The following is a 115,343-nucleotide window of genomic DNA, read 5'->3' as shown; positions in this document are numbered from 1 at the left end:
CTCTGGACGTTCGTCCTTCCGCTGCTCGGCCCGATGGCACGGGCGGACGCGGGCATCGGCCGCGCGCTCCTCGGCACCCTGCCGCTGCCCGCCAAGGACACCCCCAAGGCGAAGAGCGCGGCAGTGTCGCTCCTCCTCGGCAACCTCGCGGGCGCGGGCCTGACCGCCCCGTTCACCACGTTCCCCGGGCCGGCGGGGGCGGCGAAGGACTGGCTCGGCCGCTTCCTGAAGCGGTACGCGGGGTTAGCACTCCCCGTCGCCGGTCTCGGCGACCTCCTGCACGACGCCGGTACGCGGCTGCGCGCGGAGGGCCTCACCTGCGACGACCATGAGGCGGTGCTGGGATCGGACGAGGACGAGGTCAACCGCTGGGAGGAGACCGCCGCCGACCTCCCGCTCCTCGATCTCCTCCTGGACACGGGCGTCCCGCTCGCGCGGCCCCGGCTGCTGCACACGTTCAAGCTGTACGACAAGCTCGCCTCCGGAGCGGGCAGCGACCTGGCCGCCGTCGCCGCCGACCCGGACTGGGCTCCGCTGCTGCGCGACGCGATCGTGGGCAACGTGACCAACCAGCTCAACGTCACCGAGCCCGCCGCCCCGAAGCAGACCGCTCCCGAGACCGTACGGGCCCTGACCGCGACACCGGGAACGGCGCGGATCGTCGCCGCCATCCTGGCCGAGCATGCCGAGCGGGTCCCCGATCAAGGGCTTCCTGACGCGCACGCCGCCCTGTGCGACGCCCAACGGTTCACCGTCGCCGGAGTCCCTGGCCCCCTCCTGGACAGCGTCCGGGCGATCGCGACCGGGACGGACCCGGCCCGCGCCCTCGCCACCACGCTGAGCGGCGGCGTCCTCGACGAACTGGAGTTGCCCGCCTTCGTCCCAGGCCACGTCCACACCATCACCGACTACCTGGAAGAGAGCGGCACCGACCTGCTCCTGATCGAGTCCGGCCGGCTCTGGGCGCACAAGTTCCGCGCCTCCGTCGTCACACCGGAGGGAGTCGGCCCGTCCCACGGCTTTGGCACGTACGAGGACGTCTCGAGCCGGTCCCACGAACGGACCGAGGCGCGCGACCTCTACGACCGCTGCCTGATCGCCGTGAACGGCCGGGTGACCGTGCTGGACCACGGCGGCCCGCACTGCCCGCACGGCAGCGCGCACCCCGCCGCCCGCCACGTCGTACCGGCCGACGGCGAACAGGTCGCCTTCCCCGGCGGCGCCGAGGCCACCGTGTGGCGCGGCCAGGGCCGGATCATCGAGCTGCGGGACCCGGCCGGGCGGACCATCGGCCGCTACGTCCGCGGCTGGGGCAGGGTGCCCGAGCATCACGGCGCCGAGAACATCGGCACGGTCGAACACCACCGCTACGCGTCCGGCACCCGCCTGGTCGCGCCTCCCGGCTGGTGGTCGGCGATGCGGCCGCGCGACCCCGAAGGATCCAGGGCGCTGCGCGCCGTCGACGAGAAGAAGGCGCAGGCCCTGATCGACGTCGCGGACGCCGCGCTCGCCGCCGACCTCATGCGGGTGCTGGACCCCGAGAGCCGGTACGCGGAGAGGGACGCCGCCCGCGACGAGCTGGCGGGACGGCTGCGCCCGCTCCTGCCGGAGATCACCGACGAGTCGCTCTGGAAGGGCGTCACGTTTCTGGTGTGGACGGCCGTCGAATGCCGCGAGCGCGCGTTCGCCCTGCTGGAACGCCTGGCGCTGACCCCCCCGCCCCACCTGCGCCCGGCGCCCGCCTCTGCGGCACCCGCCGTCCGGTCCGAGAAGTCCCCCGAGCCGGACGATCCGGGGCCTGAGTCCGCGTACGAGAGGATCGTCCACTTCGCCCGTGCCGCCGTCGAGGTGCCGTACGACAAGAAGATCGCGACATTCGACGCCTCCGCCGTCAAGGGGGTTGAGAACACGCTGGGCCGCCTCGGCGCCGCCGTCCTGGAGGCCGCGTGGGGCGACGGCGGCGGGCGGGCGCGACTTCCGGAACTGGCCGCCGTCCCCGAACTCCTCCGTACCGACGGCACCTGGCACGTCGCCCGGCTGCGCCCGGAGTACGACCTCGGGCAGATCCGCTCGGGCCACGGCCCCATCATGGCCGCCGCCGTCGCCGACTACGAACAGGTGGGGCACGGTTACGCGGTCACGGCGCTCCTCCACACCCCGGACGGCCCCGACCCGCTCCTGTTCACCCGCAACCGCGTCGTCGAGCTGCGGACCTGCCGCGGCTGGGGCGACCAGGACCGGCTCAGGCGGGCGCTCGACCTGATCACCGAGAACGGCCCGCCGCCCGTGGACCGGGAGGCGACCGCACGCGCGTTCGCCGGGGCCACCGGTCTGTCACCGGCCCAGTGCCTGATCCTGCTGTCCCCCTCGGCCCGCACGCTCTCCTGGCCGGACGGCTGGGCGCGGGGCCGCGTCGCCGCCTTCCAGGAAAGCGACGCCGCCCGCGCCCGCGGACTCGGCCTGACCGAGATCGAACTGCGCGTCGCCGCGCTCTCCCTGGAGGCGCTCACCACCACCGACGAGGCCGTCGAAGTCGTCGAGCTGCTCGTGCCCGATGACCCCGCCGACCTCTGGCGTACGGGCCCGGACCTGGACCGGGCGGTCGCGTACTGGACGGAACGCCACCCGAGGCTCACCCCGCTCACCACCGGGCAGTGGGTCACCCTCGCCTCCGGCGCCGAGGACGCCCTGGAGGCGCTGATCGCCCTGCTCGGGGAGCGTCGGTCCGTACCGCCGCTGGGTCACATCGCCCGCGCTGTGAGGCTCCTGGCCGAACGCCTGCGCAAGGACCACCCCGCCCGTACGACCGCCGCCGCCCGCCTGCGTGACCTGCACGAACACGTCACCGGCCCGGACACGACCCTGCCCGTCGCCGCCGGGGTCACCTCGGTCACCGCCCTGGAACGAGCCGCCGGAGCGACCGCGGCCCACCTTCCGGAGAGCAGGCTCGCCATCGGCGAAGCCCTCACCCTGGAGCCCGCCGGAGACGGCTACCGCGTCCACCTCCGCCCGTCCGGCTGGCCCGACCTAAACGCGCTGGCCCCGGCCCTCCGCCGCGGCGGCGCCACCGATGTCGCCCCGGTCATGGAGGACCTGCGCTTCCTCCGTTCGTCGGAGCCGCTGGAGGCCGCGGCGCGGTGGGAGTGACGTTCCCGGGGGTGTGCGGGTGGTGACAGGCGCTGGCGTCCCGAAAACGCACGCGTTTTCGGGATCTCCCGTGATGGGGCGGGATCAGAGGTACAGGCCGGTGGACTCGTCGCCTGGATGGGCGGTGATCTCGCGGCCCGCGCGCAGGGCGTACAGCTCCGCCAGCGTCGCCCCCGACGAGCTCACCCCCTTCGACGAGCCGAGCCAGGCGACGGCCTCCTCCTTGGTCAGCGGCCCCACCTCGACCTGCGCCAGGCACCGCCCGGGGCGGACTACGGCGGGGTGGAGGCGGGCGAGGTCCTCGTTGGTGGTGATCGCCACCAGGACGTCGCGCCCCTGGCCGAGCAGGCCGTCCGTCAGGTTGAGCAGCCGCGAGAGCCCCTGACCCGCCTGGGCCTTGGCGCCCGAGCTGATCAGTTCGTCGCAGTCCTCCAGGACGAGCAGCCGCCAGCGCTGCGCGTCCTCGTCGGAGTCGTAGCCGACGGCCACCTCCATCAGGTAGCCGGGCTCGTTGAACAGGCGCTCGGGGTCGAGCACGCAGTCCACCTGGCACCAGTCGCGCCACTGCTTGGCCAGCGCCCGCAGCAGCGTGGTCTTGCCGGTGCCGGGCTCGCCGTGCAGGAGGATGAGGCGGCCGTTCACGTCGGCAGGGGTGATCGACATGAGCCTGTCGAGGGCCGGGCGGACCTTGGCCGAGTAGTTCTTGCTGATCTCGTCCCAGGGCTGCGCCGTGATCGGCTTCTCCGAGCGGGTGCCGCCGTGCATGCCGCGCCACCAGAAGCCCATCTCGACGTGGTCGACCTCCGGCATGGCCTCTTCGGCGCCCTCGATGCTCTCCGCGAGCACGCTCTTGGCCAGCTCCTCGTTCACGGCCGTCACGCTGACGGTGGCCGTGCGGTTGCGGTGACGTACGACGCGCAGGGTCCAGCCGTCGCCGCAGATGAGCCGCGACTCCGTCCCGTCCTCCACCCGGGCGGTACGCAGCACGCGCCCTCCGGCCGGGCTGAGCGGGGCGTCGGGGCGTACGCGCTCCAGGTTGGCCAGGCGGGACCACGGCTGCGCGCCCGTCGCGAACGGCGACAGCGCGAGGGCGTCGATGACGTCGATGGCGGAGTCGGCGTCGTCGATCCAGATGTTCATCGGGAGCTCAGAGGACTCCGGGGTGGGGAACGGCACCTCCCTGATCACGGACATAACGGTAATGATCCAGCCTCGGGCCGTCACATGTCGAAGGGTTTAGCCGAAAAATCTGCCTAAGGTTGGCTCTTGTGGAGGTCGCCGGTCTGGGTGACGAGGTCGTAGCCCGGCACGTCCCGCCAGGTGTAGGTGAGCGTGTCGCCCTTCTTGGCGAGCCAGATGGTGCCCGCGATGCAGCCGCCCTTGTTCGCTCCCAGCGAGAACGTCAGCCGCTTCTCCTCCACCTTGGTCAGCGTGATCGTCCCGCTGCAGCTCTCCGGCGGGTTCTTCTCGCTCCACGCCGCGGTGGACGAGCCGGGCTTCAGCACCACGGTGTTCTCGGCGCCGTCGGCGTCCATGGGGTTCGTGCTGGTGGTGTGGCCCGTCCACGTTCCGGCGAAGGAGGCGGGGATCTTGAGGTCCCCGCCGGTGCCGGTGGTCGGCGTGCCGGACGCCGATGGGGAAGCTGACGCGGACGCCGAAGGGGACTCCGAAGGGGACCCTGAAGGGGACGCCGAAGGGGACTCTGAAGGAGACGCTGACGGCGGCGCTGATGAGGACGCGGTGGCCGAGGCCGACGGAGGGGACGAGGCCGAGGACGAGGCAGAGGTGGAGCGGTCGTCGTCCCCTGAGGGCGTGGTCGGGGTGCGGTTGGGGTACAGGGTGGTGGCGACGGCCCCGGCCAGGACCACCGCCACCGCCGCCGAGACGCCGATGAGCAGGCCCCGCGACCGGCCGCGCCCCGTCTCATGGGTGTCCGCCACCCGCGAGCCCGGCCCGGTCTGGTGTGCCGAGGGGGGATGCGGTCCGGTCTGGTATGCCGCCCCGGGACGTGGTCCGGTCTGGTGTGCCGTCCCGGGAGGTGGCGCCGTCTCGTACGCCGCCCCCTGCCGCGGTCCCGACCCGTACGCCGCCCCGGGAGGCGGCCCCGTCGGAGGGCCGTCGCCGGACGACGGGCTGCCGGGTGAGGGCGGAGCCCCAGGGCCGTGGCTTCCAGCCGGCCCCGGTACGTGGGGGTTGACCAGGGACACCATGAGCTGCTGGGCCGTGGGGCGGCGGGAGGGCTCCTTGGCCAGGCAGGACGCGATCAGGCCGCGCAGGCGTGGCGGCAGCGCCGTCAGGTCCGGCTCCGCGTGCAGCACCCGGTGCAGCACGGCGGGCACGGTGTCCGCCCCGAACGGGCTCGCGCCCGTGGCCGCGTACAGCATCGACGAGGCCCAGGCGAACACGTCGGAGGCGGGCGCGGCCGGCGAGCCGCTGATCTGCTCGGGCGCCAGGTAGGCGGGGGTGCCGATCAGGCCCGACGTCAGCGTGGCCGCCCCCTCCGCCCGCGCGATGCCGAAGTCCACCACCCTGGGCCCATCGGGGCCGAGCAGCACGTTGGCCGGCTTGAAGTCGCGGTGCACGATCCCGGCCGCGTGGATGGCGGCCAGCGCCGTGGCCGTGCCGACCGCCAGGCGCTCGAGGTCGCCGCCGCGCAGCGGGCCGCGTTCGCGCACCCGATCGGCCAGGGAGGGGCCGTCGACGTACTCGCTCACGACGAACGGCCGCGGCCCGTCGGCCGAGACGGCGAGCACCCGCGCCGTGCAGAAGGAGGCGATGCTCTCCAGCGCCTCCAGCTCCCGTGCCAGCCTGGCCCGCGTCGTCCGGTCGCCCGCGCTCAACAGCTTGATCGCGACCGGCTCGCCCTCCGGGGAGTGGGCGAGGTAGACCACGCCCTGCCCGCCCTCGCCGAGCCGGCCGGACAAGCGGTAGCCGCCCAGGGATGCCGGATCGTCTGGTGCCAGGGGGCTCGCCATGGGCGATACGTTACCGGTCTTCATGCGTCCGCCAAGATCCACCGGTACCTTGGGTCGCTACGTCAAATCACTCCTTACACGGAGGTATGGGGGAAAGTGTCGAAGGTCACGTTCCGTGAGCGGGCGCGTTACTGGTTCGACAACACCATGTCCAAGGGGACCGCCTCGCTGATCGGCTGGCTGGCCGTGGTGTCGCTGACGCTGATCGTGATCGTGGCGGCGCTCACGCTCTGGCTCGCGCCCGACGAGCCGGACGGCGTGGCCGGTCCCGGGCACGTGCTCTGGATCGCGCTGATGCACGCGCTGACCCCGAGCAAGGTCGCCAGCGACAAGGGCTCGACGGCGTACATGGCCGTGATGTTCGCGGGCTCGCTCGGCGGGCTGTTCATCGTCAGCATGCTGGTGGGCCTGCTGTCGAACGGGCTCAAGCAGAAGGTGGACCGCCTGCGCAGGGGGCGCTCGCGGATCGTCGAGTCCGGGCACACGGTGATCCTGGGCTGGTCGGACCAGGTGTTCACGATCGTGGCCGAGCTGGTCAAGGCGCACGCCAGCGAGAAGGGCTCGGTCATCGCCGTCCTGGCGGAACGTGACAAACTCGCCATGGAGGAGGACATCCGCGAGGCGGTCGGCGACCTCGGCAGGACCCGGCTGGTCTGCCGTACGGGGCGGCCCACCGAGCCGCGCGACCTCGCGCTGATGAACCTGGCCAGCGCCCGCTCCATCGTCGTGCTCTCGCCGGAGAGCGAGGACCCGGACGCGCACGTCATCAAGATCCTGCTCGCGCTGGCCAAGCGCGACGGCACGCACCCGCCGGTGGTCGCCGGGCTCACCTCCAGCCGCAACATCGCCGCCGCCCGCCTGGCCGGTGGCCAGGATGTGCACCTGGTCGACTCCGACGACACCGCCTCCAGGCTCATCGTGCAGTCCTCGCGCCAGTCCGGCATGTCCGTCGTCTGCATGGACCTGCTGAACTTCGACGGCGGCGAGATCTACCTGCGCACCCCCAAGAAGCTCGTCGGCGTCACGTACGGCGAGGCGCTGCACGCGTACCAGACCGCCTCCGTCATCGGCCTGCGCCGGCCGGCCGGCGTCGTGCTGAACCCGCCCACCGACACCGTCATCACCGCCGACGACCAGGTCATCGTCATCGCGCACGACGACTCCCACATCCGCCTGGCCGCCGGCAAGCCGTCCCTGGACGAGGCCGCCATCGTCGCGGCCGAGGCGCCGCCCACCGAGCCCGAGCGCACGCTGCTGCTCAACTGGAACGGCCGGGCCGAGCAGATCATCCGCTACCTCGACGGCTACGTCGCCCCCGGCTCCGTCCTGGAGGTCGCCGCCGACCACCCCAAGGCGGGCGCCGGCCTGGCGGGCCTGACCAACCTCACCGTGAACGTCAAGGACTGCGACACCACCGACAGGTACGCGCTCGAGTCGCTCGGCGTCGGACTCTTCCAGCACGTCATCGTCCTGTCCGACGACCGCTTCGACGCCCACCACTCCGACACGCGCACACTCATGACGCTGCTCCAGCTCCGCGACATGCAGAGCGCGCTCGGCGAGCACTACTCGATCGTCAGCGAGATGCACGACGAGAGCAACCGCGCCCTGGCCGAGGTCACCGAGGCCGACGACATCGTGATCAGCGACACCGTCATCGGCCTGCTCCTCGCCCAGCTCGCCGAGAACCGGCACCTGGCCGACGTGTTCGGCTACCTCTTCGACTCGCGCGGCTCGGAGATCTACCCCCGGCCCGCCGGCTCGTACGTGACGACGGGGACGCGGGTGACCTTCTCCACGGTCGTGGAGGCCGCCAGGCGCAGGGGCGAGACCGCCATCGGCTACCGCAGCGCCCACGAACGCAACGTCCCGCCGCACTACGGCATCGTCCTCAACCCGGACAAGTCCGCACCGATCGTGCTCCACCCGAGGGACTCGGTGATCGTCCTGGCGGAACGCTGACCTCGCCCGCCGTCCAGGTCACGGAGAACGGGCCGCGCCGCCGTACATTTGCCCTGTGAGGACCATCGACTGGGTGGACGGCGCCATCGAGCTCGTCGACCAGACCCTGCTGCCGGACAAGTGCGTGATGCTCCGCATCCACACCGTCGACGATCTGGTGGACGCCATCCAGCGGCTGGCCGTGCGCGGCGCGCCCGCGCTCGGCGTGGCAGGGGCGCTCGGCGTCGTGCTGGCCGACGGCGACGCCGCGCAGATCGCCAGGCTCCGCGCCGCCAGGCCCACCGCCGTCAACCTCGCGTGGGGCGTCGGCCAGGCCGTCGCCCACCTGCACGAAGGCCGCGAGGCGGTGCTCGCGGCCGCGCTGCGCGTCCGCGACGACGACATCGCCGCCTGCGTGGCCATGGGGGAGCGCGGGGCCGACCTCCTCGAAGGCGACAGACTGCGGATCATGACGGTGTGCAACACCGGCGGGCTGGCCGCCGTCGAACGCGGCACCGCGCTCGGCGTCGTACGGACGCTCCACGAACGCGGCCGGCTGGCCGAGGTGCTCGCACTCGAGACCCGCCCGCTGCTGCAGGGGGCCAGGCTCACCACCTGGGAGCTGGCCAGGATGGGCGCGCCGCACCGGCTCATCGCCGACTCCGCGGGGCCGTACCTGCTGGCCAGGGGCGAGGTGGACGCGGTGCTCATCGGCGCCGACCGCATCGCCGCCAACGGCGACACCGCCAACAAGATCGGCTCGTACGCCCTCGCGCTCGGCGCGGAGCGCGCCGGGGTGCCGTTCGTGGTGGTCGCGCCCGAGTCCACCATCGACCAGAACACCCCCTCCGGCGAGCACATCGAGATCGAGGACAGGGGAGCGGACGAGGTCGTGACCGTCAGAGGTGTACGCGTGGCGCCTGAGGGAACGCGAGCGCTGAACCCGGCCTTCGACGTGACACCGCACGATCTCATCACCGCGATCGTGACGGACAAGCGGGTGATCCGGCCGTAGGTCAAATCCCACATCTTCAGGACCTGTCCGCGTCCCCCGCGTTACGCTCGGTGGTCCCGACCGCGACCCTCGGAGCTCACCGTGGCAATCGACCTGGTGTTACGGCGCGACTGGAACGCCCGCGCGCCGCGTGGTGACTACACCCAGCTCGACTCCACCAAGGGAGTGAAAGTCCACTACACGGGCGGCAACGTCGATCCCGGCATCGTCCACGATCACGCCGGGTGCGTCGCTCTGGTGCGCTCGATCCAGGCGTACCACATGGACGGCAACGGCTGGATCGACATCGGATATTCGTACGTAGCCTGTCCGCACAAGAAGGTGTTCGAGGGCCGGGGCCTGCACCACCTGCCCGCCGCGAACGGCCCAGGACTCAACGCCGGCCACTACGCCGTGCTCGGGCTCGTGGGCAACTCGGGGCTCGTGCAGCCACCCGACGGGGTGCTCCACGCGATCCTGGACGCGGTCCAGTACGTGCGTGACAAGGGCAGCGCGGGCAAGGAGATCAAGGGGCACCGGGACGGATACTCGACCGACTGCCCAGGAGAGCCGCTCTACGCATGGGTACGGCGGGGCGCGCCCCGGCCCGGTGGAGGCACGGAGCCGGAACCCGGGCCGGTCGCGCCGCCGTTCCCCGGGCGGCTGCTCACGTACCCGCCGGTGATGCAGGGCGACGACGTGCGCACCTGGCAGGCGCAGATGAAGCGGCGCGGGTGGGCGCTGACGGTGGACGGGGCGTACGGCGCGGAGTCGCGCGACGTGTGCCGCAGGTTCCAGCGCGAGCAGGGCGTCACGGACGACGGGATCGTGGGGCCGGTCACGTGGCGGCTGGCATGGGAGGCCCCCGCCGCCTGAATCAGGTTCGGGTCAACGCGTAGGATCCGACCATGGAACTGGCAGCGGGTTTCGCGTCCGTATCCCGGGACGACTGGCGGGCGCTGGCGATCGAGGTGCTGCGTAAATCCGGGATCGAGGCCGGCTCGCCCGAGGAGGCGCTGTCCTGCCTCACCTACGACGGGGTGACCGTCGCGCCGCTCTACGACTCCGGCGACCTGCCCGGCGATCCCGGGCTGCCCGGCGAGCCGCCGTACGTGCGCGGCACGCGGGCCGCGGGCGGGTGGGACGTGCGGCAGCGGCACGCGGTGGCCGACCCCGAGGCGGTGCTGGCGGACCTGGAAAACGGCGTCACGTCGCTCTGGCTGGTGGTGGGTGAGGGCGCGATCCCGGTGGACGCGCTGGGCGCCGTGCTCAAGGACGTCTACCTCGACCTGGCCCCGGTCGTGCTGGAGGCGGGGGAGCGCGTACGCGAGGCCGCCGAGGTGCTGTTCGGGCGCGGTGTCGGGGTGCGGGGCAACCTGGGGGCCTCCGCCTGTGCCGGGGGCGCGGGGCTGGAGCTGGCCCGGCGCTGTGTCGAGGGCTTCCCCGGGCTCAGGGCGGTGACCGTCGACGCGACGCCGTACCACGACGCGGGCGGCAGCGACGCCGAGGAGCTGGGCTGCTCGATCGCCCAGGGCGTCGCCGGGCTGCGGGCCCTCACCGGCGGCGGGCTCTCCGTTGAGCAAGCGCTAGGCCAGATCGACTTCCGCTACGCCGCCACCGCCGACCAGTTCGCCACCATCGCCAAGCTGCGCGCGGCCCGCCGGCTGTGGGCGCGGGTCGCCGAGGTCTGCGGGGCCCCCGAGCACGGCGGGCAGCGGCAGCACGCGGTCACCAGCTCGGCCATGATGACCGCGCGCGACCCCTGGGTGAACATGCTCCGCACCACGCTCGCCTGCTTCGCCGCCGGGGTGGGCGGGGCCGACGCGGTCACGGTGCAGCCGTTCGACACCTGCCTCGGCCTGCCGGACGCCTTCTCCCGCCGCATCGCCCGCAACACGCAGTCGCTGCTGCTGGAGGAGTCGGGGCTCGGGCACGTCGTGGACCCCGCCGGGGGCTCCTGGTACGTCGAGCGCCGCACCGCCGACCTCGCCGAGCGCGCGTGGGCCTGGTTCCAGGAGATCGAGGCGGCGGGCGGGATCGGGCGGGCGTTCGAGCTGGTGTCCGGCCGGATCGCCGCCACCCGCGCCCGCCGCGCCGACGACATCGCCCACCGCCGCTTCCCGATCACGGGGGTGAGCGAGTTCCCGCACGTCCACGAGAAGCCGGTCCGCCCACCGTCCGCGGCCGGTGGTGCCGGTGAGGGTGCGCCGGAGGCGGGCGCGCGGACTGCTGCCACATCCGAACCAGCGTCGGAGGCGGTGGGAGCCGGGGGTGGGTTGCCGCGGGTCCGGTACGCCGAGGTGTTCGAGGAGCTGCGGGATCTGGCCGACGCGCAGCCCGAGCGGCCCAAGGTGTTCCTCGCCACCATCGGGCCCGTCGCCGCCCACACCGCGCGGGCCTCGTTCGCCGCCAATCTCTTCCAGGCGGGCGGGCTCGACACCGAGAGCGCCGGTCCCGGGACGGATCCCGAGCAGATCGCCACCGCGTACGCCATGAGCGGCACCCCTGTCGCGTGCCTGTGCTCGTCCGACAAGCTGTACGCCCAGCACGCCCCCGCCGTCGCCGCCGCACTGCGCAAGGCCGGTGCGAGGAAAGTGTGGCTGGCGGGGAAGGGGAAGTACGAAGGCGTGGACGGAAACCTCTACGCGGGCTGTGACGCGCTGGCCGTGCTCCGCGAGACCTTCGACCACCTGGAGGTGACCCGATGATCCCGGACTTCTCCGGCATCCCGCTCAACGACCTGCCCGAGGCCGTCCCCGGGGAGCCGGAGCGCGTCGGCGAGGTGTGGGAGACGCCGGAAGGGATCGAGGTCAAGCCGCTCTACACGGCGCACGATCTCGACGGGCTCGACTTCCTGCGCACCTACCCCGGCGCGGCCCCCTACCTGCGCGGTCCGTACCCCACCATGTACGTCAACCAGCCCTGGACCATCCGCCAGTACGCGGGCTTCTCCACGGCCGAGGAGTCCAACGCCTTCTACCGGCGCAACCTCGCCGCCGGGCAGAAGGGCCTGTCGGTGGCCTTCGACCTGGCCACGCACCGGGGGTACGACTCCGACCACCCCCGGGTCGCCGGCGACGTGGGCATGGCGGGGGTCGCGATCGACTCGATCTACGACATGCGGCAGCTGTTCGACGGCATCCCGCTCGACAGGATGTCGGTCTCGATGACCATGAACGGCGCCGTGCTGCCCGTCCTCGCGCTGTACATCGTGGCGGCCGAGGAGCAGGGCGTCGCGCCGGAGGAGCTCGCCGGGACCATCCAGAACGACATCCTCAAAGAGTTCATGGTCCGCAATACCTACATTTATCCCCCAGCGCCGTCCATGCGGATTATTTCGGATATTTTTGCTTATACGAGTGAAAAGATGCCGAAATTCAACTCCATCAGTATTTCGGGCTACCACATCCAGGAAGCCGGGGCGACGTGCGACCTGGAGCTGGCCTACACGCTCGCCGACGGCGTCGAATACCTGCGGGCAGGCGTCGCCGCCGGGATGGACGTCGACCGGTTCGCGCCGCGGCTGTCGTTCTTCTGGTGCATCGGCATGAACTTCTTCATGGAGGTCGCCAAGCTGAGGGCCGCCCGGCTGCTCTGGGCCAACCTGGTGTCCGGCTTCAATGCGAAAAATCCGAAATCGCTGAGCCTCCGTACCCACTCCCAGACCTCCGGCTGGTCGCTGACCGCGCAGGATGTCTTCAACAACGTCGCCCGCACCTGCGTCGAGGCCATGGCAGCCACCCAAGGCCACACCCAGTCGCTGCACACCAACGCGCTGGACGAGGCCCTCGCGCTGCCCACCGACTTCTCCGCCCGCATCGCCCGCAACACCCAGCTCCTCCTCCAGCAGGAGTCGGGCACGACCCAGGTGATCGACCCGTGGGGCGGCTCCTACTACGTCGAGCGCCTCACCCACGACCTCGCCGAACGCGCCCGGGCCCACATCCAGGAGGTCGAGGCCGCCGGCGGCATGGCCAGGGCCATCGAGGCGGGCCTGCCCAAGCTCCGCATCGAGGAGGCGGCCGCCCGTACGCAGGCCAGGATCGACTCCGGGCGCCAGCCCGTGATCGGCGTCAACAAGTACCGGGCCGAGGGCGACGAGAGCATCGAGGTGCTCAAGGTCGACAACAGCGCCGTACGCGCCCAGCAGCTCGACAAACTGGCCCGCCTCAGGGCCGAGCGCGACCCCGACGCCGTGCAGCGGGCGCTCGACGCGCTCACCAAGGCCGCCGACAACCCCGCGCCCGGCCTGGAGCACAACCTGCTCAAACTGGCCGTGGACGCCGCCCGCGCCAAGGCCACGGTGGGCGAGATCTCCGACGCCCTCGAGCGGGTGTTCGGCAGGCACGCCGAGCCGGTACGTACCATCTCTGGGGTGTACCGCGACGAATCAGGCCACTCCGACAGCATCGAGCGCGCCCGCCGGGCCTGCGCCGACTTCGAACGGGCCGAGGGGCGCCGCCCGCGCATCCTCGTCGCGAAGATGGGCCAGGACGGCCACGACCGCGGCCAGAAGGTGATCGCCACGGCCTTCGCCGACCTGGGCTTCGACGTGGACGTCGGCCCGCTGTTCCAGACGCCGGAGGAGGTCGCCAGGCAGGCGGTCGAGGCCGACGTGCACATCGTGGGCGTGTCCTCGCTGGCCGCGGGGCACCTCACGCTGGTGCCCGCGCTGCGCGGGGCGCTGGCCGACCTCGACGCCGGCGACATCATGATCGTGGTCGGTGGCGTCATCCCGCCGGGCGACCACGACGAGCTGCGGGCCGCGGGCGCCGCCGCGATCTTCCCGCCGGGCACGGTGATCGCCGACGCCGCCCTCGACCTGCTGGACCAGCTGCGAGCCCGTCAGTAGGTCCCGCTCTGGCACATCGTGACGGAGATCGTCCGCTGTGTCACGATCGGGGAGGTGATCCTGAGCGTGACGCGGTGGACGCCTCCTTCGCTCCGGAGGCTCTGCGGCGCGGCGAGGTAGCGCTGGCCGTTCTCCGAGATGGCCGCCGACGAGCGGCCCACGGCCGTGCGGTCGATGTACCAGGTGTACCTGAAGTTCAGCGGCTCGCCGGAGCGCTGCACCAGCGCCTGGAGGGTCACCTCGCCGCCCGACCAGCAGTCGCCGTTCCTGGTGCCGCCCGCGCGGACGTAGACGAGCCTGAGCTGCCCGCTCGCGCCGGGCACCGCGGTGGACGTGGTGCCGTCGGTGGGCACCGTGCTCGGGTCGCCGTCGCTCTGCGGGCTCGCCCCGGGGGTACGCGTCCGCTTCGGCCGCTGCGACGGCGTGGACTTGGCGGACTTCGAGGCCGAGGGCGTGCTGCTCGCGACCGAGACGCTCTTGGCAGTGGGGGTCGTGGGGGTGAGCCACATGATGGCGCCGGCCAGGGCCAGCACGGAGACGCCGGAGGCGCCCGCGATGAGCACGATCTTCATGCGCCGCCGACCGGACCGTCGCGGCGGCGCGGGCGCGCCTGCGGGTGCCTCGCCCGGTGCTCCGGCGGGCGCCCTGGCCGGTGGTTCGCCCGGTGCGAGCAGGCCGACCAGCGCCGAGTGCTGGGCCATCGCCGGCTCGGGCACCGGCTGCTCGCGAGCCCCCGCCCGCTCGAACTCCGCCGCCCGCTCGAACTCCGCCGGATGGTTGAACTCCGCCGGAAGCGGCGACACGACCGGGGCGCCGAGCGGGAACGCCGCCGGACCCTGACCGTGGTGTGCCCCGGGCTCCTGACCGTAGTGCCCGGCCGGTTCCTGACCGTAGTGCCCGGCCGGTTCCCGGCCGAAATGGGCGGCCGGTTCCTGGCCATAGTGTCCGGCCGGGTCCTGGCCGTAGGGCGCGGACGCCTCCTGGCTGTAGTGTGCGGCAGGTTCCTGGCCGTAATGGGCGGCCGGCTCCTGACCGTAATGGGCGGCCGGGTCCTCACCGTAGTGGGCTGACGGTTCCTGGCCGTGGTGCGCGCTCGACTCCTGGCCGTAGTACGCGGCTGGTTCCTGGCCGTAGGGCGCGCCCGGGGCGGGCTGCGGCCCGGCGAGTTGCTCAGGGCCCTGGCGCGGACCGAAGCGTCGCGGCAGAGCTCCCGGCTGAGCCCCTGGCAGAGCTTGCGGCTGTGCCCCTGGCTGGGCCCCGGGCTGGCCTCCTGGCTGCGCTCCCGGGTGGGACCCCGGCTGGCCACCGGGCTGGTCGGCGCCAGGAGCCTGGGCACGGCCCCGGTGCGGTGGCGTGTCCTGGTCGAAGGCCGGCTCCGGCGTCTGGTGCCAGCCCGCCGCCGGTTGGTCGGTCTGGTGCCAGGCCGCCGCCGCCGGCTGGTCAAGGGTCTCGTACGAGGCCGCGGAAGGCTCCGCGACCTGGTGCGGAACCGAGAACTGGTCGGAGGTCTGGTACGGGACCGGCGGCTGGTCGGAGGTCTGGTACGGGACCGGGGTCTGATGCGGTGCCGCGCTCTGGTCCGACGTCCCGTACGCGCCCGGCGTCCGCCGCGGCAGCGGAGCCTGATCCGAGGTCTGGTACGGGACCGGGGTCTGCTGGCCGGCCGGCGTCTGGTGCGGGGCGGCGGGCTGGCGCGAGGGCGCGGTCAGCCGGAGCAGCACGTCGCGCATCGCGGGACGGGCGCCGGGCTCCTTGGCCAGGCAGGCCAGCATGATCTCGCGCACCAGCCCGCGGAGCTCGCCGAGGTGCGGCTCGTCGTTCAGGATACGGTTGATCACCGCGGGCAGCGAGTCGTCGCCGAACGGCGGCGTCCCCATGGCCGCGAAGACCATCACCGACGCCCACGCGAACACGTCGGCAGGCGCTCCGACCGCCTTCCCGGAGAGCTGCTCGGGCGCCATGTACGCGGGCGTGCCGACAAAGGTGCCGGTCGCCTTCATGCCGCCGGCGAGCGCCCCGGCGATGCCGAAGTCCACGACCTGCGGACCGCCGGGCCCGAGCAGGACGTTCGACGGCTTGAAGTCCCCGTGAACGACGCCGGCCTGGTGGATGGCGTCCAGCGCGGTCGCGGTGGACACGGCGATCCGCTGCAGCTCCGCCCCGCCCTGCCGGCCTGCCTGCTGGAGCGAGGGCCCGTCCACGTACTCGGCCACGATGTACGGCCGGCCGGTGGTCGAGGCGTCGAGCACCTGCGCGAGGCAGAACGGCTCGACCTTGCGCGCTGCGGCGATCTCCCTGGCGAGGCGGTCGTCCCCGGCGAGTCCCTCGCGCAGCACCTTGACCGCGACGGGGGTTCCGTTGCGGGCCTGGCCGAGGTAGACGACACCGTGGCCGCCCGCTCCGAGACGACCGACCAGCCGGTAGGGTCCCACCGTTGCCGGGTCGCCCTCGCGGAGGGGTTCGACGTTGGGCATGAGGGGAGTGACTCCTGTGACGGCTGAGGTTAGAACTCCAGCACCCTACTGGCAAAAGTCAAGACTTGTCAGAGCTTAGGCTGATCAACGGGGAAGAAATGGGGTAAGTCGGGTGCATTCGCTGGAGGACTACGCCCAAGGCGTACGGGCCGGATCCCGTACGTGGATCGCGCGCGCGATCACTTTGGTCGAGTCGACCAGGCCCGACCACATCGCGCTGGCCCAGCGGCTGCTCGTCGAGCTCACCCCGCTCTCCGGCCACGCGTGCAGGGTCGGCGTCTCCGGTGTGCCCGGCGTGGGGAAGTCCACGTTCATCGACTCACTCGGGACGATGCTGACCGCGGGCGGCCACAAGGTGGCCGTGCTCGCCGTGGATCCCTCGTCCACCAGGACGGGCGGCAGCATCCTCGGTGACAAGACCCGCATGGGGCGGCTGTCGGCCGACCCCGCCGCCTTCATCAGGCCCTCGCCGACCTCCGGCACGCTCGGCGGGGTCACCAAGGCGACCAGGGAGGCCATGGTCGTGGTGGAGGCGGCCGGATTCGACGTCGTCCTGGTCGAGACCGTCGGCGTCGGGCAGTCGGAGACCGCGGTGGCCGACATGGTGGACACGTTCCTGCTGCTCACCCTGGCCCGCACCGGCGACCAGCTCCAGGGCATCAAGAAGGGCGTGCTGGAGCTGGCCGACGTCATCGCGGTCAACAAGGCCGACGGCGAGTACGAGCTGCCGGCCAGGAAGGCCGCGCGGGAGCTGTCGGGCGCGCTGCGCATGCTCCGCTCCGACTCGGTGCCGCCGCCGGTGCTCACGTGCAGCGGGCTGACCGGCGACGGGCTGGACAAGCTCTGGCGCCAGGTGCTGGCCCACCAGGACGGGCTCGACCTGGCCGCCAAGCGCCGCCGCCAGCAGGTGGGCTGGACGTGGACGCTGGTACGGGAGCGGCTGCTGGCCGAGCTCCGCAACGATCCCGAGGTGGCGGCGATCACCGAGGAGGTGGAGCGGGAGGTCCTCGCCGGCGAGCTGACCCCCTCGCTCGCGGTGGACCGGATCCTGTCCGCTTTCAAGCGCCCCTGAGACGCCGCCGGGCGCGCTGGTCTATCCCAAATCATGGGATTGCTTTTAGAGTCGGGATCGACACCCGTCCAGGAGGCCAGGCATGTCCAGCATTCCGTCCCTGCTGCGCGACCGGATCGCGGCGACCCCCGACGATGAGGCGTACCGCACTCCCTCGGACGGCGGCTGGTCCTCGCTGACATGGCGCGAGGTGGGCGAACGGGTGCGCGAGCTGGCTCTGGGCCTGGCCGAGCTCGGCTGCGGGCCCGGCAGGCGCGTGGCGATCCTCTCCTCGACCCGGCTCGAATGGATCCTGGCCGACCTGGCGGTGCTGGCCACAGGCGCGGCCACGACCACGATCTACCCGTCCAACACGGCCGCCGAGGCGGCGTTCGTCATCACCGACTCCGGCAGCACGATCGTGATCGCCGAGAACGACGACCAGGTCGCCAAGCTCAGGTCCGTCCAGAAGGAGCTGCCCGGCGTCACCCACGTGGTGGTCATCGACGGCACGGCGAGCGACGACGGCTGGGTGGTCAGGCTCGACTCCCTCCAAGCCCCGCAGGACGGCGACTACGACGGCATGGTGGACGCCATCGCCGCCGACGACCTGGCCACGCTCATCTACACCTCCGGCACGACCGGCCGCCCCAAGGGCGTGGAGCTGACCCACGACAACTGGCTCCACGCCGCGGGCGGCGTGCGCCAGCTGGACCTGATCTCCAGGGACGACCTGCACTTCCTGTGGCTGCCGCTGTCGCACTCGTTCGGCAAGCTGCTGGAGATCGTCATGATCGAGATCGGCGTGCCGACCGCGATCGACGGGCGCCTCGACAAGATCGCCGAGAACCTCGGCGTGCTCAAGCCGACGTTCATGGCCGCCGCGCCGCGCATCTTCGAGAAGATCCACAACACCGTGGTGGCCACCGTGCGGCGCGAGGGCGGCGTCAAGCTGCGCATCTTCAACTGGGCGCGGGAGACCGGCCTCAGGGTCAGCCGCGCCCGCCAGCGCGAGGCGCCCATCCCGCTCACCACCAGGATCGAGTACGCCCTGGCCGACCGCCTGGTCTTCGCCAAGCTCCGCGACCGGTTCGGCGGCCGGATCCGGTTCTTCGTCTCCGGTGCCGCCCCGCTCTCCATGGACATCGCGGAGTTCTTCGACGCGGCGGGCCTGCCGATCCTCGAGGGGTACGGCCTCACGGAGTCGTCGGCGGGCAGCTTCCTCAACCGGTTGGAGTCGGTGAAGTTCGGGACGGTCGGGCCGCCTCTGCCGGGCGCCGAGGTCCGCATCGCCGACGACGGCGAGATCCTCATCGGCGGCCGCGGCGTCATGCGCGGCTACCACGGGCTGCCGGAGGAGACGGCCCAGGCGCTGGAGGACGGCTGGCTGCACACGGGCGACATCGGCGAGCTCGACTCGGCCGGCCGGCTGCGCATCACCGACCGGAAGAAGGAGCTGATCAAGACCTCGGGCGGCAAGTACGTCGCGCCCACGCACCTGGAGGGCCGGATCAAGGCGGCCTGCCCGTACGCGTCGCACGTGTTCGTGCACGGCGACCGGCGCAACTACGTCACCGCGCTGGTCACGCTCGACATGGACGTGGCGGGGCCGTGGGCGCGGGCGCAGTCGCTGCCGGAGGACCCGGAGCAGCTGCGGGAGCACCCGCGGATGCGCGAGGAGGTCCAGAAGGCCATCGACCAGGTCAACGCGGACGAGGCCAGCTACGCCACGGTCAAGAAGTTCGCGATCCTGGCCGAGGACTTCACGGTGGAGACGGGCGAGCTGACGGCCAGCCTCAAGATCAAGCGCAAGGCCGTCGAGGAGCGCCACGGCAAGATCCTCGACGCCTTCTACGAAGGTTAGCGCGGCCGGCGTGATCTCCCACCTCCCGGTGCGCCCGAGGCACTGCGACGCGCAGGCCATGATGCACGCGGCCCGCTATTACGAGTATTTCGAGGACGCCTTCCTCGACTGGCTCGGCGCCAGGGGCGGCTACGACCGGCTCCGGGAGCAGGGCGCCGACCTGGTGGTCAAGGCGAGCGGGTGCGAGCACCACGCCCCCGCTCGGCTCGGCGACGTGCTGGCCGTGGAGAGCGCGCCGGCCAGGCTCGGCACGACGTCGATCACGATGACGTTCACGATGCGGCGGGCGGACGAGCTGGTGGCCGTCGGCACGGTCACGTACGTGTGCGTGCGCGACGGCCGGGCCGCTCCGCTGCCGCCGATGCTCAGAGAACCCGCTTGGCCCCCGGCAGCGACCGCACCAGGTACGCCAGCCCCCAGCACAGCGGCAGCGCCACCACCAGCGTGGCCGCGAACTTGACGATCGCGATCGCCTCGAGCGGGCGCAGCGCGTAGGCGACGGCGACCAGCACGAGCGGGTGGATGATGTAGACGGTGAAGGCGTGGTCGGACAGGAACCGGCCCCGCGGTCCCTGCCCGGCGAACCGCTCTCTGAAGAGCACCGACAGCCCGATGACCATGCTCACCGCGAAGGCCGACTCCCAGGCCGCCATCAGCGCCGAGGCCACCGCCCCGCCCGTCATGGCCGTGGGAGGCAGCAGCACGGCGGTCGACACGCCCGCCGCCACCAGCCCCAGCCGCCCGGCGCGCGCCGGCAGCGTCTCGAACCAGCCGCGCCTGAAGGCCACGCACCCGAGGACGAACATGGAGACGTACTGCGGCAGGAAGTTCGGCGTCGGCAGCCCGAGCACCGGCACGTAGGTGCCGGTCGGCACCGGGATCCGCCACAGGAACGTGGCCACCGCCAGCCCCGCGACGAACAGCGCGACCGACCTGAACCGGAGCGGGGCCGGGCGCGACTCGAGCGGGGCCCGCCGGGACCGCCACAGCGCGTACGCCAGGGCGAAGACGATCAGCACCTCGGCGAACCACATCGGCCCCGGGTCCCACGAGCGCAGGTAGAACTCCCAGTACGGCATGCCGTCGGTCCGCGCGTAGTCACCGAAGTTCACCAGCGGCCGGAGCAGCAGGATGAAGAGCAGCAGCGGGACGCCCAGCCGCACCAGCCGGTCCCGCACGAAAGCGCGGCTGCCCTTGCGGTCGTAGGAGCCCGGGGTGAAGAAGCCGGAGACGAGGAAGAAGAACCCCATGAAGAACGCCTGGTTGAACGTCACCAGAATGTCGAGCAGGGTCCCTGAGGGGTCCTTGGCGGGCTCGGTGTAGTACCAGAGGGGGATGTGGCCGTAGGTCACCGCCACGTGGTGGGCGACGACCAGCACGGTCAGCACGGTCCGGAGGTTGTCGATCGAGTGGAGCCTGGTCCTCGGCTCGGTCTTCATTTCCTGCAGGCCCTTTCGAAGAGGTCGGCCAGCTCGCGCGCGTGCGCCTCGAGGTCGTGTTCCGGATAGGCGGCCCAGTAGCCGAACATGCTGTCCATGGCGGCCGACAGCGTGACGGCCATGACGCGGACGTCGAAGTCCCTGAACTCGCCGGTGCGCTGCCCGAGGCGGAAGGCGTTCTCCAGTGCCTGATAGATCTCCTCGCTGGTGTGGACGCCGTAGCGGGGCCGGCCGTCGGCGGTGCGCAGGTTGTTGAAGATCTCGCCGAGCGCCATGATCTGCGATCGCTGCTCGCGCATGTGGGCGGCGTTGGCGAGGACATAGGTCCGCAGCAGCTCGCCGGCGCCCTCCACCCCCTGCATCTCGGCGATGACGTGCTCGGCGGCCTGCTTGTAGACGCGGGTGACCACCTCCTCCATCAGCTCGTCCTTGCCGGCGAAGTGGTAGGAGATGACGCCCTTGCTGATGCCGGCGTGCCTCGCGATGCGGGCCAGCGACGCCTGGGCGAACCCGACCTCCGCGATCACCTCCACGGCCGACGCCACGATCTGCGCGCGCCTGGCCTCCTCGATGAACGACCGCGACTTCTGGCCGTCTGGACGATTTTCTGACCGCATGGCCAAAATTTAGCACAGGTGGCCAGGATGGGTGATCTCTCCCGGTCGGGCTCAGGTGCGCCGGCGCGTCATCCCGCTCCGCCCGCGCAGCGCTCGAGCGGCCGGACGGTGGCGACCAGCCCCGAGGTGCGCACCTCCCACGCGCCGCAGGCACACCTCAGGTAGGAGACCGTGCCCTCGGAGGTGCGGTGGGAGGAGATGACGGCCAGGGCCAGGGGATCGTGCAGATGTCTGGAGTCCATGATTCCAATCTGGTGTAATGCCCTTATGCATTTCAACGCTTACGGCGGCAACGGGGCGGCCCTCGCGGCGGCCCTGGTGAACGCGACCGACTTCAGCCCTGAGGCGGTCGAGGCGATGCTCACCGAGCACCGCCTGCTCCGCGCCGCCGTCACGGCCGAGCAGGCCGAGGAGCTGCGCGAGTGGGCGGGGCGGCTCGCGCCCGTGTTCGGGGAGCGCGACCAGGACACGCAGATCAAGCTGGTCAACGACCTGCTCGACATCACCGCGTCCAAGCCGTACGTCAGCGCGCACGACGGCCGTGAGCCGCACCTGCATTTCTTCGCCCCGGACGCCGACATCGTGGCCAGGGCGAAGGACACCACCGCGGGCGGGCTGGCCATGGCCATGTCGTTCGCGGGCCGGCACCGTCTGGGGCGGTGCGATCGCGACGGGTGCGAGATCGTCTTCGTGGACACCTCGCGTAACGGGCGTCGCCGGTTCTGCTCGCCGGCCTGCGCCAACCGGGTCAACGTGGCGGCGCACCGGGCCAGGAGCCTTGCCAGATAATCATCGCGTCGGATAAGCTCTCCCGCGTCTTATCGCCGAGCCCTGGGGGCCGTTGACGTGAGGATCTGAGGTCGCGGGCACCGCGCCTTCTCCTGCCCTGTTGTGGGCAGTGCGCGCACACCTGGACCTCTGGCGACCTCTTCGCCCTCTCTTCCCTCGTGTTGCGCGCGTATGCGGTGTTTCCCGCCAAGTCACGAAATTTCGATCTTTGTGACGGGAGCCGCCTTATGTCTTTTTCCATTGTTGTAGATCACGTGTCCTTCGCCTGGCCGGACGGCACCGGGGTGCTCGACGGGCTCGACGCCGCGTTCCCCGCGGGACGTACCGGGCTCATCGGGGTCAACGGGTCGGGCAAGTCCACCCTGCTCAAGATCATCGCGCGGGAGCTGGCCCCTCGGGCCGGGGCCGTGTCCGTGGCGGGGGAGATCGGGTACCTGCCGCAGAACGTCCCGCTGGGCGCGAGCCGTACCGTGTCGGACCTGCTGGAGATCAGCGGGACGCGGGCGGCGCTGCACGCCATCGAGAGCGGCGACGTGGCCGAGGAGCACTTCGCCGCGGTCGGCGACGACTGGGACGTCGAGGAGCGCGCCAACGCCGAGCTCGACCGGCTCGGGCTCGGCCACATCGGGCTGGACCGTACGGTCGGCACGCTGTCGGGCGGCGAGACCATCATGGTCGCGCTCGCCGCCCAGCTGCTGAAGCGGCCCGAGGTGCTGCTGCTCGACGAGCCCACCAACAACCTCGACCTGGACGCGCGGGAGCGGCTGTACGCCGCGGTCGCCGCCTGGCAGGGGGTGCTGGTGGTGGTCAGCCACGACCGCGCGCTGCTGGAGCTGGTGGAGCACATCGCCGAGCTGCGCGACGGCGTCGTACGCATGTACGGCGGAAACCTGAGCGCTTACGAGGAGCAGGTCGCCTCCGAGCAGGACGCCGCCCTGCGGATGGTACGCACCGCGGAAGGAGAGGTACGGCGGCAGCAGCGCGAGCTCATCGAGGCCCGCACCCGGATCGACCGGAACCTGCGCTACGGGCGGAAGGCGTTCGAGAACAAGAAGGTGCCGAAGATCGTCGCCAACGGGCTGAAGCGGAAGGCCCAGGTGAGCGCCGGCAAGCAGCGCAACCTGGCCATCGAGAAGCTGGAGGAGGCACGTGGGCGGCTGACGGAGGCCGAGCAGGCGGTGCGCGACGACGACGAGATCCGCATCCAGCTGCCCGGCACGGAGGTGCCCGCCGGTCGCACGGTCCTCACCTTCCCGCTCCCGCCGCCCCCGGACACCCGCCCGCCCGGCGCTTCCGACCGCGCCCCTGCGGACGGCGCGGAGGGCTCGTACGACGAGGGCGGCGTGCCCGGTGTTGTGCCGCTGGAGACGCTGGTGGTGCGTGGTCCCGAGCGGATCGCGCTGCTGGGTCCGAACGGCTCCGGCAAGACGACGCTGCTCAGGCGGATCGTCGAGCACGGCGCCCACGTCCCCGTCCGGTACCTGCCGCAGCGCCTCGACCTCCTGGACGACGCCCTGAGCATCGTGGACAACGTCCGGGCCATGGCTCCGGACGCATCCGTGAACGACGTCAGAGCCCGCCTGGCCCGCTTCCTGTTCAGGGGCGACCGGGTCAACCAGGCCGTCGGCACGCTGTCGGGAGGCGAGCGCTTCCGCGCGACCCTCGCGGCGCTCCTGTCGGCGGAGCCGCCGCCCCAGCTGCTCCTGCTCGACGAGCCGACGAACAACCTGGACCTGGCCAGCGTCCGCCAGCTCTCCCAGGCGCTGAACGCGTACCGGGGGGCGCTCATCGTGGCCAGCCACGACGTGCCGTTCCTGGAGACCATCGGGATCACCCGCCGGCTGCGACAGGATCGGGACACTGGACTGACGGAATCGTGATTGACGGCTGGGGATCAACCCGACGATAGTGTGACAGGTGGCTGGACCTCGGTTGATCTCCTGCGTTCTCGCCTTGTCAGCACTCACGCTCGGCGCCTGCTCGTCGTCCTTACCGTCGCCGACCGAAGGCGCGTCGAAGGTCAGCGGCGTAGCCGGCGGCAACGGCGGCGGCGCGCCCGTCAGCGGCGGTGGCACGGAGACGAGCACCCCCAGCCCCAGCGCGCTGACGGCGGAGGAGTACAAGAGCGCGCTCCAGAGCAGGCACAAGGCGATGGCGGGCGCGATCGCCTCCCTGGCGGGCGCGCGCAGCGTCAAGGCCCTGGACGAGCGGGTCGGCAGTGCGGAGGAGGCGCTGAGCGGCGCCGCCGACGCGCTGGCCGCCCTCGCCCCGCCCGACGCCGTACGCGCCCAGCACGACGCGTACGTGACCAGCCTGCGCGACTTCACCAGCGCGCTGGGCTCCACGGCGGGCAAGGTCGGCGCCAGGAACCTGTGCACGTCGTCGGCCGTGCTCACCGACCTCGACGACAAGCTGGCCGCGCTCGACAAGGCGGGCGAGGCCCTGCAGAGTGCCGGCGGCTACCCGGCCGACATCGTGGACGTGAAGGCCGGCAAGAAGGAGAACAGGCGGCTGGGCAACGGCTCGTTCGTCCGCAGGAGCACGCTCAACGGCCGCAGCTCGCTGGAGGTCGACAACGGCGGCACCCGCGACGCCGTGGTCACCGTCGTGAAGGGCGGGAGCAAGACGTTCAGCGTGTACGTGCGCAAGAAGTCGAAGTTCAAGGTCAGGGGTGTGCGCGACGGCACGTACAAGATCTACTTCACGCACGGCGTGGACTGGGACGGCAAGCGCAAGGCGTTCACGCGCGAGTGCAGCTTCGAGAAGTTCGAGAAGTCGGTGAAGTTCAAGACGACGTTCACCGCCACGCAGATCCGCTGGCACGACTGGCGGATCACGCTGCACGCGATCTCGGGCGGCAACGCCCGCACCGCGCCGGTCGATCCCGACGACTTCCCGTCCTGACGCCGCCGGACGGCGCAAGGCCGCGCACCCCACCGGTGCGCGGCCTTTTCCGATCAGGTCGAGAACAGCATGCCCACCCAGCTGCGCTGGTGGTGGTGATGGTGGCCGCCGTAGTGGCCGCCGTGCGGGGCGCCCCAGGCGGGACCGGGGGCAGGGGGAGGCGGGGGAGCCGCGTGGAACTGCGACTCCATCCGGGTCAGCGTCTCGAGCTCGCCGTAGTCGAGGAAGATCCCACGGCAGTTGTCGCACTGCTCGATGTGGACGCCGTTGCGCTCATAGGTCCGCATGTTGCCGCGGCACTTAGGGCACTGCATCTAGGTCGCTCTCCTTGGCTCAAGGTTTCAGGGTTGAAACCTACCGCGCGCAACCCCGTCACGCTCGGACGATTCTGTTGCACGCCTCGACTAACGAGAACTCCACCTCATCGAGTTCCCGGCCCTCGCGCTGGGCGTTGACGACGGCCACGGCGGCGAGCTGGACGGTGAGCGCCCGGGCGGGCAGGTCGAGCCGCCGCCACGGGTCGTCGCCCGCGCCGAGCGCGGGCCCGCCGGAGGCCAGGTACGCCCCCAGGAACCGCTCCCAGACGGCCGGGTCCAGCAGCCCCGCGGCGTACCAGGCGGCCGGCCTGGCCAGGTCCCACGCCGGATCGCCGACGCCGAGGTCGTCCACGTCGATGAGCAGCCAGCGGTCGCGGTGGACGAGCTGGCCCAGGTGCCAGTCGCCGTGCGTGAGCAGCGCGGGCAGCGGTTCCGGCTCGGGGAGCTCCGCGAAGGTCCGCCTGATGAGCTGCTCGACGGGGCCGTCGCCGGTCATCCGGCCCACCGCCCTGGCGGCCCGCGCAGGCCCACCGGCGGCCGGCAGGTCGGGCAGCAGCGTGAGGGGCACGGCGTGCAGCCCGGCCAGTAGCCTGGCCCCCTCCTCCCACGGCGCGGAGTCCGGGTCCTCCTGCGCGACCGGGCGGCCCGCCGGCCACACCGTCACCGCCCGGCCCGACACCCGCAGCACCTCGGGCTCCAGCGGGGCCAGCAGCACGCCGCTCACCGCGGCCGACGCGGCGGCGCGCAGCCGGACCCGCAACGACTCCACGTCGTCACGCGCGGAGTGCGCCTTGACCACGACCTCGCCCCTGCGTACCACCACGACATCCGTGCGCGTCGGATGTAACACGGGCTCACCCGCGCCGCCGTACGCCGCGGCGACCCCCGCCAGATCGTCCTCGAGTCCCACTCGTACAGAGTATTTGCCGGTATGGGCGGTGCACGCCGCCGGACGCGATGATCGGATCGGGCCGAACCTCCGGCCAGACCTGCGGTAAGGGCAGCCGCCCACGTCCGGCGTGCGCCATCGTGTGCAAGTCGATGCCCCTAAGCGTCGCCGGCGTGTGTGCTCCGGCGCGGTCGCTTCAGCGAGGCCGGTCTAGTGTCCTAGCCGACGCAGTCGCCGGTTGAGGTAGCGCTGCTCCGGCAGGCTCCTCGTCAGCTGCGCGGCCCGCAGGTAATGCTCGGCCGCGGCCTCCACATCGCCGTTCAGTTCCAGCAGATGGGCGCGTACGGCGTACAGCCGGTGATGCCGCCGCATCGCGGGATCGGTCAGCAGCGGATCGATCAGCGCCAAGCCGATCGCCGGGCCGTGGGCCATCGCAGCGGCGACGGCATGGTTGAGCGTCACAGTCGGGGAGGGAGCGACCCGGCTCAGCATGTCGTACAGAACGCTGATCTGCATCCAGTCGGTGGCCTGGTAGGTCGATGCCTCCGCGTGCACCGCGGCGATCGCCGCCTGGATCTGGTAACGGCCCACGTGCCCCCGCGGCAGCGTCTGCTCCAGCAGCGCGACACCCTCGGTGATCAGATCGCGCCGCCAGCGGGAGCGGTCCTGCTCGGCAAGCGGCACCAGACCACCGGCGGAGTCGGTCCGCGCCGGCAGCCGTGCGTGCGTGAGGAGCATGAGCGCCAACGCGCCGGACACCTCGTCATGGTCGGGCAATGCAAGGTGCACCTGACGGGTGAGCCGGATGGCCTCCTCGGCGAGTTCGACGTCGACCAGGGTCCCGCCGGAGGTGCGGGTGTAGCCCTCGGTGAACACCAGGTGGCAGACGTCGAGGACAGCTGCCACCCGGGCCGGCAGGTCCTTGTCCGACGGCATCGCGAACCGTGCGCCCGCGCCACGCAGCGTCGCGCGGGCGCGGCTGAGGCGCTGGGTCATCGTGCGGACCGGCACCAGGTACGCGGCCGCGATCTGCTCCACGCTCAACCCGGCCACCGCCCGCAGGCTGAGCGCCACCTGCGACGGCCTGCTCAGTGCAGGATGGCAGCACAGGAACAGCAGGCGAAGCGTGTCGTCCGCCTCACTCGCGGGAACCTCGTCCGCTCCAGGCGCCACGCCGGCGTCATCCGGCTGTCGTGCGGCGTCCTGCGCCTCGCGGCGGGCGCGGGCCGACTCGGCCCGCGCCCGGTCGATCAGGCGCCGCGACGCGACCCGGATCAGCCACGCCCTCGGATTGTCGGGAACCCCACCGATGGGCCACTGAGAAGCAGCGGCCTCGGCGGCTTCCTGGGCCGCGTCCTCACAGTCGCCGAGGTCACCGTACCTCCGCACAAGCGCACCGAGGACGTGCGGCGCCTCCCGACGCCACACGTCCTCCAGCATCCGCCGCACCGCACAACCTGCCTGAGATCGCTATTGGTCGTCGCCGCCTGGCCACATCGTCGGCCGCAACTCCACCGTCTCTCCGGGGCCGGCGAACTTCGCGGCGACCTCTTCCGCGCGGGCCTGGCTCTCGACGTCGATGAGGAAGAACCCGGCCAGGTGCTCCTTGGCCTCCGAGTACGGGCCGTCGCTCGCCAGCGGAGAGCCGTCCTGCCACCGGTACAGTCGTGCGCCCGCAGGGTCGCCGAGTGCCTCTCCGCCGATCAGTTCGTCGTTGGCCCGCAGTTCGGACATCACCTGCTCGAATTCGGCGTTCAGCCGCTTGCGCACGTCGTCGGGCAGCTGCTGGTGGGCCGCAAGGTAGTCGCTGGTGGGGTGCCCCCACGGCTGCGGATTCGAGTGGATCATGATCACGTACTTCATGGCTGTCAGCTCTCGTCTCGTGCAACGGCCGCTCCGTCGCTCGAATGGGACGTCGGTGCGGAATTGCCGATGTCGACACTATCCAGGAGTTCGAGACGTGCATCTTTCTCAGAAGGTCGCTGACGACATCGGCACTCAACTTGTGTCCCTGCCGTGTCAGCTCCGCGGCCAGGGCACGACACATGAGCGGCGCAGGCACCACGCCAAGGAACGCTAGGACAGCGTCCATTCGCCCTTTTGATCAGCGAACCCGCTGTTCAACGCGAACTGGAGCTTGGCCGGCTTCGCGCCTTCGGGAACCTCGAACACGAGCACACCTTTACGTGTGTCCCCCATGTTGATCGTCGCCGATCCGCCGAACGACTGTCCCTCCCGCACGTCGAACAACGTGGTCCGGTACTGCTGCCCCTCGCCATCGATCAGCATCGCACCGTTCGTTGGTGAGTCGCTGTAAACGGCCTGACCGGCGTTCGCCAACGTGATCTCCAGGGCCACGAACTTGTTGCCGGTCTTCGGCTTCATGAAGTCCTGCGCCGGGGTGGCCGGGTTGACCACTTTGGTGAGCGTCACGGTCATCTTCAGGCCCGGATCCGTTCCCTCGAGGGTGATGGCGCCCCCGACTGTCGCCGCGGACGGCTCCTGCCTGGGCTGCTCCTGCGGCTGCTGCTGGGCGGGTTCCGTCGCGGCTGGCTGGTTCGCCTCTGGCTGCTTGGACGGCATGACCATGTTCGGCGAGTCCGCCTTGGTCACCACCCTGTCCTTGTTGCTGTCGAACAGGACCAAGCCGACGGCGGCACAGCCCCCAAGGAGAAGCAGGGGGATGCCGACCGCCAGGAGGACGATCAGGCCGGTGTTGCGTCGCGGCGGTTGGGGTGGCGGGCTGGTGGGCGGCTGGTACCCGTACCCGCGCGTCGGTTGGGGACCGCTGTAGCCGTAGGGCTGGGGCGGCTGCTGGCCGTACGGGTCTTGCGGCTGGGACGGGTAGCCCATGTTGCGTCTCCTGAGACGTAGGGAAGGCGCTGTGGGACGGTCCACGCATGCCGCTGGTTGACAAGAATCGCCTGTCCACATTCGGACATGTTGTCGTGCCGCCTGCCGTGTCGAGGGTGCTCCAGCGGGCGGCACCCACTCTCAACATGAAGTAAGAGGCAGCTCATCCAGCGCCTTGGGATACACGTCCAGCACGTCGGGGGACTCGGTCCGCCCGCTGTCTGGGCCGGTGCGCTCGAGCACGGCCTTGGTCAGCGCCCACGGAATCAGGCCCGTCTCGGGGTCGGTCGGTCGCCGGCTGTCCGCACAGCTGGCACAGCCGCTTGTCCATGCACCGCCGCTGCCGCTTGTGGTTGTGCTTGCGCATCGGCTCCGACCCGCGATGGTCCGGCTTGTCGCGGATGTCTTTCATCCGGGCGCGGAGGATGCCGTGGATCCAGTCCTGCCGCCGCAGTTTGCTGTTAGGTCAGGCGGTATTCGAATGGCCGGGATCCTGGCGAAGGTCACTCCGTACATGCTGCGGCACACCTGGGCGCGACGAGCGAGGCGGGCCCAGCAGGCCGAGCCTAAGCGGGCGTGGTTGTGGTCGGACTCGAGAACAGGGCGCGAATCAGCCGTGCGTAGGCGTACGGCGCCACCTCCTGCCGCCGTGGCACCTGCTGACTCGGATAGGGCTGCGCGGTGCGCGGCTCTGGCACGGAGGCTGATGGCCGGGCGAGGGCTGCCGACGATCGGCAGATCCCGCAGCCCCCAAGGCAACTTCGGAATCGCGCCAGCGTCTGTGGGACCGGATCGCGATGAGTTTTGCCGGCCGGTCGGGTCTTTGTTACCACCGACGAGAGGAGACCCGACGTGGGCGCATGCGAAGTGCTGATGGAGGGAGTCGTGTTCGGCGAGTCGCCGCGCTGGCACGACGGACGGGTGTGGTTCTCCGATTGGGGCGCGAACCAGGTGATCGCGCTCGGCACCGACGGCAGCCACGAGATGGTGGCGACCGTTCCGTCGTTCCCGATGTGCATCGATTTCCTCCCCGACGGGCGGCTGCTGGTGGTGGACTCCGCACAGCGACGGCTGCTGCGCCGTGAGTCCGATGGGTCGCTGGTCACCCATGCGCACCTCGCCGAGATCTCGGAGAAGCCGTGGAACGACATCGTGATCGACGACCGGGGCAACGCCTACGTCAACACCATCGGTTTCGACTTTCCCGGCGGCGAGTTCGCGCCCGGCCTGGTCGTCCTTGTCACGCCGGACGGCCACGTCCGTCAGGTGGCCGGCGACCTCGCGTTCCCGAACGGGATGGCGATCCTGCCGGACGGCGGGACGCTGATAGTCGCCGAGTCGTACGCCAACCGGCTCACGGCCTACGACATCGGGCCGGACGGCGATCTCAGCAAGCGGCGGGTGTGGGCGGAGACTCCAGGCGACCATCCGGACGGGATCTGCGTGGATGCCGAAGGCGCGATCTGGTACGCCGACGTGGGTAACCGGCACTGCGTGCGCGTGCGTGAGGGGGGTGAGGTGCTGGCCACGGTGGATCTGGACCGGGGGGCCTTCGCCTGCACGCTCAGCCGGGGGGAGGAGCCACGCTTGTACGTCGTCGGCCAGAACTGGGGCGGCCCCGACGCCTCGCAGCCCAGCGGAGTCGTTGTGGCGTTCCCGGCGCCTGCGCCGGGCGCCGGGAAGCCGTGACCTCGGCAGCTCGGCGCGTGGTCGTCCATCCTCCGTCGGTTCATGGGACGAATGCGCGTCGGTCAGACTAGGGCGCATGAGAGTAGGTTTCGCAGTTCCGCAGTCAGGCCCGTGGGCCACTCCCGAGAACATGCGCCGCGTCGCCACGCGGGCGGAGGAGCTCGGTTACCACGAGCTGTGGACGTTCCAGCGCCTCATGTACCCGGTCGGGCATCCCATGGGGCCGACGTACCGCAGCGTGCACGACCCGCTCATCACGCTGGCGCACCTCGCGGGCGTGACGAGCCGGATCCGGCTGGGCGTGGCGGTCATCAACGCGTACGTGCAGCCGGTGGTGCTGGCCAAGCAGCTGGCCACGCTGCAGACGGTCTCGGACGGCCGGTTGACGGCGGGGCTCGGGCTGGGCTGGCTGCCGGAGGAGTTCGAGGCCGCGGGCGTGGGCATGGAGCGGCGGGGGGCCAGGGCCGAGGAGTTCGTCGAGGTGCTGCGCAAGGCGTGGAGCGACGACGTGGTCGAGCACAGCGGCGAGTTCTACCGCGTGCCGCCCTCCCACATCGACCCCAAGCCGCTGCCCGGGCCGCCGCCGATCCTGCTCGGCGGCACCGCCGAGGTCGCGCTCCGCCGCGCCGGGCGGCTGGCCGACGGATGGGTGAGCTCCAGCAGGGAGGACCTGGCCGCGATCGCCGGGCGCGTGGAGCTGATCAAGGCGACGCTGGCGGAGGAAGGGCGGGACGCGGCCGCGTTCCGGTTCGTGGTCCGCGGCGTCACGCGGCCCGGGGCGGACGACGACCGGCCGCTGTCGGGCACGTACGAGAAGATCAGGCGCGACGTGGCCGACCTGGCCGCTGCCGGCGTGACGGACGTCTTCCACGACCCCAGCTTCGACCCCGACTTCGTCACGCTCGACGCCAAGGAGGCGATGCGCCGGGCCGAGGAGGCGCTGGAGGCCCTGGCTCCCTAACTCCAGCCGCCGTACGGGACCGTGATGATCTCCAGGTTGTGGCCGTTGGGATCGGACCAGTAGAGCCCGCGGCCGCCGTCATGAGTGTTGATCCGCCCCGGCTGGCCATGGCCCGGATCGGCCCAGTACGTCAGGCCGCGGCTCTTGATCCGCTCCCAGATCTGGTCGAACTCCTCCTCGCTGACCAGGAACGCGTAATGCTGCGGCACCACGGTCCCGTCCGTCTGGAGGACGTCGAGCGAGACGTCGTTGCCGAGCGTGACGACGCGGAACGGCCCGAACACCGGAGCCGGCTCCAGGCCGAGCACGTCCACGAGGAACGCGGCGGTCTCGTCCCTGTCTCTCGCCTGCACGATGGTGTGGTTCAGCTGGACGGGCATACCTTCACGTTATGCCAGCCGTTCCCCTCATGTCAGCGCGACAGGCAGCGTGGCGATGCCGTTGATGAAGTTCGACGGCAGCCAGGTCACCGGGCCGGTCACCTCGATGGCCCGCACGCTCGCGCGCAGCTCGGCCAGCAGGGCGGCGATCTCGGCGCGGGCGAGCTGGGCGCCCAGGCAGAAGTGCGGGCCGTAGCCGAACGTCAGGTGCCGGTTCGGCTTCCTGCCCACGTCGAACCGGTCGGCGTCGTCGAAGACGGCCTCGTCCCGGTTGGCGGAGGCGGTCCAGAGCGCCACCACGTCACCGGCCGCGATCCGGCGTCCGGCCAGCTCGGCGTCCCGCGTGGCGACCCTTCCGACGTGCGCCGCCGGGGTGGTCCAGCGCAGGATCTCCTCGACGGCCGTGCCGGCCAGCTCGGGGTCCTCGCGCAGGCGCGCCCATTGCCCGCCGTACGTGGCCAGCGCCAGCACGCCCCCGGCCATCGCCAGCCGGGCGGTCTCGTCGCCGCCGATGATGAGGTTGTAGCAGTTGAGCAGCACCTCCTCCTCGGTGAGTCCGCCGGCCACGAGCAGGCTGATGACGTCGTCGCCCGGGGCCGCCCTGCGCTCGGCGGCCAGGCGGGTGTAGTAGAGCAGGATCTCGCTCTGGGCGATCCTGGCGGCCGTCCCGGCGCCGCTGCCGTCGCCCTCGCCCAGCATGGCCTCGTTCGTCAGCTCCAGGACGCGCTGCCGGTCCTGCTCCGGCACGCCCAGGAGCTCGCAGATCGCGCGGAGCGGCACCTGGGCGGCCACCTCGGCCACGAAGTCGCCGCCGCCGCGCCGTACCAGCGCGCCGAGCAGCTCGCGGGTGGCGGCGGTGATGGAGCGGGTGACGGGGCCGAGGGTGCGGGGGCCGAAGCCGGGCGTCAGCAGGCGGCGCAGGCGGGTGTGCGCCGGGCCGTCCGTGACGACCAGCATCCTGCCCGCGCCCGGGTCGTGGCCGCGCAGGAGGGTGCGGAGCATGTTGCCCTGCAGCGAGGTGAACGTGGCGGGGTCGCGCACGACGCGCAGGACGTCCTCGTGCCGGGTGACGCTCCAGAACCGCTCGTGCCTGCGCACCGGGTCGTTGGCGCGCAGCCAGCGCCAGACGGGGGTCAGGTCGTGGGCGGCGTGGAGGCGGGGGTCGAGGAGGTCCAGCTCGTCGATCGCGGCGGTGTCGGGCGCGGGTCTCATTGCTCCAGCTCGTCGAGGAGGTCGCCGAGGGGGTCGTCGTCCTCGGGGTTCAGGGCTCTCGCGATGATCTCGTTCAGGGGGTGCTCGCGGAGGAAGGTCTCGATGGGGATGTCGAGGCCGAAGCGGTCGCGCAGCTCGCTGACCAGGAAGACGGCCGTGAGGGAGTCGCCGCCGACGGCGAAGTAGGTCCTGTCCAGGTCGGACGGGGCGGACAGCGCCAGGGTGGTCATGAACAGCTCGGTCACCGCCGTGGCCCGGTCCTCCGGCTGCGGCTCGGAGGTGGCGGCGGGCTGGGGGCTCAGGGTGAGCGCGCCGTGGCTGTCTCCGGCGAAGGGGTACGTGGGGAGGTGGACCCGCCGCCCGCCCGAGGGCCAGTCGACGTCCTGTCCCGCCACCCAGGACTCGCCCAGCGGGTCCTTCGCCGCGGTCGAGGTCCCCGCCGGAGTGGCCGCCAGGGTCTCCAGGGCGGTGGCGGCCTCGTCGTGGGTGGCGGCGACCACGTAGGCGCGCGCGTCGAGGGCGGCTCTGCCGTGGGCCAGGGTGTGGGCGACGTCGGCCAGCGACGGCGCGCCGGGCTCCCGCAGCGCGGCCGCCAGGCGGCGGGCCGCGGTGGAGAGCTGGGCCTGAGTGCGCGCGGAAAGCGGCAGCACCACGGCGGGCGTGAGTGAGCGCCGGTGCGCGGGCGGGGCCTCTTCGAGGACGGCGTGCACGTTCGTGCCGCCGATGCCGAGCGACGAAACCCCCGCCAGGCGCGCCCCCCGAGCGTCCCACGTCCTCGTCTCGGTGAGCAGGTGGAACGGGGTGGCGTCGAGGTCCAGATCGGGGTGCGGGCGGGTGACGTTCACCGTGGGCACCATCGTGCGGTGGGCGAGCATCAACGCGACCTTGATCAGCCCCGCCACGCCCGCCGCCGCGTTCAGGTGGCCGATGTTGGACTTCACGGAGCCGAGCTCGCACCGGGCCCCGGCGAACGCCGCCGCCGCGGCCGCCACCTCGATCCGGTCCCCGAGGTCCGTCCCCGTCCCGTGCGCCTCGAGGAACTGCGCGTCAGCCGGGTCCAGCCCCGCCGCCGCCCACGCCTCGAGGATGGCGGCCGTCTGGCCGTCCACGCCGGGCGCGGTGAAGCCCACCCGGGCGGCGCCGTCGTTGGAGACCGCCGTGCCGCGGATGACCGCGTGGATCTGGTCGCCGTCGGCCTGCGCGTCCTCCAGCCGCCTGAGCACCACCAGCCCGACGCCGTCGCCGCCGACCATGCCCGCCGCCTTCTCGTCGAACGGGCGGCAGCGCCCGTCCGGCGAGTAGGTGCCGCCGGGCTCGTACAGGTACCCGCGCGGGTACGGCGAGTCGATCGACACGCCGCCCGCCAGCGCCAGGTCGCACTCGCCGCTCAGCAGCGCCTGCACGGCCACGTGAACGGTGGCCAGGGAGGTCGAGCAGCCGGTGTGCACGGTCAGGCTCGGCCCGGTCAGCCCCAGCCGGTACGACAGCCACCCCGCCAGGAACTCCCGGTCCGTGAAGATCCGCACGTGCATGGGCCCGAGCCGGGCGCGCAGCCGGCGGTCGACCTGGGCCGCCACCGAGTGCTCGGTGGGCCCGCCGCCCACGTACACCCCCGTGCCGTCGGGGGCGCCGCGCGGGTCGTACCCGGCGTCCTCCAGCGCCGCCCACGCCGTCTCCAGCAGCAGCCGGTGCTGCGGGTCCAGCGCGGCCGCCTCCGTGGCGTTGAAGCCGAACAGCTCGTGCTCGAACCGGTCCGCGCCTGCCAGGAGCCCCTTGGCCGGCACGTAGCCGGGGCTGCGCAGCTCCTCGGGGTCCGCCCCGGACGCCAGCAGCTCCTCCTCGCCGAAGTCGGCGATCGAGCAGACGCCGTCACGCAGGTTGCGCCAGTATTCGGCGAGGTCGCGGGCGCCGGGGAAGCGGCCGCTCATCCCCACGATGGCCACTGCCGGTGCGTCGGTCATTCCGTTCCGCCTTTCCGATCGTTCCTGCGCGCCGCCATCCGCTCCCGCCTGCCCTGCCCGCGCCGCCTGGACCCGTCGTGGTCCGTCTGCCCGGGGCCGTCCAGGCGGGCGGCGAGGGCGGCGACCGTGGGATGCCTGAACAGGTCCACCAGCTTGAGCCCGCCGTCGTGGCCGCGCTCGCGCAGGGCCGCCAGGACGGCGAGCAGCCTGATCGAGTTGCCGCCCAGGTCGAAGAAGTTGTCCTGCGTGCCGATCCTGGTCAGCCCGAGCACCTCCGCCCACACCTCCGCCAGCCGCCGCTCGGTCGCGGTGGCCGGGGCGACGTACGGGCGGTCCAGGTCGGGGCGGGTGAGCGGGGGGTCGGGCAGTCGGGACCTGTCCACCTTGCCGGACTGGTTGAGGGGCAGCTCGTCCAGGAAGACCACCAGGTCGGGGACCATGTAGCCGGGCAGCCGCGCACCCAGCCAGGCCCGCAGCTCCCCAGCGGCCGGGACCCTCGCGCCCGGTGTTCCCGTGTCCGACGCCTCCGCGTCCGGGGCGTGGGCCGGGACCGCGTACACCGCCAGCCGGTCGCCGCGTACGGCCGCCGCCGCGACCGAGACGCCCGGGTGCGCCGCCAGGACCGTCTCGATCTCTCCCAGCTCGACCCGGAACCCTCTCAGCTTGACCTGCGTGTCCACCCGCCCGAGGTACGACAGGACCCCGTCGGCGTCGTACCTGCCGAGGTCGCCCGTGCGGTACATGCGCTCGCCCGGCTCACCGAACGGGTTGGCGACGAAGCGCTCCGCCGTCAGGCCGGGACGGTTGGCGTACCCGCGGGCCATCCCCGCGCCCGCCAAATAGATCTCGCCCACCACGCCGGCGGGCACCGGGCGCAGCCGCCCGTCCAGCACGTACGCGCGCGCGTTCGCCACCGGACGCCCGATCACCACCGGCTCGCCGGGCACGAGGTCGGCCGTGGTGGCGTAGACCGTGGTCTCGCTCGGCCCGTACGCGTCCACCACCCGCCGCGACGGCGTCGCCCAGCGCTCGACCAGCTCGGCCGGGCACGGTTCGCCGCCGATCGCCAGCGTGCGCAGGTCGGGGAGGGCGTCGGGCGGGCACGGCAGGGACATGGCGGCCGACGGGGGCAGGAAGGCGTAGGTGATGCGGGAGTCGCGCAGCCGGGCGTACAGGTCCTCGCCGAGCCGCTCGCACTCGGCCGCCACGTGCAGCTCGGCCCCGGCCACGAAGGCGAAGAACAGGTCGGACACGGCCACGTCGAACCCGAACGACACGTACTGCAGCACCCGGTCCTCCCCGGTCACGGGGAACTGGGGGCGTACGGCGGTGGCCAGGTTGAGCAGGGCGCGGTGCTCGACGGCCACGCCCTTGGGGGTGCCGGTGGAGCCGGAGGTGTAGAGGATGTAGGCCGTGCCGTCGAGGGTGGGCTCCGACGCGGTCACGGGCCCGATCGAGGGCGCCTCCTCGTCCGGCCGCATCACCGGGACGCCCAGGTCCCTGGGCTCGGCGGCGATCAGCAGGCGGACCCCGGCGTCGGCCACCATGAACCGGAGCCGGGCGTCCGGATGGCCGGGGTCGAGCGGGACGTACGCGCCGCCCGCGCGCAGCACCGCGAGGGCCGCCACCGCCATGTCGGCGCCCCTGGGCAGGCAGAGCCCCACCGGGACCTCCGGCCCCACGCCTGCCGCGCGCAACCGGGCGGCCAGGCCGTCCGCCCGCTCCATCAGGTCGCGGTACGTGAGCGAGGTCCGGCCGTACACCAGCGCCGTCGCGTCAGGGCGTTCGAGCGCGCGGTCGGCCACCAGGTCGGGGACCAGGCGGCCGCCGGTGGGGGTCGCGGTGCGGTTCCAGTTGCCGAGCACCAGGCGGCGGTCCTCGGGCGACAGGAGGTCGACGGCGGTGACGGGCAGGTCCGGCCGGTCGAGCAGGCCGTTCACGAGCGTCGCGAAGGCGCGGGCCCAGTGGCGTACGGTGCCGGGCGCGAACAGGTCGGCGCGGTACACGAAGTGCGCGGCCAGACGCTCCCCATCGCGCTCGACGGTCAGGAGCAGGTCGAACTTGGCCTCGCTCAGCAGCAGCTCGACGCGCTCGGTGACGGCGCCGGGCAGGTCGAGCCGCAGGCCGGCGTCGTCCTCGAAGGCCAGCATCACCTGAACGAGGGGGTCGTGGCTGAGCTCCCTGCCGGGCGCCACCGCCTGGACGACCGCCTCGAACGGCGCCTCCTGGTGCGGGTGGGCGGCCACGAAGCGGTCGCGTACCCGGACGAGCAGGTCGAGGAAGGACGGGTCGCCCGACAGGTCCGTGCGGACGGCGAGGGTGTTGGCCAGCAGGCCGACCAGGCCCTGGACGTCGGGGTGGTCGCGGCCTGAGACGGGCGTGGCCACGACGAGGTCCCGCTGTCCCGAGATCCTGGCCAGGAAGGCGGCGAAGGCCGCGAACAGCGCCATGAACGGCGTCGCGTTCCGCTCGGCGGCCACCTTCGCCAGGCGCTCCCGCGTGTCCTCGGGCAGCGCGATCCGCTCGACGCCCCCGGCGGTGGACTGCACGGCCGGGCGGGGACGGTCGGTGGGGAGCGCGGGGGTCGTGGGCGCGTCCCTGAGCGACTCCGCCCAGAACGCGACCGCCTCGTCGAGCGCGTGGGAGTCCAGCCGCTCCCGCTGCCAGACCGCGTAGTCGGGGTACTGCAGCGGCGCTTCGTCGCCGCCGGGCTCGCCGCTCGTGCCGGGCGTTTCCTGCGGCGCGGTCAGGCGGCGGTAGGCGGCGGCGACGTCCCCGAGCAGGACGCGCAGGGACCAGCCGTCGCACACCAGGTGATGGGCGGTCAGCAGGACGCGGTGGCTGCCGTCGTCGAGCGCGTACACCACGCACCGCAGCAGCGGCCCCGCCGCCACGTCGAACGGCGCCGACGCCTCCGCCACCATCGACGCGTACGCCTCGCCCACGGGCACGTCTCGCTCGACCCGCACCGCGGCCTTCGCTTCTTCGGCTACCACCTGCACGTACTGCCCGTCGCGCGGCCGGAACACCGTGCGCAGCGACTCGTGCCGGGCGACCGCCGCCTCCAGGCTCGCCCCGAAGGCCGGCACGTCGAAGAAGCCGCGCACGGCGAAGGCCACGGGCACGTTGTACTGGGCCGTGCCGGGGTTGAGCTGGTCCAGCACCAGCATCCTGGCCTGCGCGGGCGACACGGGGAACTCGTACTCAACCGGCACCATCAGAACTCCCGAAGGATCGGATCGAGGACTCCGGCGATCTCGGCGGCGGGCCTCGGCCGGAGCAGGTCGCTGTGCCCGCAGTCGAGATCGTGGACGCGTACGCGTGCCGGCGCCCAGCGCTCGGCCTTGACCGCCGAGGGCACGCCGCCGGGCTGGGCGATGGCCGAGAAGAGCAGCACCGTTCCGTCGAAGGGCGGCGGCCGGTACGTGACCGCCAGCCGGAGATGCCCGGTCACCGTGTCGGCCACGGCCGACAGCCGCCCGTCGTCCAGCCCCGACAGCGGGCCCTCGCTGCCGCGCACCGCCGCGAACACCCGGTCCCGCTCCAGGTGCCCCGGCTGGGCGTAGGGGTGCAGCGTGCGGGTGCGCAGCAGGATGGTCAGCGCCTCCTGCTCGAGCGCCTCGGTCTCCGCCGTGAAGCCGGCCGGCCACGGGAAGGCGTCGAGCGAGGCCACCAGCCCCACCTCCTGCCCGGACTCGCGCAGGCAGGCGGCCATCTCGTACGCGAGCAGGCCGCCGAAGGAGTGCCCGAGCAGCAGGTACGGCCCTTCGGGGCGGACGGCCCTGACCCGCGTCAGATAGTCCTCGGCCAGCTCCCGCATGCTGCCCGGGAGCGCCCAGCCGGACCGGAGCGCCGGCGACTGCAGGGAGTGGACCGGGCGGCCCGGTGCCAGATGGGGGAGGAGCGCGGTGTACGACCAGCCGATGCCCCGGCCGGGATGCACGCAGAACAGCGGCGGCCGGTCGCCCTCCCGCCGGAGCGTCAGCAGCGGTGACAGGTCCAGCTCGGTCGCCGGCCTGTCCAGCCGCACGGCCAGCCCGGCGGGGGTGGGCGCCTCGAACAGGGCGGCGATGCTCGTACGGATGCCCCATCTGGACTCGACGGCCGCCGTGAGGCGCATGGCGAGCAGCGAGTCGCCGCCGGAGTCGAAGAAGTCGCTGTCCGCGCCCACCACCCCCGTGCCCAGGACCTCGGCGAACAGCTCGCACAGCTCCTTCTCGCGCGGCGTCGCCGGCTCCCTGACGGCCGGGGCGGGGAGCGCCGGGTCGGGCAGGGCGGCGCGGTCCACCTTGCCGTGCGCGGTGAGCGGCAGGCGGTCGAGGGTGACGTACCGGTCGGGCAGCAGGTGCTTGGGCAGCCGGGCGGCGGCGTGCTCCCGCACTCGCGCCGGCGAGCCGCCGCGAGCCAGGACGAGGTAGGCGACCAGCCGCTTCCCGAGACCTGAGACGCCCGGGGCGGCGACGACCACGGCGCGCTCCACATCCGGGGAGCTCTCCAGGACGGACTCCACCTCGCCGGGCTCGATCCGGTAGCCGCGGATCTTCACCTGCCCGTCGGCCCGCCCCCCGAACTCCAGCTCCCCGTCGAACGTCCACCGCGCCAGGTCACCGGTCCGGTACATCCGGCCGCCCGGCTCCCCGAAGGGGTCCGCCACGAACCGCTCCGCCGTCCGGCCCGGCCGGCCGAGGTAGCCGCGGGCCAGGCCGGTGCCCGCGACGTACAGCTCCCCGGCCACGCCGATGGGGGCGGGGCGCAGGCGTGCGTCCAGGACGTACACGCGGGTGCCGTCGAGTGGGCGGCCGATCGGCACGGCGTCACCGGCCCAGCCGGAGGGCACCGGGTGGCTGGTGGCGAACGTGGTCGTCTCCGTGGGGCCGTACCCGTTGACGACCCGCACGCCCTGCGCCGACATCCGCCGCACCGTGTCCGGCGGCAGCACGTCGCCCCCGGCCCACACCTCGCCCACCGAGGCGAGCGCGTCGGGCGCCAGGTCGGCCAGGGTGCGGAAGAGCTCGGCCGTCAGCCACACCGCGCTGAGCCGCCCCCGCCTGATCGTGTCCGGCTGGAGCGGGCCCGGCGGGGCGATGACGACCGTGCCGCCGTTCAGCAGCGGCGTCCACAGCTCGTACGTGGCCGCGTCGAACGTGTGCGGGCTGTGCAACAGCACCCGCCGGTGGCCGGCGAAGCGCCGGTCGGAGACCAGCTCGAGGATGTTCGCGTGGGTGACGACGACGCCCTTGGGGGTGCCGGTGGAGCCGGAGGTGTACATGACGTAGGCCGCCGAGCGCGGATCGGCCGGTCGGGACGTGAAGCGCTCCTCGCCCGCCTCCAGCCGGGTCAGCACGGTCCGCGCGCCGCTGTCCTCCAGCAGCCACGCCAGCCGCGCCTCGGGCTGCCCCGGGTCCAGCGGGACATAGCAGCCGCCCGCCTTCAACACGGCGAGCTGGGCCACCACCAGGTCGGGCGAGCGCTCCATGAGCAGCGCGACCGGCGTCTCCGGCGCCACATCCAGCCCGGCCGCGACCCGGTCGGACCACGCGTCCAGCTCGGCGTAGGTGAGGGTGTGCCCGCCATGCTCGACCGCCACCGCGTCCGGCGTGCGGGCCGCCTGCGCCGCGAACCGCTCCGGCACCGACCCCACGTGCCGAGCGGCCGGCCGCGCCGTGCCGTTCCAGGCCACCAGCAGCCGGTGCGACTCCTCCGCAGGCAGCACGTCGCCCGCGCCGCCGCCGGCGAGCACCTCGAACGCCCTGACCAGCCGGGCCGCGACGGCCTCGGTCTCGGCCCTGGACAGCAGCTCCGCCCGGTAGCCGAGGCGCAGCCAGAGCCGCTCGCCCGCGACCACCGTGACCGTGAGCGGGTAGTGGGTGGCGTCCCGGACCCCGGTCAGCCGCAGGCCGGGCGTGTCCAGGCCGTCGCGGGGGTAGTTCTCGAAGGCCAGCAGCGTGTCGAACAGCTCGCCGGTGCCGCGCTGCACGTCCGCGAGCCGTACGTGATGGAACGCCGTGAGCCTGGCCTGCTCGTCCTGCAGGCGGGTGAGCAGATCCCGCTCGCCGGTCCTGACCCGCACGGGCACGGCGTTGATGAACAGGCCCGCCATCGACTCCACACCCGCCACCTCAGGCGGGCGGCCGGACACCACCGCCCCGAACACCACGTCCTCGCGCCCGGTCAGCCGCCCGAGCACCAGCCCCCACGCCGCCTGCACCAGCGTGTTCACGGTCACGCCCGCGCGGCGGGCCCGCTCGCGCACGGCGTCACTCAGCTCGCGCGTCAGCTCCAGCTCCACCGTCTCCTGCCGCAGGCTCGCCGCCTCGGATCTTGGGCCGGCGCCGGGCCTGAGCAGGGTCGGCCCCGGCAGGCCCGCGAGCGACTCCCGCCACGCCCGCGCGGCCCGCTCGCCGTCCTGGGCGCGCAGCCAGGCCAGATAGTCCCGGTACGGGGGCACGGGCGGCAGCGCGCTACCGCCCGCGTACAGGGCGGCCAGCTCCCTGGCCAGGATCGGCATCGACCAGCCGTCCACCAGGATGTGGTGCATGGTCAGCACCAGCTCCGTCCGCCGGACCAGGGTGGCGCGGACCAGCGGCGGCCTGGTGACGTCGAACGGCCGCAGCAGGTCGGACTCCAGCATGCGCTCCAGCTCGGCGTCCGACGGCGGGTCCACCTCCGTCCACGGCAGCCGCACCCGGTGCGGGACGAGCTGCACCGGATGGTCGAGGCCCTTGTGGCGGAAGCAGGCGCGCAGGTTCGGGTGGCGGGCGAGCAGGGCCTCCACCGCCGCGCGCAGCCTCGCCGGGTCGGCCTCGCCGTCGAGGGCGAATCTGGCCTGGATGACGTACGCGTCGCCGCCGCCGTACAGGGCGTGGAAGAGCAGGCCCTCCTGCGCGGGGGAGAGCGGCAGCACGTCGGCCAGCCTGGCGCTCACCAGTCGCCGTCCAGGTCGGCCTCGAGCTCGTCGATCTGGCTCTGCGAGAGCTCGACCAGCGGGAAGTCGGAGCTGGTCGCGCCGCCCTCGCCCGCCTGGCCCGCGAGCTCCGCCAGCGCGTCGAACCAGAGCCCGGCCAGCGTCCCCACCTGCTCCGCGCCGACGGCGTCGGCGGCGTACGACCAGCTCGCCACCAGCCGTCCCGCGTGGGCGACGGTGTCCAGCTCGATCGCGTACGCCATGGGAGCGTCCGGCATGCCGACCAGCTCGCCCTCGAACCTGCCCAGGTAGTTGAAGCGCAGGTCGGGAGCGGGAAGCCCGGCCAGTTCGCGGGCGGTGCCCGGGTTGAGGTGGCGGAGCAGGCCGTAGCCGAGGCCGCCCGAGGGGACGGCGCGCAGCCGCTCCTTGGTCCGCTTGAGCGCCTCGGCGGGGGAGCCGGCGGCGTCCAGCCTGACCGGGTACTGGGTGGTGAACCAGCCGACCGTGCCGGTGATGTCGACGTCGTCCGAGGGGGCCTCGCGGCCGTGTCCCTCGAGGTCCACGAGCACGCTCGTGCCGCCGCGCCACCTCGTCACCGCGCGGGCCACGGCGGTGAGCAGCACGTCGTCGGGGCCGCAGCGGAAGGCGGCGGGCAGGCCGGTGAGGACCTGCTCGGTGAGGTCCGGCGGGAGCGTCCTGGTGAGCGTGGCCCGCGGCCCGCCCCGTCCGTTCCAGCCGGGTGCGATCCCGGCGTCGTCTCCCGAGTCCCCCGAGATGAGCCGCCGCCACACCGGCAGCTCCGCCGCCACCCGCTCCGGCCGCACGGCCTCGGCGGCCAGCAGCCGCGCCCAGCCCGCGAACGACGTGCCCACAGGTTCGGGCAGGTCCTCCTCCCGCAGGAGGGCGGTCAGCTCGGGGCCCAGGATGCGCCAGGAGACGCCGTCCACGGCCAGGTGGTGCGCGGTGACCAGCAGCCGGTCGGGTTCCAGCCAGGTGGCGGCGAGCATCTGCCCCCGCTCGGGGTCCAGCCGCGGCGCCGGCTCCGTGGGGCCCGCACGGGTGAAGAGCACCTGCACCGGCTCGTCCGGGGGCGGCACCTCCAGCTCCCAGTCGGTGTCCGAGTGCCGCAGCAGGCGCATGCGCAGGGAGGCGTGCCGCCGGGCCAGCGTCCGCAGCGCCGCCTCGATCCGCTCCGCGCCGGTCCCCTCGGGCACCGGCAGCAGCAGGGACTGGGTGAACGTGTCGAGCGGGCCGCCGTGCTCGCGCCACCAGTGCATGATCGGCGTCAGCGGGAACCTGCCCACCGGGGAGTCCGCGACCGCCCGCGTGGTGCTCCGCGCCACCGCCGCCAGCGCGGCCGGGGTCCTGGCGATGAACACCTCGCGCGGCGTGCAGCCGATCCCCGCCGCCCGGGCGCGGCTGACGAGCTGGATGGCGGTGATGCTGTCGCCGCCCAGCCGGAAGAAGTCGTCGTCCGGCCCCACGGGCGTGCCGAGCAGCTCGGCGAAGAGCCCGCACAGCGCCGCTTCCCGTTCGGTCACCGGCTCGCGCGGTGCCTGCGGCCGGAAGGAGGGCGCGGGCAGCGCGGCGCGGTCCAGCTTGCCCTGCGACGTGATCGGCAGCGCGTCCAGCACCGTGAACTCGGCCGGCACCATGTGCACGGGCAGCTCGGCCACGGCATGGGCCAGTACGGCGGCGGTGTCGCACGAGGCGCCCGTGCGGGGGACGAGATAGGCGACGAGGCGGCTGTCGCGGAGCGCCACCGCGGCCCGCGCGACGGACTCGTGGCGGGTCAGCACCGCCTCGATCTCGGCCGGTTCCACGCGCACGCCGCGCACCTTCACCTGGTCGTCCGCGCGGCCGAGGAACCGGAGCTGGCCGTCGGGCCGCAGGTGCACCAGGTCGCCGGTGCGGTACATGCGCTCCCCGGGCGGGCCGAACGGGTCGGCCACGAAGCGCTCGGCCGTGAGCCCCGGCCGGTTCAGGTAGCCGCGGGCCACACCGGCGCCCGCCACGTACAGCTCTCCGGGCACCCCGACGGGCACCGGGCGCAGCCGGGCGTCCAGGACGTACAGGCGGGTGTTGGCGACAGGACGCCCGATCGGCGGGAGGGCGCCGTCGGCGGCCAGCGGGTCGCTCACGGTGGCGGCCACCGTGATCTCCGTCGGCCCGTACGCGTTCCAGAGGCGGGTACCCGCCCACGCCGCCACCAGCTCGGGCGGGCACACGTCGGCGCCCGTGGCCAGCCCGCGCAGGGCGGGGTAGCCGCCGGGCGGCACGCTGGCCAGCACGGCCGGAGGGATCATCGCGAACGTGATCCGCCGCTCCCGCAGCACCTCGCCCAGCTCGGCGCCCACCAGCGGCCCGTCCGGTGGGACGACGAGCGTCCCGCCGGAGCCGAACGCCATGCAGAGCTCGGCCACCGAGATGTCGAACGCCGCCGGGCCGAGCTGCAGGACGCGGCTGGAGCCGTCCAGCTCGAAGGCGCTCGCCAGCGAGTGGGCCAGGCTCGCGACGCCCGCGTGGCCGACCACGACGCCCTTGGGGCGGCCGGTGGAGCCGGAGGTGTAGATCACGTACGCGGGACTCAGCGGCTCCAGGTCAGGAAATTTCTCGACAAATCCGGCAACATCGGGCGGAACGCGCTCGATCTCCAGCTCCGGCAGCACGTCAGGCGGCGCGACCAGCAGCGTGGCCCCCGCGTCCGCGACCACGTACGCGCTGCGCTCGGCCGGATGGTCCAGGTCGAGCGGCAGGTACGCCCCACCGGCGCGCTGCACCGCCAGCATCGCCACCACCCGGTCCACGGACCGGCCGAGCCCCAGGGCCACCACCCGCTCGGGCCCCGCCCCGCGCTCCCGCAGCGCCCCGGCCAGCCCGTCGGCCCGCTCCAGCAGCTCCCGGTAGGTGAGGCGCTCGTCGTCGGACTCCACGGCCACGGCGTCAGGCGTCCGCTCGGCCCAGCGGGCCACCAGCTCGGGCAGGCTCGCGTACGGCAGCTCGACGGCGGCGCCCTCGACACGGGGCCGCGCCGGCGTGGCCGCCGCCACCGGGGCGTCCGGCGCGGACACCAGCGCGCCGAGCAGCGTCGTGAAGGCGTCCGCCCACTCGCGCACGACCTCGGGCTCGTACAGGTCGGTGCGGATCTCCAGGCTCGCCTCGAACCCGTCGTCGCCGTCGCGCACGATCCCGATCAGGTCGTGCTCCCCGCCGGTGTGCACGCGCTCGGGAACGGCGATCTCGCGCAGCCTGGCCACGCTCTCCTGGCGCGTCAGGTGCATGAACACCCACTGGAACAGCGGTGACCGCCCGGCCACCCGCTCCGGCTCCACGGCCTGGACGATCCTGCCCACGGGGACGTCGGCGTTCGCGAGCACCTGGGGGAAGTCGGCGGTGAAACGGGAGAGCAGCTCCGCGAACGTCGTGTCGCCGCCGACGCGCCAGCGGATGGGGACGGTGTTCATGACGTACCCGATGACGCGTTCGAGGCCCTTGGCGGACCGGTTGGCCAGAGGAGTGCCCGTGATCAGGTCGGGCTCGCCGGTCAGCCGGTTCGCGAACACCGCGAACGCCGTCATCAGCACCCCGTACACCGTGGCCCCGCGCTCCCTGGCGAGCGCGCGCACGGCGGCCTCGGTGCCCGCGTCGATGCGGAAGGCGATCTGCTCGACCCCGAAGTCGCCGCGCGGCGCGGTCCCGGGGCCGACGGTCAGGGGGCGGGGCGGGTCCGCCAGGTAGCCGCGCCACCAGTCGAGCTGCGCGTCGAACACCCCCGCTGCTGCCAGCTCCCGCTGCCATCCGGCGAAGTCGGCGTACTGGGTCTCGGGGCGGCGCAGGCGCGTCGGGACGCGGTCGCGGACGGCGCGGTAGGCCTCGGTGAGCTCGCCGTGCAGCACGTCGAACGACCACCAGTCGGTCGCGATGTGGTGCAGCGCCAGCGCCAGCGTGGAGCGCGTGTCGTCCACGGTGATGAACTGCCCCCTGATCAGCCGCCCGCCGTCGAGGTCGAACGTGCGGCGGCTGAAGGCGTGCAGCGCCTCCCGCAGGCTCACGCCCGTGCCGCGCAGGTCCAGCCGCTCCAGCTCGAACGGCTCCGCGGCCGGGAAGTCCACGCGCAGGTCGCCGACCTCGCCCGTGATCCGCATGCGCAGGCTGTCGTGCTGCTCCTGCACGATGGTCAGCGCCGCCTCCAGATCGGCCGGATCGACCGAGGCGTCGAAGTGGTACGAGCAGCACAGGTTGAGCGCGGCCGTGTCCGGATAGAGCGACTCGTACACCCAGAGGTCCTCCTGGGCGGGGCTGAGCCGTACGGGCTGGGCGGGGTCGCGCGGGGGGACGATGTCGGGGATCGCGTCGAGCTTGCCCGCCTGGACGAGGCGGCGCAGCAGCTCCACCCGGCGCTCGCCCCCGAGCGCGGCGAAACGGTCCGCGGTCGTGCTCACAGGCTCGCCAGCCTTTCCAGCCCGGCGAGCACCTCGTCGGCGCCGAGCCCGAAGTCCACGAAGCAGGCCACCTCGTCGCAGCCGAGCTCGGCCAGGTCCGCCAGGCTCTTGCGGCACGTCTGCGCCGAGCCCAGCAGGCTGCCCCAGCTCAGGTAGCGCTGGAAGGCGAACTCCGTGAGCGTGTCGAGCTGCGCGGGCGTGAGCGCCTCCGCCCTTTTGTCGTTGTTGGCGGCGGTCTGGGCGACGTACGACTTCAGGTACGCCTTGAGCGGCCCGCCCGCCCGCTCCCTGGCCTGCTCGTCGGTGACGCCCACGTAGGTGTGGGCCATGAGCGTGACGGTGCCCCTCGGCGGGCTGCCGTCCTGATCCGGGGCCGCCTCGTAGGCCTTGCGGTAGAGGCGGATCTTCTCGGCCAGCTCCTCCCGGGTCTGGCCGATGGTGGCGCCGAGGACGTTCGTGCGCATCCGCCCGGCCGCCTCCCACGTCTGCGGGCTGCCCGAGGTGGTGGTCCACAGCGGCAGGGCCGAGGAGTACGGCCGCGGCTGCGACGTCACCGCCACCCGCTCGCCCGTGCCGTCGGTGAACTCCACCGCCTCGCCCGCCCACAGCCTGCGCAGCAGCCCGATGTCGCGGAACGCCCGCGCGCGCCGGTCCTCGAAGGCGTCCGGGGCGAGCACGAAGTCCTTGGAATGCCATCCGGTCGCCACCGAGACCCCGGCCCGGCCGCGCGACAGGTTGTCCACGAGTGCCCAGTCCTCGGCGACGCGCAGCGGATGGTGGAGGGGGAGCACGAGGCTGCCCGCCCGTACGTGGATGCGCTCGGTGGCCACGGCGAGCGCGGCGCTGAGCACGGCCGGGTTCGGGAAGACCTGCCCGACCTGCTGGAAGTGCCGCTCCGGGGTCCAGACGGCGGTGAAGCCGAGCCGGTCGGCGGCCCGGGTGATCGCCAGTATGTCATCGTATTTAGCGGCATGACCGGCTTCGCCGGTCGGGCCGGCGGCGCCCGCGTCGTCGGCGCCGAAGAACATCACGCTGAGGTCCATGGACGTGCTCCTCACCGGTGGCGGATGCGCGGGGTTCTGGGGATGCGTTCGATGCCGGGCCGGGACGCCTGCTCCTGGGCGGCCTGGTCGAGTGCGACGGCCAGCTCGGCGACGGTCGGGGCGGAGAAGAGGTGCGCGGCGGTGGCGGGCAGGCCCTGGCTCGCCAGCCGCGCCGCGACCCGCACGGCGCTCAGCGAGTTCCCGCCGAGCGCGAAGAACCCGTCGTCGAGCCCGACCGCCGGCGCGCCCAGCACGTCGGCCCAGACGTCCGCGATCCGCCGCTCCAGATCGGTACGCGGCCACCGCCGCGACCGCGGCTCTACCGAACGGTCTCCCGCTGGAGACGCGACCTTCGGCGGCGGCTGCACCGTACCGCCTCCCGTGGGAGAGGCGACCTCCGGCGGCGGCTCCACAGCGGCCTGCGGTAACTCCGGTACCGCGATCGTCGAGACGGGCGCGTCCGGGGCCGCCGCCACGGCTTCCAGCACCCGCACCAGCGCGTCGGCCAGCCACTCCATCACGGCCCTGTCGAAGGCCGCCACGCGGTACTCGACGGTCACGGCGATCCCCGCGGGAGCGCCGTCGCGGCCGTAGTCGTCCGTCACGTCGACCAGCAGCTCGAACCGGGCCGCCCCGGTCCTGACCACCTCGACCCGCGACTCGGTGCCGGGCAGGTCCAGCTCGGCCCGCGCGTTGTTCTGCAGCGCCAGCACGACGTCCACGAGCGGGTGCCGCCCCGGGTGCCGCGCCGGGTTGAGGTCCTGCACGACCCGCTCGAACGGCACCTCCTGGTGGGCGAACGCCTCCAGGTCCGTCTCGCGCACCCGCGCCACCAGCTCGCCGACGTCCGGATCGCCCGACAGGTCGGTACGCAGCACCAGCAGGTTGACGAAGAACCCGACGAGATCCCCCACGGAGTCGCTGGACCGCCCGGCGACCGGCGCCCCGATGGGCAGGTCGGTCCCCGCGCCGGCCCGGTTGAGCACGACGGCGAGGGCCGCCTGGAGCACCATGAAGAGCGTGGCCCCGCGCTGCCTACCCAGCTCCACCAGCCGCCCGTGCAGCTCCGGGCCGACCAACCTGACCACCGTGTCGGCGGCACCCGCCGTCTCGGCTACACCTGCGGTCTCGGTTGCACCTGCGGTCTCGGTGGCACCGGCGGTCTCGGCCGCGCCTGCCGTGCTCGCCGCGCCTGCCGTGTCGGTCGCGTCTGCCGCTCTGCGTGGCAGCGGGAGCCGTTCGGGGAGGTCCTTCAGCGTCTCGCGCCAGTAGGCCAGCTCCGAGGCGGTCAGCGCGTCCACGCGCTCGCGCTGCCGCACCGCGTAGTCGGCGTACCGGGCCGGGAGGGGCGGCAGCTCGGCGCGCGTCCCTTCGAGCCGGGCCGCGTAGCAGCGTGACAGGTCGCGCATGAACGGCGGCAGCGACCATCCGTCGGTGGCGATGTGGTGCATGACCAGCAGCAGCGCGTGCTCGTCCGGCCCTGTGGTGAACAGCACGGAGTGGATCGGCAGCTCGGCGGCCAGGTCGAACCGGTGCCCGGCCGCCTCGGCCACGCGCGCGTCCAGCTCGGCGGCCGGGACCTCGACGGCGCTGAACCCGGGCCTGGCCTCCTCGACCGGCAGCACCCGCTGGGCGGGCTCGCCGTCGTGGACGGTGAAGACGGTCCGCAGCGCCTCGTGCCTGGCCACCACGTCCTCCAGCGCGCCGCGCAGGGCCGCCGCGTCCACCTGGCCGTGGAGCCGTACCAGCATGGGCATGTTGTAGGCCACGCCCGCGTCGATCTGGTCGAGGAACCAGAGCCGGCGCTGCGCGAACGACAGCGGCAGCCCGGCCTCCGACGAGGCCCCTGACGCGGCCCCCGACGCCGCCCCCGACGCGGCCCCCGACGCGGCCTCTGACGTGGCCCCTGACGTGGCCCCAGACGCCGCCCCCGACGCGGCCTCCTCCGCGGGCAGGGTCGCGGGATCGGCCTGTTCCGGTGCCCGCTCTCCGGCCTGCCGCCTGACGTGCTCGGCGACGGCCGACACGGTGGGCGTCTCGAACAGGGTCCTGACGCCCACCTCGGCCCCCAGCTCGGCGTGGATCCTGCTGAGGAGCCGGGCCACCGTCAGCGAGTCGCCGCCCAGCGCGAAGAAGTCGTCGTCCACGCCGACCCGGGGCACCTTGAGCACCTCCGCGAACAGCTCACATAACGCCTTCTCGGCCTCGTCACGCGCCGCTCCGGGACCGCCCTGCCCGTAGACCGGCGCGGGCAGCCGGGACCTGTCCAGCTTCCCGCTCGGCGTCAGGGGCAGGCCGGGCAGCACGACGAACGCCGACGGCACCATGAACTCCGGCAGCACGGCCGCCGCGTAGGCACGCAGCGCCTCGACGTCCACGTGCCCGTCCCGCGGCGTCCCATCGTCGTGGACCCGGATGCCTGTGGGGCCGGGCACCACGTACGCGACCAGCCGTTTCTCCCCGGGCGTGTCCTCCCTGGCCACCACGCCGGCCCGGGCCACGGACGGATGGCGCGCCAGCACGTCCGCCACCTCGCCGGGCTCGACCCGGAACCCCCGGATCTTCACCTGCTCGTCCGCCCGCCCCGCGTACCGCAGGACGCCGCCCGAGAGCCGCACCAGATCGCCCGTCCGGTACATCCGGGTGCCGGGGTCCCCGAAGGGATCCGCCACGAACCGCTCGGCCGTCAGCCCCGGCTGCCCCAGGTAGCCCAGGGCAAGACCGTCCCCGGCCGCGTACAGCTCGCCGACCGCCCCGTCCGGGACCGGCCGCAGCCGCTCGTCCAGCACGTACACGCGCTTGCCCGCCAGCGGCGTGCCGATGGGCACCGGCCCGTCCACGGAGGTGACCGGGTGCGTGGTCATGAAGATCATGCCTTCGACCGGGCCGTACCCGTTGCTCAGCCGCAGGCCGGGGTGGCGTTCGAGGGCGCGCCTGACGTGCTCGGGCGACGGCGCCTCGCCGCCCACGATCAGGTGGCGCAGGCCGTCGAGCGTCTGCGGGCACTCGTCCACGATCACGCTGAACAGGCTGCTCGACAGGTACATGCACGTGACCCGGTGCTCGGCGGCCAGCCGCGCCATCACCAGCGGGTCGGCCCGCTGCCCGGGAAGCAGCACGCAGGTGCCGCCCGACAGCAGCGGCCCCCACAGCTCCAGCGCGAACGCGTCCCACGACACCGGCGAGCACTGCAGCCACACCGCGTCGAACGGCACGTACTCCTGCCCCGTCACCGTCGCCACGATCGCGCGGTGCGGCGCGGCGACCCCCTTGGGCCGTCCGGTGGAGCCGGAGGTGAACATCACGCACGCCACGCCGTCGTGCCGGGCGGGGCGGGGGAGCCGTTCGACGCCCTCGGGGGAGAGGACGGCGGCCGCGCCCGCGTCCTCGACCATGCCGCGCAGCCGCTCCTCGGGGAAGTCCGGGTCGAGCACCAGATAGCCGGCCCCGCGCTTCAGCACGGCCAGCAGCGAGACCACCAGGCCGGGGCCGCGCTCCATGCGGACCCCGACCAGGGTGCCCGGCGGCACGTCCAGCACCTCCGCGAGCGTCGAGGAGCGCGCGTCCAGCTCGGCGTAGGTCAGCCGCTCCGCGCCACCGACCAGCGCCGTCCTGCCGGGCGTCCGCGCCGCCTGCCGGGCGAAGACCTCATGGATCTGATCGGAGCTCATTCGGCGGCCCGAACGAGGCCGGCCGGGCGCATGTCGGTCCAGTGCGTCTCGATGTACTCCAGGCACGCGGCGCGGGAACTCGTCGGCAGGGCCACCCGCCAGCCCGCGGGCACGTCGATGTCGGCCGGCCAGAGCGAGTGCTGGTTCTCGCCGTTCACCAGCACCAGGTAGGCGCCGTTCTCGTCCTCGAACGGATTCGTGGTCATGGTCAGCCTCCCGCGGGTTGCTTCTCGAGGTCGGGCGTCAGCACGTCGATGTGGCGCACGGTGCGGCGGGCCAGCCCCCACAGGGCGGCGCCGGTGCCCAGGAGGCCGGCGATCAGCAGCATCGTCGCCATGCCGCTGCCCGGCCCGGTTCCCACCAGGGGGCGCAGCAGCCCCGGCAGGCCGGTGCCGGCGGCGGCCTGGGGTTCGAAGACGCCGTCCGCCAGCGGCCCGGACAGGGCCATGGCCACCGGAGTGGAGATCTGCGCGACGAACATGACCGCCCCGAACACCCGGCCCTGCCGCTCCTTCGGCACCTTGGTCTGGATGACCGACTGCAGCGAGCCGTTGACGATCGGCATGATCAGCGCGCCCACGAGGATGGCCGCCGTCCACGCCACGACCCCGTGCACCACGGCCATGACGATCTGGGCGCTGAGGCACATGCCGACGACGCCGAGCATCATGCCGCGTACGCGGTTCTTGGGGCCGCCCCAGGCGGCCAGCAGCAGCCCGCCCGTGATGCCGCCCACGCCGATGCCGGCGTTTACGGCGGCCAGCGCGGAGACGTCGCTGCCCGTCCTGGCCAGGATCATGGGCTGCACGACGGCGAACCCGAACACCATCACCAGGTTCACGGTGAAGAACACCAGGATCAGGCCGCGCAGGCTGGGCTCGGCGAACAGGTGGCGCAGCCCCTCCAGCGAGTCCGCCCCGAGCCGCTTGCGCTCGGCGGCCGAGCCGGGCGCGTCGCCGGTCATGCGCACCACGCGCACGGTCACCAGCGCGACCGCGAAGCTCAGCAGGTCGATCCAGAGCACCGCGCCCAGCCCGCCGGTGACCACGAGCAGCCCGGCCAGCGCGGGGCCTCCGACGTCGGCCACGCTCTTGGCGGTGGCCAGCAGCCCGTTGGCCCGCTGGAGCTGCTCCTTCTCCACCAGCAGCGGCACCGCCGAGGACAGGGCGGGGAACTGGAACGCCGCCGAGGCGCCGAGCAGCGCGACCGTCAGATAGACCTGCCAGAGGTGCAGGTCGCCGAGGAAGTACACGGCCGCCATGGCTCCGACGGCGACGAGCCCGCCCGCGTCGGCGAGCTGCAGGGCGGTGCGCTTGCGGCACCGGTCGACGATGGCCCCGGCCGTCGGGCTCAGCAGCAACTGGGGGAGCAGCGCGCAGAGCGACAGCGCCACGACCTGGGTGGCCTGGTGCTCCACGGTCCACGCCTGGATGACCAGGGAAAAGCGCAATACGGAATTACCGATGAGGGTGACGACCTGGCCCGCCCAGACCACGCCGAATCTGCCCATTCCAGCAAATCGCTGGATAAATCCATTTCGTACGGACGATGGAGGTCCATCCAATTTTTGCCCCCGAGGCCCTTCTGGTGAAAGGAACCTTGAATGCGTCCGGAGGATTTGCCGGCCGTCTTCCACGTACCTTCACACACAGTTTCGGGCTGAGCAATACGCTATTTGTGGTTCTGTAATTACATCCTGTCAAAGGGGGAGGTCGTGGAGGCGCAGCGCTTCGGCGGCCACCGCGTGGCGCAGTTCGCGGATGCCGTCGCGTCCCCGTACGGGATGGACGGCGTTCGTCAGCAGCACCACCGTCAGGCGGCGCGCGGGATCGACCACCAGTGAGGTGCCGGTGAAGCCCGAGTGGCCGAATGCGCCGGTCAGCGGCCCGATGATGGCCGGGTCGCCGATGCGCACGCCCAGCCCGTGGCGGAAGGGGGCGCCCTCGGCGCCCTGGTCGCGCAGCATCTCGGCCACGCTCTCCGGGCGCAGCACGGGCCCGCCGCCGAGCCGCAGCGCCTCGCCGAAGGCCAGCAGGTCCCCGGCCGTGGCGAACACCCCCGCGTGCCCCGCCACGCCGCCCAGCGCGTACGCCGTCTCGTCGTGCACCTCGCCGCGCACGCAGCGCGACGGGCCCGGTCCCTGGCGTTCCGGTTTCCACTCGGTGGCGGCGATCCGCGGCAGCGCCGCGGGCCGGTAACCCGTGTCGGCCAGGCCCAGCACGCCCGTGACCCGCGCCCGGACCAGCGCGTCGAGCGTCGCCCCGCCGGCCAGCTCCGCGACCCGGCCCGCCATGACCATGCCGACGTCGCTGTAGAGGTACGGGCCGCCGAACGGGTGGGTGACCGGCGTGTCCAGCATCGCCGCCATGCGCTCGGAGGCGTCCGCGCCGGGCAGCTCCAGGTCGATGCGGCGGGTCGGGGTCAGGCCCGCCGTGTGGGTGAGCAGGCGGCGCGGCGTGATCCGGCCGTCGGCGCCCGGGATCCACGTGGCCACCGGCTCGTCCAGGCCGAGCCTGCCCTCCTCGGCCAGCGAGAGCAGGACGGCCGTGGTGAACAGCTTGCTGATCGAGGCCAGGTCGAAGATCGAGTCCCGCCGCGCGGGCGGGCGCTCCGGGGCCAGGCTCCCCTCGGCGTCGGCGTAGCGGACGAGCTCGCCGGTCGCGGCCGCGGCGGCCAGGCGGCCGTCCACGGCGATCAGCGCGACGGCGGCCGAGCACACGCGCGGCACCCCGTCCGCCAGGATCGCCCCCAGCCGATCACCCATCCCCGTCCCCTCGTCCCCTCGTATCCGGCCCCTACCCGATGCCTGGGTTGCCCATCGTGCGCGTCCCGCCGTGCGGAGCGCCCGTCATGCGGAGCGCCCGTCATGAGGAGCGCGCCCGTCATGAGGGGCGCGCCCATCGTGCGGAGCGCGCCCATCGTGCGGAGCGCGCCCGTCGTGCGGGGCGCCCATCGTGCGAGACGCGCCCGTGGTGCGGGCGCACATCGTTCGGGGCGCCCGTCGTTCGGGGCGCCCGCCGCCCAAAGGCGCGTCCTGCGGGCGTGAGGCGTCCCGCCGGCATGAGACGCGTCCTGTGGGCGGCCGTGGCGCGTGGTGGGCCGCCCTCGCCGCGGCCCCTCGCCGCGCCGGACCGGTCAGCCGCTCAGCGCGTCGCTGAGGCGCTCCCCGTGCGACTCCAGCAGCGCGCGTGCCCCCTCGGCGTCGATCCCGTGCTGGATCATCAGCACGGCGATCTTCGCCTGGCCGCCGGACGCGTCCAGCGCCGCCTCGGCCGTCGCGCGGTCGGCGCCGGTGATGTCGCTGACCATGCGCAGCGCGCGCCCGGCCAGCTTGCTGTTCATCGCCGACATCTCGATCATCTTGTTCCCGTACGTACGGCCGAGCTTGACCATCGAGATCGTCGAGATCATGTTCAGCACGAGCTTCTGGGCCGTGCCCGCCTTGAGCCTGGTCGAGCCGGTCACCACCTCGGGACCCACGACGACCTCGATCGCGTGCTCGGCGGCGGCCGACAGCGGCGCGCCGTCGTTGCACGAAAGGCCCACGGTGAGCGCGCCCCGGGCGGACGCCTCAGCCAGCGCGCCCAGCACGAAAGGCGCCCGCCCGCTGGCGGACACGCCGACCACCGAGTCGAGCGGCCCCACCTCCAGGTCCTTCAGCGCGGCGGCGCCCGCCTCGGCGTCGTCCTCCGCACCCTCGACGGACCGGGTGAGCGCATCCGGCCCGCCGGCGATGACGCCCTGCACCAGCGACGGATCGGTGCCGAACGTGGGCGGGCACTCGCTGGCGTCGAGCACGGCCAGCCGACCGGACGTGCCGGCGCCGACGTACAGCAGCCGGCCGCCCTCCGCCATCCTGGCGGCGATCGCGTCGATGGCCGCCGAGATCGCCGGGATGACCACCGCGACGGCGGCGGGCACGGCGGCGTCGGCCTGGTTCATGAGCCGGGCGATCTGATCGGTCGGCAGCCGGTCGATCTGGCTGTAGCGAGGATCGCTCTGCTCGGTGGACAGCTCGGGTAGCGGATCAGTCATGACGCTAATTTCCACCCTCTCCTTCACACTTGTAAATATCTTTCAGACAATGGCTTTCATGCCACATGTACGAACCGGAGCCGAACGGCTGGCCACGGATCCCGCCCTCGCGGGCGGCAGCCGCCTCGGCCTGATCACGAACCCCACCGGAGTCCTACCCGATCTCACCCCCACCCCCGAGGCGCTGCTGGCCGCCGGGCTCAACCTGACGGCCCTGTTCGGCCCCGAGCACGGCATGCGCGGCACCGCCCAGGCGGACGGCAGCGAGGCCGACACCGTGGACGAGAAGACCGGGCTGCCGGTGTTCGACACGCACAAGCTCGAGGGCGAGGCGCTGGACCGGGTGGTCGCCGGCTCCGGCGTGGACACGCTGGTCTTCGACATCGCCGACGTGGGCACCCGGTTCTACACCTACGTCTGGACGATGTACGACCTGCTGGCGTCGGCCGCCCGGCTCGGACTCCGGTTCGTGGTGCTGGACCGGCCCAACCCGCTGGGCGGGACGGTCCAGGAGGGGCCGCTGCTCGACCCGGCGTTCGCCAGCTTCGTGGGCCGCTTCCCGCTGCCGGTCCGGCACGGCAGGACGGCGGGGGAGCTGGCCACGCTCTTCGGGTTCGACGTGGACCTGCGCGTGGTCGAGATGGAGGGCTGGCGGCGCGACATGGCGTTCGCCGAGACGGGGCTGCCCTGGGTGATGCCGTCGGTCAACATGCCGACCCCGGACACCGCGCTGGTCTACCCGGGCACCGGGCTGTTCGAGGGCACCAACTTCTCCGAGGGGCGCGGCACGACCAGGCCCTTCGAGCTGATCGGCGCCCCGTACTCGGACGCCCGGTTCGCCCCCGCGCTGGCCGCGCTCGACCTGCCGGGCGTGCGGTTCAGGGAGACGTGGTTCACGCCCACCTTCCACAAACACGCGGGCGTCGCCGTGCGCGGCGTCCAGCTCCACGTGCACGACCGCGAGGCGTTCAGGCCCGTCCTGACGGGCCTGTCCATGCTGTACGTGGCCCGCACCCTCTATCCGGACGACCTGCGCTGGTGGGGCCCCGACCTGTTCATGGACCACCTGTGGGGCTCCGACACGCTCACCCGCGCACTGGACGCGGGCGAGGACCCCCGCGGCCTCTGCCCGCCACCGGGAACCCCTGAGGGACCACTGCTCTATGAGCGGCATCACGCCAGGTCGCGGCGGTAGAGCCAGAAGACGCGTTCCGCTCGCGCGCCGACGGCGTGCGAGTAGAACCGCAACGGCCCTACCCACCCGATCTGCGCGCTGGCCTGCCCGGCGGCCCGCTGGTCCGCCAGGCACCTGCGCAGCAGCACGCGTCCCACGCCCAGCCCGCGGGCGTCCGGAGAGGTCCCCATCGGCCCGAACCAGCCGGGCCGTGCGCCCCAGGCGGCGAAGCCCAGGACGTGCCCGTCGCGCTCGGCGTAGTGCAGCCCGGCCGCGTGCGTGGCCTCCCAGGCCCAGCGCTCGTTCCACTGCTTCTCGACGAACGCGGCGACCCGCTCCCGGTCCTCGCCGGCCTCGAGCACCCGCACCCCGGCCGCCTCCAGGCGCCGCACCTCGTCCTCGACGGACAGGTCGGCGTCGGCGCTCAGGTCGGCCGTCATGTTCCAGGCGACGTCGTAGCGCTCGTAGCCGAGGCTCTCGGCCAGGCAGGCGGCGGCGGTGTAGCGTACGTCGACGCCCGGCCAGGCGTAGCACGGCGGGTTGCCGGCGAAGCGCGCCTGCCGCGCGCCCTGGCCGCGCAGCCACTCCTCGGCCGCCCGCACCAGCGCGCGCCCGCGGCCCTGCCCCTGCACGGAGGGGTGCACGGCCAGCAGGTCGATGTGCCCGGTCTCCGGGTCCCCGGCCGACAGCGACGCCATCACCACGCCGCCGTCGGTGGCCAGCGCCGTCCAGCGCCGCTCCGCCGGAGGGCGCGCCAGGTAGCCGACCAGGCCGGCGGCCTCCGCGGCGTCCAGCGTCAGCGCGGCGGTGGCGACCCGTGCCGCTTCCGCGAGGTCCGCGACCCGCACAGCGTGGGACATCACACCTCGCTCATCGGGCGGGCGATCACGTTGCGGCGCTCGGGGTAGAAGCACGCGTGCTCCTGCGGCACCCCCTCGGTCAGCTGCAGCAGCGGCCGCTCGCTCGTGCACCGCTCACCCCTGAACGGGCAGCGGCGGGCGAACAGGCAGCCCTCGTCCGCCTGGCTCTCGTCCAGCGACTCCAGCGGCGTCACCGGCTGCTCGCCGGGCTCCTCCAGGCCGTGCAGTACCGGGATCGCGGACAGCAGCGACTGCGTGTACGGGTGCACGGGATCGGCGATGACCGTGTCCACCGGGCCGCGCTCGACGACCTGGCCGCGGTAGATGACGTAGAGTTCGCCGTCGTCCCCGATGTAGCGGGCCGTGGCCACGTCGTGCGTGATGAAGAGCACGCTCACGCCGAGCCGTTCGCGCAGGTCCTTCAGCAGCGCCAGGATGCCCAGCCGCAGCGACACGTCGATCATGGAGACGGCCTCGTCCGCGACGAGCATCTCCGGGTCGACGGTCAGCGCGCGGGCGATGACCACGCGCTGCCGCATGCCGCCGGAGAGCTGGTGCGGGTAGCGCGACAGCACCGTGCCGGGGTCGAGTCCCACCAGGGAGAGCACCTCGGCCGCCCGCTCGTCGATCCACGACCCCGATCGCCCGGTCTGCCTGGCCCGCAGGCTCAGCGGGGCGTACAGCGTCTGGTGGATGGTCCTGGTCGGGTTCAGGGCCGAGTACGGGTCCTGGTGGATCATCTGGATCTTGCGGAAGTGCGGATGGCGCTGCTTGGGCTTGAGCGGCGACATGGAGATCCCGTCGATCAGGATCTCGCCCTCGTCGTACTCCTCCAGCCCCGCGATGATCCGGCCCAGCGTGGTCTTGCCGCACCCGGACTCGCCGATGAACGAGGCCGCGCCGCCCTTCGGGATCGCGAAGTCGACACCGCGCAGCGCGCGCACCTCGCGGGCGCCCAGCATCTTGCCGCGCTGCTTGAACGTCTTGACGACGCCGGTCCCGGTGATCATGCGTGCTCCTTCACGTTCGCGTTCACGGCCACGGCGTGGCAGGCCACGACCCTGGACCCGTCCGCGACCGCGTCGGGATCGACGGTGTCGCACACGTCCATGCGCAGCGGGCAGCGCTCCCTGAACACGCAGCCCTCCTTCGGCACGGTCGCCAGCGTCGGCGGCCGGCCCGGCAGCGCCCGGGCCTCGTCGATGTCGCCGACGAGCCGGGGGATGGCCTTGATCAGGCCCCTGGTGTAGGGGTGCCTGGGCGAGCCGAGCACCTCCCTGGTGGGGCCCTGCTCGACCAGGCGCCCGCCGTACATGACGGCCAGCCGGTCGGCCACCTCGGCCACCACGCCGATGTCGTGCGTGATGACGAGCGTGGTCAGGCCGCGCTCCGCGTGGACCTCGCGGACGATCTTCAGGATGTTCGCCTGCGTGATCATGTCCAGCGCGGTCGTGGGCTCGTCCAGCACCACCAGGTGGGCGTTGAGCACCAGCGCCAGCATGATGCCGACCCGCTGGCGCATGCCGCCGGACAGCTCGTGCTGGTGCGAGTCGAGCACCCTGGCCCCGTCCAGCCCCATCCGGCCGAGCAGCTCCTTGGCCTCGCGCACCAGGCCGCGCAGGTCTTCGACGCCGTGCGAGCGGCCCAGGTCGAGCAGCTGCTTGCCGACCGTCTTGAGCGGGTTGAGGGAGTTCTGGGCGGCCTGGAAGACGTACCCGATGTGCTTGCCCCTGGCCTTGCGGAGCTGCTCGCCCTGCAGGCCCACCACGTCGCCGAGACCGTCGATCTCGACACTGCCCGCCGCGATCCTGCCGGGCGGCTGGACGGCGTTGAGCAGTGACAGGGCCAGCGTGGACTTGCCGGACCCCGACTCGCCGACGATGCCGGTGATCGAGCCGGGCTCCAGGGTCAGGCTGATGTTCCTGACGGCGGGCAGCTCGCCCGCCGGCGTCTTGTAGACGACCGTGAGGCCGTCGATGCGCACTCCCGGCGCCGTTTGAGTCACTTGCCTACTCCTCGCGCAGCCGGGGGTTGAAGATCTCGTCCATGGCGTCCACCACGAGCACGATGGCCAGCGTCAACAACAGGATCGCCAGCAACGGCCCGATGAGGAAGCCCAGCGCGCTCGGAACCGTGAGCGCCCCCGAGCGGAACACGGCCGTGTTGAGCATCTGTCCCCAGTTGTTCGACTCGTACGGCAGCACGCCCAGGAAGAAGAGGCCGACCTGCGCGTAGACGCCGCCGGTGACCGCGATGAGCATGTTCATCGCGATGTACGGCGCCATGCTGGGCAGCAGCTCCTTGCTCACGATGTGCGTCGTGGACAGGCCGAGCCCGCGCGCCGCCTCGATGAAGCCCCGCTCGCGCAGCGACAGCGTCTGCGAGCGCACCGCCCGCGCCACGCCGCCCCAGCTGAGCAGCCCCAGCACGAGGCCCATCTGGACCGCGCTGCTGAACTTCCACACGGTGGAGAGCACCAGCAGCAGCGGCAGGCCGGGGATGGTCAGCTTCATGTCGGTGAGCCGCATGAGCACGTTGTCCCAGCGGCCCCGCTTGAAGCCGGAGAACAGCCCGATGCCGGCGCCCACGACCACGGTGATGACGGCGGTCACCAGCGCGGCCAGCAGCACGTACCGCGACCCGGTGACGACCAGGGCGATCACGTCCCGGCCCTGGTCGTCGGTGCCGAGCCAGTGCTCCCAGCTCGGCGGCCTGGTGATCGCGTTGGGGTCGCGGTCCAGCTGGGCGGGGTAGAACATCGGCCCGAACACGCCCATGAACACGAACCCGAGGATGAGCACGACGCCCACCATGCGGCTGGGCTTGCGCTTCATCACCCGCCACACGCCCGCCCAGAAGTTGCGGCGCATCGTGGCGCTCGTCGACGAGCTCTCCAGGAGCACACTCATCCGGACACCTCCTCGCCGCTGCGGACCCGCGGGTCGATCACGGAGTAGAACAGGTCGGCGAGGATGTTGGCCACGATGATGGAGACCGTGATCAGCAGGAACGCCCCGCCCATCAGCGCGTAGTCACGCATGGTGATGCTGTCGAGGAGCAGCAGGCCCAGTCCCGGATAGTTGAAGATCCGCTCGATGAACACCGCGCCGCCGAGCAGCACGCCGAGCGAGAGCGCCAGGATCGTGAAGAGCGGCAGGATCGCGTTGCGCGCGATGTACCTGAAGATGATCGACCGCTTCATCCCGCGCAGCTCCGCCGCCAGGATGAAGTCGTCGCCGAGCACGGTCACCACGCTCGACTTCATCGCCAGGATCCATCCGCCGTAGGCCGCCAGCGCGTACGTCAGCACCGGCAGCACCGCGTGCTCGACCAGCGAGCCGATGTAGCCGGCGTTCCACCCGGGCTCGAACAGGATGTCCACGGGCCCGTCGGCCGGCAGGATCGGGATCAGCGTCGCGAAGATCGCGCTGAGCAGCAGGCCCAGCACGTACTGCGGCACGCCGTGCAGCAGCGACCCCGAGATGGCCAGGATGTCGCCGAGCTTGCCCGTGCGCTTGATGGCCGCGTAGACGCCCATGACGATGCCGACCAGGAAGCTCAGCAGCGTTCCTGCCAGCACCGGGATGACGGTCCACTTGGCCGCCTCACCCAGGACCTGGGTGACCGGCGCGCCCGCGTGGGTGACCGACTGGCCCAGGTCGAAGTGGAGCAGGCCGGCCATGTACTGGGTGTACTGCTCCCAGAGCGAGCCCTTCGGCTGGAACCCGTACAGCACGCGCGTCGCCTGCTCGGCCGCCTGGGGGTCCATGCCCGACTGGATCAGCTTCTGCACGTTCGCGGCGACGGGGTCGCCGGGAATGCTCCTCACGATGAAGAAGCTGATCGTGGCTACGACGAGGATCATGACGATCCCGCGGGCCAGGTGGCCCGCGAGTCGTCGTGCGATAACTACCATGCGTTCTTTCTCTACTGCTTCGCCTTGATCAGGCCCAGCTGGATCCAGACGCCCGCGGGCAGGCGCAGGAGGTCGCTGTCCTGCTCCGGCCAGCCGGTGAACCGGCTGGTGTTGGTGAACTGCGTGTTCACGTAGTCCCAGAGCTGGATGGCCGGCAGGTCCTGGTTTGCCGTCTTGGCGAGCTGCAACATGATCGGCTTGGCCTGCTCGGCGCTGGCCGCGTTCAGCTTGGCCGTGAGCTCACCCGGGTTGACCTTGCCGACGCCCTGGACGTCGATCTCCTCGGCGCTGCCCATCCAGTTGCCGCCCTTGCCGGGGGCGCTGTGCGCGACCTTGCCGGCGACGTTGGTCCAGCCGTTGGAGGCGCCGTAGAGGCGCTGGAAGATGTCGTACGGCGCGGGGCCGAGCGCCATCAGCCAGAAGCCGGCGTCGTACTTGCCGGCGGCGATCTCCTCGAGGTAGACCGGGTAGTCGGCCACGGTCACGACCTCGGCGTCCACACCGTTCTCGATGAGCTGGCTCTTGATGTTCTCCTGCGCGGAGATCCAGTCGGAGAAGCCGGCCGGCGCGTGCATGCTGAACTTCCACGGCGTGCCGTCGGCCAGCGTCCACTTGCCGTTCTTCTTCTGCAGACCGGCCTGCTTGAACTCGGCCTCCGCCTTGGCCACGTCGTGCTTGTACGGCTCAAGGCTCGAAAGCTCGGAGCCGAGCCACTCCTGGGCGGGCTTCTGGTGGATGCCGGAGGTCGTCACGGCGGCGATGCCGCCCTCGGGCGAGGCCACCTTGGTCACCTGGTCGCGGTCGATCAGGTAGGCCAGGCCGCGCCGCACGTGCACGTTGTCGTACGGCTTCTTCGACTGGTTGAACGCCAGGCCGACGGCCACCGGCGAGAAGCCCTTGATCAGCTGGGAGCCGGGGGCGTTCTTGATCCGGGTCATCACGTCCGTCGGAGCGGCGACGAAGCCGGAGTGGTCGAGCTTGCCGGCGCTCAGGTAGTTCCAGATCTGCTCGTTGCCGCTGTAGTTGAGGAACTTCACCTGCGCGGGCGCGACCTGCGCGGCGTTGTAGAAGTTCTTGTTCTTGACCAGCAGCGCCTCGCCGGGGTTGACCCGCTCCAGCGTGAAGGGGCCGGCCGAGACGTCCTTCGGCGGGGCGAAGGCGAGCACCTTCTGGCCGATGGCGAGGATCTCCTCGCGGTCCTTGTCGGCCTCGGCGCCGGTGCCCCTGGAGGCCTTGAGCTTGTCCCAGAAGTCGGCGGGCAGCAGGCTGCCCCAGACGTGCGCGGGCACGACCCAGTTGTCCATGACGCCCCGGGCGAACTTCATGCTCGGGTTCTTCATGTCCTGGGAGACCTTGACCGTCTTGTCGTCCACCACCTGGACGTCGGCCGCCACGCCCGCCGCGCCCGGCGTGATCGCGAACGCGGTGCTGCCGGTGGTCGAGGCCAGCCCGAGAGAGAGCTTGACGTCCTCAGCCGTCACCGGCTTGCCGTCGGACCACTTGGCGTTCGGCTGGATGTGGATGGTGATCGAGGAGTTGTCGGGAGCGATCTCCCAACTGGCGGCGATACCGGGGTAGAACTGGTTCGGGTCGGTCAGGTGGTTCTTGATCCAGCCCAGCTTCATCGCGTTGTAGCCGATGAAGGAGTTGCCCTTCGGCGCCCACGGGTTCGCCGGGCCGCTCGCGTCGATGCCGGGCCGGTTCACGTCGATCGTGGTGAAGAGCCCGCCGCCGCCGCCCGAGCCACTGGAATTGTTGGTGGAACCACCGCTGCATGCCGCTGTCGCGGTGGCAAGACCCAGCAACGCTACTACCGCTGCCAGTCGCTTCATGTGCCGCTCCGGGGAGATGTCGGGACCTGTCGAAGATCTGTAGGGATTGACCGGACACTACGATCGCGCCCGACCCGCGTCAATAATCTCCAGTGGTTGTGAGGCTAATGTAACTTTCCTTCATCAGTGTGCGGAGTGGAGCTAAGCTCCGTCAAGTAATCGGTCAGCTCATCACCAAGACGGCCGCCCCGCTGACCTGGTCGTTCGCCAGATCGGTGAGTGCGTGGTCCGCCTCTTCCCACGGATGGAGCGTCGTCGTCACGCGCGGCGGATGCGCCAGCGCCAGCTCCAGGTAGGCCCGCCCGTCGGCCCTCGTGTTGGCCGTCACGCTGCGCAGCGTGCGCTCCTGGAAAAGATGCCGCTCGTAGTTCAGAACGGGCACATCGGTCAGATGAATTCCTGCGATGGCCAGCGTGCCGCCCCGGTCGAGCGCTTCGAGCGCCGGTGGTACCAGGGTACCTACCGGTGCAAACAGGATGGCCGCGTCCAGTGGCTCGGGCGGTACGTCGCCCGCCGAGGCGGCGCCCAGCTCGAGCGCGAGCGCCCTGGAGGCCGCGGATCTGGTCACCGCGTGCACGACAGCGCCCTGGGCGATGGCGGCCTGCGCCGTCAGGTGAGCCGAGGCCCCGAACCCGTAGATCCCCAGCCGCCCGCCCGGCGGCAGCTCGCAGCGCAGCAGCGCCCGGTAGCCGATGATCCCGGCGCACAGCAGCGGCGCCAGCCGCTCCGCGGGCACGTCATCGGGCAGGGGATAGACGTAGTCGCGGGGCGCGACGAGGTACTCGGCGTACCCGCCGTCGGCGTCCCACCCCGTGTAAGCGGAGCGCGGGCAGAGGTTCTCCGTCCCCCGCAGGCAGTAGCGGCACGTGCCGCAGGTGGAGCGGAGCCAGGCCACGCCCACCCGTTCGCCTGTGCCCTCCACCCGTCCCACCACCTGGTGTCCGGGCGTGGTCCGCGGTCGCCGCGGCTGGAGGTCGCCCTCCGCCAGATGCAGGTCCGTACGGCAGACGCCGCACGCCTCGACCCGTACCAGGACCTCGCCGGACCCCGGCTCGGGCACGTCCCGCTCGACGAGCTCCAGCGGCCGCGTCGCCATCGGCCCCGGCTCGGCCACCACCCACGCCCGCATGGTCACGACAGCCTGGCGTGGGCGAGCGAGGCGTAGAGCGCGGCGCCGTCGGTCAGCACGGAGTCGTCGAAGACCGCCTCGGGGGAGTGGTTGTAGGGCGCGGTGGCCGGGTCCCGGTCGGGCGGGCACGCGCCCAGGAAGATGAACGCGCCCGGCACCTCCTCCAGCACGTACGAGAAGTCCTCCGAGCCCATGATCGGCTGCGGCGACACGAAATACCGTCCGGGACCGAACAGCTCATCGGCCGTCCTGCCCACGAACGCGGCCTCGCTCTCGTCGTTCACCGTGACGGGGTAGCCCATCCCGAACGACGCCTCGACCTCCAGCCCGTGCGCCGCCGCGATGCCCTGCACCACCTCCACCAGCCGGCGCTTGACCTTCGTCCGGGTGTCCTTGCTGAACGTGCGGACCGTGGCCTCGAACCGGGCCTCGTCGGGGATCACGTTGTCCGCCGACCCGCCGTGGAAGCTGCCCACCGTCACCACCACCGGGTCGAACACGTCGAACCCCCTGGTCACCATGGTCTGCAGCGCCGTCACCATCTCGCAGCCCGCCTGGATCGGGTCGAGCGAGCGGTGCGGGCTGGAGCCGTGCCCGCCGCGCCCCTTGACCGTCACGAGGAACGTGTCCGCCGCCGCCATGATCGGCCCCGGCCGCGACGCGAACAGCCCCGGCGGCAGCATCGCGGACACGACGTGCATCCCGTACGCCGCCACGGGCCGCGCGCCCGCCGCCTCGAGCACGCCCTCGCCGATCATGTGCTTGGCGCCCTCGAAGCCCTCCTCGCCCGGCTGGAACATGAAGACGACGTCACCGGCCAGCTCCGCACGCCGCGCGCTCAGCAGCCGCGCCGCCCCCGCCAGCATCGCGGTGTGCAGGTCGTGCCCGCACGCGTGCATCTGGCCGGGGAGCTGCGAGGTGTACGGCAGGTCGTTCTTCTCCGCCACCGGCAGCGCGTCCATGTCCCCGCGCAGCAGCACGGCCGGTCCGGGCCGGCCGCCGCGCAGCACCGCCGTGACGGAGCTGAGCGAGGTGCCCGTCTTGATCTCCAACGGCAGGCCATCCAGCGCGGCCAGGACCTTCTCCTGGGTACGCGGCAGGTGCAGGCCGAGCTCCGGCGTGGTGTGCAACGAGTGACGGAGCTCGACGAGCTCGTCCCGGATATCAAGCGCTTCTTCGGCGAATGTCATGAAGAACATTGTTCATGTGGGGGCTGGGAAGTCGAAAAGGCGCGCTCGCTACGATGTGCGTGTGACTGAGCGCAAGCGGATCGATTCCTGGTTGTCAGACATGGACGGCGTCCTCGTCCACGAGGGGCGCCCGGTCCCCGGGGCGGACGAGTTCATCAAACGGCTCAGCGAGTCGGGCAAGCGGTTCCGGGTCCTGACGAACAACTCGATCTACACTCCGCGCGACCTGTCGGTGCGCCTGGCCGGGGCGGGCCTCGAGGTGCCCCCGGAGTCCATCTGGACCTCCGCGCAGGCCACCGCCCAGTTCCTCGACGACCAGCGCTCGGGCGGCTCGGCGTACGTGATCGGCGAGGCGGGCCTGACGACGGCGCTGCACCAGGTCGGCTACGTGCTCACCGACCTCGACCCCGACTACGTCGTGCTCGGCGAGACCCGCACCTACAGCTTCACCCAGATCACCCGGGCCATCCGCCTCATCGAGGGCGGCGCCCGCTTCATCGCCACCAACCCCGACCCCATCGGCCCCTCCACCGAGGGCTCGCTGCCGGCCTGCGGCGCCGTGGCCGCCCTCATCACCAAGGCCACCGGCGTCGCCCCCTACTTCGTCGGCAAGCCCAACCCCCGCATGATGCGCAGCGCCCTCAACGAGATCGAGGGCCACAGCGAGACCACCGCCATGATCGGCGACCGCATGGACACCGACATCGTCTCCGGCATGGAGGCGGGCCTGTTCACGATCCTGGTCCTCACCGGCGTCACCCAGCGCGAGGAGATCGACCGCTTCCCCTATCGCCCCTCGCTGGTGGTCGACTCGGTGGCCGACCTCATCGACCTCATCTGAACCTGACCCGTTCTGACAGGTACGGATGGCACGCTGGGACGCCATGACCCGCGTTTACCTCGAAACCGGCCCGAAGAAGGTGTTCGCCTGCTCGCTCGAGTGGCCCGGCTGGTGCCGCGTCGCCAAGGGCGAGGAGGCCGCTCTGGACCTGCTCATGCAGTACGAGCCCCGCTACCGCGTGGTCGCCGAGCGGGCCGGGCTGGAGTTCGCGCCGGGCGATCCCGTGGTGGTGGCGCGGGTGCCCGGCAGCGACATGACGGACTTCGGCGCGCCGTACGCGCTGCCCGACCTGGATGAGGAGCCGCTTGCGGCGGCGGAGGCCGAACGCGGCGTGGCCCTGCTGCGGGCGGCCTGGGCCCTCTTCGACGAGCGCGCCGCCACCTCGCCGGAGGACCTGCGCAAAGGCCCGCGCGGCGGCGGGCGGGACCTGTCGCGCATCGTCGACCACGTGCTGAACGCCGAGCGCGCCTACGCCAGGAAAGTGGGCGTCCGCCACGGACCGTACAAGTCGCCCGGCGACCGGGACGCGATGCGGGCGGAGCTGGCCGGCGTCCTGTCCCGTCCGTGGGAGCCGCCCCGGACCACCGGCTGGCCGCCGCGTTACGCGCTGCGCCGCCTCGCCTGGCACGTCATCGACCACCTCTGGGAGATCGAGGACCGCCGCTAGCACGGCCAAGGCAAAGAATCGACCCCGATTTCACCGAGCTGAGCCCAAGCTAGCTCACTGACTGCAACCATATGGTTACTGAAAGCGGGGGCGGCGGCCAAGGCTCGCCGCGTCCCATCCAGCAAGCGCAAAGGTACTGACGGGTGGACGTACAGGCGGAGATTGTCGATCTGAAGCTCCGTGTCGAAGGTCTCGAGACGTGCGGCCGGCTCACCGGCGCCGATGGCGAGCAGCATCTCCTTCACGAGATCAACGAACGCGGCAAGCGCCTGGAGGCGGAGATCGCCGCCGTGCGGGCGCAGCTGGCGACGGCGCGCACCGAGACGATCGAGCAGTTCGCGGCCGTCGACGTGGAGGTGGCGGCCATCCGGCGGGAGGTCAACGCCCGCTTCGTCGCCTCCTCCGGCCTGGACGACTACATCCCGACGCGGATAGCCGACGAGTTCGCGACCGTGCGCTCGGAGATCGGGCAGGAGTTCGAGTCGGTGCGGTCCGAGCTGCTCGACCTGAGCATCAAGCTCGATCGCCTGCTCAAGGACGGCTGCATGTGAGCCGGCGGCTATCCCAGCTTGCGCAGCACCATGCCGAAGAGGCGATCCGCCGCCAGGTATCCGGCCAGGCGGGAGTCGTACGAGCGGTCCGGATTGTCGCCCAGCACCACCAGGCGCCCGTCCGGCACCCGCGTGCCCGGCGCGGTGCGCAGGGCGGGGACGGTGTCGCGCGGTATCGGGTCGCCCGGCACGGCCGCGACGCGCTTGATGATCCAGTGCGGGCCCGGGCTCAGCTCGGCGGCGCTCGTTCCCGGCGCGCTCGGCTCCCTCGGGTGCTCACTGGACGGGGCATGGGGGAGGCCGCTGAGCACGACGACCTGCCCGGCGCGCAGTGAGCCGGGCGGCGTCCGCCGGACGAGCACGCGCTCGCCCGGCCGGTACGACGGCAGCATGCTCTCCCCCTCGACGGTCACCACCAGATACCGGCGGCGCAGCAGGACGACGGTGAGCGCGACCCCGGCGGCGGCGATGAGAGCGAGGCCGGCGATCATCGCGACGCCCCTGTCGGCTCGGCGGCGGCCGGATCGGCGTCCTCCAGGTAACCGGCCGCCTGCCGGGTGAACAGCCGCGCGTACATGCCGCCCTCGGCCAGCAGCGCGGCATGCGTGCCCTGCTCGGCGACGACGCCGTCGGCCAGCACCACGATCCGGTCGGCGTCACGGACCGCGCCGAGGCGGTGGGAGACGACCACGCTCGTGCGTCCCGACCGCAGCCGCGCGAGCCGGCTGTGCACCTCGAACTCGGCCTCCGGATCCAGGCCGGAACTCGGTTCGTCGAGGATCATCAGGTCGCGGTCGCGGCGCAGGAACGCCCTGGCGAGCGCCAGCCGCTGCCACTGCCCGCCGGAGAGCAGCATTCCCGAATCCGGTCCGTCCTGGTCCTCCTCCTCGTCCAGGGGGAATTCGCGGCTCAGCAGCGTGCGGTAGCCGTACGGCAGGGCCGCGACGGCGTCGTGGACGCCGGCGTCCCGCGCAGCCTGTTCGATCCGGGCCTGGTCCTGCGCGGCGGGGAGGTCGCCGACCGCGATGTTGTCGGTCGCCGTCAGCTCGTACGACACGAAGTCCTGGAAGACGGCGCCGATCCGGGCGCGCAGCGTCTCCGGCGGCACGTCGCGGAGGTCCACGCCGTCCCACAGGATCGCTCCGCGGGTCGGGTCGTAGAACCGGCACAGCAGCTTGACCAGCGTGCTCTTACCGGCGCCGTTCCGGCCGACCAGGGCGACCGTCTCACCGTGCGGAAGGAACAGATCGACGCCGCGCAGGATCCACGGATGGTCCGCGTCGTAGCGGAACCAGACGTCGCGCAGCTCGATGCCCCGGCGCAAGGGCGGCAGCGGCCGGTCCGCGGACGGCGCCGGCAGGCCGGAGCCGGCTGTCACGACCGTGACGTGGTGGTGGAACATCAGCAACTGCTCGTACACCATCACGCCGGCCGACACAACGACGTTCAGCGCCGCCTGCACACCGGCGACGGCCGCCACGAACATCGACACGTCGCCGACGCTGAGCTGCCCGCGGCCGGCCGCGAGGATCGTCCAGACCAGTCCCGCGCCGGCCACGACCGCCGACGCGCCCGACAGGCTCGCCTGGACGGCGAACTCCCGCCGGTCCATCCGGCGGCGGGCGGCGTTGGCGGTCCGCAGCTCGGCCAGCATGCGAAGACGCAGGAAGGCGCCGAGGTCGAAGAGCCGGATCTCCTTGGCGGCATCCGTGGCCGACATCAGGTGTGCGTAGAACAGCTCCCGGCGCTCGGCCGGCCCGATCCGCCAGAGCATCGCGACCCGCTGCCGCGACATCCGCAGCTCGATGATCAGAGCCGGCACGGCCGACAGCAGGATCACGACGGTGAACCCGGGGTTGATCAGCGCCAGCGAGCCGACGAACCCGGCGACGGTCACCGTGCCGCGTGCGACGGAGAGCGCGGTGTCCACCAGCCTGCCCGGGTTGCTCGCGCTCTGCTCGGCCAGGCGCAGCCGGTCACGGAAGGCGGGGCTCTCGAACGCGGCCAGTCCCGTGATGCGGCATACCGCCGCGAACAGCTCCTCCTTGGCGCGCAGCGCGGCGCGGCGGTCCACCTCGGCGCGCAGGTAATGTCCGGCGTGCGTCACCGCCGTGGCGACCGCGGTGACGACGGCGATCGTCACCGCCAGGGTGAGCAGCTCGCCCGTCTGCCCGCGCGCCACGCCGTCCAGCACGGCCTTGGTCAGCCAGGCCACGGCGACCGGCGTGGCGGAGCTCACCAGAGTGACCGCCAGGTAGCCGAGGACATGGACCGGCGCCGACCGCCACACCATCGTGGCGGCGCGCACCGCGCTCCGTGCCAGCTCCCGCCGTGCCGGTGCCGGCTCGCTCACGCGGGCGACCCGGCCGGCAGCCGGGATATGTCGGGCGCCACCGCGAGCAGCCTGCCGCCCGTGGCCACCTGGAGGAAGGTCGGGAACGCCTGCACGCCGAACGCGTCGCTCACAGCACTGTCCACGACCACTTGTGCCACGGCCCGCAACGCGGTGACCATCTCGGCGGGGTCACCCGATCGGTTGTCGATCACCGCCAGCACCCGGGACCGGTCCTGGCCGGCGGCCCACGAGGCGAAGCCGGGCAGCTTCTCATGGCAGCCGCTGCAGTCGGGCGACAGGAACGCGACCACTGTCCCGTCCACCAGGAGCTCCCGGGTGAGGGGGGTCCCGTCCACGGTCGTCGCCTCGAACTCGGCGGCGACGTCGCCGGGCGACATCCGCCCGCCTGCCCCGGCAGGGCCGCCCATCAGATCGACGGCTTCATAGAGCGCGTCCAGCAGCTTGGTGTGCTCCCGGAGCCGCCGGACCACGCCGAGCGTCAACACCAGATCCACCAGGCACAATGCACCGACGAGGGCTACGACGGCGATCAGATAAGGCATGGGACACCTCCATGTGAGGGGCCCGGCCGGCCCTCCAGCCGGGCACCCGATCTATGAGCGGTTACGAGCAGTAGACGTAGGACTTGCAACCGCCGCAGGAGCTGTGACCGTCCGGGTAGTAGCAGCAGTACTTCGCCGTGAACGCCGGGAACTTGCAGCACTGGTAGCCGCAGTCGGCCGCCCGGGCCACGGTGTGCGGCGCGATCCGCTCGAGGAGCCGGTCGGCCAATCTGGTCACGAGGCGCATGAACCATTCCTTTCGGTAGTTCCGGCGGGTCGGTGCCCGCCCGTGCAGCAGCGGCCACGCCGGTTCGCACCGCGGTCCCGCCGCCGGTCGCAGCCTGCGCCAGAGCTCTGAGCGATTTCTCAACGATTTCTCAACGGCGTGTCTCTCCGCAGCTCACGGGTGGTCGTAGGCGGCGATGCGGTCGCGGACCTTGGCCGCCCGGGCTTCGTCGAGCGCGTCGAAGCACTCCGCCGCCCGCTTCCACGCGTCGAGCGCGGCCGCGGTGTCGCCCGCCCGGACGTGTGTCTCGCCCAGGCGGACCAGCGTCTCACCGGCGGCGTGCGGGTCGTCGCAGCCGCGCAGCAGCTCCGCCGCCTTCTCGTAGCACGTCACCGCCTGTGCGAAGTCGCCTTTGAGGTGCAGCACGTGGGCGACGCTGTCCCAGGCGTGCCCCTCGCCCTGGGCGTACCCGAGGTCGGCCAGGATCCGCTGGGCCCGCCGGCAGTCGGCCAGCGCCGCGTCGTACTCGCCGGCCTGGGCCCGCCACCAGCCGGCGTTGTTCAGCGCCCGCGCCTCGCCGATGAGATCGCCCGCCTCACGGAACAGCTCCAGCGCGCGCAGCGCGTGCCCCAGCGCCTCGCCGGGCCGCAACCGGCTCAGCACGACACTCAGGCCCAGATGGACGTGGGCGTGCAGGGCCGGCTCGCCGAGGTCCCGGTACAGCTCGGCCGCCTGCTCGAAGTGCTCGACCGCGGCGCCGTCGCGGCCGAGTCTGGCGTGGGCGCGGGCGATGCTGTTGTGGCAGCGGGCCTGGGCGAGCCGGTCGCCGAGCCGTACAGCCGCGTCCAGCGCCACCGCGTGCGTGCGCAGGATCTCCTCCCAGAGGCCCCGGCGCTGCATGAACTCGGCGAACGCCCACGGCAGCTGCCACGCCTGCCGGTCGAGCCCGGCCGCGGTCGCCTCCGCCAGCAGCGCCGGCAGCGCCACCGACTCGTCGGCGTACCAGCGCAGGGCCTCCGCCGCCTCCTCGAACCGCTCGACCACGGCTCCCCGCGCCGGCGGGTCCAGCGGCAGGCTGTCGCGGTGCGGATAGCACAGCTCGTTCGCGGCGCACGCCGAGTGCAGGTAGTAGTCCAGCAGCCGTCGCGTCGCCGCCCGCCGTGCCGTACGCGTGTCGCCGGACCGGGCCTGCTCCGAGGCGTACACGCGCAGGAGGTCGTGCAGGCGCAGGCGACGAGGGGCGCGGAGCTCGACCAGGTTCGCGCGGTCGAGCTGCGCGGCCAGCTCCCGCGTGCGCTCCACCGGCAGGGCGGCCAGGCTCGCCGCCGCGCCGAGCGGCAGGTGGGGTCCGGGATGCTGCCCCAGGCGCCGGAAGAGCCGGCTCGCGGCCTCGGGCAGGTCCCGGTAGGAGCGCCCGAACACCTTGCGCAGGTCGATCGCGGGGTCGCTGTGGGCGAACGGCTCCAGGTCCGTGCCGGCCCGCTCGAGGTCCGCGGCGACCTCGGCCAGCGGCAGGTCGGTGCGCCGGGCCAGCTGGGCGGCGACGATCGCCAGCGCGAGCGGCAGCCGGCCGCACCGCCGGATGATCCGCGCGGCGGCCTCCGGCTCCGCCGCCGGCCGTGCCTCGCCCAGCCACGCCACCATGAGGCGGTACGCGTCGTCGCCCCGCAGGACGTCGAGATCCAGCAGGTGCGCCCCTGCCGTGACCGCGAGACCCGACAGCTCGGAACGGCTGGTGACCACTGTCAGGCACCCCGGCGCGGTGGCCAGCAGCGGGCGGACCTGGCCGGCTCCGCGGGCGTCGTCGAGCACGACGAGCACCCGGCGGCCGTCCAGCATGCTGCGATAGAGCCCGATCTGCGCCTCGACGCCTGACGGCACCTGAACCTCGGGGACGCCCAGCGCGCCGAGGAAGCGCGGCAGCACCACGCTCCCGTCGGCCGGGTCGGCAGTGCTCAGATCGGCGTACAGCTGCCCGTCGGGGAAGCGGTCGCGGTGCAGGTGGGCCCAGCGCAGCGCCAGTGACGTCTTGCCCACCCCCGGCGGTCCGGAGATCGCGCAGACCGTCGCGGTCGCCGGCCGTTCGTCCGTCGCGATCGCCGCCAGGCGCTCCAGCTCGGGCGCCCGCCCGACGAAGTGCCTGAGGCCGACCGGCAGCTGCGCCGGAACCAGGCGCGCGGGCCCTCGTGCGGGCCCTGCGGTGTCGTCGCACCGCAGCAGCCTGCGATGGAGGTGCCGCAGCGCCGTACCCGGCTCGACGCCCAGCTCCTCGGCGAGCGTGCTGCGCACCTTGGCGAAGTGCGCCAGCGCCTCGGCGGTCCGGCCCAGCGCGTGCAGTCCCTCCATCAGCGCGACCGCCACCGATTCGTCGAGCGGGTACTCCTCGGCGAGCAGCGACAGCGCGGCCACCGCGGCGGCCGCATCGTGGCCGGTCGCCGCCCGCACCCAGCGCAGCACGGTCTCCTTGCGCTCGTCACGCAGGCGCCGGCGGACCCGTTCCGCCCATTCACCCGGCAGCCCGGTCAGCGGGTCCCCGCGCCACAGCGCCAGGGCCTCGCTCAGCAGCGGCGCCGGGTCCGGCGCCGTCATCGCCCGATCGGCGAGGCCGCGGAAGCGCGGCACGTCCACGGCGGATTCGTGCACGTCGAGCAGGTAGCCGCCGAGCCGACGGACGACGGCGCCGTCGTCGGCGAGCACGTCCCGGCGGATGCGCGTGATGATCGTGTGGAGGGTGTGCCGCGCGCCGGGCGGCACCCGATCATCCCAGACCCGGGCGAGGAGCGCGTCGACCGGTACGACCCGGCCGACCTCCCACGCGAGCGCGGCGAGCGCGAGCGCGACCTGCGGCGGCCGCACGGCCCGCACCTGCCCGGAGCGCTCGACCTCCACCGGGCCGAGTAACCGGATCAGCACGACCGTCCACCTCCCTGCCTAGGGATCTTCGAGCGTAACGAGATCACGGGGCAGGCGGTGCGCGGTCGCCGGGCGGGACCGCTCCCGGCCGCGTTCGCGAGCCGGGTCAGAGCAGCAGCGCGGGCTCCATGACCTCGGCGGGGCAGAGCCGGCCGATCACCGCGCGGACCTGCGCGCGCAGGGCGGGATCCATGAGGTGGCCGTCCTCGTCGAAGTGGCGGCAGGCAGGGGAGATCACCAGCTCGTCCCCCATCACCACGGCGCCCGCCGCCTGGAGACGCTTGTACAGCTCGGCCTGCGCCCACATGGCGCCGCACGCCCGGGCGCTCGCGCTGATCACCGCCACGTGCTTGCCCGAGAGCCCGTCCCGCGCCGACATCCAGTCCAGCGCGTACGTCAGCTCCACCGGCAGCAGACTGTGCTCGGGAGCCGTCAGCAGCACTGCGTCGGACGCGGTCACCAGCCGGATGAGCCCCCGCGCGGAAGCCGGCACGGGACCGCGCGCGTACGGGGGGATCTCGCCCAGCCCGGACCACACCGAGAAGCCGACGCCCTCGGGCAGCTCGCCGCCTGCTGCTTCCAGCAACTTGTTGATGAAGGACCCCGCGTGGAGGCCGGCGGCAATCCCGATGATTTTCACCCTCTGCTCCCAAGCGGTACTGGTTTTCGGGAAACATGCCCGATGCCGGGGATGTCCAAGACCAGCGCCGGGTCAAGAGGCGCACAGGGTATGCCGCATGATGGCTCAGGGCCGCCGCGGGGGGAGGCGGCCCTGAGCGGCAGGGTCAGCGTGCGGCCGCGGCGCGTGCCCGGCGCTCCTCGCGGCGCTCGACGAACCGGGCGGCCGTGGCCTCGGTCTTGGCCAGGAACGCCGACAGCTCCTCGCGGGCCTGCTCGCCCCCAGCGTCCAGCCCCGTCTTGTCGAACACCGACCACTGCTTGAGCACCGGCATCAGCACGTCGTCCAGGTGGAGCCGGAGGTCGTAGATGCCCTCGTTCGCGATGATCATGGCCTTGCGGGCGAAGCCGTCGATGCCCGTGCCCGGCATCTGGAACGTCGTGACGACGTCCGTGACCGCGCGCATGGTCTGGTTGGGGTCGAGCTCGAAGGCCGCCTTGAGCAGGTTGCGGTAGAAGAGCATGTGCAGGTTCTCGTCGGCGGCGATCCTGGCGAGCAGCCGCTCGCAGCCCTCGTCACCGGAGGCCTTGCCGGTGTTGCGGTGCGCGATGCGGGTGGCCAGCTCCTGGAAGGAGACGTACGCGAGCTGCTCGAGCATGGTGCCGTACTCGGAGGTGAAGCCGTTGGCCATGTGGTGCATGCGCGCACGCTCGAGCGCCACGGGGTCGACGGCGCGGGTGACCGTGAGATAGTCGCGGAGGGCGGTGCCGTGACGGTCCTCCTCGGCCGTCCATCGGTGCACCCAGGTGCCCCAGGCGCCGTCGCGGCCGAACGTGGCGGCGATCTCGTGGTGATAGCTGGGCAGGTTGTCCTCGGTGAGGAGGTTGACGATGAGTGAGACCCGAGCCGCCTCGGGGATCTTCGAGTCGCCTTCCTGCCACGCCTCGCCCCCGTAGATGCCGTCGAAGTCGCGGCCCTCGCTCCACGGGATGTACTCGTGCGGGAACCACTCCTTGGCCATCTTCTCGTGGCGGTCGAGTTCCACGGCCACGACAGGCTCAAGCTCGTGCAGCAGCTCCGTCTGAGTCATCGCCATAAAAGATCTTCTCCTTCAGGTTACGGTACCGTAGGTTAGGCTACCGGAAGGACATACCGGTCAAATAGGGTGTCCTTATGCGACCCAGTGTCCGCGGTGTCCTGCTCGACGAGAACGAACGGCTGGTGCTCTTCCGGCGTACGGTGCCTGGACGTGACATCTACTGGAGCATCCCCGGTGGGCACGTCGAGCCTGAAGACGACACGCTGGAGCACACCCTGCACAGGGAGATGCTCGAGGAACTGGGCGCCACGGTGTCGTCGGTGACGCCCCTGGTCACGGTCTCGTACCCGTGGGAGGGCGGGGTGAAGACGCAGCACGTCTACGGCTGCCGTCTGGTGTCGATGGACCCGGCGCTGCGGCACGGGCCCGAGTTCGAGGATCCTTCGAGGGGTCTGTACGAGGTGGAGCGCGTACGGCTGGACCGGTCGGAGATCGACTCACGCCATCTGGTCCCCGAGGCGGTGGCGGGCTACCTGTCCGAGAACGTCACCGCCCTGCCCCGCCTGATCGTCTAGGCCGCTCCTCAGGGCTCGCGGCGCAGGCGCTTCAGGTCGGAGCGGTGCTTCTTGGCGGCGATGCGGCGCTCGACGGCGCCGCGGCTGGGCTTGGTCGGGCGGCGGCGCCGCGGCGGCGGGGCGATGGCCTCGCGCAGGCGCTGCGCCAGCCGGTGCGCCGCGGCCTCCCTGTTGCGCAGCTGGGAGCGGTATTCGGAGGCGGCGATCGTGATCGTGGAGGCGCCCAGCCGGTCGAGCGCCCTGGCCTTCAGCGCGGGCGGCAGCGCGGTGGTCGCGGCCACGTCGAAGGTGAGCTCCACGCGGCTGTCGGTGGTGTTGACGCCCTGGCCGCCGGGGCCCGACGAGCGTGAGAAACGCCAGACGAGCTCGGCGTCGGGAATGACGACCGAGTCGTTGACGACCAGCGGGCCGGGCATGGCTGGGCTCCTGTTCTCCTTCGGTAAACGGGTGTAACCGTATATGAGGGACATATGCCACCCGCAACGGCATTTTCAATCACTGCCGTCACTGCGAATATGGAGAGAACGTTCCGCAGGAGAGGCGAAATTCCATGCAGCCACCCTCGGCCGCACAGGTCGGCCTGACCGTGGCATTGGCCATTGTTTCCGCTGTCGGATTTCTGCTCCTGCGCTGCCAGGGCAAGGGGCGTCCGTTCGGCCCGGCGGGGCGGTGGCTGGCGATCGCCATCACCACGCTGACGGGCTGCCTGTCCGCCGGGGTCGCGCTGGTGAGCGGGATGGTCCTGAGCGAGAACCTCGCCACCGTGCTGGGCGCCGTCGCGCCGAGCGGGCTGTGGCTGAGCCAGATGCGGGGCCAGGAGGACGAGCGGCGCTCGCTGGCGCGGGAGGCGGCGACGTTCTGGCTGGTGTCGCTGCTGGCCCGGCTCGACCAGGCGATGGCCGAGGACCAGCGGCTCTGGTGCGAGAAGCGGGTGGACGACTCGTGGAACGTCTACGAGCTCAGCCTGGCCGCCAACCGCTACCACGCGCGGATCGCCGAGCGGCTCTCACCCGAGGAGCGCAGGCGGGAGCGGATACACGCCAGGCTGGACGCGATCGAGCGCCGGCTGGACGTGGCGGCCCTGGTCGAGGACGGGGCTTCGCGCTCCAAGGTCGTCACGGCGCTGAACGGGTCGCGGCACACGCGGCTGGCCAGGTACGAGCGGTATCTGAACGACCTGACGCGGCTGCACGGCGTGCTCAGGCACGACGCGGAGGCCGAGGTGCTGCGGCTGCTGGCGGCGGCGTACCGTGCCGGGTACCGGTCGCTGCCGGCGTTCGCGCCGCACACCGTGGATCGGCGCGACGCACGGGTGCGGACGAGATGAGGCCGCGTGTGGATCAGTCGGCGGGGTCGTGGAGCAGGATCTCCGAGCCCTCGGCGTCGCCCAGCGTGAACTCCAGGCGGGCGCCGAGCGCGCCCACGACGGTTTCGAGCGTGCGGAGCGTCAGGTTCTCGTCGCCGGACAGGATCTGGCTCACCCGGCCCGCGGAGACGCCCATCGACGCGGCCAGGTCGGCACGGGAGATCTTGTGCTCCCGCATGTACCAGGTGATCTCGTCCACGACGTTCTGGGCGAGGCCGCCCACCTCGTCGCGGGTGCTCCGGCGGAAGGCCATCACGGTCTCGCTCTCGACGCTCGGCTACGGTCTCACCTACTGATGTTCCCACTTTAGCTCTACCTAAATCTTTAGGCAAGCCTAAAGTATGGGGTGCGAGCCGATGGCGGATTGCAAGGGGTGTGTGCCACCATCACGGCGAAAAGATCACGTGGTGGGGAGGGCGCTGTGGCCGGGATCGTCGGCGTGCACGGGATCGGCAAGTACAGGTACTACATCGAGGCCGGAGGGTCCGCGGCCGGGGCGGCCGAGGCGATGCGGATCAAATGGGACCGCTACCTGCACGTGGCGCTCGGGGGCGAGGCGCGGGCGTACTTCAGCGAGATCGCCTTCTACTCGCACCACCTGCACGACGGCCGGCGCGGCCAGTCGAACAACGGACGGTTACCGAGGTCCGCCGCGGCCATGGACCGGCCGGCGCAGCAGGTGCTCGCCGCCTGGGCGCGGAACCGGGGCGTGGGCGAGCACGTCACGGGGGCGCTCAAGTCGTTCACCGGCTGGCTGCTGGACCGGCTGGACGGCAGGTCGGCGGCGTTCGCCAGGCTGTTCGCGCCGGAGGTGGCGGCGTACCTCACCGATGAGGGCAGGCGCGAGAAGTGCCGGCAGGTCGTCGCCGACGTGATCCGGAAGAACCGGCCCCAAGTGGTGATCGCCCACTCGCTCGGCAGCGTCGTCACGTACGAAGCCCTCTGGGCGAACCCCGACCTCCGGATCGACCTCCTGATCACCCTCGGCAGCCCGCTCGGCATGCGCAACGTGGTCTTCGAGCAGCTCCTGCCCGCCCCCATCAACGGCCGCGGCGAGCGCCCAGAAGGCGTCAGGCGCTGGGTGAACATCGCCGACAAGGACGACATCGCCGCCATCCCGCCCAACCTGGCCGTCAGCTTCACCGGTGTGGACGCCGAAGAACTGGTCAACCTGGACTGGATCGACTTCCACACCGCCGAGAAGTATCTGGGGTGCCCGGCGCTGGACCCGCATCTGCGACCATTCCTCGCATGACGTGGATTGTCTTCGACTACGGCGGTGTCCTGTCCCTTCCCCAGCCCGAGTCCGACGCCGAGGCCATGGCGCGCGCGGTGGACGCGGATCCGGACGACTTCAAGCGGGGCTACTGGGAGCACCGGCTCGAGTTCGACCGGGCCGGCCTGAGCCCGCTGGCCTACTGGTCGGCGGTGGTGGGCCGGCCGGTGACCCAGACCGAGGTCGCGCGCCTGGTCGCCATGGACGTCGCGAGCTGGGCGTACCCGGACGAGGGCACGGTCGCCCTGCTCGGCGAGCTGATCGGGGCGGGACGGAACGTGGCGCTGCTGTCCAACGCGCCCGTCTGCGTCGGCGACGGCCTGGACGAGCTGCCCTGGATCGCGGCGATCGGCCGGCGCTTCTACAGCGGCAGGATGGGCCTGGTCAAGCCCGACCGGGAGATCTACGACGAGCTCGTCCGGGCGCTGGACGCCGACCCGTCGAAGATCGTCTTCATCGACGACCGCGAGGAGAACATCGAGGGCGCCGAGCGCGCGGGCCTGACGGGCGTGCACTTCACGGATGCCGCCGCGCTCCGCGGCGCGCTCTCGCGGGCGCTGTGAGAACGCGCGGACAGGACGACTGATGCTGTTCACCCGCGCTTGACTCGGCGGTCACGGCCGAGTCAGCGCGGGCGGACATACCTGTGAGCGTGGACCGCAGAGCCTTCCTGACAGCGGCGACAGCCGGACTCCTCCTTCCTCAGACGGCCACCCCGGCGGCGGCCAGGACCCTCAGATCCGACCCCTTCACGCTGGGCGTGGCCTCCGGCGACCCCTCGGCCGACGGCTTCGTCCTGTGGACCAGGCTGGCCGTCGACCCGCTGGGCGGCGACGGCCGCGGCGGCATGCCGGCCCGCGACGTCGACGTGGACTGGCAGGTCTCGGCCGACGAGCGCTTCTCCAAGATCGTCAGATCGGGTACGGCCACCGCCAGGGCGCGCGACGCCCACAGCGTCCACGTCGAGCTGGACGGGCTGGAACCCGGGCGCGAGTACTTCTACCGGTTCAGGAGCGAGGGCCGGCTCTCGCCGGCGGGCCGCACCAGGACGACGCCCACCGGGGAGACGCCGCTGACGTTCGCGGTCGCGGCGTGCGCGCACTACGAGCACGGCTACTACACCGCCTACCGCCGCCTGGCCGAGCAGGAGCCGGACCTGGTCGTCTTCCTCGGCGACTACATGTACGAGTACGGCCCCAGCGGCTACACGGCGCTGGCCGGTCGCGTACGCACCCACACGCCCGGCAAGTGCGAGACGCTCGCCGACTACCGGCTGCGGCACGCCCAGTACAAGAGCGACCACGACCTGCAGGCCGCGCACCTCGTGGGGCCCTGGCTGATGTCCTTCGACGACCACGAGGTCGAGAACAACTGGGCCGGCTCGGTCTCCAGCACGGGCGCGCCCGGCTTCACCAGGCGCAGGGCGCAGGCGTTCAGGGCGTACTACGAGAACATGCCGCTGCGCCGCGCCAGCCTCCAGGGAGCGGTGCTCAGGGTGAACCGGCGCATCTCCTGGGGCACCCTGGCCCGCTTCCACCTGCTGGACACGCGCCAGTTCCGCGACGACCAGGCCTGCCTGGACGGCGTACGGGCCGGCTGCGACGACCGGCTGGCGTCCGGGCGCACGCTGCTCGGCGCCGACCAGTGGCGCTGGCTGGAGAGCGGGCTGCGCGGCTCGACCACCCGCTGGAACCTGCTCGGGCAGCAGATCCTGATGGCGCAGCGCGACTACAAGGTCGGGCCGGGACGCGAGGTGAACCTGGACTCCTGGGACGGGTACGCGGCCGAGCGCACGCGCCTGCTCGGGTCGCTGGCCGGGACGTCGAACCCGGTGGTGCTGACCGGGGACGCGCACATGCACCACCTGGCCGAGCTCAAGACCGACTTCGACGACCCGGACTCGCCGGTGGTGGCCAGGGAGCTGGTGGCCTCGTCGATCGCGAGCGACGGTGACGGGTACCGGGACCGTACGTGGATCGCGGAGGCGCTCCAGGAGAACCCACACATCTCGTTCATCGATCAGCGGCGCGGATACCTCATGGCGAGGCTGACCCGGGACGAGCTCACGGTCGACTTCCGGACATTGGACTACATCTCCCGCCGCGGCGCCCGCGCCAAGACCTCCCACCGCCTCACCCTCCCCGCGACAACCGGTACCGCAGCCGCCGCCCAGGCGAGCGCGCCGCGCGTCGGTTGAACGTTCCGCTGGGACGCTGGCTGAACTCTCGCTGGGGCGTTGGCTAAACCCTCGCTGGGACGTTGGCTGAACGTTCGCTGGGAGCGGGCTGAGGATTCGCTCAACCGCCAAGCCCGCCCACCCCAGGTTTTCGGAGCACCCGGCAGGTACTCAATCAGGCACACCTGCCCTGCCCACCGGGCACGCGTGCCCCACGCCTGTCGCGCCTGCCGCGTGCATCGGGCGCGTGAGGCACGCAGGCGACATGCGCTAGGCGGCCTGCCACATCGCGCCGTCGCGCCGCCAGCCCGCCACGCCGCCAGCCCGTCGGGCCGCCACGCCCGTTGCGCCGTCGTCCATCGCGCACGACATGCACTACACGCACCTCTGCCACGCCGCCGGGCGCGCCCCCGCACGGCCGCCGGGGACACCTCGTTGGAGGCGTTCGCCGCTCGCCGCGTTCGCCGGGGCGTGTGGGCCCGGGCGTGCCGCACGCACGCCCGGGGCCCGAGGCCCGGCAGGAGGCGTGCCGGGCCGGTCCTGGGTTCAGGCGCCGGGCCAGCTCCCGTCCGGGAACTCGCCTGATGTGGTGCCCGACATGACCACCTCCTCGCTCTCCTGCAGGCCCGAAGTGACCTGCACGTACTGGTCGCCGCGCACCCCCGTGCGCACCGCCTTGGCCGAGTCGCGGCCGTCCGAGCGGACCGTGACCACCTGCGTGCCGTCCGACCGGGTGCGTACCGCGGCGGCGGGCACGTAGATCGCGTTCTTGGCTTCGCCCGTGGTGACCGTCACCGAGGCGGTCTGCCCGAGCATGAGACCCGTGGGAGGCTCGTCGAAGGCGAGGGTGACCGAGTAGCGGACGAGCTGGCCGTCCACCGTCGCGGTCGGCGCGATGGCCGTCACCGTTCCCTGGTAGCGCTCGCCGTTCCGGGTGGCCAGAGTGATCTGGGCCTTCTGACCGAGCTTGAGCCGGTTCACGTCGGACTCGGTGACCATGGCCTGGACCTGCAGCTCGTTGAGGTTGCCCAGGCTGATGAAGGTGCCGGTGCCCGCCGCGTCGCCGGTCGTGCCCGCCACCGACAGGACGGTGCCCGCCGCCGGGGCCACGATGCGGGTGGCCCGTACGGCGTCGGCCGCCTGCTCGAGCGCGGCCTCCGCGCGGTCCACGTTCGCGGCGGCCTGCTCCTCGCTGATCCCGCCGCCCTGCCCCGCCGAGCTGGTGTTACGGCTGCAGGACCCCGGGGAGGACGGCCGGGAGCCGCTGCTCGGCCCGGTGGAGGGCCTCGCGGACGTTCTGCCGCTCGGCCTGCCGCTTGATGGGGCCGCCGGCCTGCCGCCGGCCGTGGGCTTGCCGCTCGGCGAAGGCTTCGCGCCGGCGGACGGCTTGCCGGAAGGTGTGCCGGTTGCGGAGGGATGGCCCCCCGGCTGCCCGGTCGCCCCGTCTCCGGGGATCTCGCCGCCGGGTGAGCCGCCGCCGGGTGGGCCGCTGGTGGGGGCGGCGGTGACGGTCCTGGTGACGGTGGCCGTCACGGTGACCGTGACCGTGGGCTGCGGTTCGGGTCCAGGATCGGTGGGTCCTGTGGTCGGCGTGGTGGTGGGGTGCGGCGTGGTGGTGGGGTGCGGGGTGGAGGTCGGCGCCGGGTCCAGGTTCAGTGCGGACGGCGCCGACGGCCCGAGCGCGCCGTTCGCCGCGCCGCCGCCCGCGTCGCCGCCCGCGCTGCCGCCCGTGTTGCCGCCCGCGGCGCCGGTCGGCGCCGAGGCTCCGGTAGAGGCGGCGGCCGGCGTGGCGCCGGTCCCGGCGGGCGCGCAGGCCGCTGGTGTCGAGACGGTCGGGGACGCGGCCTTCTCCTGGGCCTCGTCCAGCGCCTCCTCGGCCGCCGCCAGGTCGGCCTTGGCCGCCGTGTACGCCTCCCGGGCACCCCGGCTGTCGATCCTGGCCAGCACCTGGCCCTTCTTCACCTTGCTCCCGACCTTGACGTACACCTTGGTCAGCGTCCCCGAGGAGCCGAACGCCAGGTCCCTCCGCGAGCCGTCCACGGTGCTGCCCGCCGCGCTGACCGTGGCCGTGACCTGGCCGCGTTGCGCGGCGGCGAGCCGTACCTGGACAGTGGGCGGGGCGTCGTCGCGCAGCGCCAGCGCCAGGCCGCTCCCGGCCACGAGCACGGCAAGGGCGAGCCCGCCCAGCGCGATAGTCGGTCTCATGGCGGCCCATCCTGGCGGAGGAGGTTCGCGCCCGGCTGCGAGCAGCCTAAGAGTTACCTGAGTGCCCGTCGAGGCTCCGTGGTTGTCAGCGAACGTTCAGCTTGCTCGCGGCTCCGGCGCAGCATCATGTGCAAGGGTCACCGCCTGTGAAGGTGTCCACAAGGCGCAGAGCGCTGATGACCAACGGAGCGCTGGCGGTGCTCCTGCTGGGCGGTGCCGTGCTCGCCTACTCCCAGCTCGGCACGGATCGGGCCGCCGGTGAGACGGCCGTCAGGACCGTGACCGCGACCCGCGGCTCGGTGGTGGCCTCGGTGTCCGCGTCGGGCGCGGTGACGAGCTCCAAGTCCAGAGCGCTCTCCTTCGGTACGACGGGCACGGTCGAGAAGATCTACGTCAAGGCCGGCGACAAGGTGAGCAAGGGCGACATCCTGGCCAGGCTCGACGACGACGCCGCCCAGGAGAGCCTGTCGGCGGCCAAGGCCACGTACGACAGCGCCGTGGCCGACGGGACCTCGACGGCCCAGCTCTACGCCTCCTACATCAAGGCCCGCAACGCCTACCGGGAGGCCCAGCGCACGGTGGCGGCCACGGTGCTGACGGCCCCGTTCAAGGGCACGATCACGGCGGTGAACGGCTCGGTCGGCGGCGGCAGCTCCGGCTCGGGCGCGAGCTCCGGCACCGGCTCCACCTCGGGTGCGGGACAGGGCTCGGGGCAGGGCGCGAGCTCGTCGTCCGGTACGGGCTCCAGCGGCTTCATCGAGATCGCCGACACCGGCAAGCTGCAGCTCGTGGGCTCCTTCACCGAGTCCGACGCCGGCAAGCTCAAGCAGGGTCAGGAGGCCACGGTCACCTTCGACGCCCTTCCGGGGGTGACCGCGACGGGCAAGGTCACCCAGATCGATCCGGTCGCCTCCACCAGCAACAACGTCGTGCAGTACCCGGTCACGGTCACGTTCGCGAAGGTCCCGGGCCAGGTGCGGCTGGGCCAGACGGCCACCGTCGAGGTCGTGGTCGGCCGGGCCGACAACGTCATCACCGTCCCCTCCACCGCGGTCTCCACCAGCGGCGGCCAGACCACGGTCACCCTGCTCCAGAACGGCCGCCAGACCAGGACCCCGGTCGAGGTGGGCGTGCAGGGGACGAGCCTGACCGAGATCAAGTCGGGCGTGTCCGAGGGCGACCAGCTCGTTCCCCCCGTGACCACGACCGGCACCACGGGCGGCAACCTGCGCTTCGGCGGCGGCGGCGGATTCCCGGGCGGCGGCCCCGGCGGAGTGCCGGGAGGCGGGCGATGAGCGTCCCCTCGCCTGACGTCCCCTCGCCCGGCGCCCCCGAGATGACCGGCGCCACGTCGCCCGGAGTCCCCGAGATGACCGGCGCCACGTCGCCCGGAGTCCCCGAGATGACCGGCGCCACGTCGCCCGGAGTCCCCGAGATGACCGGCGCCCCCTCGCCCGGCGCCCCCTCGCCCGGCGCCCCCTCGGCCGATCCCCCCCAGACGACCGGCGCGGTCCCGCCCGTGCTCCGGGTGCGAAACCTGATCAAGGAGTACGGTGAGGGCGACGCCCGGGTGCGCGCCCTGCGCGGCGTCAACCTGGACGTCGAGCGCGGTGACTACGTCGCCATCATGGGCGCCTCCGGCTCCGGCAAGTCCACGCTCATGAACATCCTGGGCTGCCTCGACATCCCGACCTCCGGCACGTACGAGATCGACGGCGCCGACGTGGGACGGCTGGACGAGCGCCAGCTCGCGATCCTGCGCAACCGCAGGGTCGGGTTCGTGTTCCAGTCGTTCAACCTGATCCCGCGCATGAGCGCGCTGGCCAACGTCGAGCTGCCGCTGGTCTACGGCGGCATCGGCCAGGCCGAGCGGCGTACCCGGGCCCTCGCCGCGCTGGAGCAGGTCGGGCTGACCGACCGTGTGCACCACGAGCCGAACCAGCTCTCCGGCGGCCAGCAGCAGCGCGTGGCCGTGGCCAGGGCGCTGGTCACGGCGCCCGCCCTGCTGCTGGCCGACGAGCCGACCGGCAACCTCGACACCGCCTCCACGGGCGACGTCCTGGAGATCCTGGACCGGCTCAGCGCGTCCGGCCGCACGATCGTGCTCATCACCCACGAGAACGACGTGGCCGCGCACGCCAAGCGGGTGATCAGGCTGGTGGACGGCGAGATCGTGGAGGACCGCCGCCAGGCGCCGGTGGACGGCCCGCCGCCGCGTATGACAGAGAAGGCAGCGGCCAGGTGAACCAGCTCGAGATCCTCCGCTTCGCGCTGCGCGGCCTGCTGGCCAACAAGATGCGCAGCTCGCTGACCACGCTCGGCATCCTCATCGGCGTCGCCGCGGTCATCATGCTGGTCGCCGTCGGCGAGGGCTCCTCGCAGAGCATCCAGCGCAACATCCAGCGCCTCGGCGCCAACACCCTGACGATCTCCCCGCAGTTCTCGGGCGGCGGCGGTGGCGGCCTGCGCGGCCAGGGCGGCGGCGGGAACACCGGCCCGCGCACCCAGGCCAGGCAGCTCAGCCTGGCCGACGCCAAGGCGCTGACGGACAAGACCCTGGCGCCCTCGGTCAGGAGCGTCTCGCCCGTCGTGACCGCCCCCTCCTCGACCGCCGCGTACGGGGCCGCCAGCCACGCGATCTCGCAGTTCGTCGGCACCTACCCCAGCTACTTCGAGGCCGTGAACAAGCCCGTCGCCGAGGGCACCTACTTCTTCAACGACGACGTGCTGGCCGCCAGGAAGGTCGTGGTGCTCGGCCAGACCGTCGTGGAGGAGCTGTTCGGGACCGTCGACCCGATCGGCAAGCAGGTCAGCGTGTCGGGCGTGCCGTTCACGGTGGTCGGCGTGCTGAAGGAGGCCGGGTCCACCGGTATGCAGGACGCCGACGATGTGGCCATCGCGCCGCTGCCCGCCGTACAGCAGAGCCTGAGCGGGTTCGGCTCGCTCAGCTCGATCGTCGTCCAGGCGACCGGGTCGGAGGCCACGACGGCGGCGCAGGCCGAGGTCACGGCCATCCTCAACCAGCGGCACGGCATCAAGAACGGCAACGCCGACTACCGCATACTCAACCAGGCCACGCTGCAGGAGACCGTCAGCGCGGCGACCGGCACCTTCACCGTGCTGCTGGGCGCCGTGGCCGCGATCTCGCTGCTGGTGGGCGGCATCGGCATCACCAACATCATGCTGGTGACCGTCACGGAGCGGACACGCGAGATCGGCATCCGCAAGGCGATCGGCGCGCCGAGGAGCGCGATCCTGGGCCAGTTCCTGCTGGAGGCCACGTTGCTGAGCCTGGTCGGCGGGCTGTCCGGGGTGCTGGTGGCGTTCGTCGGGACCAGGTTCACCGTGGCCGGCATCGAACCCGTCCTCGTGCCGTCATCGGTGGCGCTGGCGCTGGGCGTGTCGGTCGGGATCGGGCTGTTCTTCGGGAGTTACCCCGCCAACAGGGCGGCCAAGCTGCGGCCGATCCAGGCCCTTCGCCACGAGTAAGGAGAAAGACATGGCCCAGCTCGACTCCTCACCCTTCCCCGACGACCTGGGGGAGGAGCTCGCCGTCCAGCCCCGCAGGGGCCCGTCGAAACTCACGCTGGCGCTGGCCGCCGGCGTGGTGCTGGTGGCGGGCATCCTCATCGGCATCCAGGCGCAGAGCCTGTTCGGCTCGCCGTCCGCGTCCGCCGCCGGTGGGCGCCTTGTGGGAGGCGGGTACGGCGCGCAGCAAGGGTACGCTCAGCCGCCAGGAGGCTTCGGCCAGCAGCGCAACGGGTTCGGCCAGCCGCCGGGCTACGGCGGCGGCCAGCGGACGGGCGGCGGGGGAGGTACGGTGGGCACCGTCCAGAAGGTCGAGGGCGGCAAGATCTACGTCAAGGCCATGGACGGCTCCACCGTCACGGTCACCGTGAGCGACCAGACCACCGTCCAGATCTCCAAGCCGGGCAAGGTGTCCGACCTGCAGGCCGGCGCCTCGGTCGTGGTCCGCGGCCGGCCGGGCGGTGACGGCTCGGTGGCGGCCACCTCGATCACCCAGGGAGCCCAGGGAGTCCAGGGAACTCAGGGAACCCAGGGAACTCAGGGAACCCAGGGAGGAGGCCCTCGATGAGCGAGCCCGAGGCCAGGCTGCTGGTGGTCGACGACGAGCCCAACATCAGGGAGCTGTTCTCGGCCAGCCTGCGCATGGCCGGGTTCGAGGTGCTGACCGCGGCCGACGGCATGGAGGCGCTTCGGGTCGCTGAGGAGAGCTCCCCTGATCTGGTGATGCTCGACGTCATGCTGCCCGACCTGGACGGCCTGGCGGTCGCGGGCAGGCTGCGGTCCCGCGGCCGCCGGGTCCCCGTGCTCTTCGTGACCGCCAAGGACACGCCTGAGGACCGGATCGCGGGGCTGGGGCTGGGCGAGGACTACGTGACCAAGCCGTTCAGCCTGGAGGAGGTCATCGCCAGGATCCGGGCGGTGCTGCGCAGGACCCGGCGCGGCGCGCCGCCGCCCAACCGGATGCGGGTGGCCGACCTGGAGCTCGACGAGGAGAGCCACGAGGTGTGGCGCGACGGCATTCCGATCAAGCTGTCGCCGACGGAGTTCAGGCTGCTGCGCTACTTCATGCTCAACGTGGGCCGGGTGCTGTCGAAGACGCAGATCCTCGACCACGTGTGGAACGGCGACTGGCGCACCGACGTCGGCCTGGTCGAGTCGTACGTCTCCTACCTGCGGCGCAAGGTGGACACGGGGGAGCGCAAATACCTGCACACGTTGCGCGGAGTCGGCTACATCCTGCGCCCGCCCCGTATATGAACACGCGTCTCACCAGGGTGCGGAAGTACCTGGCCAGGACCCCGCTCTGGCTCCGCCTCGTCTCGGCCACGCTCCTGCTGGTCACCCTCGCCATCACCCTCACCGGCGGGTTCGCCGTGCGGCTGCTGCGCGGCTACCTCGTCGAGCGCGTGGACCAGCAGCTGATGGCGGCCACCCGCCCGCTCCGCGACCCGCCCCCGATGGCCGAGCAGCCCCGCCCCGGCGGGCGCCCGCAGCGCTTCTTCGGCCTGTTCTACGCGGTGCTCCTGGACCCCTCCGGCACCCCGATCAGGACGCTCAGCGAGTCGACCGAGGAGCACACGCCCGCCCTGCCCAAGCTCGACCTCCGCAAGGTCCTCGCCCTCAACGGCCGCCCTTTCACCGTCGAGTCGCTCGGGAGCGGCGGCCCGAGCTGGCGCGTGGTCGCCGTGCCGGGCCGCGACGGCCAGAGCCGGGTGATCGCCGTCAACCTGAGCGAGATGGACGCCACGGTCTCCCAGCTCGTCCTGATCGTCGCGGTCGCCGGCGGCGGCACGCTGGTGGTGCTCGGGTTCGCCTGCTACTGGCTGGTACGCCGCAGCCTGCGCCCGCTCCGCGAGATCGCGCGTACGGCCAAGGACATCGCGGGCGGCGACCTGTCGCGCCGGGTGCCCCTCTGGGCGGGCACCACCGAGGTCGGCAAGCTCGGGCGCTCGCTCAACAGCATGCTCGCCCAGATCGAGGCGGCGGTGGGCGAGCGGGAGGAGGCGGCCGAGTCGGCCCGCCGCTCCGCCACGGCGGCCAGGCGGTCGGAGGAGCTGATGCGCCGGTTCATGGCCGACGCCTCGCACGAGCTGCGCACGCCGCTGACCTCCATCAGGGGGTTCGCGGAGCTGTTCCGGCTGGGGGAGGAGAAGGACCTGGCCGAGGCCGTACGGCTGCTGAGCCGCATCGAGGGGCAGGCGGCGCGCATGGGGCTGCTCGTGGAGGACATGCTGCTGCTGGCCAGGCTCGACCAGCGGCGGGAGCTGGCGATGCGGCCCGTGGACCTGCTCAGCCTCGCGGCTACCGTGGTGATCGACGCCCAGACGCTGGCGCCGGACCGGAAGATCGACCTGGTGCGGCTCTTCGGCGGCGAGGGGGAGGTGATCGTGACGGGGGACGAGTCGCGGCTCGGGCAGGTGCTCAACAACCTCGTCACCAACGCCCTCACCCACACGCCGCCCGGCACGCCCTTCCAGGTGCGGGTCGGGCTGGACGGCGACCAGGCCGTGGTGGAGGTGGCCGACGAGGGGCCCGGCTTCCCTCCGGAGGTGGCCGAGCGGGTGTTCGAGCGGTTCTACCGCGCCGACCCGGCCCGGAGCGCCGGCGGGTCGGGGCTGGGGCTGTCGATCGCGGCCACGCTGGTGGAGGCGCACGGCGGCATCGTGATGGCGGAGGGCGCGCCGGGCAAGGGAGCGCTGTTCAGGGTGATCCTGCCCGTCGACGGCGCCGCACACCGCCCCGATCCCGCCTGAGGATCTCAGCCGAAGGTGTAGCCGTACAGGCCGCCGCCCTGGCTGAGCCGGCGCACCTTGCCCAGCTTCAGCCCCCGCTTCCGCGAGCCGGGCGCGTACATGACGAGCCCCTGGTCGGGCGCCGCCACCACCAGCCCGTGGAGCGGCCGCCGCCGCTCCAGCGGGTGGTAGCGCTCGCTGAGGGGCAACGCGGCCAGCGCGGCGCCGAAGTCGCGGCCCTTCCCCTTGACCAGCAGGTTCCCCACCCGCGTCAGCCCGCCGGACCCGCGCCCGGCCAGCACCTGGACCGCCTTCTCGCCGGGCACGCCGATCGCCAGCTCGTCGTTGCCGTCCCCGTTGAAGTCCCCGGCCGCCAACGACGCCCCGAACCGGTCGTAGTACCGGGGCACGCCTTTCAGCGTGTTCTGCGACCACGCCTCGCTCTTGTGGGTGGTCAGCCCGCTCCGCGACCCGTACAGGACGTCCACGGTGCCGTCGCCGTAGTCCATGGCCCGCTGGTTCGCGCTGAGGCCCTCGCCGGGGACCCCGACGGCCAGGTCGGCGCGTCCGTCGCCGTTGAAGTCGCCCGTGGCCAGCGCGGCCCCGAAGGCGTCCCACTTCTCGGAGGCCCCCTTGATGCCGGGGCTGCTCTGGGTGAGCTGCCGGGCCCGCCTCGCCCGTACGTCGATCACGGTCACCGAGCCCTGCCCGTCCAGCGTGACGCTGTCGGCGGGCGCGCCCACGACCAGCTCGTCCTTGCCGTCGCCGTCGAAGTCCCCGGTCGCCAGCGCCGCTCCCCACTGGTCGGTCACGTTCGCCGCCTGCCGCACCCACGACGTCTTCTGCGTGATCTGGTACGGCTTGCGGCCCTTCATCCAGTAGACGGTCACCGCCCCGCCCGACCGGTGGCTCGGCGCGCCCACGACCAGCTCGTCCCGGCCGTCCCCGTCGAGGTCCCCGGCGGCCAGCGACGCGCCGAACCGGTCGCTGCCCGGCTTGGCCAGCGCCAGCTCCTTGCCGGGGACCAGCCCCTCGGCGGACCCGTTGAAGATCTGGACGACCCCGTTCCCGTCCCCGCCGGGGACGCGGGCGCCCGCGAACTCCTCCGAGACCCCCACGGCCAGGTCGGCGCACCTGTCCCCGTTGAAGTCCCCCACGGCCAGAGCCGACCCGAACGAGTCGCCCGGCTCCGCCCCGGCCTGGGTGAGCTTCGCCTTCTTCCCGGACCCGTACATCACGGTCACCGACCCGGCCCGGGAGTCGTCGTAGGGCGCGGCCACGGCGAGGTCGGGCCGTCCGTCGCCGTCGAAGTCGAGGGGGTGCCCACCGCACGACCGAGCCGCGGTGGGAGCCGTACCAGAAGTGAGTGGAAGAACCAGACACGCGGCGAGCAGCAGCTTCATACCGGAAGTAATGTCCACACCGGTCGAACCGTGCCTGAACGGCGCGAGAACGGCCCTGGAGCTGCGGATGCATATCGGTTGCCATGCCCAGGGGCGTGGGAACGTGCCACGATGGTCGCGTGGACATCGACCTCGCGGACCTGGATTTCTGGCGCAGGCCGCTCAAAGAGCGGAACGAGGCGTTCGCCCGGCTCCGCCAGGTGGAGCACCCGGTGTTCTTCCCGGAGAAGAAGGTCCCGTTCCTCCGGTCAGGCAAGGGCTTCTACGCCCTCGTACGGCACGCGGACGTGGTCGAGGCCAGCCGCAACGCCAAGCTCTTCTCCAGCGAGCCGGCCGTGACCAACCCGGAGCCGCCCGGCTGGGTGAAACAGGTGTTCGGGGAGTCGATGGTCAACATGGACGACCCGCGCCACGCCCGCCTGCGCAGGATCGTCACCCGCTCCTTCAGCCCCAAGATGCTGGCCGGCCTGCAGAGCGACATCGAGGCCGCCTGCGCCCGCATCGTGGACGGCGTCGTCGAGAAGGGCCCGCGCGACTTCGTGGCCCAGGTGGCGGCCCGGCTGCCCATCCACGTCATCTGCGACATGCTGGACGTCCCTCAGGAGCTGCGGGAGAAGGTCCACCAGCACGCCGACATCTCCACCGCCTACACCGGCGTGCGCCCCAGCCTGGCCCGCAGCGTCCAGCTGGCCGGCCAGAACATGCTGGCCCTGCTCGCCCTGCAGCGCATGGTCATCAAGCTCGGCCACGAGCGCGTCGCCAACCCCAGGGGCGACCTGGTCTCCCTGCTGGTCAACGCCAACGTGGACGGCGAGCGGCTGACCGACAAGGAGCTCGGCTCGTTCTTCGCCCTGCTGCTGGTGGCGGGGAACGAGACGGCCCGCAACACGATGGCCCACGGCATCAAGCTCCTCACCGACAACCCGGCGCAGCGCGAGCTGCTGATGAGCGACTTCGACGCGCACATCAACGGCGCGATCGAGGAGATGGTCCGGTACGTGTCGCCGATCATGCAGTTCAGGCGCACGGTCACCGAGGACTGCGCGCTGCGCGGGCTGGAGCTGAAGAAGGGCGACAAGGTCGTCCTCTTCTACGGCTCGGCCAACCGGGACGAGTCGGTCTTCCCGGACGCCGACACGTTCGACATCACCCGCGACACCAAGCCCCACGTCGGCTTCGGCGGCCCCGGCCCGCACTTCTGCCTCGGCGCCAACCTGGCCAGGCAGGAGCTGCGTACGATGTTCCGCGAGCTGCTGACCAGGCTGCCCGGCATCCGCACGGTCGGCGAGCCCCAACTGCTCCTGTCGAACTTCGACAACAGCGTCCGCGCCCAGGCCTTCACCTTCTAGCCCTGGTCTTCGGCCGCGAGCACGTTCGTCCTGATGGTGAGGAAGGTGATCAGCGCCGACACCACCATCATCCCCGCACTGATCAGCATCGCCATCCGGAACCCGGCGTCGAACACCGGCGGATTCCTGAACGCGTCGCCCACCAGCCCGACCAGCGGCGGCACCGCGGCGACGGCGAGCAGGCTGCCGGTGCGGGCCACGGCGTTGTTGACGCCGCTGGCCGTGCCCGCGTACCGCTCGTCGGCGGTGGCCAGAACGGTCGAGGTGAGCGGCGCGACCGCCGCCGAGAGCCCCAGCCCGAAGACGGTCACCGCGGGCAGGACGTTCAGCAGGTAGGAGGCGCCGGGCCCGATCGTGCTCATCGCGAGGAACCCGCAGCCGGCGAGCAGGATCCCGGCCGTCATCGGCCAGCGCGGCCCGAGCCGCTTGGCCACCTCGCCGGCCGGACCGGACAGCACCATCATCAGGATCGTCGTCGGCAGCATGGCCAGCCCCGCCGCGATGGGCCCGAAGCCGGACACCACCTGGAGCTGCACCACGAGCAGGAAGAACACCACGCCCATGGCCGCGTACATGATCAGCGTCACCACGTTCACGGCCGTGAACACGTGGTTGCGGAAGATCCCCACCGGCACCAGCGCCTCCGGCGACCTGCGGATCTCGATCACCACGAACGCCGCGCCCAGCACCACTCCGGCGATCAGCGGCACGGGCGCGCCCTTCTGGATCAGCCCGTACGTGATCCCGGCCAGCGCCAGCGCCGCCAGCACCGACCCGAGCACGTCGAACCGCCCCACCGCTTCCTCGTCCTTGCTCTCGGGCACGTGCCGCACGGTGACGAGCACGATGAGCAGCGCGAACGGCAGGTTGATCAGGAACGCCCACCGCCACCCGGCCGTCTGCACCAGCCACCCGCCGAGCAGCGGCCCGATCGCGGCGGCCACCCCGCCGAGCCCTGACCAGATCCCGACGGCCCGGGGCCGATCGTGCCGGACGAACGACGCCTGGATGATCGCCAGGGAGCCGGGTGTGAGCAGCGCCCCGCCGATGCCCTGCAGGGCCCTGGCCCCGATCAGGAACTCGATGTTCGGCGACAGGCCGCACAGGGCTGACGCGACGGCGAACCACACGGTGCCGATGACGAAGATCTTCCGTCGCCCGTAGCGGTCGCCCAGGGATCCACCCAGCAGGATCAGGCCGGCGAGGGTGAGGGTGTAGGCGTTGATCGTCCACTGCAGGCCGTCCATGCCCGCGTCGAGCTCTTTGCCGAGGAACGGGAGCGCGACGTTGACCACGGTGCTGTCGAGCAGGGCCAGCCCGGAACCGAGCACCGTCGCGGCGAGGATCCAGCGGCCGCGGGCGGACTTGAGCGCGATGTGGCCGTCGCCGGGCGCCACCGTTGCCGGGCCGGTCATGCGGCGCTGTCCGCGCGCAGGGCCCGCAGCACGAACTCGGAGACCAGCTCCGCGGCCCGCTCCACCGTCACGTCCCCGCTGATCAGCGGGACCCGCTCGGCGCCGATGACGGCGAGGATCATGCGGGCCGTGGCGGCCACGTCGAGCACCCGGAAGTCGCCGGACTCGACACCGCTGTCCAGGATGTCCACGAGGACGCGGTGCATGGGGGCGACGTGCTCGGCCAGCTGCTGGAAGGCGTCCGGGCCGAGAGCGGCGCCGAGATCGGCGGCCCCGGGGTGCGGATGGGCGAGCAGGCCCGCCAGCTGCAACCGCACGAACGCCCGCAGCCGGTCAGCGGGGGAGGCGTCCTCCGGCAGCTCCCGCTCGTAGCTGTCGATGAAGTACTGGGTCACCCGCTCGGTGAACGCCAGCAGCAGGGCCGCCTTGTCCGGGAAGTAGTTGTACAGGACGGTCCGGGTGATGCCCGCCTCGCCGGCCACGTCCGTCATCGAGATGGCGTCGATGCCGTGCATCCTGGACAGGCGGGAGACGGCCTGGAGGATGCGGTCGCGCGTCTGCGCGCGATGCTCGCCGATGGTGGCGGCCGAGATCCGGGGCATAGGCCCATGGTAGGCCCCTTCCGCCCGCTTCCATCCGATACCGGGTCTTCCCCGGCACTCGATCGATCAGGCGGCCTGGCGGGTCTGGTGCAGCTCGGCGAGGACCTCGGTGTTGAGCTGGTAGGCCAGGCGGACCTCGCGGATGACGCGCTGCCGCTCGCGCTCGTCGAGCTCCAGCCCGTCAAGGCGGGAGCGGTACTCGCTCTTGAACCTCGGCAGGCTGCCGAGCTCGTCGAAGATGTAGAAGTCGACGCCCCCGCCCTTGCCGTAGCCGTAGATCTTCTGCAGCTCCAGCCGGATGAACTGCCCGCCCGACAGGTCGCCCAGGTAGCGCGTGTAATGGTGCGCGATGTAGCCGCCCGGCCAGTCGGCCACCTGGTGGATCCGCGCGACCAGCGTGCGGGTGGCCTTGGACGGCGCGATCCGGTGCCGCCAGCCCTGCCCGTAGATCGTCGCCAGGTCCCGCTCGAGCGCGCGCTCCCGATACAGCTCGGGGAAGACGAACCGACCGGCCACCGGGTGGCCGGCGAGCTGCCGCGACACCCCGTCGAGTGCGACGTACGCGAAGTAGTGCTGGGCCACCATCTCGCCGTACTCGTGCTCGCTCAACCGGCCGTCCATCAGCTCGGCGAGATAGCTCTCGGACTCGGCGGACTCGTGGTCGGCCCAGGTGGCGTTCCGCAGGGTTTCGGAGAACGGCGTGGTCACGGGCTACCTCAACTCGCAATGAACGTTTTCATGACGAAGTGTCACAAACGTCGGCATCCTGCGTCAAGCTGATGACGACACTATGTCATGAAAACCGGTCTTTCCTCTTTCCTGCCCGGTAAACCCCACGTCAAGAGCCATCTAGCGGGTGTAGCGGTGCTTGGCGCCGGGCGGGAAGTGCTCGGGATCGCCGGATTCGCGCAGGCGGATGAAGGGCATCTGCTGCGCGGCGGGCACGTAGTTGGCGAACTCGCTGTTCAGCCTCAGCAGCTGGGCCAGGATCGACTCGCCCACGGCCTGGGCCGTCTCGTCGGACGGCTTCTCGCCGGGCGCGAGCTCCACCGTGATCGTCAGATGCCGGTCGCGCCGGGCGTCCTCCACCACCTCCATGACGAACTTCCCCGTCACCGACCCGCTGACCTCGGGCTGCTCCAAGCCGACGGCGATGTTCTCGGGATAGACGTTCGCGCCGTAGTAGGACACCGTGAAGTGGGAGCGGCCGAAGACGTACACGAACGGCCGCTCCGGCCCCTCGGCCGCCGGCTCGAAGCCGTGCCGGCGGACGAAGCCGAGCAGGTCGTCGTACGGCACCACGCCGCCCTCGTCGGCGATGTGGTAGCGGATGAGCGGGATGCCGTTGTCGCCGGAGAAGAGCAGCGTGCCCTGATGCTCCTCGAAGAAGCGGACATCCGGGTCGTACTGCACGAGCGTCGGCAGCCTGGATTCGCCGAACAGCTCCCTGGCCGTGCCCGGGCGGGTGGACAGGAAGCGCCGGATCTCGACCGACAGCGGCGTCTCGTTGCCTAGGACGCCCGCGTCGGCGGTGCCGTACAAAGAGGCGATGCCCTTGACCGGGTCGGCGATCCCGGCCCGCCGCGCGACCAGGCTCCGCCACTCCTCGCTGAACACCTCTCCCGCGGTGACGAGCCTGACGTTCCAGTCGGCCCACGGCAGGTCCTCGGTGTCGATGACGTTCTTCAGGAACGGCGGATAGCCCAGCAGCACGACCTGGTCGAAGTGGGGCGCGAGCTCGGGGAGGACCCGCAGGATCTCCCTCCGGTCGGTGCCCGGGGCGACCACGGTGATCGGGTAGCCGCGTTCGGCCAGGTGGCGGCAGCAGTTGACGGTGAACAGGCCGCCGACCCAGGTGCCGAGGGCGAAGCAGACGACGGCGAGGGTGCGGCGCTCGCGGGCGTCGAAGGAGTCCCTGAAGACCTCCTCGAACCGGGCCGCGATCACCCGCTCGTCGTCCGCCGAACGCGGCCAGAAGGACGGGACGCCGGTGGAGCCGGAGGAGACAGCGATGATGTCCCCGATCACGCCGTTCCTGCACAGGTCGGGGAGCGGGTGGCGGCGGGTGTAGTTCTCCTTGGACGTCATCGGCACCCGTGCGAAGTCCTGAAGCGTCGTGACGTCCCGCGGGTCGACGCGGTGCTCCGCCAGAAAGGCCCTGTAGGCGGGGACGGTCCGCGCCACCTGATGAAAGAGCTCAACCGGGTCCATCAGCCGACTCTACGGCGGAGGCTGGGGAAGGGGAACGGGACAGGCCGCCCGATGGGGGCCGTCTCGAGGTCACTCGCCCGGGCGGACGAGGCCGGTCTCGTAGGCGAAGACGATCGCCTGGGCGCGGTCGCGCAGCCCGAGCTTCATCAGCACCCGCCCCACGTGCGTCTTGACCGTCTGTTCCGCCACGAACAGCTTCTCCGCGATCTCCTGGTTGGACAGCGCTTGGGCGACCAGCGTCAGCACCTCCGTCTCCCGCTCGGTCAGCTCGGCCAGTCGCGGCCCCGCCGTCGGGCGGCGCCCGCCCAGCTTGGCGAACTCGTGGATGAGCCGCTTGGTGATCGCCGGAGCGATGAGGGCCTCCCCGGCTGCGACCACACGCACCGCCTCCACCAGCTGCGCGGCGGAGGCGTCCTTGAGCAGGAATCCGCTGGCCCCCGCCCGCAGCGCCGCGTACACGTAGTCGTCGAGATCGAACGTCGTCAGGATGAGCACTTTCGGCCCGGTCTTGCGCGACAGGAGCTCCCTGGTCGCCTCCAGGCCGTTCATGACCGGCATGCGTACGTCCATGAGCACCACGTCCGGACTCAGCGCCGCCGCCCGCTCCACGGCCTCCCGCCCGTTGGCCGCCTCGCCCACGACCTCGATGTCCGGCTGCCCGCTCAGGAACACGGTGAATCCCGTCCGCACCATCCCCTGGTCATCGGCGATCAGAACCCGGATCAAGCCTTCTTCCTCTCCGCCGCCGGCGAACGGCCTCGCCCGCGCGTCATCATCTCGGTCGCCTGGCCTTGCTCGTCTGCGATCTGCGGGCGCGCCTCATCGGGAAGCCTCCTTCGGGCGGCGGGCGCGGCTCGTGGGGCGGCCTCCTGCTCGTTCTCCACGTCGTCCGTGAGCGGCAGCGTCGCGCATACCTCGAAGCCTCCGCTCTCTACCGGACCGGCGGCCAGCGAGCCGCCGAGCAGCGCCGCCCGTTCGCGCATGCCCACGAGGCCCTGACCGCCCCCCGGTGCCGAGCCGGGAGCGGTGCCCGGGCCGTTGGCGACCCGCAGTCGCAGCTTGTCCCGCATTCTCGTTATGTCCAGCGTCACCGTCGCTCCGGGCGCGTGCCGCATCGCGTTGCTGAGCGACTCCTGCACGATCCGGTACGCCGACAGCCCCACGGCGGGCGGCAGCAGTCCGATCGGGCCGGAGCGCTCGACGAGCACGGCCAGTCCGGCGGCGCGGGCATTGGAGAGCAGCTCCTCGAGCCGGTCGAGCCCCGGCTGGGGTGCGGTTTCAGCGCGGCCGTCCTGGTCGCGCAGCACGCCGAGGACCTGGCGCAGCTCGGCGATCGCCTCCAGTGACAGCCCGCGGATCTCCGCCAGCCCTGCCTCCAGCTGCGCGGGATCGCCCCTGGCCTTGAGCGGCACCGCCTCCGCCTGGATCGCGATCACCGACATGTGGTGCGCGACCACGTCATGCAGCTCCCTGGCGATGCGGGCCCGCTCCTCCAGCACCGCCTGCGCACTCTCGGCCTCGCGGGAGCGCCGCTCCTCCTCGCGGAGTCTGGCCGTGGCGCTGCGCCGCATGCGTACGTTGTAGCCGAACAACATCGCGACCGATACCGCGACCGTGACCACAGCTATCGAAGGGGGATGGATAATCCAGGCCGCCACGACCGTGATGAACCAGATCCCCAGTGTGATCCGCCGGTCGCAGCGGACGGCGACGGAGTAGACGACCAGCAGGTACGTCAGGACCGTCGGGAACCTGTAGGGCGGCCCGTAGTCGCTGATGGCGGGGGTCGCGGCGGGTGGCCCGATGTCGCCGACTGTGGTGTACACCCAGACGCCGACGGGCAGCAGCATGGCCGCGAGCCGCCAGGCGGCCAGCGGCCAGCGGTCACGCAGGGCGATCGGCAGCGAGGTCCCGACCGCGGTCAGATAGGCGAACACGTCCGAGACCGGCCCGGCCAGGACCGGGTTGAGCGCGTGGACGCGGGCCGCCTCGGCGTTCCAGGCCAGGACCATCGACACCGTCTGACCGAACAGGGCGAGGGCAAGCACGACGTCGGCCACCTGGACCAGGCTGAAGCTTCCGAACGGGATCGCCGGCCGGAGCCTGCGCGGTGTCCTGAACGTCAGCCGCCGCGATCGTGGGGGCGGATCGGCGTCACCCTGGAACAACGCCATGTCGAGGGAGCGCGTGGCGGCCGCGGCCACCCGCTTGAGCCGGCTGCCGCCCCGGCCGAACGCGCGCTCCCACGATCTGAGGACATCCTCTTCAGGCAGTGTCTCCTGCCCGCCGGGGTCGTCCTGGCCGGGCACGCGGCCGCCCCTCAGGCGGCGGGGACGGGGGACGGAGATCACCTGGTCAAGCTTACGGACGCGGCCTCGGGACGGCGTCACTCCACGGTCTGATCCAGAGCATCACCCTCAGGTATGGCTTACAAGATTACGATCGCCGTGAGCGAACATCGTCAAGAGAGGGAACAACGCCGGGCTCCAATGAATTGAGTCGGTATAACTCAACCCTTTGGAGTTCGCATGAGTGAGAGTCTGATCCTCCCGGTCCTGCCGCTGGACGACGAGGTCGTACTTCCGGGCATGGTCGTCCCGCTGGACCTGTCCGACTCCGAGGTGCGCGCTGCCATCGACGCGGCCCGTGCATCCGGTGGCAACAAGCCGCGGGTCCTCCTCGTTCCCCGGATCGACGGCCGCTACGGCGCGATCGGCGTGCAGGCCGTGGTCGAGCAGGTCGGGAGGCTGCCCGGCGGCGAGCCCGCCGCCGTGGTCCGGGGCGTCAACCGCGTTCGCGTGGGCACCGGCACGACCGGCCCCGGCGCCGCACTGTGGGTCGAGGCCGACACGATCGACACCGTCGCCGCCGGCGAGCGCGCCCAGGAGCTGGCCAAGGAGTACAAGGCCCTCGCCACCACGATCTTGCAGAAGCGCGGCGCCTGGCAGGTGGTCGACCAGGTCAACCAGATCGACGACCCCTCGGTGCTGGCCGACAGCTCCGGCTACACCCCCTGGCTGACCACGGCGCAGAAGGTCGAGCTGCTCGAGGCCGCCGACCCCGCCGACCGGCTGGCCAAGCTGGTCGAATGGTCTCGCGAGCACCTCGCCGAGCTCGACGTCGCCGAGACGATCCGCAAGGACGTCCAGGAGGGCATGGAGAAGCAGCAGCGCGAGTTCCTGCTGCGCCAGCAGCTCGCCGCCGTGCGCAAGGAGCTCAAGGAGCTCAACGGCGACACCGAGACCGAGGAAGAGGACTACCGCGCCCGGGTGGAGGCCGCCGACCTGCCGGAGAAGGTGCGCGAGGCCGCGCTCAAGGAGGTCGACAAGCTGGAGCGGACTCCCGACCAGTCCCCCGAGACGGGTTGGATCCGCACCTGGCTGGACACGGTGCTCGACATCCCGTGGAACACCCGTACCGAGGACAACTACGACATCCCCGGCGCGCGGGGCGTGCTCGACGCCGACCACACGGGCCTGTCCGACGTGAAGGACCGCATCATCGAGCACCTGGCCGTGCGCAAGCGCCGCCAGGACAAGGGCCTCGGTGTGGTGAGCGGCCGCCGCAGCGGCGCCGTGCTGGCGCTCGCCGGCCCTCCCGGGGTCGGCAAGACCTCGCTGGGTGAGTCCGTGGCCCGCGCGATGGGCCGCAAGTTCGTCCGGGTCGCGCTCGGCGGCGTACGCGACGAGGCCGAGATCCGCGGCCACCGCCGCACCTACGTCGGCGCGCTGCCCGGCCGCATCGTCCGCGCCATCCGCGAGGCCGGCTCGATGAACCCGGTCGTCCTGCTCGACGAGGTCGACAAGGTCGGCGCCGACTACCGCGGCGACCCGACGGCCGCCCTGCTGGAGGTGCTCGACCCCGCCCAGAACCACACGTTCCGCGACCACTACCTCGAGGTCGAGCTGGACCTGTCCGACGTGCTCTTCCTGGCCACGGCCAACGTCCTGGAGGCCATCCCCGGGCCGCTGCTGGACCGGATGGAGGTCGTCACGCTCGACGGCTACACCGAGGACGAGAAGGTCGCGATCGCCCGCGACCACCTGCTGCCCAGGCAGCTGGAGCTGGCCGGGCTGACGGCGGAGGAGGTCACGGTCGAGGAGGACGCGCTGCGCAAGCTGGCCGCCGAGTACACCCGCGAGGCGGGCGTCCGGTCGCTGGAGCGCGCGGTCGCGCGGATCCTGCGCAAGGTGGCCGCCAAGGACGAGCTGCCCGTCACGGTCGGCGCGGACGACCTCGTGGGCTACCTCGGGCGGCCGCGGTTCGTGCCGGAGTCGTCCCTGCCCGAGTCCACTCAGCGCACCTCGGTGCCGGGCGTGGCCACGGGCCTGGCGGTCACCGGCGCCGGCGGCGACGTCCTGTACGTCGAGGCGTCCCTGGCCGACCCGGAGACCGGCGAGACCGGCCTCACGCTGACCGGCCAGCTGGGCGACGTGATGAAGGAGTCGGCCAGGATCGCGCTGTCCTACCTGCGCTCGCACGGGGCGGAGCTGGAGCTGCCGGTCACCGCGCTGAAGGACCGCTCGGTGCACGTCCACTTCCCCGCGGGCGCCGTGCCCAAGGACGGCCCCTCGGCCGGTGTGACGCTGACGACCGCGCTGGCGTCCCTCCTGTCCGGCCGTCTGGTGCGCAGCGACGTGGCCATGACCGGTGAGATCTCGCTGACCGGGCGGGTCCTGCCGATCGGCGGCGTCAAGCAGAAGCTCCTGGCGGCGCACCGGGCGGGCATCACCACCGTCCTCATCCCGGCCCGCAACGAGCCGGACCTGGACGACGTGCCCGAGGAGGTCCGCAACGAGCTGACCATCCACGCGGTGAGCGACGTGCGGGAGGTCCTCGACATCGCGCTGACCCCGGCGCAGGTCGCCTCCACGGTCGCCGCATAATCCCGGCATAAATGGGCGAATCATTCAGTCACTTGACTGGATGGTTCGCCCATGTTGTTTTGGCGGCATGTTGTACGAGACCCCGGCGCTGGAGCCCGTGGACAAGGGCGTCCTCGAGGAGATCGAGGAGATGCGGCGCGACCTGAAGTACCGGCTGGCGGGGACACACCGGTGGGACGGGCAGCTGGGCAGGCAGCTGCAGGCGCGGGCGATCCAGGGCTCCAACTCGATCGAGGGCTACCAGGCCAGCGTCGAGGACATCCAGTCCATCATGGCGGGAGAGGAGCCGCTGGAGACGTCGCCGTCGGTGGCTCAGGAGATCGCGGGCTACCAGCAGGCGCTGACCTTCATTCAGCTGCTCTCTCGGGCAGCGGTGTTCCGGTTCGACGTCGGGCTGCTCAACTCGCTCAACTTCATGATGATCGGCCATCATCGCGACAAAACTCCTGGTGTGGTGCGACCTGGCGGCATCTATGTGCGCAACTCCGCGACCGGAGAGGTCGTCTACGAGGGCCCGGATGCCGACGAGGTGCCTGGCCTGATGGACGAGCTCATCGAGTGGCTGAACGGTGGAGACCTCGACGCACCGAGCTATGTGCGGGGCGCAATGGCGCATTTCAACCTTGTCGCGATCCATCCATGGCGTGACGGGAATGGCAGGATGTCGCGCGCCCTGCAGACACTGGTCCTCGGCAGGGATCAGATTCTCACGCCCGAGTTCTCGTCCATCGAGGAGTGGCTCGGCGTGGGCGAGAACACGATCGACTACTACCGCGCGCTTCGCGAGATTCAGCAGGGCATGTGGCGGCCGCATGGTGGGACGCTGAGCTGGGTGCGGTTCTGTCTCAAGGCGCATCACATGCAGGCCCAGCGGGTCCGCCAGCGCCTTGCCGAAGCCGGCGAGATCTGGATGCTCCTGGAGCAACAGATCGACGCCGACGGGCTCAACAGCCGTACCGTCTCCGCGCTCTACGAGGTGTTCGTCAACAGGCGCCTGCGCAGGAGCCGCTACCAGGCCGACGAAGGCCTCAGTCAGGGGCAGGCCGCGCGCGACCTGCGCGATCTCGCCGCCAAGGGGTGGCTGCGGCCGTACGGCGAGACCAAGGGCCGCTTCTACGCCCCGGGGCCGCGCATGGAGCGGATCAAGGCGGACTTCGCCGGACGGGTCACCCCGCTGCGCGACCCGTACCGCTAGGTCTGGAGCTGCTCGAGCAGGTCGGCCGCCACCGCCAGGATGCGGCACTCGGCGGGGGTGAGCTTGCCGGCCAGCGCCTCGGCCAGCCACTGATCCGCGGTGCTCACCTGCTGCGTGAGCGCCGCGGCGCCGCGCTCCGTCAGGACGATGTGGTGCCTGCGGCGGTCGGTCTCGCCGCGCGAGCGGCGGATCAGGCCCTGCTCCTCCAGCGAGGCGAGCACGCGGGTGACGGACTGGGGCTGGAGATGTTCGGCGGCGGCGAGCTCTCCCGCCGTCAGCGCGCCGCGCCTGTGCAGGTGGCCGAGCAGGGAGAGGGCCAGGCGGCCGAGACCCTGCGCGGGCCGCTCGTCGCGCAGGCGCCTCGCCAGGCCGATGGTCGCCCGGCGGAGGGACACGGCTGTGGCACGCAGCTCCTCGTCGTCCATGATTATTACGATAACACTTACTAATTGCCCCGCTAAGCCAGGAAAAATAGGCGCAACTTGATACGCAATGCGTAGGAAAGTGGAGTAGGCTCCCCCGTCGAGGAGGTGCCGCATGCGGATCGAGCTGCGATCCATGGTCGCCGCCGCGCTGGGGCTCGGCGGGCCGGTCGCGTGGGGCGTCGCCATGGGGCGGCCCGCCCTCGGCGCTCTGGCCGCGCTCGGCGCCCTCGCCGTGAGCGGCGTCTCCCTGGGCGGGAGCGCGCCGGACGCTCCCCGGAGTCGCGCGCACGTCCTGGTCCATGGAGCCGCCGTGGTGGTGGCCACGGCCGCGGCGGGGCCCGCCGGGGTCGCCGTCGCGGGGCACGGGTGGCTGACCGCGGTCACCGTCGTGCTCGTCGCGGGCGTGCTCGCGACGGCAGGGGGCATCAGCCGTCCCATGGCCGAGCACAGCACGCGCTTCATCGTCTTCATGGTCATCAGCACCGGCGCGGCGAAGGGCGTCGAGCCGGTCGCCGCCGCCGTGCTGTTCGCCGAGGGGGCGGCCTGGGGCCTGCTGGTCACCGCGCTCTGCCTCCACACGGGACGCCTCCACACGGGACGCCTCCACACGGGACGCCTCCACACGGGACGCCTCCACACGGGACGCCTCCGCCGTGGCGCTCAAGAAGGCCGCCCGCCCGCCGCTCGACCGGCCCCCACGGCGAGAGCGCTGCTGCGGCGCTGGTGGGGGACGCTGAGGAGCGCGCACGGATGGCAGTACCCCATCCGCCTGACCGCGTGCCTCGCCGCCGCCGAGACCGTCGGGCTGCTGTGGCCCCAGCCGACCGCGTCATGGATCGCCGTCACCGTGGTGATCCTCGTCCGCCGCCGGCCGGACGGATCGGCGCGGCGGTCGGTCGAGCGGGCCGCCGGCACCGCCGCCGGAGTGATCGCCGGATCGACCGTGCTCCTGTGGGTACCGCCTTCGTGGCTGCTCGTGCTGTTCGTCGCCGCGCTGGCCGCAGCCAGGCCAGTGCTCAAGGAGCGCAACTACGCCATGTACGCGACCGTCATGACCCCGCTCGTCCTGCTGCTGATGGGGGACGTGTCACCGGCCACCCTCGGCTACCGCCTGGCCGACACGGTGATCGGCTGCGCGATCGCCCTCGCACTGGCCTGTGCGCCGTACGTACGGAAGAAGGAGGCGCTTCGTGCCGCCGTGGGCTGAACATGCGATCTTCTGGCACGTCTACCCGCTCGGTTTCGGCGCGGGCCGGCCGCGCCCGCTGCGGCACCTGGCCGGCTGGCTGGACTACGCCGTCGAGCTGGGCTGCTCGGCGATCATGCTGGGGCCGGTCTTCGCCTCCGAGACGCACGGGTACGACACCGTCGACCATTTCGCGATCGACCCCCGCCTCGGCGACGAGCGGGACTTCGACCACCTCGTCGAGCAGGCACGCGACCGCGGGCTGCGGATCGTGCTGGACGGCGTCTTCAACCACGTGGCGCGGTCGTTCCCCGCAGGGGAGGGCTGGCTCCGGCGCCGGCCGGGATCCGGCGAGTACGACACGTTCGAGGGGCACCACCACCTCGTGGTCCTGGACCACGCGGAGCCGGCCGTGCGCGAGCACGTGACGGCCGTCATGGACCACTGGCTCGGCAGGGGAGCGGCCGGGTGGCGGCTGGACGCGGCGTACGCGGTGCCCGCAGGGTTCTGGGCGCAGGTGCTGCCCGGCGTGCGCGAACGCCACCCGGACGCCTGGTTCTCCGGCGAGGTCATCCACGGCGACTACGCCGACTACGTCGAACGGTCGGGGCTGGACTCCGTCACCCAGTACGAGCTGTGGAAGGCGATCTGGAGCTCGCTCAACGACCGCAACCTGTTCGAGCTGGCCTGGGCGCTCGACCGGCACAACCGGATGCTGGAGACGTTCACGCCCCAGACGTTCGCCGGGAACCACGACGTCACCAGGCTCGCGACCAGGCTCGACGACCCCCGCCACCTCGGGCACGCGCTGGCCGTGCTGTTCACCGTGGGCGGCCTGCCGAGCGTCTACTACGGCGACGAGCAGGCGTTCCAGGGGCTCAAGGAGGAGCGCGAAGGCGGCGACGACGCGATCAGGCCCGCCTTCCCCGACACCCCCGCCGGGCTCGCCCCGGACGGCTGGCCCGCCTACCGTACGCACCAGCGCCTCATCGGCGCGCGCAGGCGCCACAAGGGCGCGGCGACCGCCCGCACCACCGTCGAACACCTCACCGGCACCGCCGCCGTGCTGCGCTCCGGCGCGGGGATCACGCTCCTGCTCAACGTGGGCGACGAGCCGCACCGCTTCCCCGGCCTCGGGGAGGTCCCGCCGCACGCCTGGGAGATCATCGAGGAGAAGTGAGTCACCTCACACCGCGAATCGGGAATGGAGCTTGGTAAAGGTCCCGTTAGGACAGGCGTGACAGAGAACGCCGTGTGTTGTCCGGGCCGAATGCTGAGCCGCTGACGCGACCCCCGCCCGCCCCGTTCTCGTCGAAAGCCCTCCACATGATCGCACCAAGTTTCGTGCTGCGCAGGCTGAGCCACCTGCCCTTCCACCCCGGCACGCGCTGACTCCACGCGCTTTCTTCCGGGTGATGTACGTTCCCGCGGCCCCCTGACGGGCCGCCCTCAGTCGTGGGGATATTCCGTGATCCAGGCTTCCGGCCTGCGCAAGCAGTACGGGGAGACCGTCGCGCTCGACGGCGTCGACCTGCACGTGCGCGAAGGCGAGATCTACGGCGTGCTCGGCCAGAGCGGCGCCGGCAAGAGCACGCTCCTGCGCTGCGTCAACCTGCTCGAACGCCCCACCGCGGGCACCGTCACCGTCGCCGGGCAGGACCTGACCGCGCTGCGCAGCGCCGAGCTCAACCGCGCCAGGCAGCGCATCGGCATGATCCACCAGCACTTCGCGCTGCTGAGCTCGCGCACGGTCGCGGGCAACATCGCGTTCCCGCTGGAGATCATGGGCGTGCCCAGGGCCGAGCGCGACCGGCGCGTCGCCGAGCTGCTGGAGCTGGTCGGGCTCGCGGGCCGCGGCAAGGACCGCCCCAACCAGCTCTCCGGCGGACAGAAGCAGCGGGTCGGCATCGCCAGGGCGCTGGCGGGCAACCCGTCCGTGCTGCTGTCGGACGAGGCCACCTCCGCGCTCGACCCGGCCACCACCCAGTCGATCCTCGCGCTGCTCAAGCGGCTCAACACCGAGCTGGGCCTGACGATCCTGCTCATCACCCACGAGATGAACGTCGTCAAGAGCGTCTGCGACTCGGTCGCCATCATGGCGCACGGCCGCATCGAGGAGTCCGGCGCCATCGCCGACCTCATCAGGACGCCGGGATCCCGCCTGACCAGGGAGATCTTCCCGCTGCCCGAACCCGCCCCGGCCGGCTCGGTGACGCTCACGTTCACCGGCGACCCGCGGCAGCCGGTGGTGTCGGAGGTCGTCAGGAAGTTCGACGTGGACCTGAGCATCCTGGGCGGCTCGATCGAGGACCTCGCCGGCGGCTCGGTGGGCCGCCTGCGCGTCGCGCTCGACGGGGCCGAAACGGCCGCGGCACTGGCGTACCTGCGTGACGCGGGCCTGATCGTGGAGGTGGAGGGCTCATGACCTGGGAGGAGATCCTGCCGCTGCTCTGGCCGGCGACGCTGGAGACGGCGCAGATGGTCGGCTGGTCGACGCTGTTCACCGCGCTGCTCGGGCTGCCGCTCGGCGTGGCGCTGGTGGTGTTCGACCGGGGCGGGCTGCGGCCGCTCCCGGCGTTCAAGTCGGGGCTCGGCTTCGTGGTCAACATCGGCCGGTCGCTGCCGTTCATCGTGCTGATGATCGCGATCATCCCCTTCACCAGGCTCGTCGTCGGGACGACGATCGGGACGGCCGCGTTCGTCGTGCCGCTCACCGTCGGCGCGGTGCCGTTCTACGCCCGGCTCGTCGAGACGGCGCTCAGGGAGGTCGGCGCGGACGTGGTGCAGGCGGCGCAGGCCATGGGCGCGAGCCGCACCACCATCGTGCGCAAGGTCCTGCTGCCCGAGGCGCTGCCCGGGCTGGTCGCGGGCCTGACCGTGACCGTCGTCGCGCTCATCGGCTACTCCGCCATGGCGGGCACGCTCGGCGGCGGCGGCCTGGGCGACCTGGCCGTCCGGTACGGCTACCAGCGGTTCGAAACGCTGCTGATGATCGTGACCGTCGTCCTGCTCCTCGTGATCGTGCAACTTCTGCAGAGCCTGGGCGACTGGGTCGCCCGGCGCCTATCCCACAAGTAAGGAAAAATCATGAAATTTCGTTATATAGCGGGTGCTGTTGCGCTGGCCTTGTCGCTCGCCGCATGCAGTACGTCGCAGTCCGCGACGAAGACGGCTGAGTCGGCCGACACGGTGCTGAAGGTGGGCGCGAGCCCGGTGCCGCACGCGGAGATCCTCAACTTCGTCAAGCAGAACCTGGCCCCTGCCGCCGGGCTGAAGCTGGAGGTCGTGGAGTTCACCGACTACGTGCAGCCGAACGTGCAGCTTGACGAGGGCCAGCTGAGCGCCAACTTCTTCCAGCACAAGCCGTACCTTGACGACTTCAACGCCTCCAAGGGCACCAAGCTGACCTTCGTCACGCCGGTCCACCTGGAGCCGCTGGGCCTGTACTCCAAGAAGATCACCTCCGTGTCGGCGCTGGCCGGCGGCGCGACCGTGGCCGTCCCCAACGACGCCACCAACTTGGGCCGCGCGCTCAAGCTGCTCGCCGACAACGGCCTGGTCAAGCTCAAGGACGGCGTCGGCACCGCCGCCACCGAGCGCGACGTGGTGGACAACCCGAAGAAGCTGCAGTTCAAGCCGCTCGAGGCGGCTCAGCTCCCGCGCTCGCTCGAGGACGTGGACGCCGCCGTGATCAACGGCAACTACGCCATCGAGGCCGGGCTCAAGCCCGCTTCGCAGGCGCTGGTGCTGGAGAAGACCGAGGGCAACCCGTACGTCAACGGCCTCGTCGTCCAGGCCGGCCACGAGAAGGACGCCAACATCGTCACCCTCGGCAAGCTCCTGCAGGACCCGAAGGTCAAGGACTTCATCAAGCAGAAGTACGAGGGCTCGGTCATTCCCGCGGAGTGACCCGCATGTGAGCGGACCGCCGACCATGCCAGGCCGCGATCTCGATGCCGAGGTCGCGGCTTCGCGCTTTCACGCGCGCCTGCGACGGGTGGTGGCGTGGCGACGGTCGGCCGAATAGTGTTCGGTCATGTATCCGGGAGCCATCGCAGCAGTCACCCCAGACAAGCCCGCTGTGATCATGGCGGGCTCCGGACGGATCATCACCTACCGCGAGCTCGACGAGGAGTCGAACCGGCTGGCCCACCTGTTCCGCGCCGCCGGCCTGCGGCCGGGCGACCACATCGCCTTCATGCTCCCCAACCACCCGCTCTTCCTGGCAGTCGCCTGGGCGGCGCTCCGCTCCGGCCTGTACTACACGCCGATCAGCTCGCGCCTGCAGCCCGACGAACTGGCCTACATCGTGGACAACTGCGGCGCCCGGGCGTTCGTCTCCAGTGCCGAGCTGGCCCCCGTGGCCGGCTCGGTCAGCGCCGCCCCCGGCGTGGAGATGCGGCTCATGCTGGACGGCGTGGCCGAGGGCTTCGAGGCGTACGAGGAGGCGGTCGCCAAGCAGCCGGCCACCCCGGTCGACGACGAGTGCATGGGCGCGGACATGCTCTACTCGTCGGGCACCACCGGACGGCCGAAGGGCGTGAAGATCCCCTCCGCGCACGGCCCGCTCACCGAGCCGGGCGCGCTGCTCCATCTCGTCCAGGCGCTCTTCGCGCCGTCGGCGGAGAGCGTCTACCTCTCACCCGCGCCGCTCTACCACGCCGCGCCGCTGCGCTACAGCCTGACGTTCCAGCGGCTCGGGGCCACGGTGGTGGTGATGGAGCGCTTCGACCCCGAGGGGTTCCTGGCGCTGGTGGAGCGGTACGGGGTCACGCACGCGCAGCTCGTGCCGACGATGTTCATCAAGATGCTCAAGCTGCCCGACAAAATTCGTACAAAATATGACCTCTCCTCGCTCCAGTGCGCGATTCACGCCGCCGCCCCCTGCCCCGTCCCCGTCAAGGAGCAGATGATCGACTGGTGGGGCCCGATCATCCACGAGTATTACGCGGGCACCGAGGGCAACGGCTTCCTCTATGTCAACTCCGAGGACTGGCTCCGGCACAAGGGCACGGTCGGCCGCTCGCTGCTCGGCGTCGTGCACGTCTGCGACGAGGACGGCAACGACGTGCCGCCGGGCGTGGACGGCACGGTCTACTTCGAGAACGGCGCCCGGTTCGAGTATCACGGCGACCCGGACAAGACCCGCTCCGCGCGGGATCCCCAGGGCAGGGGCTGGACCACTCTGGGCGACATCGGCCGCCTGGACGACGAGGGCTTCCTCTACCTCACCGACCGCCGCTCGTACATGATCATCTCTGGGGGTGTGAACATCTACCCGCAGGAGGCCGAGAACGTGCTGTCGGTGCACCCGAAGGTGGCGGATGTGGCGGTGTTCGGGGTGCCGGACGAGGAGATGGGGGAGCAGGTCAAGGCCGTGGTCGAGCCGGTGTCCATGGCGGAGGCGGGCCCGGAGCTGGAGGCGGAGCTGATCGCGTACTGCCGCGAGCGTCTGGCACACTACAAGTGCCCGAAATCGGTGGACTTCCGCGAGGCACTGCCGCGCCACCCGACGGGCAAGCTTTACAAGCGCCTGCTCAGAGACGAGTACTGGCCGGTACGCGGGTAAAACTCGGCAATTTCCTACGCCCCCGCCCCGGCTCCCCACCTCGATCGATAAAGCAGCCGTCAACCCTCTCACCAACCTCAAAGGACCGGCTTAACCAGCTCTTACGTCGGTCTTGGCACCCTTGAGTCATCGGGACTCGAGGGAGATGACAGATGAACGCGAATGAGCCTCGCGAGCAGGGCACCGGCGGGTGGAGCCAGTTCGGCAACACCCCGCCGGCCCCCGGGGGCTTCCCCCGCAGAGACACACAGATCCTTGGACAGCCGCTTCCTCCGCCCCCGCCGCCGAAGAAGCCCGGCCTGTCCGTCATGGGGCGCAGGGCCATCGCGGGCCTCGCGCTCGCGGCCACGGCCATCGGTGGCGGCGTCGTGGGGGCCGTCGTCGCCAACTCGTTCCAGCCCGAGCCGCTCGCCAGCAGCGCCACGCCGAGCCCCGTCTTCAAGTCGGCCTCCAACCAGCTCACCATCGCGCAGGTGGCCGCCAAGGTGCAGCCCAGCGTCGTGATGATCCAGGGTCAGACCGGCGAGGGCTCCGGCGTCGTGCTCTCGGAGGACGGGCTCATCCTCACCAACAACCACGTGGTCGAGGGTGCCAACCAGGGCGGCGGGCAGATGACCGTCAAGTTCAACGACGGCAAGACCGCCAAGGCCACCGTCGTCGGCACCGACCCGGCCACCGACCTCGCCGTCATCAGGGCGGAGGGCGTGTCGGGGCTGACCAAGGCCACGCTCGGCGACAGCGACATCGTCAAGGTCGGCGACCCCGTACTGGCCATCGGAAGCCCGCTCGGCCTCGACGGATCCGTCACCGCCGGCATCGTCAGCGCGCTCGACCGCACGCTCACCGTCGGCGGCGAGCAGCGCCAGCAGATCCCGCCGGGCTGGGGCCTGGAGCAGCAGAGCCAGGGGAGCGGGACCACCACGATCGGCGGCGCCATCCAGACCGACGCCTCCATCAACCCCGGCAACTCCGGCGGCGCGCTCGTGAACGCCGCGGGCGAGCTGATCGGCATCAACACCGCCATCGCCTCGGACGCCGCGGGCGGCGGCGTCGGCTTCGCCATCCCGGTCAACACCGCCAAGCAGGTCGCCGAGCAGCTCATCAGCAATGGCAAGGTCAGCCATGCCTTCCTCGGCGTGAGCGTCACCGACGCGACGGGCGACGTGCCGGGCGCCCTCATCAGGCAGGTCACCGAGGGAAGCCCGGCGGCGAAGGCGGGACTGCAGCAGGGAGACCTGATCACCAGCATCGGTGGCAAGGCGGTTGACGGCGGAGATACTGTAGTTGGGCAGGTCAGAGGTTTCAAACCGGGCCAACAGGTCAAGATCACATACATGAGGGACGGCAAGACGCACGACGTCACCGTGACCCTCGAAGAGAAGAAATAACCAGGACCCCCTCCCGGACGGGTGTGCCGTCGAGATCGCTGCGGACTCGGCGGCACACCCCCCATTTGTCTCAGGAGAAGCGCCGGCCCTCGTCGCGCCGGTAGGCCCAGCCCGCCGCGAGCGCGAGGGCTATGGTCCACACGGCCAGCATGACGAGCGCGACCGGGTCGGGCCTGAGGTCCGCGGTCACCGCCCAGAGCAGCTCGGCCGCCCCTCTGGCCGGCGTGTACGGGGAGACGGCCTCGATGAAGCCGGGCAGCGCCGCGGGCGGCAGCAGCAGCCCGCCGACCACCGCCAGCGGGAAGAACATGATCTGCGACACCGCGATCGCGCCCTTCGAGCTCATCAGGAAGCCGATCAGCAGGCCCATCAGCATGAACGGGATCCCACCCACGACCAGCGCCACCAGCCCGAGCAGCAGCCGGACCGGCGTGATCGTGGCCGCCGTGAGGAAGGCCGCCACCAGCAGCACGGGGATCACCGAGACCAGCATGACGGCCACGGTGGTGAGGATCCGCCCGGCGAAGCGGGGGAACGGGCCTGCGGGGAGCGTGCGCAGGTACGGGTTCCAGGGCTGCTCGCGGTCCTGCGCGACACTGATGGCGAGCCCGATCAGCGCCCCCGACATCGCGCCGAAGAACATCAGCGACGCCGTCGCCGTCGTGGCTGCCTGGGGATCGCCGCCCGCGAACGGCACCACGAAGGCCAGCATCGACACGGCCGGGAAGAACGCGCTGGCCAGGATGCTGATCGGCACCCTGATCTGCTCCAGCACGAGATAGCGGGTGTGCGCGAGGACCAGGCTAGACATGCGCGGACTCCTTCGAGGTGATGGCGAGGAAGGCCTCCTCCAGGGTGGTCGGCCTGATCTCGAGCCCGGAGAACGGCGTGCCGCTCCGCACCAGCTCGACGACCAGCCGGTCGGGGTCGGCGGTCATCAGATGGATCCGGCCGTCCTCGCGTTCGGAGCCGATCACCCCGGGCAGCTCGGGCAGATCCGCCGCGGAGAGCGAGACGCGCCGCACGCCCACGATGTCGCGTACGGCCCGCACGGTGTCGTCGGCCAGCACGCGGCCGTGGCCCACCACCACGACCCGCTCGGCCAGGGCCTCGATCTCCTCCAGGTAGTGGCTGGTGAGCAGGACGGTGCCGCCGCCCTCGTGGAAGGCCCGGACGCCCTCCCACAGCGAGCGCCTGGCCTCGACGTCCAGGCCGGTCGTGGGCTCGTCCAGGAAGACCAGCTTCGGGTCGCCCGCGAACGCCAGCGCCACCGCCAGCCGCCGCTTCTGCCCGCCGGACAGGCCGCCGATCTGCCGCTTGACCAGGTCTTGGAGGCCGAAGCGCGCCAGCAGCTCCTCTTTCTCCGCCTTTTTCGGGAAATGCGCGGATACGAAGTCGACGATCTCGCCGACGCGTAACGACTCCGGCAGCCCGGTCTCCTGCGGAGTCACGCCGATGCCGCGCCGCGTCGCCGGGTCCTGCGGGGAGCCGCCGAGCAGCTCGACCGTGCCGGATGTCGGGCGGCGCAGCCCCACGAACAGGTTGATCAGGGTGGACTTGCCCGCGCCGTTCGGGCCGAGCAGCCCGACCAGTTCGCCCGCCCTGATGTCGAGTGAGAGGCGGTCGAGCGCGAGCACGTCGCCGTAGCGGCGGCTGACCTCGATCGCTCTGGCGAGGACCGTCATGACATTCCTCCTGCGCTGTCGAGCAAGGCGCGGATCGCCTTGGTGTAGTCCTCGAAGGCCAGCCGTCCGCGCTTGGTGAGAGCCACGAACGTGACCGGGGTGCGGCCCTTGTGCGTCTTGGTGATCTGGACGTATCCGGCGTCCTCCAGCTTGGTGAGGTGCACCGACAGGTTGCCCGCGGTCATGCCGAGCAGCTCCTTCAGTGCCGGGAACGCCATCTCGTTTCCCTCGCCGAGCATGTTCAGCGCGGCGACCACCCGGAGCCTGGCCTGCGCGTGGATCACCGGGTCGAGCTCGGGCGGCGCCTGGTCCGCGCTCACCGGCGGCGCCTCAGCCACAGGCCGGCGACGATGAAGCCGCCTCCCAGCAGCACGGCCGTCAGCAGCGCGTGCCAGCCGACGCCGAGCAGCACGCCCAGGGCGTCGACGGCGGCGACCCAGACGCCGATGAAGAACATCGGCCAGTAGAGCCAGATCGCGCCCCCGGCCATGTTCATGACCGCGACGATCATGAGCGACGCGCCTCCCCAGGCGAGGCCGCTCTCATCGGGAGGCAGGAGGGAGCTGAGCCTGACGCAGATGACCCACACAAGCAGCATCCCGGCGAACCATGTGTACCCGTACATCGTACCCCTGGCCGTGTGGTCGCCGCGGACTCCTCTGTTCATCCGCACGATCCCGAACGCGGCCACCGCCCCGGCCACGAGCTGCGCGCTCATCAGCACCGCCAGCGCCTGCGTCTGGGAGATCGGCGCGTACGAGTGGCCGTCGAGGCCGTAGTGCAGGAAGAGCGCGGTGAAGCCGAGCAGCCAGGCGACGCCCCAGGGGACGTAGAGCAGGAGCGGGTCGCCGTACAGCCACCGCGCGGTGGCGGCGCGCTGCTCCTCGATGACGCGCAGCATCTCCTCGGGACTCGCCACGTGGTCGTCGTCGCTCGCCATCGCAAACCCCTCGCTCTCTCAAACTGGTTTGTACTTTAAACCAGATTGCCGCGCCAACTCAATCCCTCTCTTCAGGCAGGGACTCAGCGCCTGGTCAGGACCTCGGACTCCCACAGGTCGCGGTAGTAGCCGGGCACGGCGACGAGCTGGTCATGCCGCCCTCTCTGGATGACCCGGCCCTCCTCGAGCACGACGATCTCGTCCACGCTCTCCAGCCCTCGCAGCCGGTGCGTGACCAGGAGCGTGGTGCGGTCCCTGGTGACGTCGAGCAGGTCGCTCATCAGCCGGTCGGCCGTCTCCTCGTCGAGCGCCTCGGCGGGCTCGTCGAGCAGCAGCACGGGCGGGTCGTACAGCAGCGCCCTGGCCAGCGCCAGCCGCTGCAACTGGCCGCCGGACACGGTCCTGCCGTCCTCGCCCAGCTCCGCGTCCCACCCGGTCCGCTCGACCCATCCGTCGAGCCTGGCATCCCGTACGGCGCGATCGAGCGCCTCGTCGCCGGCCTCGGGGCCCGCGAGGCGCAGGTTGTCGCGGAGGGTGGTGCGGAAGATGTACGGGTCCTGGGTGAGCCCGGTCATGAGCGTCCGCACGTCGTCACCCGCGAGGTCGCGTACGTCGACGTCGTTGACGCGGATGCTGCCCGACTCCGGCTCGACCAGCCGCATCAGCGCGGCCAGCAACGTGCTCTTCCCCGCGCCGCTCGGACCGACGATCGCGACCCGCTTGCCGGGGGTGAGCGTCAACGACACCCCGTCCAGCGCCGGCGCTGTTTCAGCGGCGGGGGTGGGGTGGCGGACCACCAGGTCGTCGATCTCGACGGTCAGCGGGGAGGCGGGCAGGGGTGCGGGCGCCGGGGGCTCCGTGACGGCGGGGGTGGCGGAGCGGACCTCGCGCAGGCGCCGGAGCGCGGCCGTGATCCCCGCCAGGCGCTCGCCCGCCGCGGCCAGCGGCAGCACCGGCTCGAACGACACCAGGGCGGTCAGCGCGAGCACGGCCGTCGCGACCGAATCGGCGCCCGCCCCCTGGGCGAGCAGGACGATGGCCGCCACCGTCAGCCCCTGCACCAGCGTGCCCCCGGCCAGGGCGGCGGCGTGCACGCGGGCCTGGCGGCGCTCGAGCGCGGCCAGGGACTCGTCGGCGGCCAGCGCCTTGGCCAGCGCCTCGTCGTCGGCGCCGTAGGCGGCCAGGTCGGCGGAGCCGTGCACCAGGTCCGCCACCCGGCCCGCCAGGGCCGCCCTGGCGGGCGCGATCCTGGCCGACCAGCGGCGGGCGGCGGCGGCCGTACCGGCGGGCAGCGCCACCCCGGCCAGCACCAGCCCGGCCACCAGTACCAGCGCCGTCACCGGCAGGACGGTCAGCCCGATGACCACGGCCGCCAGCCCCGCCGCGGCGGCCGCGGCGGCGGGCAGCAGGCAGCGTACGAGCAGGTCCTGTACGGCCTCGGTGTCGTCCACCATGCGGCTGAGCAGGTCGGCGCCGCCGTGCCTCGGCTGCTGGGGCGGGACGAGGGCCTCGTAGAGGCGTTCGCGGGTGCCTGCCTGGGCGCGGAGCGCGACGTCGTGACCGGTGAGGCGTTCGGCGTAGCGGAAGACGCCCTTGCTGGTGGCGAACGCCCTGGTCGCCACGATCGCCACGCTCAGGGCCGCGAGCGACGGCTGCTGCGCAGCCCGGGTGATCAGCCACGCGGCGGCGGCGATGAGCCCGAGCCCGGCCAGGTCGGCCGCCGCCCCGGCCAGCACGGCCCAGACCAGCCGCACTGCCATGCGCCGGTTCACGGCCTGCCCCCTTCGGACCACTGCATGCGCCGGTTCACCGTCCGCTCCCTTCGGCCTGCGCCGTGATGTCGGTCTGCGCCGTGATGCCGCCCTGTGCCGTGATGTCGGCCTGCGCCGTGATGTCGGTCTGCGCCGTGATGCCGCCCTGTGCCGTGATGTCGGCCTGCGCCGTGATGTCGGTCTGCGCCGTGATGCCGCCC

The 115,343-nt window shown here is 72.0% G+C and carries 93 protein-coding genes (1 of these 93 running past the window's edge); 39 read left to right on the top strand and 54 right to left on the bottom strand.

Going from position 1 to position 115,343, the window contains the following annotated elements; translation table 11 throughout:
• Positions 1–3,147: the 3' portion of a DUF4132 domain-containing protein gene (locus AB0H84_RS18365; RefSeq protein ID WP_357604901.1), read on the top strand. Its footprint begins 1,689 nt before the window's first position; the window shows 3,147 of its 4,836 coding nt (coding positions 1,690–4,836); its start codon lies off the left edge, out of view; its stop codon occupies positions 3,145–3,147.
• Between the two features lie 84 nt (positions 3,148–3,231).
• On the opposite strand, the gene AB0H84_RS18360 is transcribed toward AB0H84_RS18365, so the two are convergent.
• A complete protein-coding gene (locus AB0H84_RS18360; protein WP_357604898.1) occupies positions 3,232–4,341 on the bottom strand; it encodes a DUF5925 domain-containing protein in 1,110 nt (369 codons plus the stop codon).
• Positions 4,342–4,400: 59 nt separating this feature from the next.
• Complete coding sequence (locus tag AB0H84_RS18355; protein ID WP_357604895.1) at positions 4,401–6,122, bottom strand: serine/threonine-protein kinase; 1,722 nt, start codon at positions 6,120–6,122, stop codon at positions 4,401–4,403.
• A 96-nt stretch (positions 6,123–6,218) separates the two neighbouring features.
• Here AB0H84_RS18355 and AB0H84_RS18350 point away from each other — a divergent pair, with 96 nt between their 5' ends.
• The 5 genes from AB0H84_RS18350 (at position 6,219) to scpA (ending at position 13,909) form a co-directional block, all read left to right on the top strand.
• Positions 6,219–8,084: a TrkA C-terminal domain-containing protein gene (locus AB0H84_RS18350; protein WP_357604892.1), complete on the top strand. Its 1,866-nt coding sequence runs from the start codon at positions 6,219–6,221 to the stop codon at positions 8,082–8,084.
• Between the two features lie 55 nt (positions 8,085–8,139).
• Complete coding sequence (gene mtnA / locus AB0H84_RS18345; RefSeq protein WP_357604890.1) at positions 8,140–9,078, top strand: S-methyl-5-thioribose-1-phosphate isomerase; 939 nt, start codon at positions 8,140–8,142, stop codon at positions 9,076–9,078.
• 81 nt (positions 9,079–9,159) lie between these two features.
• Complete coding sequence (locus AB0H84_RS18340) at positions 9,160–9,933, top strand: N-acetylmuramoyl-L-alanine amidase (RefSeq protein WP_357604887.1); 774 nt, start codon at positions 9,160–9,162, stop codon at positions 9,931–9,933.
• A 32-nt stretch (positions 9,934–9,965) separates the two neighbouring features.
• Complete coding sequence (locus AB0H84_RS18335; protein WP_357604884.1) at positions 9,966–11,765, top strand: methylmalonyl-CoA mutase family protein; 1,800 nt, start codon at positions 9,966–9,968, stop codon at positions 11,763–11,765.
• Positions 11,762–13,909: a methylmalonyl-CoA mutase gene (gene scpA / locus AB0H84_RS18330; protein WP_357604881.1), complete on the top strand. Its 2,148-nt coding sequence runs from the start codon at positions 11,762–11,764 to the stop codon at positions 13,907–13,909. Before AB0H84_RS18335 ends, scpA begins: the two co-directional genes overlap by 4 nt.
• Here the strand turns inward: scpA and AB0H84_RS18325 are convergent.
• Positions 13,903–16,383, bottom strand: a complete 2,481-nt coding sequence (locus AB0H84_RS18325; protein WP_357604878.1) for a protein kinase — start codon at positions 16,381–16,383, stop codon at positions 13,903–13,905. The two genes, scpA and AB0H84_RS18325, sit on opposite strands and share 7 nt — an antisense overlap.
• 112 nt (positions 16,384–16,495) lie before the next feature.
• Between AB0H84_RS18325 and meaB the strand changes: the two genes are divergently transcribed.
• From meaB to AB0H84_RS18310, 3 genes are all read left to right on the top strand, one after another.
• Positions 16,496–17,455, top strand: a complete 960-nt coding sequence (gene meaB, locus AB0H84_RS18320; RefSeq protein WP_357604877.1) for a methylmalonyl Co-A mutase-associated GTPase MeaB — start codon at positions 16,496–16,498, stop codon at positions 17,453–17,455.
• An 82-nt stretch (positions 17,456–17,537) separates the two neighbouring features.
• Positions 17,538–19,298, top strand: coding sequence for a long-chain fatty acid--CoA ligase (locus AB0H84_RS18315; protein WP_357604874.1), 1,761 nt, complete (start codon positions 17,538–17,540; stop codon positions 19,296–19,298).
• 10 nt (positions 19,299–19,308) lie between these two features.
• Positions 19,309–19,758 carry a thioesterase family protein gene (locus AB0H84_RS18310; protein ID WP_357604871.1) on the top strand — a complete coding sequence of 150 codons (450 nt, stop codon included), beginning with the start codon at positions 19,309–19,311 and terminating at the stop codon, positions 19,756–19,758.
• On the opposite strand, the gene AB0H84_RS18305 is transcribed toward AB0H84_RS18310, so the two are convergent.
• The 3 genes from AB0H84_RS18305 to AB0H84_RS18295 form a co-directional block, all read right to left on the bottom strand.
• On the bottom strand, positions 19,664–20,737 hold the full coding sequence (locus AB0H84_RS18305; protein WP_357604868.1) for an acyltransferase family protein: 1,074 nt from the start codon (positions 20,735–20,737) through the stop codon (positions 19,664–19,666). The two genes, AB0H84_RS18310 and AB0H84_RS18305, sit on opposite strands and share 95 nt — an antisense overlap.
• Positions 20,734–21,354, bottom strand: coding sequence for a TetR/AcrR family transcriptional regulator (locus AB0H84_RS18300; RefSeq protein WP_357604865.1), 621 nt, complete (start codon positions 21,352–21,354; stop codon positions 20,734–20,736). The genes AB0H84_RS18305 and AB0H84_RS18300 overlap by 4 nt, the downstream gene beginning before the upstream one ends.
• A gap of 68 nt (positions 21,355–21,422) precedes the next feature.
• On the bottom strand, positions 21,423–21,596 hold the full coding sequence (locus AB0H84_RS18295) for a hypothetical protein (protein WP_357604862.1): 174 nt from the start codon (positions 21,594–21,596) through the stop codon (positions 21,423–21,425).
• A gap of 25 nt (positions 21,597–21,621) precedes the next feature.
• On the opposite strand from AB0H84_RS18295, the gene AB0H84_RS18290 reads away from it, so the two are divergent.
• From AB0H84_RS18290 to AB0H84_RS18280, 3 genes are all read left to right on the top strand, one after another.
• On the top strand, positions 21,622–22,143 hold the full coding sequence (locus tag AB0H84_RS18290) for a CGNR zinc finger domain-containing protein (RefSeq protein WP_357604859.1): 522 nt from the start codon (positions 21,622–21,624) through the stop codon (positions 22,141–22,143).
• Between the two features lie 227 nt (positions 22,144–22,370).
• Positions 22,371–24,023 carry an ABC-F family ATP-binding cassette domain-containing protein gene (locus tag AB0H84_RS18285; protein WP_357604856.1) on the top strand — a complete coding sequence of 551 codons (1,653 nt, stop codon included), beginning with the start codon at positions 22,371–22,373 and terminating at the stop codon, positions 24,021–24,023.
• 73 nt (positions 24,024–24,096) lie between these two features.
• Positions 24,097–25,047: a hypothetical protein gene (locus tag AB0H84_RS18280; RefSeq protein ID WP_357604853.1), complete on the top strand. Its 951-nt coding sequence runs from the start codon at positions 24,097–24,099 to the stop codon at positions 25,045–25,047.
• Positions 25,048–25,100: 53 nt separating this feature from the next.
• Here AB0H84_RS18280 and AB0H84_RS18275 read toward each other — a convergent pair whose 3' ends face one another.
• The 5 genes from AB0H84_RS18275 to AB0H84_RS18255 form a co-directional block, all read right to left on the bottom strand.
• Positions 25,101–25,361, bottom strand: coding sequence for a zf-TFIIB domain-containing protein (locus AB0H84_RS18275; protein ID WP_357604850.1), 261 nt, complete (start codon positions 25,359–25,361; stop codon positions 25,101–25,103).
• Positions 25,362–25,419: 58 nt separating this feature from the next.
• The gene (locus tag AB0H84_RS18270) at positions 25,420–26,274 is read right to left on the bottom strand and encodes a phosphotransferase (RefSeq protein WP_357604847.1); all 855 of its coding nucleotides are present in this window, start codon (positions 26,272–26,274) and stop codon (positions 25,420–25,422) included.
• A gap of 189 nt (positions 26,275–26,463) precedes the next feature.
• Positions 26,464–27,693, bottom strand: a complete 1,230-nt coding sequence (locus AB0H84_RS18265; RefSeq protein ID WP_357605058.1) for a DUF6596 domain-containing protein — start codon at positions 27,691–27,693, stop codon at positions 26,464–26,466.
• A gap of 30 nt (positions 27,694–27,723) precedes the next feature.
• The gene (locus tag AB0H84_RS18260) at positions 27,724–28,116 is read right to left on the bottom strand and encodes a YciI family protein (RefSeq protein WP_357604845.1); all 393 of its coding nucleotides are present in this window, start codon (positions 28,114–28,116) and stop codon (positions 27,724–27,726) included.
• 213 nt (positions 28,117–28,329) lie between these two features.
• Complete coding sequence (locus AB0H84_RS18255) at positions 28,330–28,866, bottom strand: DUF4352 domain-containing protein (RefSeq protein ID WP_357604842.1); 537 nt, start codon at positions 28,864–28,866, stop codon at positions 28,330–28,332.
• A gap of 1,092 nt (positions 28,867–29,958) precedes the next feature.
• On the opposite strand from AB0H84_RS18255, the gene AB0H84_RS18250 reads away from it, so the two are divergent.
• Together AB0H84_RS18250 and AB0H84_RS18245 are read left to right on the top strand one after the other, a co-directional pair.
• Positions 29,959–30,795, top strand: coding sequence for an SMP-30/gluconolactonase/LRE family protein (locus AB0H84_RS18250; protein WP_357604840.1), 837 nt, complete (start codon positions 29,959–29,961; stop codon positions 30,793–30,795).
• A 76-nt stretch (positions 30,796–30,871) separates the two neighbouring features.
• The gene (locus tag AB0H84_RS18245; protein ID WP_357604837.1) at positions 30,872–31,756 is read left to right on the top strand and encodes a TIGR03619 family F420-dependent LLM class oxidoreductase; all 885 of its coding nucleotides are present in this window, start codon (positions 30,872–30,874) and stop codon (positions 31,754–31,756) included.
• Here AB0H84_RS18245 and AB0H84_RS18240 read toward each other — a convergent pair.
• From AB0H84_RS18240 to murQ, 12 genes are all read right to left on the bottom strand, one after another.
• The gene (locus AB0H84_RS18240; protein WP_357604834.1) at positions 31,753–32,136 is read right to left on the bottom strand and encodes a VOC family protein; all 384 of its coding nucleotides are present in this window, start codon (positions 32,134–32,136) and stop codon (positions 31,753–31,755) included. The two genes, AB0H84_RS18245 and AB0H84_RS18240, sit on opposite strands and share 4 nt — an antisense overlap.
• Positions 32,137–32,163: 27 nt before the next feature.
• Entirely contained in the window at positions 32,164–33,348 is a 1,185-nt protein-coding gene (locus AB0H84_RS18235; RefSeq protein ID WP_357604831.1) for a cytochrome P450, read from the bottom strand.
• Positions 33,345–35,309, bottom strand: a complete 1,965-nt coding sequence (locus AB0H84_RS18230; RefSeq protein ID WP_357604828.1) for a beta-ketoacyl synthase N-terminal-like domain-containing protein — start codon at positions 35,307–35,309, stop codon at positions 33,345–33,347. The genes AB0H84_RS18235 and AB0H84_RS18230 overlap by 4 nt, the downstream gene beginning before the upstream one ends.
• Positions 35,306–38,527, bottom strand: coding sequence for an amino acid adenylation domain-containing protein (locus tag AB0H84_RS18225; protein WP_357604825.1), 3,222 nt, complete (start codon positions 38,525–38,527; stop codon positions 35,306–35,308). The genes AB0H84_RS18230 and AB0H84_RS18225 overlap by 4 nt, the downstream gene beginning before the upstream one ends.
• Positions 38,527–42,234: an amino acid adenylation domain-containing protein gene (locus tag AB0H84_RS18220; RefSeq protein ID WP_357604823.1), complete on the bottom strand. Its 3,708-nt coding sequence runs from the start codon at positions 42,232–42,234 to the stop codon at positions 38,527–38,529. Before AB0H84_RS18220 ends, AB0H84_RS18225 begins: the two co-directional genes overlap by 1 nt.
• Entirely contained in the window at positions 42,231–46,655 is a 4,425-nt protein-coding gene (locus AB0H84_RS18215; RefSeq protein ID WP_357604820.1) for an amino acid adenylation domain-containing protein, read from the bottom strand. Before AB0H84_RS18215 ends, AB0H84_RS18220 begins: the two co-directional genes overlap by 4 nt.
• On the bottom strand, positions 46,652–47,698 hold the full coding sequence (locus AB0H84_RS18210; RefSeq protein WP_357604817.1) for a MupA/Atu3671 family FMN-dependent luciferase-like monooxygenase: 1,047 nt from the start codon (positions 47,696–47,698) through the stop codon (positions 46,652–46,654). The genes AB0H84_RS18215 and AB0H84_RS18210 overlap by 4 nt, the downstream gene beginning before the upstream one ends.
• Positions 47,699–47,709: 11 nt before the next feature.
• On the bottom strand, positions 47,710–51,369 hold the full coding sequence (locus tag AB0H84_RS18205; RefSeq protein ID WP_357604814.1) for a condensation domain-containing protein: 3,660 nt from the start codon (positions 51,367–51,369) through the stop codon (positions 47,710–47,712).
• Positions 51,366–51,575 (bottom strand): MbtH family protein, encoded by a 210-nt coding sequence (locus tag AB0H84_RS18200; RefSeq protein ID WP_357604811.1) that lies wholly within the window; start codon positions 51,573–51,575, stop codon positions 51,366–51,368. Before AB0H84_RS18200 ends, AB0H84_RS18205 begins: the two co-directional genes overlap by 4 nt.
• Before the next feature lie 2 nt (positions 51,576–51,577).
• Positions 51,578–52,879: an MFS transporter gene (locus AB0H84_RS18195; protein WP_357604808.1), complete on the bottom strand. Its 1,302-nt coding sequence runs from the start codon at positions 52,877–52,879 to the stop codon at positions 51,578–51,580.
• A 189-nt stretch (positions 52,880–53,068) separates the two neighbouring features.
• Positions 53,069–54,133 (bottom strand): serine hydrolase domain-containing protein, encoded by a 1,065-nt coding sequence (locus AB0H84_RS18190; RefSeq protein WP_357604805.1) that lies wholly within the window; start codon positions 54,131–54,133, stop codon positions 53,069–53,071.
• Between the two features lie 371 nt (positions 54,134–54,504).
• The gene (gene murQ, locus AB0H84_RS18185; protein WP_357604802.1) at positions 54,505–55,404 is read right to left on the bottom strand and encodes an N-acetylmuramic acid 6-phosphate etherase; all 900 of its coding nucleotides are present in this window, start codon (positions 55,402–55,404) and stop codon (positions 54,505–54,507) included.
• Positions 55,405–55,462: 58 nt separating this feature from the next.
• Between murQ and AB0H84_RS18180 the strand changes: the two genes are divergently transcribed.
• A complete protein-coding gene (locus AB0H84_RS18180) occupies positions 55,463–56,599 on the top strand; it encodes a DUF1343 domain-containing protein (RefSeq protein ID WP_357604799.1) in 1,137 nt (378 codons plus the stop codon).
• On the opposite strand, the gene AB0H84_RS18175 is transcribed toward AB0H84_RS18180, so the two are convergent.
• From AB0H84_RS18175 to AB0H84_RS18140, 8 genes are all read right to left on the bottom strand, one after another.
• Complete coding sequence (locus tag AB0H84_RS18175; protein WP_357604796.1) at positions 56,578–57,438, bottom strand: GNAT family N-acetyltransferase; 861 nt, start codon at positions 57,436–57,438, stop codon at positions 56,578–56,580. The genes AB0H84_RS18180 and AB0H84_RS18175 overlap by 22 nt on opposite strands.
• A complete protein-coding gene (locus AB0H84_RS18170; protein WP_357604793.1) occupies positions 57,438–58,448 on the bottom strand; it encodes an ABC transporter ATP-binding protein in 1,011 nt (336 codons plus the stop codon). The genes AB0H84_RS18175 and AB0H84_RS18170 overlap by 1 nt, the downstream gene beginning before the upstream one ends.
• Positions 58,445–59,443, bottom strand: coding sequence for an ABC transporter ATP-binding protein (locus AB0H84_RS18165; protein ID WP_357604790.1), 999 nt, complete (start codon positions 59,441–59,443; stop codon positions 58,445–58,447). Before AB0H84_RS18165 ends, AB0H84_RS18170 begins: the two co-directional genes overlap by 4 nt.
• Positions 59,444–59,447: 4 nt before the next feature.
• Complete coding sequence (locus tag AB0H84_RS18160; protein WP_344984842.1) at positions 59,448–60,347, bottom strand: ABC transporter permease; 900 nt, start codon at positions 60,345–60,347, stop codon at positions 59,448–59,450.
• The gene (locus tag AB0H84_RS18155) at positions 60,344–61,354 is read right to left on the bottom strand and encodes an ABC transporter permease (protein WP_357604787.1); all 1,011 of its coding nucleotides are present in this window, start codon (positions 61,352–61,354) and stop codon (positions 60,344–60,346) included. The genes AB0H84_RS18160 and AB0H84_RS18155 overlap by 4 nt, the downstream gene beginning before the upstream one ends.
• 11 nt (positions 61,355–61,365) lie before the next feature.
• Complete coding sequence (locus tag AB0H84_RS18150) at positions 61,366–63,186, bottom strand: ABC transporter substrate-binding protein (RefSeq protein WP_357604784.1); 1,821 nt, start codon at positions 63,184–63,186, stop codon at positions 61,366–61,368.
• 163 nt (positions 63,187–63,349) lie between these two features.
• Entirely contained in the window at positions 63,350–64,315 is a 966-nt protein-coding gene (locus AB0H84_RS18145) for a zinc-dependent alcohol dehydrogenase family protein (RefSeq protein WP_357605055.1), read from the bottom strand.
• 2 nt (positions 64,316–64,317) lie between these two features.
• The gene (locus AB0H84_RS18140) at positions 64,318–65,505 is read right to left on the bottom strand and encodes a M20 family metallopeptidase (RefSeq protein ID WP_357604781.1); all 1,188 of its coding nucleotides are present in this window, start codon (positions 65,503–65,505) and stop codon (positions 64,318–64,320) included.
• 100 nt (positions 65,506–65,605) lie between these two features.
• On the opposite strand from AB0H84_RS18140, the gene AB0H84_RS18135 reads away from it, so the two are divergent.
• From AB0H84_RS18135 to AB0H84_RS18125, 3 genes are all read left to right on the top strand, one after another.
• Complete coding sequence (locus AB0H84_RS18135) at positions 65,606–66,346, top strand: HAD-IIA family hydrolase (protein ID WP_357605052.1); 741 nt, start codon at positions 65,606–65,608, stop codon at positions 66,344–66,346.
• Between the two features lie 43 nt (positions 66,347–66,389).
• The gene (locus tag AB0H84_RS18130; protein WP_357604778.1) at positions 66,390–67,013 is read left to right on the top strand and encodes a hypothetical protein; all 624 of its coding nucleotides are present in this window, start codon (positions 66,390–66,392) and stop codon (positions 67,011–67,013) included.
• A gap of 143 nt (positions 67,014–67,156) precedes the next feature.
• Complete coding sequence (locus AB0H84_RS18125; RefSeq protein WP_357604775.1) at positions 67,157–67,564, top strand: hypothetical protein; 408 nt, start codon at positions 67,157–67,159, stop codon at positions 67,562–67,564.
• Positions 67,565–67,572: 8 nt separating this feature from the next.
• Here AB0H84_RS18125 and AB0H84_RS18120 read toward each other — a convergent pair whose 3' ends face one another.
• From AB0H84_RS18120 to AB0H84_RS18090, 7 genes are all read right to left on the bottom strand, one after another.
• Positions 67,573–68,055: a S26 family signal peptidase gene (locus AB0H84_RS18120; protein WP_357604772.1), complete on the bottom strand. Its 483-nt coding sequence runs from the start codon at positions 68,053–68,055 to the stop codon at positions 67,573–67,575.
• Positions 68,052–69,917 (bottom strand): ABC transporter ATP-binding protein, encoded by a 1,866-nt coding sequence (locus tag AB0H84_RS18115; RefSeq protein ID WP_357604769.1) that lies wholly within the window; start codon positions 69,915–69,917, stop codon positions 68,052–68,054. Before AB0H84_RS18115 ends, AB0H84_RS18120 begins: the two co-directional genes overlap by 4 nt.
• Positions 69,914–70,462 (bottom strand): hypothetical protein, encoded by a 549-nt coding sequence (locus AB0H84_RS18110; RefSeq protein WP_357604766.1) that lies wholly within the window; start codon positions 70,460–70,462, stop codon positions 69,914–69,916. Before AB0H84_RS18110 ends, AB0H84_RS18115 begins: the two co-directional genes overlap by 4 nt.
• A gap of 61 nt (positions 70,463–70,523) precedes the next feature.
• Positions 70,524–70,709, bottom strand: a complete 186-nt coding sequence (locus AB0H84_RS18105; RefSeq protein WP_357604763.1) for a hypothetical protein — start codon at positions 70,707–70,709, stop codon at positions 70,524–70,526.
• A 153-nt stretch (positions 70,710–70,862) separates the two neighbouring features.
• Positions 70,863–73,601: a BTAD domain-containing putative transcriptional regulator gene (locus AB0H84_RS18100; RefSeq protein WP_357604760.1), complete on the bottom strand. Its 2,739-nt coding sequence runs from the start codon at positions 73,599–73,601 to the stop codon at positions 70,863–70,865.
• Between the two features lie 106 nt (positions 73,602–73,707).
• On the bottom strand, positions 73,708–74,241 hold the full coding sequence (locus tag AB0H84_RS18095) for an NAD(P)H-dependent oxidoreductase (RefSeq protein ID WP_357604757.1): 534 nt from the start codon (positions 74,239–74,241) through the stop codon (positions 73,708–73,710).
• A 145-nt stretch (positions 74,242–74,386) separates the two neighbouring features.
• Positions 74,387–75,316 carry an acyl-ACP desaturase gene (locus tag AB0H84_RS18090; protein ID WP_357604754.1) on the bottom strand — a complete coding sequence of 310 codons (930 nt, stop codon included), beginning with the start codon at positions 75,314–75,316 and terminating at the stop codon, positions 74,387–74,389.
• 77 nt (positions 75,317–75,393) lie between these two features.
• On the opposite strand from AB0H84_RS18090, the gene AB0H84_RS18085 reads away from it, so the two are divergent.
• Positions 75,394–75,834 carry an NUDIX hydrolase gene (locus AB0H84_RS18085; protein WP_357604751.1) on the top strand — a complete coding sequence of 147 codons (441 nt, stop codon included), beginning with the start codon at positions 75,394–75,396 and terminating at the stop codon, positions 75,832–75,834.
• An 8-nt stretch (positions 75,835–75,842) separates the two neighbouring features.
• Here the strand turns inward: AB0H84_RS18085 and arfB are convergent, their stop codons facing one another.
• Positions 75,843–76,250, bottom strand: coding sequence for an alternative ribosome rescue aminoacyl-tRNA hydrolase ArfB (arfB, locus tag AB0H84_RS18080; protein WP_357604748.1), 408 nt, complete (start codon positions 76,248–76,250; stop codon positions 75,843–75,845).
• Between the two features lie 134 nt (positions 76,251–76,384).
• Between arfB and AB0H84_RS18075 the strand changes: the two genes are divergently transcribed.
• Complete coding sequence (locus tag AB0H84_RS18075) at positions 76,385–77,161, top strand: hypothetical protein (protein WP_357604745.1); 777 nt, start codon at positions 76,385–76,387, stop codon at positions 77,159–77,161.
• 13 nt (positions 77,162–77,174) lie between these two features.
• Here the strand turns inward: AB0H84_RS18075 and AB0H84_RS18070 are convergent, their stop codons facing one another.
• Positions 77,175–77,453: a helix-turn-helix transcriptional regulator gene (locus AB0H84_RS18070; RefSeq protein ID WP_344984822.1), complete on the bottom strand. Its 279-nt coding sequence runs from the start codon at positions 77,451–77,453 to the stop codon at positions 77,175–77,177.
• Between the two features lie 168 nt (positions 77,454–77,621).
• Here AB0H84_RS18070 and AB0H84_RS18065 point away from each other — a divergent pair, with 168 nt between their 5' ends.
• From AB0H84_RS18065 to AB0H84_RS18055, 3 genes are all read left to right on the top strand, one after another.
• Entirely contained in the window at positions 77,622–78,455 is an 834-nt protein-coding gene (locus tag AB0H84_RS18065; protein WP_357604743.1) for a hypothetical protein, read from the top strand.
• Positions 78,452–79,039 carry an HAD family phosphatase gene (locus AB0H84_RS18060; protein ID WP_357604740.1) on the top strand — a complete coding sequence of 196 codons (588 nt, stop codon included), beginning with the start codon at positions 78,452–78,454 and terminating at the stop codon, positions 79,037–79,039. Before AB0H84_RS18065 ends, AB0H84_RS18060 begins: the two co-directional genes overlap by 4 nt.
• An 89-nt stretch (positions 79,040–79,128) precedes the next feature.
• Entirely contained in the window at positions 79,129–80,673 is a 1,545-nt protein-coding gene (locus tag AB0H84_RS18055; RefSeq protein ID WP_357604738.1) for an alkaline phosphatase D family protein, read from the top strand.
• 525 nt (positions 80,674–81,198) lie between these two features.
• Here AB0H84_RS18055 and AB0H84_RS18050 read toward each other — a convergent pair.
• Complete coding sequence (locus AB0H84_RS18050; protein ID WP_357604735.1) at positions 81,199–82,857, bottom strand: efflux RND transporter periplasmic adaptor subunit; 1,659 nt, start codon at positions 82,855–82,857, stop codon at positions 81,199–81,201.
• 176 nt (positions 82,858–83,033) lie between these two features.
• Here AB0H84_RS18050 and AB0H84_RS18045 point away from each other — a divergent pair, with 176 nt between their 5' ends.
• The 6 genes from AB0H84_RS18045 to AB0H84_RS18020 are packed head-to-tail and all read left to right on the top strand — an operon-like array spanning position 83,034 to position 89,138.
• Complete coding sequence (locus tag AB0H84_RS18045; RefSeq protein WP_357604732.1) at positions 83,034–84,152, top strand: HlyD family efflux transporter periplasmic adaptor subunit; 1,119 nt, start codon at positions 83,034–83,036, stop codon at positions 84,150–84,152.
• Positions 84,149–85,102 carry an ATP-binding cassette domain-containing protein gene (locus AB0H84_RS18040; protein ID WP_357604729.1) on the top strand — a complete coding sequence of 318 codons (954 nt, stop codon included), beginning with the start codon at positions 84,149–84,151 and terminating at the stop codon, positions 85,100–85,102. The genes AB0H84_RS18045 and AB0H84_RS18040 overlap by 4 nt, the downstream gene beginning before the upstream one ends.
• Positions 85,099–86,346, top strand: a complete 1,248-nt coding sequence (locus AB0H84_RS18035) for an ABC transporter permease (protein WP_357604724.1) — start codon at positions 85,099–85,101, stop codon at positions 86,344–86,346. Before AB0H84_RS18040 ends, AB0H84_RS18035 begins: the two co-directional genes overlap by 4 nt.
• Positions 86,347–86,356: 10 nt before the next feature.
• The gene (locus tag AB0H84_RS18030; protein ID WP_357604721.1) at positions 86,357–86,953 is read left to right on the top strand and encodes a hypothetical protein; all 597 of its coding nucleotides are present in this window, start codon (positions 86,357–86,359) and stop codon (positions 86,951–86,953) included.
• Entirely contained in the window at positions 86,950–87,642 is a 693-nt protein-coding gene (locus AB0H84_RS18025; RefSeq protein WP_344984812.1) for a response regulator transcription factor, read from the top strand. Before AB0H84_RS18030 ends, AB0H84_RS18025 begins: the two co-directional genes overlap by 4 nt.
• Positions 87,639–89,138: a HAMP domain-containing sensor histidine kinase gene (locus AB0H84_RS18020; protein ID WP_357604719.1), complete on the top strand. Its 1,500-nt coding sequence runs from the start codon at positions 87,639–87,641 to the stop codon at positions 89,136–89,138. Before AB0H84_RS18025 ends, AB0H84_RS18020 begins: the two co-directional genes overlap by 4 nt.
• 5 nt (positions 89,139–89,143) lie before the next feature.
• Here AB0H84_RS18020 and AB0H84_RS18015 read toward each other — a convergent pair whose 3' ends face one another.
• Positions 89,144–90,520 carry an FG-GAP and VCBS repeat-containing protein gene (locus tag AB0H84_RS18015; RefSeq protein WP_357604716.1) on the bottom strand — a complete coding sequence of 459 codons (1,377 nt, stop codon included), beginning with the start codon at positions 90,518–90,520 and terminating at the stop codon, positions 89,144–89,146.
• A gap of 119 nt (positions 90,521–90,639) precedes the next feature.
• Between AB0H84_RS18015 and AB0H84_RS18010 the strand changes: the two genes are divergently transcribed.
• On the top strand, positions 90,640–91,869 hold the full coding sequence (locus AB0H84_RS18010) for a cytochrome P450 (protein WP_357604713.1): 1,230 nt from the start codon (positions 90,640–90,642) through the stop codon (positions 91,867–91,869).
• On the opposite strand, the gene AB0H84_RS18005 is transcribed toward AB0H84_RS18010, so the two are convergent.
• The 6 genes from AB0H84_RS18005 to AB0H84_RS17980 form a co-directional block, all read right to left on the bottom strand.
• Positions 91,866–93,284, bottom strand: coding sequence for an MFS transporter (locus tag AB0H84_RS18005; protein ID WP_357604711.1), 1,419 nt, complete (start codon positions 93,282–93,284; stop codon positions 91,866–91,868). The genes AB0H84_RS18010 and AB0H84_RS18005 overlap by 4 nt on opposite strands.
• A complete protein-coding gene (locus AB0H84_RS18000; protein WP_357604708.1) occupies positions 93,281–93,886 on the bottom strand; it encodes a TetR/AcrR family transcriptional regulator in 606 nt (201 codons plus the stop codon). Before AB0H84_RS18000 ends, AB0H84_RS18005 begins: the two co-directional genes overlap by 4 nt.
• Positions 93,887–93,952: 66 nt before the next feature.
• A complete protein-coding gene (locus AB0H84_RS17995) occupies positions 93,953–94,594 on the bottom strand; it encodes a biliverdin-producing heme oxygenase (protein ID WP_357604706.1) in 642 nt (213 codons plus the stop codon).
• 141 nt (positions 94,595–94,735) lie between these two features.
• Positions 94,736–96,097 carry a phenylacetate--CoA ligase family protein gene (locus tag AB0H84_RS17990; protein ID WP_357604702.1) on the bottom strand — a complete coding sequence of 454 codons (1,362 nt, stop codon included), beginning with the start codon at positions 96,095–96,097 and terminating at the stop codon, positions 94,736–94,738.
• A gap of 69 nt (positions 96,098–96,166) precedes the next feature.
• A complete protein-coding gene (locus AB0H84_RS17985) occupies positions 96,167–96,823 on the bottom strand; it encodes a response regulator transcription factor (protein WP_357604699.1) in 657 nt (218 codons plus the stop codon).
• A complete protein-coding gene (locus tag AB0H84_RS17980) occupies positions 96,820–98,448 on the bottom strand; it encodes a sensor histidine kinase (protein WP_357604696.1) in 1,629 nt (542 codons plus the stop codon). The genes AB0H84_RS17985 and AB0H84_RS17980 overlap by 4 nt, the downstream gene beginning before the upstream one ends.
• Positions 98,449–98,625: 177 nt before the next feature.
• Between AB0H84_RS17980 and lon the strand changes: the two genes are divergently transcribed.
• Both lon and AB0H84_RS17970 read left to right on the top strand, forming a co-directional pair.
• Positions 98,626–100,983 carry an endopeptidase La gene (lon, locus tag AB0H84_RS17975; RefSeq protein ID WP_357604694.1) on the top strand — a complete coding sequence of 786 codons (2,358 nt, stop codon included), beginning with the start codon at positions 98,626–98,628 and terminating at the stop codon, positions 100,981–100,983.
• A gap of 67 nt (positions 100,984–101,050) precedes the next feature.
• Positions 101,051–102,178 (top strand): Fic family protein, encoded by a 1,128-nt coding sequence (locus AB0H84_RS17970; protein ID WP_357604691.1) that lies wholly within the window; start codon positions 101,051–101,053, stop codon positions 102,176–102,178.
• Here the strand turns inward: AB0H84_RS17970 and AB0H84_RS17965 are convergent.
• The gene (locus tag AB0H84_RS17965; RefSeq protein ID WP_357604689.1) at positions 102,175–102,603 is read right to left on the bottom strand and encodes a MarR family transcriptional regulator; all 429 of its coding nucleotides are present in this window, start codon (positions 102,601–102,603) and stop codon (positions 102,175–102,177) included. The genes AB0H84_RS17970 and AB0H84_RS17965 overlap by 4 nt on opposite strands.
• Before the next feature lie 112 nt (positions 102,604–102,715).
• Here AB0H84_RS17965 and AB0H84_RS17960 point away from each other — a divergent pair, with 112 nt between their 5' ends.
• The 7 genes from AB0H84_RS17960 (at position 102,716) to AB0H84_RS17930 (ending at position 110,746) form a co-directional block, all read left to right on the top strand.
• Positions 102,716–103,810, top strand: coding sequence for an FUSC family protein (locus AB0H84_RS17960; RefSeq protein ID WP_357604686.1), 1,095 nt, complete (start codon positions 102,716–102,718; stop codon positions 103,808–103,810).
• Positions 103,794–104,969: an alpha-amylase family protein gene (locus AB0H84_RS17955; RefSeq protein ID WP_357604684.1), complete on the top strand. Its 1,176-nt coding sequence runs from the start codon at positions 103,794–103,796 to the stop codon at positions 104,967–104,969. The genes AB0H84_RS17960 and AB0H84_RS17955 overlap by 17 nt, the downstream gene beginning before the upstream one ends.
• Before the next feature lie 288 nt (positions 104,970–105,257).
• Positions 105,258–106,214, top strand: a complete 957-nt coding sequence (locus tag AB0H84_RS17950) for an ATP-binding cassette domain-containing protein (RefSeq protein ID WP_357604681.1) — start codon at positions 105,258–105,260, stop codon at positions 106,212–106,214.
• Positions 106,211–106,867 carry a methionine ABC transporter permease gene (locus AB0H84_RS17945; protein ID WP_357604678.1) on the top strand — a complete coding sequence of 219 codons (657 nt, stop codon included), beginning with the start codon at positions 106,211–106,213 and terminating at the stop codon, positions 106,865–106,867. Before AB0H84_RS17950 ends, AB0H84_RS17945 begins: the two co-directional genes overlap by 4 nt.
• Positions 106,868–106,876: 9 nt before the next feature.
• Positions 106,877–107,698 carry a MetQ/NlpA family ABC transporter substrate-binding protein gene (locus AB0H84_RS17940; protein WP_357604676.1) on the top strand — a complete coding sequence of 274 codons (822 nt, stop codon included), beginning with the start codon at positions 106,877–106,879 and terminating at the stop codon, positions 107,696–107,698.
• A 127-nt stretch (positions 107,699–107,825) separates the two neighbouring features.
• Positions 107,826–109,358: an AMP-binding protein gene (locus tag AB0H84_RS17935; protein WP_357604673.1), complete on the top strand. Its 1,533-nt coding sequence runs from the start codon at positions 107,826–107,828 to the stop codon at positions 109,356–109,358.
• A 152-nt stretch (positions 109,359–109,510) separates the two neighbouring features.
• A complete protein-coding gene (locus AB0H84_RS17930) occupies positions 109,511–110,746 on the top strand; it encodes a trypsin-like peptidase domain-containing protein (protein WP_357604670.1) in 1,236 nt (411 codons plus the stop codon).
• Between the two features lie 70 nt (positions 110,747–110,816).
• Here AB0H84_RS17930 and AB0H84_RS17925 read toward each other — a convergent pair whose 3' ends face one another.
• The 5 genes from AB0H84_RS17925 to cydC all read right to left on the bottom strand — a co-directional run bounded on the left by AB0H84_RS17925 (position 110,817) and on the right by cydC (position 115,143).
• A complete protein-coding gene (locus AB0H84_RS17925; protein WP_357604667.1) occupies positions 110,817–111,557 on the bottom strand; it encodes an ABC transporter permease in 741 nt (246 codons plus the stop codon).
• Positions 111,550–112,431, bottom strand: a complete 882-nt coding sequence (locus AB0H84_RS17920) for an ABC transporter ATP-binding protein (protein ID WP_357604665.1) — start codon at positions 112,429–112,431, stop codon at positions 111,550–111,552. The genes AB0H84_RS17925 and AB0H84_RS17920 overlap by 8 nt, the downstream gene beginning before the upstream one ends.
• A complete protein-coding gene (locus AB0H84_RS17915; protein ID WP_357604662.1) occupies positions 112,428–112,751 on the bottom strand; it encodes a transcriptional regulator in 324 nt (107 codons plus the stop codon). Before AB0H84_RS17915 ends, AB0H84_RS17920 begins: the two co-directional genes overlap by 4 nt.
• Positions 112,748–113,371: a hypothetical protein gene (locus AB0H84_RS17910; RefSeq protein ID WP_357604660.1), complete on the bottom strand. Its 624-nt coding sequence runs from the start codon at positions 113,369–113,371 to the stop codon at positions 112,748–112,750. Before AB0H84_RS17910 ends, AB0H84_RS17915 begins: the two co-directional genes overlap by 4 nt.
• Before the next feature lie 83 nt (positions 113,372–113,454).
• Positions 113,455–115,143, bottom strand: coding sequence for a thiol reductant ABC exporter subunit CydC (gene cydC / locus AB0H84_RS17905; protein ID WP_357604657.1), 1,689 nt, complete (start codon positions 115,141–115,143; stop codon positions 113,455–113,457).
• Between the last annotated feature and the right edge of the window lie 200 nt (positions 115,144–115,343).

The organism is Nonomuraea sp. NPDC050786, from assembly GCF_040654115.1.
GTDB lineage: Bacteria > Actinomycetota > Actinomycetes > Streptosporangiales > Streptosporangiaceae > Nonomuraea.
The sequence above is the reverse complement of the archived record's forward strand: the minus strand, read 5'-3'. Positions and strand labels throughout refer to the sequence as shown.

What these genes read in the sequence shown, in the direction of transcription:
- AB0H84_RS18210 (WP_357604817.1), bottom strand. Translation starts at nt 47,698, where the DNA reads ATGGACCTCAGCGTGATGTTCTTCGGCGCCGACGACGCGGGCGCCGCC.
- AB0H84_RS18295 (WP_357604862.1), bottom strand. Translation starts at nt 21,596, where the DNA reads ATGGACTCCAGACATCTGCACGATCCCCTGGCCCTGGCCGTCATCTCC.
- AB0H84_RS17940 (WP_357604676.1), top strand. Translation starts at nt 106,877, where the DNA reads ATGAAATTTCGTTATATAGCGGGTGCTGTTGCGCTGGCCTTGTCGCTC.
- AB0H84_RS17930 (WP_357604670.1), top strand. Translation starts at nt 109,511, where the DNA reads ATGAACGCGAATGAGCCTCGCGAGCAGGGCACCGGCGGGTGGAGCCAG.
- AB0H84_RS18240 (WP_357604834.1), bottom strand. Translation starts at nt 32,136, where the DNA reads ATGCCCGTCCAGCTGAACCACACCATCGTGCAGGCGAGAGACAGGGAC.
- AB0H84_RS18060 (WP_357604740.1), top strand. Translation starts at nt 78,452, where the DNA reads ATGACGTGGATTGTCTTCGACTACGGCGGTGTCCTGTCCCTTCCCCAG.
- AB0H84_RS18360 (WP_357604898.1), bottom strand. Translation starts at nt 4,341, where the DNA reads ATGTCCGTGATCAGGGAGGTGCCGTTCCCCACCCCGGAGTCCTCTGAG.
- AB0H84_RS18275 (WP_357604850.1), bottom strand. Translation starts at nt 25,361, where the DNA reads ATGCAGTGCCCTAAGTGCCGCGGCAACATGCGGACCTATGAGCGCAAC.
- arfB (WP_357604748.1), bottom strand. Translation starts at nt 76,250, where the DNA reads ATGCCCGGCCCGCTGGTCGTCAACGACTCGGTCGTCATTCCCGACGCC.
- AB0H84_RS18155 (WP_357604787.1), bottom strand. Translation starts at nt 61,354, where the DNA reads ATGGTAGTTATCGCACGACGACTCGCGGGCCACCTGGCCCGCGGGATC.
- AB0H84_RS18135 (WP_357605052.1), top strand. Translation starts at nt 65,606, where the DNA reads ATGGACGGCGTCCTCGTCCACGAGGGGCGCCCGGTCCCCGGGGCGGAC.
- lon (WP_357604694.1), top strand. Translation starts at nt 98,626, where the DNA reads ATGAGTGAGAGTCTGATCCTCCCGGTCCTGCCGCTGGACGACGAGGTC.
- AB0H84_RS18015 (WP_357604716.1), bottom strand. Translation starts at nt 90,520, where the DNA reads ATGAAGCTGCTGCTCGCCGCGTGTCTGGTTCTTCCACTCACTTCTGGT.
- AB0H84_RS17910 (WP_357604660.1), bottom strand. Translation starts at nt 113,371, where the DNA reads ATGGCGAGCGACGACGACCACGTGGCGAGTCCCGAGGAGATGCTGCGC.
- AB0H84_RS17920 (WP_357604665.1), bottom strand. Translation starts at nt 112,431, where the DNA reads ATGACGGTCCTCGCCAGAGCGATCGAGGTCAGCCGCCGCTACGGCGAC.
- AB0H84_RS18335 (WP_357604884.1), top strand. Translation starts at nt 9,966, where the DNA reads ATGGAACTGGCAGCGGGTTTCGCGTCCGTATCCCGGGACGACTGGCGG.
- AB0H84_RS18110 (WP_357604766.1), bottom strand. Translation starts at nt 70,462, where the DNA reads ATGCCTTATCTGATCGCCGTCGTAGCCCTCGTCGGTGCATTGTGCCTG.
- AB0H84_RS18175 (WP_357604796.1), bottom strand. Translation starts at nt 57,438, where the DNA reads ATGTCCCACGCTGTGCGGGTCGCGGACCTCGCGGAAGCGGCACGGGTC.
- AB0H84_RS18000 (WP_357604708.1), bottom strand. Translation starts at nt 93,886, where the DNA reads ATGCCCCGGATCTCGGCCGCCACCATCGGCGAGCATCGCGCGCAGACG.
- AB0H84_RS18190 (WP_357604805.1), bottom strand. Translation starts at nt 54,133, where the DNA reads ATGGGTGATCGGCTGGGGGCGATCCTGGCGGACGGGGTGCCGCGCGTG.
- AB0H84_RS18180 (WP_357604799.1), top strand. Translation starts at nt 55,463, where the DNA reads ATGCCACATGTACGAACCGGAGCCGAACGGCTGGCCACGGATCCCGCC.
- AB0H84_RS18265 (WP_357605058.1), bottom strand. Translation starts at nt 27,693, where the DNA reads ATGCTGGAGGACGTGTGGCGTCGGGAGGCGCCGCACGTCCTCGGTGCG.
- AB0H84_RS18130 (WP_357604778.1), top strand. Translation starts at nt 66,390, where the DNA reads ATGACCCGCGTTTACCTCGAAACCGGCCCGAAGAAGGTGTTCGCCTGC.
- AB0H84_RS18145 (WP_357605055.1), bottom strand. Translation starts at nt 64,315, where the DNA reads ATGCGGGCGTGGGTGGTGGCCGAGCCGGGGCCGATGGCGACGCGGCCG.
- AB0H84_RS18285 (WP_357604856.1), top strand. Translation starts at nt 22,371, where the DNA reads ATGTCTTTTTCCATTGTTGTAGATCACGTGTCCTTCGCCTGGCCGGAC.
- AB0H84_RS18090 (WP_357604754.1), bottom strand. Translation starts at nt 75,316, where the DNA reads ATGGCGATGACTCAGACGGAGCTGCTGCACGAGCTTGAGCCTGTCGTG.
- AB0H84_RS18045 (WP_357604732.1), top strand. Translation starts at nt 83,034, where the DNA reads ATGACCAACGGAGCGCTGGCGGTGCTCCTGCTGGGCGGTGCCGTGCTC.
- AB0H84_RS18020 (WP_357604719.1), top strand. Translation starts at nt 87,639, where the DNA reads ATGAACACGCGTCTCACCAGGGTGCGGAAGTACCTGGCCAGGACCCCG.
- AB0H84_RS18195 (WP_357604808.1), bottom strand. Translation starts at nt 52,879, where the DNA reads ATGGGCAGATTCGGCGTGGTCTGGGCGGGCCAGGTCGTCACCCTCATC.
- AB0H84_RS18325 (WP_357604878.1), bottom strand. Translation starts at nt 16,383, where the DNA reads ATGCCCAACGTCGAACCCCTCCGCGAGGGCGACCCGGCAACGGTGGGA.
- AB0H84_RS18290 (WP_357604859.1), top strand. Translation starts at nt 21,622, where the DNA reads ATGCATTTCAACGCTTACGGCGGCAACGGGGCGGCCCTCGCGGCGGCC.
- AB0H84_RS18300 (WP_357604865.1), bottom strand. Translation starts at nt 21,354, where the DNA reads ATGCGGTCAGAAAATCGTCCAGACGGCCAGAAGTCGCGGTCGTTCATC.
- AB0H84_RS17925 (WP_357604667.1), bottom strand. Translation starts at nt 111,557, where the DNA reads ATGTCTAGCCTGGTCCTCGCGCACACCCGCTATCTCGTGCTGGAGCAG.
- scpA (WP_357604881.1), top strand. Translation starts at nt 11,762, where the DNA reads ATGATCCCGGACTTCTCCGGCATCCCGCTCAACGACCTGCCCGAGGCC.
- AB0H84_RS18025 (WP_344984812.1), top strand. Translation starts at nt 86,950, where the DNA reads ATGAGCGAGCCCGAGGCCAGGCTGCTGGTGGTCGACGACGAGCCCAAC.
- AB0H84_RS18235 (WP_357604831.1), bottom strand. Translation starts at nt 33,348, where the DNA reads ATGAGACCCGCGCCCGACACCGCCGCGATCGACGAGCTGGACCTCCTC.
- AB0H84_RS18140 (WP_357604781.1), bottom strand. Translation starts at nt 65,505, where the DNA reads ATGACATTCGCCGAAGAAGCGCTTGATATCCGGGACGAGCTCGTCGAG.
- AB0H84_RS18245 (WP_357604837.1), top strand. Translation starts at nt 30,872, where the DNA reads ATGAGAGTAGGTTTCGCAGTTCCGCAGTCAGGCCCGTGGGCCACTCCC.
- AB0H84_RS17960 (WP_357604686.1), top strand. Translation starts at nt 102,716, where the DNA reads ATGCGGATCGAGCTGCGATCCATGGTCGCCGCCGCGCTGGGGCTCGGC.
- AB0H84_RS18040 (WP_357604729.1), top strand. Translation starts at nt 84,149, where the DNA reads ATGAGCGTCCCCTCGCCTGACGTCCCCTCGCCCGGCGCCCCCGAGATG.
- AB0H84_RS17990 (WP_357604702.1), bottom strand. Translation starts at nt 96,097, where the DNA reads ATGGACCCGGTTGAGCTCTTTCATCAGGTGGCGCGGACCGTCCCCGCC.
- AB0H84_RS18070 (WP_344984822.1), bottom strand. Translation starts at nt 77,453, where the DNA reads ATGGCCTTCCGCCGGAGCACCCGCGACGAGGTGGGCGGCCTCGCCCAG.
- AB0H84_RS18160 (WP_344984842.1), bottom strand. Translation starts at nt 60,347, where the DNA reads ATGAGTGTGCTCCTGGAGAGCTCGTCGACGAGCGCCACGATGCGCCGC.
- AB0H84_RS18230 (WP_357604828.1), bottom strand. Translation starts at nt 35,309, where the DNA reads ATGACCGACGCACCGGCAGTGGCCATCGTGGGGATGAGCGGCCGCTTC.
- AB0H84_RS18355 (WP_357604895.1), bottom strand. Translation starts at nt 6,122, where the DNA reads ATGGCGAGCCCCCTGGCACCAGACGATCCGGCATCCCTGGGCGGCTAC.
- AB0H84_RS18150 (WP_357604784.1), bottom strand. Translation starts at nt 63,186, where the DNA reads ATGAAGCGACTGGCAGCGGTAGTAGCGTTGCTGGGTCTTGCCACCGCG.
- AB0H84_RS18205 (WP_357604814.1), bottom strand. Translation starts at nt 51,369, where the DNA reads ATGAGCTCCGATCAGATCCATGAGGTCTTCGCCCGGCAGGCGGCGCGG.
- AB0H84_RS18005 (WP_357604711.1), bottom strand. Translation starts at nt 93,284, where the DNA reads ATGACCGGCCCGGCAACGGTGGCGCCCGGCGACGGCCACATCGCGCTC.
- AB0H84_RS18075 (WP_357604745.1), top strand. Translation starts at nt 76,385, where the DNA reads ATGCAGCCACCCTCGGCCGCACAGGTCGGCCTGACCGTGGCATTGGCC.
- AB0H84_RS18315 (WP_357604874.1), top strand. Translation starts at nt 17,538, where the DNA reads ATGTCCAGCATTCCGTCCCTGCTGCGCGACCGGATCGCGGCGACCCCC.
- AB0H84_RS18105 (WP_357604763.1), bottom strand. Translation starts at nt 70,709, where the DNA reads ATGCGCCTCGTGACCAGATTGGCCGACCGGCTCCTCGAGCGGATCGCG.
- AB0H84_RS18260 (WP_357604845.1), bottom strand. Translation starts at nt 28,116, where the DNA reads ATGAAGTACGTGATCATGATCCACTCGAATCCGCAGCCGTGGGGGCAC.
- murQ (WP_357604802.1), bottom strand. Translation starts at nt 55,404, where the DNA reads ATGACTGATCCGCTACCCGAGCTGTCCACCGAGCAGAGCGATCCTCGC.
- AB0H84_RS17935 (WP_357604673.1), top strand. Translation starts at nt 107,826, where the DNA reads ATGTATCCGGGAGCCATCGCAGCAGTCACCCCAGACAAGCCCGCTGTG.
- AB0H84_RS18030 (WP_357604721.1), top strand. Translation starts at nt 86,357, where the DNA reads ATGGCCCAGCTCGACTCCTCACCCTTCCCCGACGACCTGGGGGAGGAG.
- AB0H84_RS17945 (WP_357604678.1), top strand. Translation starts at nt 106,211, where the DNA reads ATGACCTGGGAGGAGATCCTGCCGCTGCTCTGGCCGGCGACGCTGGAG.
- AB0H84_RS17970 (WP_357604691.1), top strand. Translation starts at nt 101,051, where the DNA reads ATGTTGTACGAGACCCCGGCGCTGGAGCCCGTGGACAAGGGCGTCCTC.
- AB0H84_RS18120 (WP_357604772.1), bottom strand. Translation starts at nt 68,055, where the DNA reads ATGATCGCCGGCCTCGCTCTCATCGCCGCCGCCGGGGTCGCGCTCACC.
- AB0H84_RS18050 (WP_357604735.1), bottom strand. Translation starts at nt 82,857, where the DNA reads ATGAGACCGACTATCGCGCTGGGCGGGCTCGCCCTTGCCGTGCTCGTG.
- AB0H84_RS18305 (WP_357604868.1), bottom strand. Translation starts at nt 20,737, where the DNA reads ATGAAGACCGAGCCGAGGACCAGGCTCCACTCGATCGACAACCTCCGG.
- AB0H84_RS18170 (WP_357604793.1), bottom strand. Translation starts at nt 58,448, where the DNA reads ATGATCACCGGGACCGGCGTCGTCAAGACGTTCAAGCAGCGCGGCAAG.
- AB0H84_RS18085 (WP_357604751.1), top strand. Translation starts at nt 75,394, where the DNA reads ATGCGACCCAGTGTCCGCGGTGTCCTGCTCGACGAGAACGAACGGCTG.
- AB0H84_RS17965 (WP_357604689.1), bottom strand. Translation starts at nt 102,603, where the DNA reads ATGGACGACGAGGAGCTGCGTGCCACAGCCGTGTCCCTCCGCCGGGCG.
- AB0H84_RS18225 (WP_357604825.1), bottom strand. Translation starts at nt 38,527, where the DNA reads ATGGTGCCGGTTGAGTACGAGTTCCCCGTGTCGCCCGCGCAGGCCAGG.
- AB0H84_RS18200 (WP_357604811.1), bottom strand. Translation starts at nt 51,575, where the DNA reads ATGACCACGAATCCGTTCGAGGACGAGAACGGCGCCTACCTGGTGCTG.